Genomic DNA, 111,446 nt, shown 5'->3' with positions numbered 1-111,446 from the left:
CAGTATATCGCCGTGCGGGTGGAGGCGCCGATCAGCGTCGAGACCGCCAACAGCCTGGCCAAGAGAAGGCGCTGACATGACCGGCATGATCCTGGACGCCATCCTGATGCTGCTGCTGGTGGCCGCCCTCGGCTACGGCGTTCGCCTGGAGAAGAAGCTGGGCCAACTCCGCGCCGGCCAGATCGCCTTTGCCGGCGCTGTGACCGAACTGAACGCCGCCTGCGCCCGCGCCGAGAACGCCCTCGGATCGCTCCGCGCCTCGGGCGAGGAAGCCGACCTGCTGCACGACCGCATCATCAAGGCCCGCACGCTGAAGACTGAGCTGGAGCAACTGATCGCGCGCTGCGCACGCAATCCTCTCCCTCCCCCTGCGGGGGAGGGTGGTCGGAGCGAAGCGGAGACCGGGTGGGGGCGGCAAGGCGAACCAGACACCGATCGCACGCGCGTCGCTGAGTCGCCCCCACCCGGTCGCTCCGCGACCACCCTCCCCCGAGGGGGGAGGGAGAATGTCAGCGCCACTCCGCCCGCCGCCGACCCCGAAGACCGCGCCTTCCGCATGGCCGCCCTGGCCGAACGTATCCACGGCATGGCCGCGCCGGCCCCCGCCGCCACCGGCGCGGGCAACGTCCAGGCCATCCTGCACGCCCTGACCGCTAACCACGCCGCGAAGCAAACCCTCAACCGTGCGCGCGTAAACCTCGCCCCCGACGACGACATGTTCGCCGCCTAACGCTTTTTTGCGCCCCATGCCTCGCCCGCAGTGCTCGGCGACTTGAGGGCGAAACTGGACTGATGACGCAATGGCCAAGCTGCCCCGCCTCCTGCCCCTGATCGCCGTCGCCATCGGCGGGGTCGTGGCCGTGCGCGCCGTCGGCGCCGGGCCCGATCTGTTCCAGGGCGCCCGCGCCTGGGCCGAGGAAGCCACCGCTGCCGTCACTGAAACTGTCGCGACCCCGGCCGCCGCGCGTCCGGCCCCGGCCGTCTGCGCCCTGACGCCGGAGCAACTGGCCCAGCAGGCCGGCATCTCCCCGGCCGAACTGCGCATCATCCAGTCGCTCAGCGCCCGTCGCACCGAACTGGACGCCCGCGACGCCGACTTCGCCACCACCCTGCCGCTGATGGTCGCAGCCGAACAGAAGCTGGACGCCAAGATCACCGCCCTCAACGCCATCAAGGCCGAGGTCCAGGCCCTGCTGGGTCAGGTCGACGAGCGCGAGGCTGCCGAGACCGCCCGTCTGGTCGCTGTCTATTCCGCCATGCGCCCGCGCGAGGCCGCGCCCATTTTCACGGCCCTCGACGACAGCGTGCGCCTCCCGATCGCCGCCGCCATGCGGCCGCGCGGCCTCTCCGCCATCATGGCCCAGATGCCGGCCCCGGCCGCCCGCGAACTGACCGAGAAACTGGCGCGTCGCTTCCAGGCCCAGCAACTGGCCGCCCGGGCCGCCGCCGCCTCGGCCCCGGTCGCTCCGACCCAGACCGCTGCGACGCCCCCGGCGCCGACCGCTCCGGCCCCGACCCAGACCGCTGCGCCGGCCGCCACGACGCCTCCGGCCGCCCAGCCGGCCGTCAACCGCGCCCCGGCCCGCACGCCCCCGCGCACCCCGGCGCGTCAGACGCCGCGCGCGACGACCCCGGCCGCCACGCCTCCCGCGCCGGCCGGGCCCCAGCCCTACGCCCCGGCGCCGGCCGCATCGGGCGCCGCCAATCCGGCCGCGCCGCGCCAGTCGGTTCAGTGAGTCCCGGCTCCGTGCACCCCGGCGAAGGCCGGGGTCCAGATCACGGATGCTGACCTCCGGGATGTCGCACCGCGTCCCCTGACCTGCTGCCCGCGCTTTCCATCTGGACCCCGGCCTTTCCCGGGGTGCACGGTGCGGGAACAACAGGGGAGACATCCATGGCGTTCGATTTCACCGGCAAGACCGTGATGGTCTTCGGCGGCACGTCCGGCATCAATCTCGGCATCGCAAAGGCCTTCGCAAAGGCCGGCGCAAAACTCGGCGTCGCCAGCCGCAGCCAGGACAAGGTCGATGCGGCCGTCGAGAGCCTGTCCCGTGACACGCCGGCTCTGGGCTACAGCCTCGACGTCCGCGACTTCGACGCGGTGCAGGCCGCGATCGGCGACTTCCGCGACAAGCGCGGCACGATCGACGTGCTGGTCTCCGGCGCGGCGGGCAATTTCCCGGTCCCGGCCGCCGCCCTCAGCTCCAACGGCTTCCGGACGGTCACCGACATCGACACCCTGGGCACCTTCCATGTCATGCGCGCCGCCCACGAGCACCTGACCAAGCCGGGCGCCAGCATCATCAACATCACCGCGCCCCAGGCCTGGATACCCATGGCGCTCCAGGTTCACGTCTGCGCCGCCAAGGCCGGCGTCGACATGATCACCAGGACCCTCGCCATCGAATGGGGCGGGGAGGGGGTGCGGGTGAACTCCGTGTCTCCGGGGCCCATCGACGGCACCGAAGGCATGGACCGCCTGGCTCCCACGCCCGAGGCCAAGGCCGCCGCCGCCCGCGCCGTGCCGCTCAACCGGCTGGGCACGGTCGACGACGTCGCCGACGTCTGCCTGTTCCTCGCGTCGGACTATGCCCGCTATGTCTCGGGCGTTGTCCTGCCCGCCGACGGCGGCTGGAGCGTGGGGCGCGGGTTCAGCGGCCTGGGGTAGTCCAGCGTTGTCGGATCGGGCGCGGGCGGCTATGCACCGCGCCTGTCACTTCCGAAGGCCCCGCCATGTCCGACACGCCCCCCGACCGTCTCTCGGTCAACCCGAACAACAAATACTATGACGCCGACGTGCTTCAGCGCGGCGTGGGCATCAAGTTCAAGGGCGAGGAAAAGACCAACGTCGACGAATACTGCGTCTCCGAAGGCTGGGTCCGCCTCGCCGTCGGCAAGGCCGTCGACCGCAAGGGCAACGCCCTGACCGTCAAGCTGCAAGGCGTGGTCGAACCCTATTTCCAGAACAGCGTCGTCGAGGGCGAAGCCGAGGGCTGATGCCCTCTCCCCTGTCTTCCTTCCTTTCGTCATCCTCCGGTCTGCGCCGCGCTTCGCCCTGAAATGAGGGGATAGATCGTTACCGCCAAAGCGGGTCGCCGGCGCCGAAAGCGGACATGCCGAAGGTCTGGGCCGGGTGGAAAGCAGGCCTCAGGGTGGCTCTAATCGCCCTTCCGGTTAGGGAGCCGCGACCCGATCCGCTGATCTTGAGCATGGTGTCCCGGTTCTTGCGCGCGTGCTGTTGGCGGGAACCGCAACGGCGGCTAGGATTTCAGAGTTCGATAAGGTGACGCTTCGTCAGCGTGCTTTGAGGGGGGCGGGCCAAATGGGCGAGGGGATGGCGAGCCAGTCTCAAACCGCGCCAGCGCGCTCGCTCTCTTTTCTTGAAGGGGGTGGAGAGCTTGGTGCGCTTATGCGCGCTCACGATTGGTCGATCTCTCCCTTGGGGCCGCCGGAGGATTGGGCGCAATCGCTCAGGACTACAGTCAGCCTGATGCTCAACTCGCGCTATCCCATGTTCATTGCATGGGGGCCTGAACTCGCATTCCTCTACAACGACGGCTATCAGCCGATCTTCGGGGCCAAGCACCCCCATACGCTCGGCCTGCCTTTCAAACAGGTCTGGTCAGAAATCTGGGCGGACATCGAGCCTTTGGTGGACAGGGCGCTGGCGGGCGAGGCCACGTTCAATGAAAATCTTCATCTCGTGATGGCGCGGAACGGCTTTCCCGAGGACACCTGGTATACATTCTCCTACTCGCCCGTTCGGGACGAGTCCGGCGGCGTCGGCGGCATGTTCTGCGCTTGCCAGGAAACGACGGCTCAGGTGCTGCTCGAACGCAGGCTCGTCAGTGAGAAAGAGCGGCAGCGCGCGATGTTTGAGTGCGCGCCGGGGTTCATTGCCATCCTGGAAGGCCCTGAACACGTCTTCCAGTTCGCCAATGTTGCCTACGCGAACCTCGCGGGAAGAACCGACTTCGTTGGCAGGACCGCGCGGGAGGTGTTCGGCGACCTTGAGGACCAGGGCATCTTCGAACTGCTCGACCAGGTTTTCAGGACCGGGAGGAGGTTCATCGCTGAAAACATCGCTCTCCAACTGAAACCGCCGGGTGCCGAAGCGCGGCAACAAGTCTACCTTGATTTCGTCTACGAACCGATCCGCGACGACCACGGTGTCGTGACCGGAATATTCATCGAAGGCCACGATGTCACCGAGGCATACCATGCAAAAGAAGCATCTCGTCAGCATGCGCAGCACCTTGAGCTTCTGAACGACGAACTCAATCATCGGGTCAAGAACACGCTGGCGATCATTCAAGGCCTCGCACACCAGACGTTCAAGGGCGATGCGGCCACACCAGAGGCGCGGGCGTCGTTTGAAGGTCGCTTGCTCGCATTGGCTTCTGCTCACAACATCCTGGTCCGAGGGAACTGGGAAGAAGCAGAGCTGAAGGACGTCGTCGCCGATACGTTCCGGGGCCACACTGTATCTGGCCGTCGCTGGGCCGCTGAAGGGCCGCCTGTTCGACTGGAACCGAAAAGCGCGGTCACGCTCGCCATGACGCTTCACGAACTGGCGACAAATGCCAGGAAATATGGCTCGCTATCGGGCGATCAGGGCCGCGTGGGCGTGACTTGGCAGACCACCGGCGACGGACAACTCCGGTTGATCTGGCAAGAGCATGACGGGCCAACGGTCGCAGAACCTCGAAGGAAGGGCTTTGGCAGCCGCATGATAGAGCGAGCTCTGGGTGCCGAACTGCAGGGGACAGCGAACCTCTCGTTCGAACCCACGGGCGTCGTTTGCGAAATCCGGTTGCCGCTGCCGACATCGCACAGCGCGGAGATAAACTAGGATGAAGTTGGCAGGCAAACGTATCCTGGTGGTCGAAGACGAACCCATCGTCGCGATGTTGGTGGAGGACATCCTGCTCGATGAAGGCGCTGCCATTGTCGGTCCGGCAGCAAACGTGGCCCAGGCCATGCTTCTGGCTGCCACCGCTGAGATCGACGCGGGGTTTCTCGACGTCAATCTGAACGGCGAGGACAGCCACTGCATCGCGGCCAAGCTACGCGAACGGGGCATACCCTTCGTCTACGCGACCGGCTACGGGACCAGCGGGGAGATGAATACGGAGACCCCGGTGATCCAGAAACCCTACCTGCCAACTCAGGTCGCCGAAGTGCTCCAGCGTCTCATGTCCGGCCCCGAGGACCTGGCGGGCTAGGATCGAAGGTGGGCATCTGGACACGGCCAGCCGATGTGGCAAACAATCCAGGAGGCGGACACATTCAACGTCGCCTAAGGGTCGAGATCGGTCATCGGCCTCCCGCCCGACAGCGGGCCTCGCGTCATCCGCCCAGCCGCCGACGCCCTGAAGGTCACCTCGGGTTGGGAATTCGATCGTCCTCTGTTCAACCTTGACGATACAGCTCCTCTCACCATCTCAGCGTTTGCCAGAGGTCGGGAGACGGAAATGTTCGGGTTGTTCTTCCATCCCAGGCGCTCCGACGATGGCCGACCGGTGGCGATGCGTGTGGTGGCTAGACAGCAAAGCGCGGCAACGACCGACGCACCGTCGCCTGTCATCGTGGATCGTGTCTCCGCGCCAATCCCGGACGTCAAATCGCTACGACGCGCGACTGCCGCTCTCGATGAACACCTGTCCGGGGATGACGGAAGATGAGAGGAGGATTTATTCCTACCCTCCTCTTGCGCGACGGCCAGCCAGCCCCATGTCGTGGGCAGGCCCATCAACGCCTCGGGCCACGAATGCATAGTGTCACGCAGTGCAATGCGGAGTTGCCGATAAGTCCCTGATTTCCTGAGAATTGCACTATTGGACTCTGTTTTTTTTAGAGTCCAATCCGCCGGCCCGGCAGACCCTCAGACCAGTCGGATCGCCGACATCAGCCGCCCGAAGTCCGGCTCGCCCCGCTGGAACGCCCGCCGGTTCGAATAGAAGGCCGCTTCCTCGACGCAGGTGTCGTGCCCGGTCCACGCCGCCTCGCCGACCCCCGCCTGCTCCAGCCGCCACAGGACGAAGCCGGGCAGGTCGAACATCCGCTTGTCCGCCGTCGCGCCCTCGATGAAGAACCGCGCGGCGCCCGGGTCATGGTGATCGAACCGCGCCTGGAAGTCGGCCCCGACCTCATAGCTGGCCTGACCGATGCAGGGGCCGACCACGGCGACGATCCGGTCCGGTCGTGCGCCCAGCGCCTCCATCGCCGTCAGGGCGGAGTGCACGACCCCGCCCAGGGCCCCCTTCCAGCCCGCATGCACCGCGCCCACCACCCGCGCCTCGGCGTCGGCCAGCAGCACTGGCGCGCAGTCCGCCGTCAGCACCGCCGGGATCACCCCGACCGTCGCCGAGACCACCGCGTCGCCCTCCGGCCGCTCTCCGGCCCAGGGCCCGGTCGCGACCCGCGTCAGGCTGGAATGGATCTGGTAGCAGGCGGCCAGATCGTCGGGCTGGCCGCCCAGGGCCTCCGCCACCCGCCGCCGGTTCTCCTCGACCGCCGCCGGGTCGTCCGCCGACCCCAGGCCGGTGTTCAGCCCCTCGTAGAGCCCGGTCGAGACCCCGCCCCGCCGCGTGAAGAAGCCGTGGCGGATGCCCGCCTTCTCCAGCAGCGGATGGGTGATCGGCGTCAGGTCGGTCATGCCTCGAACCCCGGAACGGTCAGGCTGCGGGGCGAGAAGATCGCGGCCGCCTTGAACAGGTCGCCCATCTGGTCCGCCGCTGTCAGCCGCGCCAGCTGGCGGGCGATGACGGGCGCCGCCTCCGGCCTTCCCGAGGACAACCGCTCGGCCCGCGCTTCGATCCCCAGCCGCCTCAGGAACTCGCCCTGGCCGACGCAGCCCGTGACGTCGGCGCCGGTCCGGACCGCCGCCTCCTGCACCGCCGGGAAGTCCGCCCACTGGGTCAGGTCCGCCTCGCCCGGCGTGGCCAGCACATCGACCTTCGCATGCCGCTTCAGCCCCTGCAGCGTATCGCCCACGCCCGGCCGGTCCCGCCCATAGTCGATCAGCAGGGCCGCTCCCGACGTCTGGTGCAGCAGGGCGCCCAGATCCCGCCCGAACGCGGCCTGCTGGTCCGACACCTCGACCACCTGGCCCGGCTCGACCTCGAACGGCGGCCGTTCGAACCCGCCGGTGATGCCCACCAGTCCGAAGATCAGCCCACCGTCGTCCGTGGCCCCCACCCGTCGCTCGGCCCAGCCGCCGTCGGTCCGCACGAACTGACGCGCGGGCAGACAGTCCAGCACCTCGTTGGCGATCAGGATGACGGGCGCATCAGTGTCGATCTGGCCCAGAGACCGGACCCAGCGGGGCGAGACGTCGGCCTGGGCCAGCCTGCGCCCCTGCACTTCACGCAACGGCCCCGAGGGTTCGATCAGGATCAGGTCGCAGGCCTCCAGGAACCCCGGCGCGACCCGCGCGGCCCGCAGCGCATCGTCCATCAGGGTCCCGTCGCCGGGCCCGACCTCGACCAGCCGGAACCGCTCGGGCGCGCCCAGCCGCTGCCAGGTCTCGACCGCCCACAGGCCGATCAACTCGCCGAACATCTGGCTGACCAGGGGCGCGGTGACGAAGTCCCCGCCCTCGCCCAGCGCCGGCCGGGTCGCGTAGTAGCCGTCCCTGGGATCGTGCAGGCAGCGGGTGACATAGTCGGCCACCGTCATCGGCCCGGTCAGGGCGATCTCCCGCGCCAGTCGATCCTTCAGCGACATCTCAGGCTGCGGCGGCGACCGGCGGACGCTTCCAGGCGCGGTGGATCAACCACGCCCCGACCAGGATCATCGGGATCGACAGCATCATCCCCATGGTCAGGCCCAGCGGGAAGTTCTCCATCCCGGCGTCGGGCTGGCGCACGGTCTCCAGCAGGGCCCGCGACGCGCCGTAGCCGACCAGGAACAGGCCGGTGACATAGCCGGGCTTGGCCAGCAGCCTCCACTTCCAGACCGCCAGGCCGAGCACGATGAACAGCAGAACCCCCTCGAGGCCCGCCTCGTACAGCTGGCTCGGGTGACGCGGTTCGTTTCCGGCCGGGCAGAAGCCGTACATCTGTTCGATTCGGGCGTTGCAGAAGCGGATGGCCCAGGGCACGTCCGTCGTCCGCCCCCACAGCTCGCCGTTCACGAAGTTCGCCATCCGTCCGAAGAGCAGGCCGATCGGCGCGGCCGCCAGGGCCATGTCGCCGATGCTCAGCGCATTGGCCTTCGTCCTCCAGGCGTAGATCAGCACCGCAAGCGTGCAGCCCAGCATCCCGCCGTGGAACGACATCCCGCCGGTCCACAGCTGGAACAGCTCAAGCCGCTCGCCGAGGCTCGACCCCGTGAACAGCTGCAGGAACATGACCGGCTTGTAGAACAGGGCGTATCCGAACCGGCCGCCCAGGATGATGCCGAGGGTGATCCACAGGATCAGGTCGTCCAGCTGCGGGCCCGCCAGCGGCGGCTTGCCCGGCGCCCAGATTCGGTCGCTCTTGAGGATCCGCGCCGCATAGATCCAGCCCAGCACGATGCCGGCCACATAGGCCAGGGCGTACCAGCGGATCGGCAACGGCCCCAGATGGATCAGGACCGGATCGAACTCGGGAAAGGTCAAGCGAGGCTCCTGCGACGGTTCGCTCCGCCTTTAGCAAGCGTCGCTCGGTCGCGCGAGCGTGACACGTTTCGGCCCCGATTGCCGCCAATCAGGGGGTGTCTGGAAAGGTTTCGTTCACCATATCAGGCAACCTTCCCTTAACGACGCCCGCCGCTCGCGGGCCGGAGACGACCATGCAGACGCGTAACCCCATCCTCGACGAGTTCGCCAAGCTCTCCACCAGCGCCATGGGGCTGGCCCAGGCTGCCGGCGAAGAGGCCAAGGCGGCCTTCCGCGCCCAGTCCGACCGCGTCGTCGCCGAGATGGACCTGGTCCGGCGCGATGAGTTCGACGCCCTGAAGGCTGAAGTCGCAGCCCTGCGCGCCGAGCTGGCGACGCTGATAGCCGCCCCGACCAAGGCGAAGAAGCCTCAGACGGGAACCTCCACAGACGGAACTCGTCTCCCGGACGCAGCCGGTTGAGCCGAATCTCCGAACACGCCTACCGTCTTTTCGAAGGCGGCCCTGAGTCGCCCAGACCTTGTCGTCCCTGCCCTCCCGCGAGATCGAGTTAACCTGATGGATGCTGCCGGACCCCAAGAGGTCGACGTCCCCTACGATCCGCTGGACGTGGTCGAGCATGTGCTGAACGCCGAGAACCTTCCGTTCGACCGGACGGACGACGGCGACCTGGCCTTCGCTCTCGCCGGCGACTGGAAGGACTACGAACTCTGGTTCGCATGGCGCCCCGAGGGCGACTGCCTGCAGCTGTGCTGCGCCCTGGACCTGCGTGCGACCAAGTCCCGCCGCAACGCCGCCTACGAGCTCGTCTCCATGGTCAACCAGCGCACCTGGATGGGCCATTTCGAGGTCTGGTCCGAGGATGGCGAGATCGTCTTCCGTCACTCCCTGGCCCTGCCGCACGGCGAGCGGCCGACCCTGGCCCAGGCCGCGTCGATGATCGATGCCGCCGTCGAGGCCGCCGACCGCTACTACCCGGCCTTCGACTTCATGATCCGTGGCCACAAGAAGCCGCAGGATGCGATCGACAGCTGCCTGTTCGAGACCGTCGGCACGGCCTGATCCTCCGCGAGGGCTCTGATGCAGGTCACCCTCCTCGGCCATGGCCGCCTCGGCTCCGCGATCGCCGAGGGCTGGCGGCTGACCGGGACGGTTCCTTGCCCCACCGTCCTGACCCGCGCCGTCCCGCCGGTCTGCCCGCCTGACACCCAGGCCCTGGTGATCGCCGTCAAGCCCGCCGCCTGGCGCGAGGCCGTCGCCCCGATTCTGGCGACCCTGCCGGCCGACGCGACCGTGATCTCCGTCATGGCCGGCGTCCGAGCCGGCGACCTGTCCGCCGCCTTGCCGGACCGGGCCGTGGCCCGCGTCATGCCCACGACCGCCGTGGCCCAGGCTCAGGGCGTCGCCGCCATCTGGTCCGATGATGCGGCCGCGCGCGCCCTGGCCCACGCCCTGTTCGACCCTGTCGCCGACACGGTCGATCTCGACGAAGAGTCCTTGATCGACGTCGCGACTGCGGTGGCCGGATCCGCCCCCGCCTTCTTCTACGCCCTGGCCCAGGCGCTCGCGCAGGCCGGTGTCGAGGCGGGGCTGACGCTGGACGCGGCCGAGCGCCTCACGCGCGGGGCCTTGCGCTCGGCAGGATCGGGGTCGGGAACGCACGCATCGCTGGATGATCTGATCGCGCGCATCGCCTCGCCCGGCGGCACGACGCGCGCCGGGCTTGACGCGCTCAAGGACTTCGATCTGGACGCGGCGGGCCGGGCGGCGGTTCAGGCCGCCGTGGTTCGGGCGAACGCCCTAGCGGGCGACCAGCCGGCCTGAGGCGAGATTGTTCGCCAACCGGTTGTAAGTCTGCTCGGCGTCCTGCCAGGTATTGTAGCCCCGCACCTCGGCGATCGAACTCGAATAGTTCGAATAGCGCACCGGCAGTCGCTGGCCGTCGGCGGTGATGACCTCACCCTCCACCGTCGCGCCCCCGATGGAGAAGCTGTCCATGATCGACAGTCCGGGCCTGTCGGCGGCCTGCTGCCAGGTCGGACGGTTCGGCTGCAGATCGGTGATCACAAGGTTGATGGTCGCGCCTTCGAGCGCGCCGTCGCGGGCCAGACGACGTTCGACGACCGTCTGCAGCCGTTCAAGCTGGCGATCCACGTCGCGCTGACCGAGCGTCTCGACCTGTTCGGTCAGGTCGCCGCCGACGGTCACCGTAACCTGCGGCGTCTGGGCCAACGCGGGCGCCGCGAGGGCCGCGGCGAGAGCGAGGGGGGCGAGAAAGGCGAAGCTGCGCATGACGATCTCCGGGATGTCCCTGTCACAGGCAAGATGGGCTCGGCGGCCCGTCTCCGCAATCCTTGCGCAAGGGCCACGCCCGAGAGACGCCGCGGCGTCGCAGAAGCCTTCAGCCCGGGAGGCGGATCAGCGCCCGCAGGCCCCCCAGATCACTGCGCGCCAGGGTGATGTCGCCGCCGTGCCCCCGCGCCACGTCCCGCGCGATGGCCAGGCCAAGCCCGACGCCCTTGCGGTTTTGATTACGGCTCTCGTCCAGCCGGCTGAACGGGCGGAAGGCCTCCTCGTGCATGTCGTCGGGAATGCCAGGACCGTCGTCCTCGATCGCGATCTCCAGTCCGCCCGACGCCAGAGCCCGCGCCGACAGCCGTACATGCTCCCCATGCGCGGCCGCATTGCCCGCCAGATTGGCCAGGGCGCGCTTGAAGGCCAAGGGGCGCAATGAGGCGGTCAGGTCGTTCGGCGCGGCGATCTCGACCTCGGCCCCCGCCCGTTTCACGTCCTCGCCTGCCGCCTTCAGCAGGGCCGAGACATCGACGGGTTGCGTCGCCTCGCCAGCCTCGCCCTTCGCGAAGGCGAGGTATTCATCGATCATATGCTCCATCTCGTCGAGGTCGCCCTTCATGGCGGCCTGACGCTTGAACTGCGGGGCCAGCGCCAGCTCCAGCCGCAGCCGGGTCAGGGGCGTGCGCAGGTCGTGACTGACCGAGGCCAGCAGGGCCGTCCGCTGTTCGATATGCCGCTGGATCCGGTCGCGCATGGCCAGGAAGGCGACCGCCGCCTGACGGACCTCGCGCGCGCCGTGCGGCTTGAATTTCGGCGACATTTCGCCCCGGCCGAAGGCTTCCGCCGCCTCGGCCAGCCGCTCGATGGCGCGGACCTGATTGCGGATGAACAGGATGGCCACGCTCATCAGCAGCACCGTCGCCAGCATCAGCCACAGGACGAAGATATGCGCCTGGGTCGCCACGGCCCGCTCCCGCGGCGCGATAATGCGCAGCACTCCTGTCGGCTGCTGTACCTGGATGTCGACATAGGCGGGATAGCGGGTCGTATCGAACCAGAAGGGCTGGTCCAGACGCGACGCCAGCGCCGCCTCCAGTGTCCGGTCCACCACCCCGATCGCCCCGCGTCGCTGTTCCTCGGGCAGGGTGGCGCCGGGCCGCAGCGCGATCGACAACTGCATCGACCGCTCGCCCCGGTCGGCGATCACCGCCAGGTTCGCCTCGGTCGGTTCGTCGCGATAGCTCTCCGCCGCCCAGGCCACGTCGCCGGCCAGCCCCTCGGACAGGCGCGCCGTCACCGTCTGCCAGTGCATGTCGAAGAAGGCCCAGGTCACCGCCCCCTGCATGATCAGGATCGGCAGGACGATGATCAGCAGCGATCGCCCCCAGAGCGACGTCGGCAACTGCCGCTTCAGAAACCGCGCCAGGACGGGGAAGGGCAGCAGCCTCATATCAGTCCGGCGCCAGCATATAGCCCACGCCGCGCACCGTCTGGAGATAGCGCGGGTTCTTCGGATCGGCTTCCAGCTTCCTGCGCAGGCGGGTCACCTGAACGTCGACCGCGCGGCCGGTGATGTCGGCCGTGTCCGGCGACAGGTCCATCCGCTCGACCGGCGCGTGGGCGTGCAGGGCGAGCGTCTTCAGCAGCTGCCCCTCGGCCTCGGTCAGCCGCATCGGCGCGCCGTCCCGGGTCAACTCCAGGCGCTCCAGATCAAACGTGGCCGTGCCCAGCTTGATCTCGCGCGGCATGATCGGCTTCACGCCCGTCCGTCTCAGAATGGCGTCGATACGCAGGGCCAGCTCCTTCGGGTCGAAGGGCTTGGACATATAGTCGTCGGCGCCGCGCGAGAGGCCGTCGATACGGTCCGATGCCTCGCCGCGCGCGGTCAGCAGCAACACGGGCGTCCTGGACAACTGCGCCTTTGACCGTACCCAGGTGGTCAGCTCCAGCCCGCTCTCGCCCGGCATCATGACGTCCAGCACGACCAGGTCGAACTCGATCAACTCCATCAGGCGACGCGCCGCCGCGGCGTGCGCGGCCCCGGTCACGCGATAGCCCTCGCGCGCCAGATACTCCTTCAGCAGCTCGCGAATCCGGTCGTCGTCGTCGACGATCAGCAGGTGGCGACCGACGCCGGCGCCCGCCACAGGTCCTGAACGGCTGCTGCTCATGCGAACATTCCCGCGCGCGCGGCGTTGACCTTCGGCGCTTCGGGCGTTCTAACCGGCAAATCTGCGCAGGAGACGTTGTTCAATGGCCTTGGTTCCTTTCGACGATCGTGACGGCTGGATCTGGATGAATGGTGAATTCATTCCGTGGCGGGAAGCGAAAACGCACGTTTTGACCCACGCCCTTCACTACGGCTCGTCGGTGTTCGAGGGTGAGCGTATGTATGGCGGGGAAATCTTCAAGCTGACAGAGCATTCCGAGCGATTGGCCCGTTCGGCGGACCTGCTGGACTTCGAGCTGCCTTACAGCACCGCTGAAATCGATCAGGCCTGCAGGGAAACCTGCGCGAAGATGGGGATGGAGGACGCCTACGTCCGTCCCGTCGCCTACCTCGGCCCGGAACAGGTCAGTGTCTCGGCCCTGAACAACAAGGTCCACGTCGCCATCGCCGTTTGGGACTGGCCCAGCTATTTCGACCCCGAGGTCAAGAAGAAGGGCATCAAGCTGGAGTGGGCCAAATGGCGCCGCCCCGACCCGCTGACGGCCCCGACGACGGCCAAGGCCGCCGGCCTCTATATGATCTGCACCATGTCCAAGAATGCGGCCGAGAAGCGCGGCTTTGCCGACGCCATGATGCTGGACTGGCGCGGCTATGTCGCCGAGGCGACCGGCGCCAACGTCTTCTTCGTCCAGGACGGCGTGATCCACACGCCGGACGTGACCCACATTCTGAACGGCATCACGCGCCAGACGGTCATAGACATCGCCGAGGCCAAGGGCATCGAGGTCGTGGTGCGCCACATCCGGCCCGAAGAACTGTCGACCTTCAGCGAGTGTTTCCTGACCGGTTCGGCCGCCGAGGTGACGCCGGTCCAGTCGATCGGCGAGTACGCGTTCACGCCGGGGGACCTGTCGCTGACCCTGATGGACGACTACGGCAAGCTGGTTCGCCGCATCGCCTGACGCGGCTCACGCGGGCGGCGTCGCCTTCTTCGCCGCCCGCCGTCGCCTCAGGATGAACCAGACGATCGGTCCCGCAATCAGGCCGATCGGGACCAGCACGGCCAGGATGGTGATCAGCACGCCGACTGTCGCCATCATGGCGCTGAACGCGCCCTGGACAGCGTGGACGACAGGTCGGAAGGCGCTGTCCGGCGCCAACTGACCCGCCGACCGGTATTCGATCGACAGCCGGGAGGTCGCCACCCGCGTCCGCATCTCGGCCAGCATCGATTGCTGCGCGTCGATCTCGCCCTGAACCCGCGCCAGTTCGGTCTCGACCTTCAACAGGTCTTCCAGAGAGCCGCTGCGCGTCGCCAAAAGACCTTCAAGCCGATCGCGTAGTGTCGTCTGGGCCCGCAGCCGGGCCTCTGTGTCGATCAGGGACCGGGTCAGGTCCTCGCTCTCGGTGTTTGCCTCGGCGACACGTCCTCCCGCCTCGCGCGCATCGTTCGCCAGTCCGTCGCGGAGCCGTGTGATGAAGGTCGGAGTCGCCCGGATCTCGAGGCGTGCCGTGAGATCGTCCTTACCGATCCGCGTCGTGTCTGAACCGATAACCTGGCAGACCGCCGCTCCGGCTGAAGTGCAGGCCCGCTCGTGCTGCGCCATCAGCCCCGGCGCCCGGTCGACGGGAACCTCCAGACCATAATGATAGACATAGGCGATGCGCGGCGCGGTCGCTGCGGCAGGTGTAGGCGTCGGTGCGCCGGGTTCGGCCGGGGCCGGCACTTCCGCCATCCTCGCAGGCTCGATCAATTCGAGGTTCTCGGCCGCGTCAGCCGACGAAGCCGCGTTGTCCGGGGTGGCCTGCCCGCACCCGGCCACCGCCAAGCCTGCCGCTATCGCCGCCAGTCCGATCCTGCGCATCGTCGTCTCCCTCAAGGTCCCGATCACGGTTCCGTGATGACGCGCGCCCATCAAGGCGGAGTCAAGGCGAACGTCCTGACGCTTGCACAGGCCCTGACCCCCGTGCAGGAAAGGCGCTCGGGGAGATCGCACCACCATGTTCAGCCTGCTGAATCTTCAGAGCCTTCTGGGCCTGTTCGTCATTGTCGCCGCCTGTTGGGCGCTGTCGGAGAACAAGCGCGCCTTTCCCTGGCGGCTGACGCTGGGCGCCATTGGCGTGCAGGCCGTGCTGGTGCTGGCCCTGTTCGCCATCCCGGGCTCGCAGGTCGTGCTCGCCGCGATCACCGGCGGCGTCGACGGCCTGTCGCGGGCGACGTCCGAGGGGGCGAAGTTCGTGTTCGGCTATCTCGCCGGCGGAGACCAGCCCTATGCCGTGACCAACGCAGGCGGCCTGTTCACCTTCGCCTTCAACGTCCTGCCGATGATCCTCGTGATCTCGGCCCTGTCGGCGCTGCTGTGGCACTGGAAGATCCTGAAGTGGCTGACGCACGGCTTCGGCATCCTGTTCCAGAAGACCATGGGCCTGGGCGGCGCCTCGGCCCTGGCGGTCGCGGCCAATATCTTCCTCGGCATGATCGAGAGCCCGATCGTGATCCGGGCCTATCTCGACAAGCTGACCCGGTCCGAGATCTTCCTCATGATGGTCGTGGGCCTGGCGACGGTCGCCGGCTCGACCATGGTGGCCTATGCGACCATCCTGTCGGCGACCCTGCCGAACGCCGCCGGACATGTGCTGGTGGCCTCGATCGTTTCCGCGCCGGCGGGTGTTCTGCTGGCCCGCATCATCATCCCCGAGAAGCCGGGCGAGGGCGGCCAGGTCGCGGACTACGGCTCGGCCCTCAAATACGACTCGGCCATCGACGCCATCGTCAAGGGCACGGCCGACGGCCTGATGGTTGTCCTCAACATCTCCGCCGTCCTGATCGTCTTCGTGGCCCTGGTCGCCCTGGTGAACATCATGCTGGGCGGCTTCTGGCTGTTCGGCGACCACATCACGGTCGAGCGCCTGCTGGGCTGGATCTTCATGCCCCTGGCCTGGCTGATCGGCATCGACTGGTCCGAGGCGGGCAAGGCGGGCTGGCTGCTGGGCGTCAAACTCACCCTGACCGAGTTCGTGGCTTTCATCCGTCTGGGCGAGGTTCCGGCCGGCGAGATGAGCGAGCGCACCCGGATGCTGCTGACCTATGCCCTGTGCGGCTTCGCCAATATCGGCTCGGTCGGGATCACGGTCACGGGCCTGTCGGTCCTGATCCCTGAGCGCCGCGAAGAGGTGTTGGGCATGGTGTGGAAGGCGCTGTTCGCCGGATTCCTGGCGACCTTGATGACGGCAGCGGTTGTCGGCGCCATGCCAGCCTCCATATTTCGCTGAACCGGAGACCCGCTCGATGAAGCTCTACGACAGCCACCGCGCCCCCAATCCCAGGCGCGTCCGCTGGGTCATGGCCGAGAAGGGCATCGAGGACGTCGAGATCGTGCCGATCGACATCATGTCGGGCGAGCACAAGACGCCGGAATACCGAGCCCGCGTCGGCGTCCCTCACGTTCCGGCGCTGGAACTGGATGACGGCACGACCATCTCGGAGTCCGTCGCCATTGGCCGCTATCTGGAGTCGATGTATCCGGAGCCGAACCTGTTCGGGCTCGACGCCCGCGAACAGGCCATCGTCGAGATGTGGACCCGGCGCTGCGAGTTCTATCTGGCCAATCCGATCATGCTGAACGTGCGCCTGACCCATCCGGCGCTTGCGGCGCTGGAGTCGGCGCAGCAGCCCCAGGTCGCTGACTACAACCGCGTCGCCGCCGAACGCTTCATGCGCACCCTTGACCGGCGCCTGGCCGACCATGAGTTCATTGCGGTGAACCGGTTCACCATCGCCGACATCGTCGCCGCCGTCGGTCTCGATTTCGCGCGCCTAGTCAAATACCGCCCGCCCGAGGAGTTCACCCACCTGGCCCGCTGGCTCGAAGACTGCCGCGCCCGTCCGGCGGCGAAAGTCGGAGTGTGACCGGCGATGCCGATCCTCTGATCCTCAGCCTCGGCTTCGATCGCGCATCCTTCGAGTGTTTCGATGACCTGCGACGCGCCCATTTTCCGGCAGCCCTGAACCGCATCCCCGCGCATCTGACGCTGTTTCACCATCTCCCGGGCGATGGACTGGCTGAGGTGGCTGCAGCGGTGGCCGAGGCAGCCGACGCCGTTACGGCCTTCGATATGCGCGTCACCGGCTTGCGAAAGCTGGGGCGAGGCGTCGGCTTCTCGCTGGAAGGCCCCGCTCTTGCAGCTGTGCGCAGCAGGCTGGCCTCGCGCTTCGCCGATGTTCTCACGCCTCAGGACCGGCAGGGTTTTCGTCCCCACGTCACGATCCAGAACAAGGTGGATCCTGCCGAGGCCCTGGCGTTACACGACCGTCTGGCCGACGACTTCGCCCCGTGGACCGTCAGGGCAGAAGCCCTGCTACTCTGGCGTTATCGCGGCGGTCCATGGGAGGCGGCCGGGTGTTTCGAGTTCAAGTCCGCGGCGTGAATTTCCGGATGATCCCGCTGTAGGTCATCAACGTCCGCTCGCCCGTGCAGATCTGGCCACGCACGAAGATCAGCGATCCACCTGCGCGCACCACTTCGCCCGTCGCCTCGACCAGTTCGCCGACATAGGCCCCGTCGATCAGGGTGGAATCGAGCTGTACGGTCACGCCGTTCATCCCCTCCATTTGCTGATACGCCGTCTGGAACAGGGCGATATCGGCGAAGGTCATCAGGCAGCCACCGTGCATCCTGTGCCCGGCGTTCATGTGTTTGGGCTCGGCACGGAAGGCGCAGCGCATCCTCCCATCCGGATCCGGCTTGAAGTAGAAGGGACCCACGACCTGGTCGAAGGTGCCGTGCAGATCGTACGTCTGCCAACCAGTGAACTCGCCCTCCGTGACCGTGATCTTCTCGACCATTTCCGAACTCGCCTTCTTTTCAGTGCCGCAGTGCAGCATATAGGGCCCATGAGCGATCCAATCGAAGCAGCAATTTTCGAGACCCTGGCGAAAGCTGATCCCAAGGGCGTCGGCGGCAAGTCCGTGGAACCGGCGGACGTGGCCAAACATATCCAGACCGAACAGTGGCAGCGCGTCCTGCCCAAGGTCCGGGCGACGGCTCTTGGCCTGATGCGTCAGGGCAGGCTGACGATCACCAAGAAGGGCAAGGTCGTCGATCCGTCCAACTTCCGGGGCGTCACCCGTCTGCGCCTGCCGACCGACGCTGAAACTGCCGCGGCCCTGGCCGCCCTGCCGCCCAAGGCGGATGAAGACGCCGACGACTAGATCCGAGCATCCCTGCCTTCACGGGGATGAGCGGAAAGGGGAGTGCCTCGAACACGTCCTTTCGGACATTCGCGCCTGCCGGGCCTGTCTCGGCGAACTGCCGCACGAACCGCGCCCCGTGGTCCGGGTCTTTCCCGAGACCCGCCTGCTGATCTGCGGCCAGGCGCCGGGACGCCGGGTGCATGAGAGCGGGATGCCTTTCACCGATCCGTCCGGCGACAGGCTGCGCGACTGGATGGGCGTCGACTACGAGACCTTCTACGTCGATCGCCGCATCGGGGTGGCGCCCCAGGCCTTCTGCTATCCCGGCACGGCTCCGAAGGGCGGGGACTATCCGCCACCGAAGCGGTGCGCGGCCCTGTGGCGGCCCCGGTTGCTGGAGGCGCTCCCCCGGATGGAGCTGACCCTGCTGGTTGGCGGCCATGCCCAGGTCTGGGCGCTGGGCGAGCGGGCCAAAGCCAATATGACCGACACCGTCCGCGCCTGGCGGGAGTACGCCCCTGACATCCTGCCCATGCCCCATCCGTCGTGGCGGAACACCGCCTGGCTCAGGCGCAATCCGTGGTTCGAGGCCGAGGTCGTGCCGTATCTTCGCCAAAGGGTCCGGGGCATCCTGTCCGCATGATCCGCGCGCTGGCCCTGTCCATGATGCTGCTAGGCCTCGCCGCCTGCGCCATGCCCCATGTCCAGCCGCCGTTGACGCCGCCCGCGGGTTTCGCCGGTCCCCGCATCGAGCCGGGCGCCTTCGTTGTCGATGACGGGGCGAGGCTGCCCTACCTGCGCTGGGGACCTGAGGAGCCGGAGGCGATCATTATCGGCCTGCACGGCATGAACGACCATGCTGCCGCCTTCCGACTCGCGGGTCCGTGGTGGGCGGAGCGCGGCATCGCCACCTACGCCTATGACCAGCGGGGCTTCGGCGCGTCCCCCGGTCGGGGCGTCTGGGCGGGCGAGGCGCGGATGGCGGAGGATCTGCGTACGGTCGTCGCCCTGGTCCGCGCCCGCCATCCGAACGCCCGCATCGCCGTGGCGGGAGAGAGCATGGGCGGGGCTGTCGCCATCTCGGCCTTCGCTTCGGATCGGCCGCCTGTCGCCGACCAGTTGATCCTGCTGGCCCCCGCTGTCTGGGGCTGGTCGAGCCAGAGTCTGCCCAACCGCGCCAGCCTGTGGGCCGCCTCGCGGCTGATGGGGTCTCGCTCGATTACGCCGCCGGATTGGGCGGTCCGGCGCATCCGGGCCACCGACAACCTGATCGAACTCGTCGCCAACGGGAACGATCCGGGCTTCATCCGCTCGACGCGGTTCGACGCCCTGTCCGGCCTCGTTGATCTGATGGAGAGCGCGACCCTCAAGCTGGGGCAGGTGAGGGCGCCGACGCTGCTGCTGTACGGCGCCAGGGACCAGATTATCGAACAGGGCCCCATGCGCCGCGCCCTGATCCGAGCCGGCGAGCCGCCCAACCTGCGCACCGGCTGGTATCGGGACGGCTGGCACCTGCTGAACCGAGACTGGCAGGCCGAGGTCATGTTCCGCGATGTCGAGGCCCTGCTGCGCGATCCGGACGCGGCCTTGCCGTCCGGCGCCGGCCCGGTGCTGGACGAACTTCGACGTTAACCCCGAAAATCGGCGAGCTAACCCCGACACTTAAACCGCCGTTAACCACGCGGGCGGCAGTTTCTGCCTAGCGAGGGCAGTCGGCTCCCCCGTGACAGTATTTGGGCGGGGACGCGTGGGCGGCTTCACGGCGGCGTTGCAGAGATTTGGGATCGGGCGGCTCGCCATGGTCCTCGGCGTCGGGGCCGGCGTCGCCGCCGTCCTGGTGGCCTTGATGCTGCGCGTCGGCCAGGCGCCGGACGCCTTGCTGTATTCCAACCTCGACCTGCGCGAGGCCGGCGAGATCACGTCCTCGCTGGAGCAGGCGGGCATCAAATATTCCACCCGTGGCGACGGCTCGACCATCATGGTCAATCGCGACGACGTCGGCACGGCCCGTCTGATGCTGGCCGGCAAGGGGCTCGTGAGCTCAGGCTCGGTCGGCTACGAGCTGTTCGACAACCAGTCGGTGCTGGGCCAAACCGAGTTCCAGCAGCAGATTTCGGAACAGCGCGCCCTGCAGGGCGAACTGTCCCGCACCATCATGTCCATGCGCGGCATCTCTTCGGCCCGCGTGCAGATCGCCTTGCCGCGCCGCGAACTGTTCGCCCAGGACGCCGCCGAGCCCACCGCCGCCGTCGTCGTCGGCCTGGGCGGTCGCGCCCTGAGCGCCGACCAGGTCCGCGCCATCCGCAATGTCGTCGCCTCGTCCGTGCCGAACCTGAAGCCCGGCAAGGTCACCGTGGTCGATGAGACCAACCAGACCCTCGCTGCAGCCGACGACGAGGAGGGCTTCTCGTCCGCTACCGCCGAGGCCGCCAAGACCAACACCGAGGCCCAGCTTCAGGCCCGCATCAAGGATCTGGTCGAGGGCGTGGTCGGTCCGGGCGCCGCGCGCGTTCAGGTCACCGCCGACATCGACATGAGCCGCTCCACCACCCAGGAGCAGAAATACGATCCCGACGGCCAGGTCGTCCGCTCGACCTCGTCCAACGGCTCCCAGTCCCAGGACAGTGAGGGAACGGCTGATGGCGGGGCCACGGCGACGAACAACATCCCCGGCGGCGCGGCCCCGGCGGTCACCCCGGCGGGCTCGACCGAGAGCGTCACGGGCGAGACTACCAACTACGAAATCTCCAACACGACCACGACCACGACCAAGGAGCCGGGCGAGGTGCGCAAGCTGTCGGTGGCCGTGGCCGTGGACGGCAAGCTGACTCCGCCCGCCGAGGCCGGCGGCGAGCCGACCTACACCGCCCGCACGCCGGAAGAAATCACCCAGATCGAGGATCTGGTGAAGGCGGCCATGGGTTTCGACCAGACGCGCGGCGACCAGGTGCGTGTCACCAACGTGCGCTTCAACCGTGACGCCCTGGTGTCGGCCGGGGGCACCGATGGCGGCTCGCCGCTGTTCAACTTCACCAAGAACGACATCATGCGCGGCGTCGAGCTGCTCGTTCTGCTGATCACAGGCCTGCTGCTGATCTTCTTCGTCCTGCGACCGCTGCTGAAGTCGGCGACCGGGCCCGGCGGCATGCCCGCCCTGGCCGGCGCGGGCGGCGGCCAGATCGGCGTCACCTCTTTGCAAACCAGCGTCGTCGGCGGCGCGGGCCAGCTGACCGGTCCGTCCGAGATGGACCAGCGGCTCGACATCGCCCGTATCGAGGGTCAGGTGAAGGCGTCGTCCGTCAAGAAGGTCGCGGAGTTCGTCGAGAAGCATCCCGATGAATCGGCCACCATCCTGCGTGGCTGGGTTCACGAAGGCTGATGGCGGCGGGCATGGCGAGCAAAAAGGCCTCGGTCGACGATTCAAAGAAGCTCTCGGGGCCGGAAAAGGCCGCCGTGGTTCTGCTTGCACTCGGCGAGGACCACACCCGGCTGTGGCAGAGTCTGGACGACGAAGAGGTCAAGGAGATCTCCCAGGCCATGGCAGGCCTGGGCACAGTGGCGGCCCACGTCGTGGAGGAATTGCTGGTTGAGTTCGTGTCCGGCATGAGCGGCTCCGGCGCAGTCATGGGCAGTTTCGAACAGACCCAGAGGCTGCTGGCCTCCTTCATGCCCTCCGACCGGGTCGATGGCCTGATGGAGGAAATCCGCGGTCCCGCTGGCCGGACCATGTGGGACAAGCTCGGCAATGTGAATGAGGCTGTCCTCGCCAACTATCTGAAGAACGAATACCCCCAGACGGTCGCGGTCATCCTGTCCAAGGTAAAGCCCGATCACGCCGCCCGCGTGCTGACGTCCCTGCCCGAGGACTTCGCCCTCGAATGCGTTCAGCGGATGCTGCGCATGGAGCCGGTCCAGCGCGAGATCCTCGACAAGATCGAACAGACGCTGCGCATCGAGTTCATGTCGAACCTGGCCCGCACTTCCAAGCGCGACAGCCACGAGGCGATGGCCGACATCTTCAACTCGTTCGACCGCCAGACCGAGGCCCGGTTCATCGGCGCCCTGGAAGAGCGCAATCGCGAGTCCGCCGAACGCATCCGCGCCCTGATGTTCGTCTTCGAGGATCTGAGCAAGCTGGACCCCGGCGGCGTCCAGACCCTGCTGCGGTCGGTCGAGAAGGATTCCCTGGGCCTGGCCCTGAAGGGCGCCTCGGAAAGCCTGCGCGAGATGTTCTTCACCAACATGTCCGAGCGGGCGTCCAAGATCATGCGCGAGGACATGGAATCCATGGGGCCCGTCCGCCTGAAGGATGTCGACACCGCGCAGATGGCCATGGTCCAGGTCGCCAAGGATCTGGCGGCGCGCGGCGAGATCATGCTGGCCGGTGCGGCCGGCGACGACGAGTTGATCTACTGACATGACCGATCACGCTCCCATCACCAGCCGCCCCTTCGCCTTCGACACCGAGTTCGACGGCGCCGGCTCGGTCGTGCACGCCTCCGAGTTCCGTCCGACCAAACGCGCCTATATGCCGTCCGAGGTCGAGGCCCTGGTCGCCCAGGCCCGGTTCGAGGCCCGCGAGGCGGCCCTGGCCGAGGCCGCAAGCATCGAGGCCATGGGCGTCGCCGCCATCGGTCAGGCCATGGGCCAGGCCATTCCGGCCCTGACCCATGTCGCCCAGACCCATCGCGAGCAATCGGCCGGTCTCGCGCTCGCCGCCGCCCGCGTCATCGCCGCCGCCGCCCTGGAGCGGCTGCCGATCGGCCCGCTGCAATCGGCGCTGGAAAGCCTGGGCCAGGAGATCGACAGCTCGCCCCGTCTCGTGGTCCGCGCCTCAGGCCTGGAGCCCGGGGTCCAGGAGAAGATCCAGGCGATCTGTATCGATGCCGGCTTCACCGGCGTAGTCGCCTTCCGCGAAGACCTGTCCCTGCCGCTCGCGGCCTTCCAGCTGGAATGGGCCGACGGCCGGGCCGACTTCGATCCCGCCGCCGCCGCCGACCGGATCGCCGCCGCCCTGACCTCCGCCCTCGCCGCCGAGGCCGGGCATGCCGAACCCCTCATCAACGGAAGTGACCTCTGATGGCCGCCGACGATCTCGCCCTGGAAGAGTTTCCCGAGTCCACATCCCTCGCCATGATGGACGAGGCCGGGGACAAGTCCGCTGCCGACCTGTCGACCGTCTTCGACGTGCCGGTCAATATCTCCGCCGTCCTGGGCAAGGCCCACATGACGGTGGCCCAACTGCTGAAGCTCAATCGCGGGTCGGTGCTCGAGCTGGACCGCAAGGTCGGCGAGGCCATCGACATCTTCGTCAACAACCGCCTGGTCGCTCGCGGGGAGGTCGTCGTCGTCGAGGATCGCCTGGGCGTGACCATGACGGAAATCATCAAGACAGAGGATTCGGCCGCCTAGGCGCGCCGGTTCCAGTACGGATTAAGGGAGAAGACCCATGCGGCTTCTGGTGGTCGGTCGGCTTTCGGGCCAGCTCGCGGCGGCGGTGAAGATGGCCATGGCGCACGGCGCCAAGGTCAGCCACGTCGAACGCACGGATCAGGCGACGGAACAGCTCCGGCGCGGGCAGGGGGCCGACCTGCTGATGGTCGACTATAATCTCGACATCGGGGCCCTGATCGCCGCCAACGACGCTGAGCGGATCTTCGTGCCGGTCGTGGCCTGCGGCGTCGACAACGATGCCGAAAAAGCCGCCGCCGCCATTCGCGCCGGAGCCAAGGAGTTCATTCCGCTTCCGCCTGACGCCGACCTGATCGCCGCCGTCCTGGCCGCGGTCGCCGACGACGAGCGCCCGCTGATCTCGGCCGATCCGTCTATGCAGGCCGTGATCAAACTGGCCGACCAGGTCGCGCGCTCGGAAGCCTCTATCCTGATCACCGGCGAAAGCGGCGTCGGCAAGGAAGTGATGGCGCGCTATCTGCACCAGCAATCCAAGCGCGCCGAGCGGGCCTTCATCAGCGTCAACTGCGCCGCCATCCCCGACAACCTGCTGGAATCCGAACTGTTCGGGCACGAGAAGGGCGCCTTCACGGGCGCCGTCGCCCGCCGGATCGGCAAGTTCGAGGAGGCCGACGGCGGTACGCTGCTGCTGGACGAAATCTCGGAGATGGACGCCCGGCTTCAGGCCAAGCTGCTGCGCGCGATCCAGGAGCGAGTCATCGACCGCGTAGGCGGCACCAGGCCCGTGCCCGTCAACATTCGCATCATCGCCACCTCCAACCGCGACCTGGCCAAGGCCGTGGCGGAGGGCACGTTCCGCGAAGACCTGCTGTATCGCCTCAACGTCGTGAACCTGCGTCTTCCGTCTCTGCGCGAACGTCCCGGCGACGTGGCCGTGCTGGCCGATCACTTCGTCAAGAAATACGCTGCCGCCAACGGCGTGCCGGCCCGGCCGCTGTCGCAGGATGCTCGCCGGGCGCTCGCCGCCCACCGCTGGCCCGGCAACGTGCGGGAGCTTGAGAACGCCATGCACCGGGCGGTCCTGCTGGCCGTCGGCGCCGAGATCGACGCCGAGGCCATACGCCTGCCGGACGGTCAGCCGCTGACGGGCGCGATCGCCGGTTCCGACGCCGGTCCCGCCGCCCGCGCCGCCCAGACCGCCGACGCCGTTTCCCGCGCCTATGTCGGCCAGACGGTCGCCCAGATGGAAAAGACCCTGATCCTGGACACCCTGACCCACTGCCTGGGCAACCGGACGCACGCGGCCAATATCCTGGGCATCTCGATCCGCACCCTGCGCAACAAGCTGAATGAGTATTCGGACGAGGGGACGCAGATCATGGCGCCCCAGACGGGCATCGCCACGAGCGCCTACGGCGCGAACGCGGCGTGACTGATCGCGCTGACGAATCCTCCCACATCGGGGGAGGGGGACCGCGAAGCGGTGGAGGGGGCCAGCCTCAGACGCCGGCGTTCGCGTCGGACCCCCTCCGTCACGTCGCGCAGCCGCGCCGCGCCACCTCCCCCGACGGGGGAGGATTTGATCGTCGTGCTGTTCTCGTCGGAGCCGGTTCGCTCGCGATCGCTGCATGCTCACGCACGCCATCAGTGGCCGCTGTCCAGCCCGCGCCGGAAACGCTCGACCTGTCCGGTCTGGAACAGGCGCACGGTGGTCGCTTCGGTCTGTTCGCCCATGACCTCGGCACGGGCCGCCAGTTAACGGCGCGGGGCGACGAGCGGTTCGTCTATTGCTCGACCTTCAAGATGTACCTCGCCGCCGCGACCCTGCTGCGCGTCCAGGCCGGTGAGGAACAGCTCGACCGCCTCATGCCGATCACGCGCGCCGACATGATCAACCACGCCCCGGTGACCGAGCCCGCCGTTGGCTCGAGCCTGACCGTCGAACAGCTGATGAAGGGGACGGTCGAGGTCTCCGACAACCCCGCCGCCAACCTGCTGCTGAAGGCGCTGGGCGGCATCGCGCCCATGCAGGCCTTCTATCGCGGCATCGGCGACGCCTCGACGCGCGCGGACCGGTTCGAGCCCGAGATGAACCGCCTCGACGGCGACAAGGACACCATCACCCCGTTCCAGTCGGCCGCGAACATCCACCGCCTGTTCATCGACCCGGCCTCGCCCCTGTCGCAGGACTCGAAAGCGATGCTGCTGGGCTGGATGTTTTCGTCGCCGACGGGCGTCGACCGCATCAAGGCCGGCGTTCCGGTCGGCTGGCGTGTGGCCCACAAGACCGGCACCGGTGGTTACGGCCCGACCAACGACATCGGCATCCTGTATCCGCCCTCGGGCGCGCCGATCATCATCGCTGCCTACTACCACGCCGCCTCTGACGCGCCCGGGAACGAGGCCGTCATCGCCGAGGCGACCCGTCGGGCCCTGGCCACGCTCGGCCGCGCATGACCGACACACCCGTGATGATGAAGGACGGCATGGCCCGTCCGACCGGCAGCGACATCCGGGGCTGGCTGCTGCGCGGCGAGGTCGGCATGGCGGTCGGCGTGATCTGCGTCATCCTGCTGCTGATCCTGCCGGTCCCCAAATTCCTGCTGGACCTGCTGCTGGCCATCAGCCTGGTCTCGTCCGTGCTGATCCTGATGACGGCGCTGATGATGAAGCGCCCGCTGGACTTCGCCATCTTCCCCACGGTGCTGCTGATCTCGACCCTGTTCCGCCTCGGTCTCAACCTGGCGTCCACGCGTCTGGTCCTGACCCATGGCCATGAGGGTCATGACGCCGCCGGTCAGGTTATCGCCGCCTTCGGTGAGTTGATGATGGGCGGCAGTTTCATCATCGGCATCATCATCTTCGCCATCATCCTGGTGGTGAATTTCGTGGTCATCACCAAGGGTTCGACCCGGATCGCCGAGGTCAGCGCCCGCTTCACCCTGGACTCCATGCCGGGCAAGCAGATGGCCATCGACGCCGACCTGTCCTCGGGCCTGATCACCGAGGAACAGGCCAAGCTGCGGCGCAAGGAACTGGAGCAGGAATCGACCTTCTTCGGGGCCATGGACGGTGCGTCCAAATTCGTGCGTGGCGACGCGGTCGCAGGCCTGATCATCGTCTTCATCAATCTGATCGGTGGTATCCTGATCGGTGTGATCCAGCACGGTCTGCCCATCGGTGAGGCCGCCAACACCTATACCCAGCTGACCATCGGCGATGGACTGGTGACCCAGGTACCCGCCATCATCATCTCCATCGCGGCGGGCTTTCTGGTGTCCAAGGCGGGGGTTGAGGGCTCGGCCGACAAGGCTCTGGTGGCCCAGCTGGCCACCAACCCGGTCAGCCTCGGCATGGTCGCCGCGGCGTCTGCCCTGCTGGCCCTGATCCCCGGCATGCCGATCATACCCTTCGCCGCCCTGGCCGCCGGGGCCGGTTTCATGGCCTGGCATCACGGCCGGGCGAAACTGAAGCCCCAGCCCACCGAGGCCGAACTCGCGGCCGCCGCCAGCGCCGGCAAGCCCAGGGACGATGCGGAAGAGCCTATCGGCACGGCCCTGACCATCGACGAGGTCAAGATCGAGCTGGGCTATTCGCTGCTGACCCTGATCAACGACCTGGAGGGCCGCCGCCTGACCGACCAGGTCCGCGCCCTGCGTCGCGCCCTGGCCCAGGAGTATGGCTTCGTCATGCCGTCCGTGCGGATCCTCGACAATATGCGCCTGCCGACCCAGGGCTACGCCATCCGCATCAAGGAGATGGAGGCCGGCGCCGGCGAGGTCCGTCTGGGCTCGCTGATGGCGATGGACCCGGCCGGCCGCCAGGTCGAACTGCCGGGCGAGCACACCAAGGAACCCGCCTTCGGCCTGCCCGCCACCTGGATCGATGAGAGCCTGCGCGAGGAGGCCACCTTCCGCGGCTACACCATCGTCGATCCCTCGACGGTGCTGACGACCCATCTGACCGAGATCCTGAAGGAGAATATGGCGGACCTGCTGACCTATGCCGAGGTGCAGAAGCTGCTCAAGGAACTGGGGCCGGAGGAGAAGAAGCTGGTCGAAGAACTCGTGCCCTCCGTTGTCACCGTCACCACCCTGCAGCGCGTGCTCCAGACCCTGCTGCGCGAGAAGGTCTCGATCCGCGACCTCGGCGCCATCCTGGAAGGCCTGGCCGAGGCCGCGCCGCACTCGTCGTCGATCACCACCCTGGTTGAACACGTCCGCACCCGCCTGGCCCGTCAGCTGTGCTGGCAGAACAAGGGCGACGACGGCGCCCTGCCGATCATCACCCTGTCCCCTGATTGGGAGGCCGCCTTCGCCGAGGCCCTTGTCGGCCAGGGCGAGGACAAGCAGCTGGCCATGGCACCCTCGCGGCTCCAGGACTTTATCCGCGCTGTCCGTGACGTCTTCGAACGCGCCGCCATGTCGGGCGAGAGCGCGGTCCTGCTGACCGGCCCCCAGATCCGCCCCTACGTCCGCTCCATTATCGAACGCTTCCGCGGTCAGACCGTGGTGATGAGCCAGAACGAGGTGCACCCCAAGGCAAGGTTGAGGACGTTGGGAAGCGTGTGACAGCTTCTCCTCCCCGTCGCTACGCGACAGGGAGGAGAAGTCGGTCGGTCTAGTTCACCCGCACGAACCCGCCCGCCGACGCCTCGCGCGCCGCATCGTTGGTCGGCCGGGCGATCAGGCCGGACTGGGTGATCCAAACCTCATAGGTCGCCCCGTTCGCCATCGGCATGTAGGCTGCGGAACCATAGAGGGTGTCCACCGCGTCGACATAGCGACGGTATTTCCGCGCCACGTCCCAGACGCTGAGGGTCCACGGCACATAGGCCAGCGGCCCGGTCTTCACGTCGCCCCCCGACAGGGCGTGGACGCTGCGGGCGCCGGTGCGTTCCTGCTCGATGGTCTGATAGCGGCCCGAGAGACGGTCGAGCCGGTACTGGGAATCAAGACCGACCACATTGGCCCACGGCTTCCACTTCAGGACCTGGGCCTCCATCCGCCATTCGTCGCCGTTGACCGGATAGACGGCAGTGCGGGCGGGCGACTCGCCCTGGGCGGGCTGGGTCACGACGACCTCGAAATACTGTGACGCCAACTGCCGGATCGACAAACTCGCGACCGGCCGCTCATAGGTCAGGCGCGAATAGGTCTGGACGTTCTGGCCCAGCAGGCCGCCCGCCAGTGCCGCCGCCAGCAAAGCTGCGCCCCCGGCCGTACCGAACAACCCGCCGAAGAACTTGCCTTTGAACAGCGAGACCAGTCCGACGAACAGAATCAGGACGCCGATGATGGCCAGGGCCGTCGGTGCGATCCACCACCACCAGAACATTCAATCCACTCCCGAAACGGCAAAGCTTGTTAACGGAACACTTTGGCCCTGCACAGCTTGCGCCGCGAATGACTTCACTGGACACGCGAATGTGCGCCGCTAAAGCTTGCGCTGCATGTCGTCGATCTTTCCCAAAACACTCTCGCAGTTCGGCCGGTTCCTGCGCGAGGGAACGCTCGGCCGATCGATCTTTCTGCTGCTGGCGGCCGCGATCGCCCTGCTGCTGCTGGTCAATCTCTCGACCTTTGTCCTGATCCAGCGCACCGCGGCCTTCAACGAGCAGGTCGACGCGACGTGGCAGCTGCGTCGCGCGGCACGGACCGTCCTGCTGAACATCAAGGACGCCGAGACAGCCCAGCGCGGTTATCTGCTTACCGGCCAGACGAGCTTTCTGCTGACCTACGACCAGAGCGCCGAGGCCGCGCCGCGGCTGCTCGACCGGCTGACCGAGCTCGCCGGCGACGACGAGGTCGGTCAGGCTTCGGTGGAGTCCCTGACGCGGCTGTCGCGCGACAAATTCCTGGAGATGTCCGGCATCACCGACCTGTCGCGGCTCGGGCAGACCGCCCAGGCGCTGGATCGGGTCCGCTCCGGTCGAGGCAAGGCCTTGATGGAACAGATGGATGCCGAAATCTCCACCCTCGATTCTCAGCTCGGCGCCCGGCTGTCCGCCCAGCAGGCGAGGTCCGAGGGGTCTGCCGCCTTCACCATCATCGTCAATGCCCTTGCCGCCGTCCTGATCCTTGTCCTCGGCGGCATCGTCGCCATGCTGATTCGTCGATACCTGATGGACCTGACGAGCGCGCGAGCCGATCTCGATCGCGTCAACGCCGGACTGGAGGATACGATCAGGGCCCGAACCGCCGCCCTGACCCGCGCCAACGAAGAGGTGCAGCGCTTCGCCTATATTGTCAGCCATGATCTGCGTTCGCCGCTGGTCAACGTCATGGGCTACACCGCCGAGCTGGCGCAGGCGGGCCGGACCATCGATCTGCAGCTCACCAAGGTCGAGACCGTCGCGCCGGATCTGATCGAGAGGGACGCCATCATCGCCGCGCGGGAGGACATGCCTGAGGCGATCGGCTTCATCCGCGCTTCCACCGAGAAGATGGACCGGTTGATCAACGCCATCCTCAAGCTGTCACGCGAGGGCCGGCGCGGGCTCACCCCGGAAACGCTCGACGTCGGCGACATGGCCAGGGCCGCCGCCGACAGCATGCGCCATCAGTTGGAAGAGACCGGGACCGAGGTTGTGATCGGCGAAACGGTCACCTTCGAAAGCGACCGTCTGGCGATCGAGCAGATCGTCGGCAACCTGATCGAGAATGCCGTCAAATACTCGCACGCTTCCCGCTCCAACCGTATCGAGGTCAGCGGCCGCGACCTGGCTGGCGGGTGGGTCGAGATCGCAATCGCCGACCACGGTCGCGGCATTGCGCCCAAGGACCACGAACGCATCTTCGAACTGTTCCGCCGTTCCGGCCGCCAGGACCGTCCGGGCGAGGGGCTGGGGCTGGCCTTCGTGCGGAACAGCGTTCGCCGTCTGGGCGGCTCCATCGACGTCGAGTCCGCCCTCGGCGAAGGCTCGACATTCCGTCTGAAATTCCCCAAACGCCTGATCCTCGACGAGGCCGGAGACACCCAGTGAGCAACCCCGTAAAGATCGTCATGGTCGAGGACGACCATGGCCACGCCAAGCTGATCGAGAAGAATATTCGCCGGGCCAACATCTCCAACGAGATCGTTCATTTCGACCACGGCCAGCCGGCGCTGGACTATCTGTTCAGCGAGGACGTCCGCGCCAACGGCCCGATGTTGATCCTGCTGGACCTGAACCTGCCGGACATGCAGGGCACCGACATCCTGGCCGAGGTCAAAAAAGACGAGCGGCTGAAACGCGTCCCCGTTGTGGTGCTGACGACCACCGACGACAAGGTCGAGATCCAGCGCTGCTACGATCTGGGCTGCAACGTCTACATCACCAAGCCGGTGGACTATGAGAGCTTCGCCGGCGCCATCCGCCAACTGGGTCTGTTCCTGTCCGTCATGCAGGCGCCCGACATCGAATGACCTCCGAAAAGCCGCCCATCCGGCTCCTCTATATCGACGACGACCGCGGCCTGTCGCGGCTCGTTCAGAAGGAACTCGGCCGTCACGGCTATGAGGTCACCCTCGCCGCCGATGGAGACGCGGGCGTAGCGGCGCTGGACGCCGACGATTTCGATATCTGCGCGCTCGACCATTACATGCCCGGCCGCGACGGGCTCGACGTCCTGCCCGACATCCTGCATCGCCCCGCGCCGCCGCCCGTCGTCTATGTCACGGGGGCCCAGGAGGGCCGGATCGCCGTCGCCGCGCTGCGCGCCGGGGCTGCGGACTATGTGATCAAGGACGTGTCAGAGGACTTTACCGCCCTGCTGCGCTCGGCGCTCGAAGACGCCCTGCTGCGTCGCCGCCTCGAACGCGAGAACGAGGAGGCCCAGGAACAGGTCCGCATCGCCCGGGACCGCGCCGAGGCCATGCTGCGCGAGGTCAATCACCGCGTCGGCAATTCGCTCCAGCTCGTCTCGACCTTCATGTCGCTGCAACTGCGTCACATGGCCGACGAGGGCGCCCGCGATGCGCTCCGCGAAGCCCAGGCTCGCATCGAGGCCGTCGCCCATGTGCACCGCCGCCTTTACACCTCGGGCGACATGGAGACGGTGGACATGCAGGCCTATCTCGACGGTCTGGTCGGCGAGCTGACCAAGTCGCTGGGATCCGACGCCGCCTCGCCGAACATTACCCTTCAGGCGGAGCCCATGCGCGTCTCCACCGACCAGGCCGTGTCGCTGGGCGTCATCGTCACCGAACTGGTCACCAACGCAGTGAAATACGCCTATGCGGCCGGCGAGGCGGGCGAGATCCGTGTCCGCCTGGCGCCCGCCCCTTCGGGCCGCGCCATCCTGACGGTCGAGGACGACGGCCCGGGCCTGGGCGACGGCAAGCCCAAGGGCACTGGCCTCGGCGGCAAGATCATCACCGCCATGGCCTCGGGCCTGCGTTCCGCCGTGGAGTTCGACGGCGCCCACAATGGCGTCCGCGCCCGTCTGGCCTTCGACCTGTGAAGCCTTCCCTCCAGTTCGGCCGCGCCGATGACGGCGTCGACTATCTGTTCCGCCCCGCGACCTTCGGCCTGGTCTTTCATGACGAGAAGATCGCCTGCGTCCGGGTCACTCGCGACACCCCCTACTACGACCTGCCCGGCGGCGCGGTGGACGGCGACGAGACCGAGGAACAGGCCCTGGTCCGCGAATACATCGAAGAGACCGGCATGAGCGTCCGCCCGATCGAACGCATCGCCGAGGCGGGGCAGTTTTTCCGCAAGTCCGACGGCGAGGCGATCAACAACGTCGGCGGCTTCTGGGTCGCCGGGATGGTCGCACTCGATTCATCGAGGAAGGTCGAGGACGACCACGAACTGGTCTGGCTGCATCCGCGCACGGCGCTGGCCGAACTGCGGCACGACGCCCACGCCTGGGCCGTGGCCCGGTGGTTGAGGCGCAAGGCCTAAGCGTCGCCATACGGAACGGCGAGGGCCTTTGTCCGCTCCCCAAGGTGAAGCGCCGCCGCCGGGGCGACGCCAATACCAGGAGTCCCCCCATGGCCGATCACGATCGCATCGAAGGCGCCGCCAAGAACATCGGCGGCAATATCAAGGAAGGCGTCGGCAACGTGACCGGCGACGAGAAGCTGAAAGCCGAAGGCAAGGCCGAACAGGTCGAAGGCAAGATCCAGAACACCATCGGCGGCATCAAGGACGCCATCAACGAAAAGCACTGACCGCTGTCACGATCGAAGACATGAAAGGCCGTCCCTCGGGGCGGCCTTTTACTGTCCGGGCTCAGTCCTTGCCGAACAGCCGGAACGACAATCCACGGTCGCCCGCGTTCTCCGCCCGGCAATCGGTGATGAAGGCCACCGATCCGCCCTGACGCTGCGGACGGGGACGGCAGTCCGGCACGGGGGGCGTCGCGGTCGCCGCCGCCTGTCGCTCAGGCGTACCGCACTGGACCGGATAGGCGCCGTCGTCGCCCGGCGTGGCCAGGCATGGCACGGGTTCGCCCGCAGGCCTCAATCCCGCCGGCAACCGGTCGCCCAGCGCCGCTGACAGCTCGGTTCGGACCCGCGCCTGACAGATGTCCAGCGGTTCGCGGCTCACCAGCGGACTGCACTGCGACCGTTCCCAGGCGAACGGATCGGCCAGCGCCCAGGCGGGCACGCTTGTCGAGACGATGGCAGGTTCGGGTGCGGGATCGAGGGCCGGTGCGGGCGCCTGCCAGCCCAAGGCGCCTCCGGCCTGTTGCATGACCAGGGTCATGGCGAAAACGGTCAGCATCCTAGGCTCTCCTGAACAGCCGCCAGGTTCGCATGAAACGTGGGTTTGGACACCTCACGCCTGCGTGTCAGCGAACCCGTGCTAGCGGGTCAGCGCCCGCATGGCCCGGTCCAGACCGTCAAGCGTCAGCGGATACATCCGCTCGTCCATGACCTCGCTGAGCAGCTTCACCGACGCCGTATAGCTCCAGAACCGCTCGGCCACGGGGTTCAGCCACACCGACTTGTCCCATTGCAGCCGCGCGCGCCGCATCCAGACCGCTCCGGCCTCCTCGTTCCAGTGCTCGACCGAGCCGCCGGGCATGGTGACCTCATAGGGGCTCATGGTCGCGTCGCCGACGAAGATCGCCCGCCAGTCGCCGGGATATTTGTTCAGCAGGTCCCAGGTCGGGATTTTCTCGCCGTGGCGCCGCCGGTTGTCCTTCCACACACCCTCGTAGAGGCAGTTGTGGAAGTAGAAGAACTCCAGGTTCTTGAACTCGGTCTTGGCGGCGGAAAACAGCTCTTCGCACAGCTTGATATGCCCATCCATCGACCCGCCGACGTCGAGGAACAGCAGCACCTTGATGGTGTTCCGCCGCTCCGGCCGCATGCGGATGTCGAGCCAGCCCTGGCGCGCGGTGCCGTCGATGGTGCCGTCGATGTCCAGTTCCTCGGCCGCGCCTTCGCGTGCGAACCGGCGCAGGCGACGCAGGGCGACCTTGATGTTGCGCGTCCCCAGTTCGACCGTGTCGTCCAGGTTCCTGTATTCGCGCTTCTCCCAGACCTTGACCGCGCGACCCTGTTTGGCTGGACCGCCGATGCGCACGCCCTCGGGGTTGTAGCCGCCGTGGCCGAACGGGCTGGTCCCGCCGGTGCCGATCCACTTGTTCCCGCCTTCGTGGCGCTTCTCCTGCTCCTCCATCCGCTGTTTCAGCGTTTCCATCAGCTTCTCGAAGCCGCCCAGCGCCTCGATCTCGGCCTTCTCCTCGTCGGTCAGGAACTTCTCATTCAGCAGCTTCAGCCAGTCCTCGGGCACGTCCAGCGTGGGCTCGTCGCCCGCCCCGATCGTCTCGATGCCCTTGAACACCGTCCCGAACACCTGATCGAACCGGTCGTAGTGTTTCTCGTCCTTGACCAGGACGGCACGCGACAGGTGATAGAAGTCCTCGACCCGACCCCCGGCCACGTCCTTGTCCATGGCCTCCATCAGATGGAGCCATTCCTTGGTCGAGACGGGGACTTTCGCCTGACGCAGGGCGGTGAAGAAGGGGAGGAGCATGGCTGAAACCCTGGACCCAGGTCAGCCGCGCCGCAAGATGAACTCGTCGTCCCGCCAGGCGCCGACGGGGTACTGGTACTCGCCCGCCTTCGTGAATCCGTAGGCCGCGTAAAGCTTCTGGGCCTTCAGGTTCCCGTTCCAGACACCGATCCACAGAGGCCCGGTGGTGTTGGCCTCCATCCAGTCCAGCGACAGCTTGAGCAGTTGGGTCCCGAGACCCAGCCCCTGTGCCGGTTTGCCGACGTAGAGCCTTCTCAGCTCCATATGGCTGGGTCGCCCTTCCGGATGGGGCAGGGTGTTGGGACCGGTGTTGGCGAAGGCCAGCAGCTCGCCGTTCCGCTCCGCCACCCACCAGGCCGCGCCCGGTTCGGCCAGTTTCTTCGCGGTGGCCTCGGCGCTGAAGCTGGCGTCCAGGAAGGCCGCCAGGTCGTCGGCGGGGTAGGGGATGGCGAACCCGTCCTCGGCCACGAAGGTGTCGATGAAGGTCTGGCGGCCCAGCGCGCCGAGCGCTGCGGCGTCTTCGGGGCGCGGGGGGCGGATCAGCACGTCAGTCATGGGGAGGGTTTCGCCCAAGGTCCGTCATGCCTCAACTTCTTTTCCGTGCATCCCCGCGAAGGCGGGGACCCAGTGCTTTTGGGGGCGCCTGCAGCCGACCAGTTAGTGACCGGATCTCGCGCACCGCAGTGAGCCGGAAACCTGGGTCCCCGCCTTCGCGGGGATGCACGGATTGTTTTGCTTCAGGGGCCTTGTAGTCTCACCCCCATGTCCGTCGCCCTGTTCACCCACACCGACATGATCGCCCACGCCCCCGGCGCGGGTCACCCCGAACGGCCCGAGCGCCTGGCCGCCGTCCTCGCCGCCTTGGACGACGCCGACCTGAAGCTGGATCGCCGTGAAGCCACCGAGGCCGCCGTCGCTGATCTCGAGCGGATCCACCCCGCCGCCTACGTCGCCCGCATGATCGAGGCCTCGCCCGCGACCGGCCGCGCCCAGCTCGACGCCGACACCATCATGTCGCCGGGCAGCGTCCGTGCCGCCCGTCTCGCCGCCGGGGCCGCCATCGACGCAGTTCGGGCCATCGCCGCCGGCCAGACCCTGCGCGCGTTCGCCGCCGTTCGTCCGCCCGGCCACCATGCCGAACCGAACCAGGCCATGGGCTTCTGCCTCTTCTCCAACGTCGCCGTCGCCGCCCGTGTGGCTCAGTCTCTCGGCATGGCCCGGGTCGCGGTCGTCGATTTCGACGTCCACCACGGCAACGGCACCCAGGCGGCGTTCGAGGCCGACCCGACCCTGTTCCTGGCCTCCATCCACCAGATGCCCCTGTATCCAGGCACCGGCGCGCCATCGGAGACGGGTGTCGGCAATATCGTCAACGCGCCGGTCGAGCCGCACGCCGCCCGCGAATCATGGCGCGCTACATTCGCCGGGGGACTGATGTCGGCGCTCGACGCCTTCGCTCCAGATCTTGTGATCATCTCCGCCGGTTTCGACGCCCACCGGCGCGATCCCCTCGCCCACCAGAGCCTTGAGGCTGAAGATTTCGCCTGGGCGACCCGCGCGGTGCTGGAGGTCGCGCGGCGGCATTGCGGCGGCAAGGTTGTCTCTTCGCTGGAGGGCGGTTACGACCTCGAAGGACTGGGCCAATCGGCCCTCGCCCATGTGCGGGCCCTGGGGGAGGCGTAAGGAAGGTCCATGTCGGCACCCGGTTATCCTGGGCCGTCTTCCCTTTCATCCGCAGCATGACGTCAGACAGTGTCGAACAAGATGCCGGCCAGATGCTGAAGCCCTCGCGCCCCGGCTCGATCACCCTCGCCCGGCATGGCGAGCCGGCCCTGTCGCGAAAGTGCATGCTGACGTCCGACCAGTACCGCGACTGGTGGGCGAAGTATGAGCTCGGCGGCCTGCTGGCCGGCCAGACCCCCCCGCCAGAACTGCTGACCACAGCGGCCGGGGCAGGCGTTATCTTCGCCTCGACCCGCCAGCGCGCCCAGGAAACCGCGCTCGCGATCTCGGCGGGCCGCGAGATCACCTCGGACGTCATGTTCATCGAGGCGCCCCTGCCGCCACCGCGCTTCCCGTCGTGGTTCAAGCTGCCGCCGAAATACTGGGGCGCGGTGGCCCGCTTCTGGTGGCACGCCTTCAACCATCACGATGGACAGGAAACCCGTGTCCAGGCTGAGGCGCGCGCCGAACAAGCGGCGCAGCGGCTGATCGCCCGCTCCGAGGCCGGCGAGAACGTGCTGGTCCTCGCCCACGGCTATTTCAACCACATGGTCGGCGGACGACTGAAGGCTGACGGCTGGAAGCTGGTTCACAACCAGGGTTTCAAATATTGGTCGCAGCGTCGCTACGAGCGCACCGGGTGAAAATTCCGGATCTGTCCTTTACCGTGACGGACTGGGCGGAGGTGGAGCCGACCCGCCATCCGGGCGACACCGGCGAAGCGCTATGGCGTACCGTATCCGTCGGCGACCTTCGCGTGAGGATGGTCGAATACAGCGCCGACTACCTGGCCGACCACTGGTGCGACCGCGGTCATGTTCTCACTGTTCTGGAAGGGGAACTGGTCACCGAACTCCGGGACGGACGCCGCTTCACGCTGACCTCCGGCATGACCTATCGCGTCTCGGATTTCGGCGATGCGGCACACCGGTCATCGACATCGGCGGGCTGTCGCCTTCTCATCGTTGACTGACCCCAGCTTCCCCGTTGAAGCGAAAGCGGCTCGCCTCTAGGGTCGCTCCGATGTCAGACGCAGCGCCCTCCATTCCCGCCGATCTCAGCTTCGAAGACGCCCTGTCGCGTCTGGAGACCATCGTCTCGCGCCTGGAGTCCGGCCAGGCGCCGCTGGAGGAATCCATCACCCTCTACGAGCAGGGCGCGAAGCTGAAGCAGCATTGCGAGGCCCGTCTGAAGGCTGCCCAGCTGCGGGTCGACAAGATCGTCGTCGGCGCGGACGGCTCCGCCAAGGGCGTCGAACCGGCCGAGTTCAGCTGATGACCACAGCCGTCGCCGCCAGTCCTGTCGCCGACCGCATCGCCTTCGACGACTTCATGAAGGTCGATATCCGCATCGGCGAAGTCCTCCGCGCCGAGCCGTTCCCCGAGGCGAGGAAGCCCGCCTACCGGCTGACCATCGACTTCGGCCCCGACATCGGGGTGAAGCGCTCATCGGCCCAGATTACCCGCCACTACACCCTGGACCAGTTGACCGGCCGCAAGGTGGCGGCGGTGGTGAACTTCGTGCCGCGCCAGATCGGTCCCTTCATGTCCGAGGTCCTGACGCTCGGCTTCCCCGACGCGGACGGCGAGGTCGTGCTGGCCGGCGTCGATCGCGATGCGGTGATAGGCGGGAGGCTGTTTTGACCCAGCCGCCTCTCGCGAAACCCCACGCCGCCAACTCTCCGGAACAGTCGGTCATCGACCGTGTCGCCGAGGTCGCCGACCTTGTCACCGTGGCGCTGGACGAACTTCTGCCCCGGGCCGACGGGCCGGAGTCCCGCCTCACCGAGGCCATGCGCTATGCGGCGCTCGGGCCCGGCAAGCGGCTGCGTCCCTATTTCGCTATGGAAGCGGCCCGGCTGTTCGACATCGAGGAGCGTCCGGTGCTGCGCGCCGCCTGCGCCCTGGAATGCGTCCACGCCTATTCGCTGGTCCACGACGACCTGCCGGCGATGGACAACGACGACATGCGTCGCGGCCGGCCGACGCTGCACATCGCCTATGACGAGGCGACGGCCATTCTCGCTGGCGACGCGCTCCAGACCGCCGCCTTCGACATCATCCTGCACCCCGACACCCATGAGGACGCCGCCATCCGCTGCGCCCTCGCGGCCCGGCTGTCGCTGGCCTCCGGCGCGCGCGGCATGGCCGGCGGCCAGATGATCGACCTGCTCGGGGTCCGCGACGACCTGGGCGGCGTCGCCCGGATGCAGCGGCTGAAGACCGGCGCCCTGTTCACCTACGCCTTCGAGATCCCGCTGATCATCGCCGGCGCGCGGGACAACCAGTGCCAGGCCCTGACCAGCTTCGCCCACGACATCGGCCTGGCGTATCAGATCGTCGACGACCTGCTGGACGTGGACGGCGACGAGGACATCCTCGGCAAGGCCGCCAATGGCAAGGACGCCGCCCAGGGCAAGACCAATTTCGTCACCCTGCTGGGCGTCGATGCGGCGCGACATCGCGTCGCGCACCTCGCCGATCAGGCCCGCAGCCACCTCGACGTGTTCGGTTCCGACGCTGAAAATCTCAAGGCGAGCGTGGACTTCGTGCTAAACCGTCGGTCTTGACGCGCGTTAGAGTTATTGATGTCTGACACCCCCCTGCTCGACAAGGTCCACACCCCCGCCGACATGCGCGGCTTCGACGCTGCGCAGTTGCGTCAGCTGGCGGACGAGCTGCGGGCCGAGACGATCGACGCGGTCTCCACGACCGGCGGTCACCTCGGCGCCGGCCTCGGCGTGGTCGAGCTGACCGTCGCCCTGCACCATGTGTTCGAGACGCCGAAGGACATCCTCATCTGGGACGTCGGTCACCAGTGCTATCCGCACAAGATCCTGACCGGCCGCCGCGACCGTATCCGCACCCTGCGCCAGCCCGGCGGCCTCAGCGGCTTTACCAAGCGCAGCGAGAGCGAATACGACCCGTTCGGCGCCGCCCACGCCTCCACCTCGATCAGCGCCGCCCTCGGCTTCTGCGCCGCCCGCGACCAGAGGGGCGAGAAGAACAAGGTCATGGCCGTCATCGGCGACGGCTCCATGTCTGCAGGCATGGCCTACGAGGCGATGAACAACGCGGCCGAGACGACCGGCCAGTTGACCGTCATCCTCAACGACAACGACATGTCGATCGCCCCTCCGGTCGGCGGGATGAGCGCCTATCTCGCCAAACAGGTTTCTGGCGGTGCCTACAGGAACCTGCGCGAGTTCGGCAAGAAGGTCGCCGAACACATGCCACGCCCGTTCCGCAATGCGGCGCGCAAGGCCGAGGAATACGCGCGCGGCATGATCGTCGGCGGCACCTTCTTCGAGGAGCTCGGCTTCTACTACATCGGCCCGGTCGACGGGCACGACATGGACAACCTCGTTCCGATCCTGAAGAACGCCGCCGCCATCACCGACCGCCCGGTCCTGGTCCACGTCGTGACGCAGAAGGGCAAGGGCTACGCCCCGGCCGAAAGCAGCGCCGACAAGCTGCATGCGGTGGTCAAGTTCGACGTCGTCTCGGGCAAGCAGAACAAGTCCGTGTCCAACGCCCCCAGCTACACCAAGGTGTTCGGCGCCGAGCTGATCAAGCGGGCCACGATCGATCCCTCCATCGTCGCCATCACCGCCGCCATGCCTTCCGGCACCGGCCTCGACCTGTTCGGCCAGGCCTTCCCGGACCGGACCTATGACGTCGGCATCGCCGAACAGCACGCCGTCACCTTCGCCGCCGGTCTCGCCGCCGACGGGATGAAGCCGTTCTGCGCCATCTATTCGACCTTCCTTCAGCGCGGCTACGACCAGGTCGTCCACGACGTGGCGATCCAGAAGCTGCCCGTCCGCTTCGCCATGGACCGCGCCGGTCTGGTCGGCGCCGACGGCTGCACCCACGCGGGCAGTTTCGACATCGGCTATATGGGCGCGCTTCCGGGCATGGTGCTGATGGCCGCGGCGGACGAAGCCGACCTCGCCGCCATGATCGCGACAGCCTGCGAGATCGACGACCGCCCGTCCGCCTTCCGCTATCCGCGCGGCGACGGCGTCGGCGTGGAAATTCCCGAACTATCCGCCCCGCTGGAGATCGGGCGCGGCCGGATCGTCCGCGAGGGCACGGCCGTCGCCATCCTGTCCTTCGGCACACGCCTGCAGGAATCGCTCAAGGCCGCCGACCTGCTGGCCGCCCACGGAATTTCGGCCACCGTCGCCGACGCCCGCTTCGCCAAGCCCCTCGACCACGACCTGATCACCCGCCTGGCGCGTGAGCACGAGGCCCTGATCACGGTCGAGGAGGGCGCAATGGGCGGCTTCGGCGCCTTCGTGCTTCAGTATCTGGCCGGGGCGGGCGCCCTGGATGGGGGCCTCAAGATACGGACATTGCACCTGCCCGACGTCTTCCAGGACCAGGACAGTCCGGCGGCGCAGTACGCCGAGGCGGGGCTAGACGCCGAGCATATCGCGGCATCGGCGCTCAAGGCGCTGGGGGTGGCGTCGGCCAGAGGCGCGGTGCGCGCGTAAAGGCTTATCCCTCCCACCTGGGGGAGGGTGGTCGGAGCGCAGCGAAGACCGGGTGGGGGCGGCAAGGCCCCCCGATTTGTCTCTGGATCGCCGTCCGTTCCCACCCCGTCGCTTCGCGACGACCCTCCCCGGTCGGGGAGGGAAATTTCGGCGCTTTAAGCCGCCGCCTTCACCACATTGCCCTCGTCCAGCAGCACGACGGTCGGCGACCACTGGCGCGCTTCTTCGGCCGGCATCTGCCCGTAGGTCACCACGATGATCTTGTCGTTCTTCTGCACCAGGCGCGCGGCGGCGCCGTTGACGCCGATGACCCTGGACCCGCGCGGGGCCTCGATCGCATAGGTCGTGAAGCGGGCGCCGTTGGTGATGTTCAGCACGTCGACCTGCTCGTGCGGGAAGATGCCGGCGGCATCCAGCAGGTCGCCGTCAATGGCGATGGAGCCTTCGTAGTCGAGATCGGCCTGGGTCACCGTCGCGCGGTGCAGCTTGGCCTTCATCAGGGTGACCAGCATGGGAGGTGCGGTCCAGTCATGACGCGGGGCATAGGCCCCCGCTCGCAGGTCGCTGATATAGGGATTTCCCGGCCCGCCATCAATCGCAATGCTGCGATTGCGAAATGACCGGCTCTGACGGATTCCCCCGTTGCACCACGTTCATTTGACCGCAACGCCGCGGTCCCTATGTTCAGGCCCAGGCCGACCCTGGCCGCCGGACCGGACGCTCCCCCGCCCATGAAACAATTCTTCCTGACGGTGCTTGGTGTATTCACCGGCCTGATCCTGTTCGTCGTCGTTCTGCCGATCGTGCTGATCATCGCGGCTGCGGCCTCGTCGAGCGAGCCGGCCACGCCCGCCAACGCCGTCCTCGAGCTGGACCTGCGCGAAGGCCTCACCGACCAGGTCTCGACCAATCCCTTCGCCGCCTTCGGGGGCTCGGGCCTGTCCGTCGTCGGCATTGTCGACACCCTGGCCCAGGCGGAAAAGGACACCCACGTCAAAGTTCTGCTGATCCGCTTGCCGGAAGCGGGCCTCGCCCCGGCCGCCGCCGACGAGATCCGTCAGGCCGTCCGCCGCTTCCGCGCCTCGGGCAAGCCGGTCATCGCCCACTCCCAGGGCTTCATGCCCGTCGGCACGGTGATCTCCAGCTATATGGTCGGGGCCGCCGCCTCCGAGCTGTGGATGCAGAACACCGCCAACTTCCAGGCGACGGGCTTTTCGGCCGACAGCGTCTTCCTGGGGCGCGCCTTTGAACGCTACGGCGTCCGCGCCGAGTTCGAGCAGCGCTACGAGTACAAGAACGCCGTCAACGAGTTCACCCAGTCCGACTACACCGGCCCCCACCGCGAGGCGATGACGGCCTGGATGACGTCGATCTACGACTCCGCCCTGGCCAACGCCGCCGTCGACCGCAAGGTCGAGGCGCCGGCGCTGAAGACCACGATCGAAGCCGGCCCCTATTCCGCAACCCAGGCGCTGCAGCTGAAGCTGATCGACAAGATCGGTCAGGTCGAGGAGGCCGAGGCCGAGGCCAGGCGTCGCGCGGGCAAGGGCGCCGACATCATCGAATTCTCCGACTACGCTTCGTCCCAGGGCGAGCGCATGGGCTCCGGCCGCGACGCCATCGCCATCGTTGGCGGTGAGGGCGCGATCATGACCGGGACGGGCGGAAGCGGCGGCTTCGGCGGCGGATCCTCGATCCACTCCGACGCTACGGCCGAGGCTATCTACGACGCCATCGAGGACCGGTCGGTGAAGGCCATCGTATTCCGCGTCTCCTCGCCCGGCGGCTCGCCGGAAGCCTCCGAACAGATCCTGGCCGCCGTCCGCGCGGCCAAGGCGGCGGGCAAGCCGGTTGTGGTCTCAATGGGCGACTATGCGGCCTCGGGCGGCTACTGGATTTCGTCGGAAGCGAACTGGATCGTGGCGCAGCCCTCGACCCTGACCGGTTCGATCGGCGTGTATGGCGGCAAGTTCGTGGTGTCTGAGGCGCTCGGCCGCTTCGGCGTCGACCTGCGCGGCCTGTCGGTCGGCGGTGACTATTCCGAGGCCTTGAGCCCCTCGGCCGGTTTCTCCGAAGCGCAGCGCGCCGCCTTCTCCGCCTCGATGGACCGCACCTACGAGGAGTTCGTCCAGCGCGTTTCCACCGGCCGCCGCATCCCGATCGCCCGCGTGCGCGAAATCGCCCGCGGCCGCGTCTGGACGGGCGCCCAGGGCAAGACCCTGGGCCTCGTCGACCAACTGGGCGGTTTGACCGAGGCCATCGGCAAGGCGCGGGAATTGGCCGGGATTCCTGAGTCGCAGTCGGTCCGCTTCAAGCGCTTCCCCGCGCCCCAGTCGCCGTGGGAAGCGCTGTCGTCGGCCTTTGGCGTCCAGTCCGAGGCCGCCCGGACCCTCGTCGCCCTCGGGGGCGTCATGGCCGACCCGCGCGCCCAGGCCGTCCTGTCGCGCGTCGAGACCGAGCGGATGCGTGGGCAGGGGGCCTCGGTCCTCGCCGACCAGCCTCTGTAATCCTCCCCCGTCAGGGTGCGGCGATTAACACTCGCCTGTGAAGCGGCCGGTCATTGACGGTTCGCCTCTGTGGACCGACATTGGGTGTTCAGGCGTTCTGCGGGGCGCTCGACAAGGAATAGAGATGACGCAGGATCCGTTCGCCACCCTCGGTTTTCAGAATCGCCGTCGGCCCCAGGGTCTGCTCGCGCCGATCATGTGGCTGTGCGGCGTGATTGCGACCGTGGCGGCTCTGACCGTAGGGGCGCTTCTGGCGGTCTTCACGGCCGCCGCCGTCGCCGTGATTGCCCTCTGCGCCAGTATCCTGATCTTCTTCGCCGGACTCGCCATGCGCGCCCGTCGTCGCGTCACCGTCCGCGCCCGCCGCAATGACGATGTGATCGAGGCCGAGAAGGTCGGCGACACCTGGGTCGCCTACGGCTGGGAACGTCCCCATCGCTAAGCATCGGCGCTAAGCCTATGCCGACCATCGCCGAGGCGCCTTCGCCCAATTTCGACCAGCGTCGCGGTCCGCCCGACATGGTCCTGCTCCACTACACCGGCATGCAGACCGCCGAGGCCGCGGTCGCGCGCCTGCGCGATCCGGAGGCCAGGGTCTCGGCCCACTATGTCGTGGACGAGGATGGCCGCATCCTGCGTCTCGTGCCCGAGGAGCGCCGCGCCTGGCACGCCGGCAAGTCCTGGTGGAAGGGCGAGACCGACATCAACGCCGTCTCCATCGGCATCGAGATCGTCAATCCGGGCCATGAGTTTGGCTATCGCGATTTCCCCGACGCCCAGGTCGCCTCCGTCATCGAACTGATCGACGGGATCCGCGCTCGCTGGGCCATCGAGGACGCCCGCATCCTCGGCCACTCCGACGTGGCTCCTGCCCGGAAACGGGATCCCGGCGAACGCTTCCCGTGGAAGACCCTCGCCGCCCATCGCCAGGGCCTGTGGTTCGAACCCGCCCCCGAGCGCATCGCCGCCCTTGGCCCGCCCCTGACGATCGGCGACGAAGGCCTCGGCGTTCACGTGCTTCAGGCCGGTCTGCACCGCCTCGGTTACGAGCCGCTGCCGGACGGCAGATACACCGATGAGACCCGCGTCACTGTCGGGGCCTTCCAGCGCCACTGGCGCCCGTCGAAGGTCGACGGCATCGCCGACGGCGAGACCCGCGCGACGCTGATGGGCGTGCTGCAGCTGGCGACGGCCGAGAGTGTGACCGGCGTGCTGAACTAGAGGGTCGACTGATCCTGACCGGGCCCGAAGATGCGGATGATCAGGACGCGGCCAGCCTTCTCATCGATCCGATAGTAGGCTGTATAGCCTTCGACAAATCGGCGTCTGACATTCGGATAGGGACTGTGCGGCCAACGCTCTGGCGAGAAGCGCAGTTCGGCCAAGGCTCGGGTGATCTTCGCCATCTTCAGCCGCGCCTTTAAACCGCTGCCCGGTTGGTTCAGCCAACGGCGCGCTTCCAGCAGATCGCCCCGCGAGCGGGCCGTGAAGGAAACGATGTAGTCGGTCATTTAGCCCAGGTCGGGTTCTTCGAGTTCTTCTCCGGCCGCCCAGCGATCAAGCCAGTCAAGCGCGGCCTCGCCTTCCAGCACTCGCTCGGCAGCGATATCCGCTTCGCCCTCCGCGAGGCGCTCGCGTTCCCACGCCATCCTCGCTTCGAGGCTTTCGAACACCATCGGATATTGCTGTTCAGCGCGCTCGGCCACGGCCGATCTCTAGCACATTGATGGGCTCTGCGCATCTCACGGTTGACCGCACCGCCTCGCGGGCGCATCACGCCCCCCGCCAGACGGCCGGGCGGTCGCGGCGGGACTTGCTCCCGTCGAGGAAAGTCCGGGCTCCACGGTGAAAAGGCGGCGGGTAATGCCCGCCCGGGGCGACCCGAGGGACAGCGCCACAGAAAGCAAACCTCCTGCGTTTCGGCGCGGGTAAGGGTGAAAGGGTGGGGTAAGAGCCCACCGCGTTGCTGGTAACAGCGACGGCATGGCAAGCCCCGCCTGGAGCAAGACCGAATAGGGACGTCGCGCGGGTTCGCCCGCAGGGTTCACCGCCCGAGGCGTCCGGGTAGGTCGCGAGAACCGTCCAGCGATGGGCGGTCCAGAGGAATGATCGTCACCGCTTTCGGGCGGAACAGAACCCGGCTTACAGGCCGTCTGGCATTTTCTTCCTTGTTGGGGGCTACCGCCCGCGACGCGGTCGCTCGCTGCTTTAGCCCGGTTAGGGCCGTCTCCTCCCTGTCCGCCGCTTGGCGGATGGGGAGGTGGCGCGGCGCATCTTCGCGCCGTGACGGAGGGGTTCTGGCCACGCCCCATTAACCCCTTCGACCAAACCACGGCACACGATCCCCAGCCTGTTAATACTTGTCATGTTCTATGTATGTTCTAGTTTATGCTGTCGCGAACCTGCAACATCGGCAACTTGGTTAAATATCGTCAACCATTCCCATTGAGGCCCAGTCCATCCCATGCTATCCCATAGCGACTATGCGGGGATTGGCGGCGCCGGCGATTCAGGCGCGGGGATGAACTCAGGGGCGGGCCGACAGGCTCGATTGGGACGGGCGTGTTTCTCGGAACCAGTGAGAAGCAGCTGGACGGCAAGCGCCGTCTCCTGATCCCGCAGGAGTTCCGCACCTCCGAAAACGGCGCCGACCTGGGCGTCTTCTGCTTCTTCTCGGTCGAGTCCGACTGCCTCGAGGCCGGCGGCGACAAGCTGATGGCCGAGTACGTCGCCATGATCGAGGCGCTTCCCTTCGGCGACGACTGGCGCACAGCCCTGGAAGAGACCGTCTACGGCGGCCAGAAACAGCTCGCCTATGACGGCGGCGGCCGCATCACCCTGCCGGAAAGCCTGTGCCAGGAAGCCGGCCTCGGCGAGGACGTCGTCATCGTCGGCATGGGGCCGCGCTTCCAGATCTGGGATCGCGCCCGCTGGAACGCGCGCAAGGACGATCGCCGCATATTGGCGAGAAGGGCGATGCGCGAACGTGGCGACGTGGCTCGCCGCCGCATGCCGGGCAACGACACGTGACCGGCCCGCACGCCCCCGTCCTGCTGGATGAAGTCATCGAGGCCCTGGCCCCGAAGCCCGGCGACGTGATCATCGACGCCACCTTCGGCGCCGGCGGCTACACCCGCGCCATCCTCGCCACCGGCGCACAGGTCATCGCCCTCGACCGCGATCCGACAGTCCAGCGTCACGCCGACGCCGTGGCCAACGACTTCCCCGGCCAGTTCCAGCTGATCCGCACCGCCTTCTCGGGCCTCGCCGACGCCTTTGCTGAAACCGGTGAGGCGAAGCTCGATGGGGCCGTCTTCGACATCGGCGTCTCCTCCATGCAGCTGGACGAGGCCGAGCGCGGCTTCTCCTTCATGCGGGACGGCCCGCTGGACATGCGGATGTCGAGCGAGGGCGAGAGCGCCGCCGACATCGTCAACGGCTGGGACCACGGTCCCCTGGCCCACATCCTGAAGCAATACGGTGATGAGCGTCAGTCCGGCCGTATCGCCACCGCCATCCTGCGTCGTCGCACGACACAGCCCTTCGCCCGGACCCTCGACCTCGCCGACGTGGTCGAAAAGGCGCTCGGCGGCCGTCGCGGCGCCCCGACCCATCCGGCGACCCGCACCTTCCAGGCCCTGCGCATCGCCGTCAACGATGAGCTGGGCGAACTGACCGCGGGTCTCGAGGCCGCCGAACGCACCCTGTCGCCGGGCGGGCGTCTGGCCGTTGTCACCTTCCATTCGCTGGAAGACCGGATCGTGAAGGCCTTCCTGACCGAGCGCAGCGGCAATGCGCCCGGCGGTTCGCGTCACGCCCCGGTCGCCATCGAGACGCGCAAGCCCAGCTTCACGCTGCAGTTCAAGGGCGCGCGCGAGGCGGGCGAGGCCGAACTGGCCGCCAATCCGCGCTCGCGCTCGGCCAAGCTGCGCGCCGCCGTCCGCACCGAGGCTCCGGCCTGGAAGGCGGCCGCATGAACCGCAATCCAGTCCAGCGTCTGTTCGACTGGAAGATCCGCGGCATCCGCTGGATCGAGATCGTCGGCGTCATGTGCGTCGCCGCCATGGTCTTCTCGGTCTATGTCGCCAAGGCCGCCGCCGCCCGCGAAAGCGCCGCCATCGGCCAGTTGGAACGCCAGATCGCCGAGAACTCCCAGCGTGTCCGCCTCCTCCGCGCCGAGGCGGCCCGGCTGGAACAGCCCGGCCGCCTCGAGACCCTGTCGCGCGGCGCCGCCCTGGCTCCGGTCAAGGCCGAGCGGCAGGTCGACGAGAATGCCCTGCCAACCCTGAAACCGGTCCCAGTCCCGGTCGTCGCGCCCGTACCGGCCGCTCCCGCTCCGGCCGTCGCCGGACCCGCCGGGGACGCCCCCGCTCCCCCCGCTCCCCCCGCTGCCGCCGCCACCCTCGCCGAGGCTGGCCGATGACGGTTCAGGATCCCCGCGCCTACCGTCCGGCCCCCGGCGCCAACCGCCCTCTGACGTCGACCGTCTCGCCCTGGCTGCGCTGGATGGGAGAGGCGGTCTGGTTTGTCGAACACGCCTTCGAACGTGCTCGCGCCGACGCCCGGCCGGAGGAGGACACCCGCGTCCGCATCTTCCTGATCCGCATGATCTTCGTCGCTGTGTTCAGCCTGCTGGCCCTGGGCGCCGCCCGCGCGGCCCTGCTGGCGCCCAGGGGCGGGTCCGGCGCCGCCCACGTCGCGGGCGCCCTGCAGCGCGCGGACCTGACCGACCGCAACGGGGCCCTGCTGGCCACCAACATCACCCACTACGGCCTCTACATCGATCCGTCCGAGGTCTGGGACAAGGACGCCGCCTTCCGCCAGATCCGCCGCGCCCTGCCGGGGATCTCGGCGACCCGCCTGCGCCGCGTCCTGGCCGGCGACCGTCGCCTGATAGCCCAGCCCGGCCTGACCCCGGCCGAGCGCCAGGCGGTGCATGCCCTGGCCCTGGGAGGTCTCTCGTTCGAGCCCGAGGATCGCCGCGTCTATCCATTGAACAGCTCCGCCGCTCACCTGATCGGCGCCGCCGATACCGGCGGTCAGGGGGTCTCCGGCGCCGAACTGGCCTTCAACGACGCCATCCGCCAGGCGGGCGCGGCTGGCGCGGATTTCGCCCTCTCCATCGACCTTCGCGTTCAGGGCGTGCTCGAGAACGAACTGGCCGCCACGGCTGCGGAAGCCGGCGCCAAGGGCGCGGTCGGGGTCGTCGCCGACGCCCGGACCGGCGAGATCCTCGGCATGGCCAGCTGGCCGACCTACGACGCCAACCGCCGGGGCCAGGCCTCCGACGACGCCGCCCTGAACCGCGTCACCTCGGCCCACTACGAGATGGGATCGGTGTTCAAGACCTTCACCATCGCCACCGCCATCGACACAGGCCTGGCCGATCTCGACACCATGATCGACGCGTCCCAGGCCTATATGATCGGCAACCGCCGCATCTCGGACTTCCACGCGACCAACAAGATCCTGTCGCTGGAGGAGGTCTATCTGCACTCCTCCAACATCGGCACCTCGCGTCTGGCCGTCGAAATGGGCGCCGACACGATGCGCTCCTATTTCACCAAACTGGGCCTGCTCGACGCTGCCCCGATCGAGCTGCGCGAGAGCGCCCGTCCGCGCCGTCCGCAGGACTGGAGCGACACGACCCGCGCCTCCATGTCGTTCGGCTACGGCATCATGATCACCCCGCTGCAGATGACGGCGGCCACGGTCGCCCTGGTCAATGGCGGGATTTACCGCCCGCTATCGCTGCGCCGCGGCGGCGCGGGCTCGGAAGGCCATCGCGTGGTCAGCGTCGAGACCTCCGCCGCCGTCCGCCAGTTGATGCGCGCCAACGTCCTGCGCGGTTCGGGCGGTCAGGCCGACGCGACGGGGCTGCGCGTCGGCGGCAAGACCGGCTCGGCCAACAAGCTGGTCAACGGCCGCTATGACGCCAGCCACGGCGTCGGCTCCTTCGCCGCCGTCTTCCCGGCCGACGGCCCGGAGGATGCGCAGCGCTACGTCATCTTCGTCCTGATCGACGAGCCCAGCCAGGGGTCGCGCCTCGGCGGGGCTGTTGCCGCCCCCGTCGTCGGTCGGGTCGCAGACCGTATCGCCGGCTTCCTGGGCCTCCAGCGCCGCATCGATCCGCCCGTCGCGGCCGAGGTCGCTCGATGAGCGCCGTTCGCCTCTCCGACCTGTTGCGCCGCGACGTCGCGACCGACCCGATGATCACGGGTGTGACGGCCGATAGCCGCAAGGTGGCCCCCGGCTCCCTGTTCGTGGCCCTGCCGGGCAGCGCCGCCGACGGCCGCGCCTTTATTCCCCAGGCGCTGTCGCAGGGCGCAGCCGCCGTCCTCGCACCCCAGGACACGCCGGAGGGCCTGGCGCCCCTGCTGGTCCGTTCCGGTGATGTCCGCCGCGCCTATGCGCTCGCGGCGCGCGGCTTCTACGGCGCCCAACCCGCCACCTGCGTCGCCGTCACCGGCACCAACGGCAAGACCTCGGTCGCCGCCTTCTGCCGTCAGATCTGGGCCGCCCTGGGCATCAAGGCCGCCAGCATGGGCACGCTCGGCGTCGTCGCCCAATCCGGCGCGATCACAGAAGCCCTGACCCCGCCCGGCCTGACCAGCCCGGACGCCGGCGACGCCGCCCGTCTTCTGGCCACCCTGGCCGAGGGCGGCGTGACCCACCTGGCGCTCGAAGCCTCGTCCCACGGCATCGACCAGCGCCGCCTCGATGGCGTGACGCTGAAGGCCGCCGCCTTCACCAACCTGACCCAGGACCACCTCGACTATCACGGCGACATGCAGGCCTATCGAGCGGCCAAGATGCGTCTGTTCGAGACCCTGCTACCGCGCGGCCGCACTGCCGTCCTGAACGCCGATTCCGACGCCTACAACGCCTTTGCCGCCGCCTCGATCATGTCCGGCCTCGGCGTCATGGGCGTGGGCGAGCGGGGCAGGGACCTCAGCCTCATTGAACGTCGCGCCGTGCCGGAGGGCCAGCGCCTGATCCTCGACGTGCGCGGCGACCGCCACGACGTCCTGCTGCCGCTGGCGGGCGCCTTCCAGGCCTCCAACGCCCTGGTCGCGGCCGGCCTGTGCATCGCCGCCGGCGAGGACGCCGCCCGCGTGCTTCACGCCCTGGAAAAGATCACCGGCGCGGCCGGCCGCCTGCAACGCGTCTCGGGCGGTCGCGGTGAGGCCTATGTCGATTACGCCCACACGCCCGACGGGCTCGAAACCGTGCTCAAGGCCCTGCGCCCCCACGCCGCCGGCCGCCTGATCGTCGTCTTCGGCGCGGGCGGCGACCGCGACAAGGGCAAGCGGCCCCTGATGGGCGAGATCGCCGGTCGCCTGGCCGACATCGCCATCGTCACCGACGACAACCCGCGCTCCGAGAATCCCGCCGTCATCCGCGCCGAGGTCCGCGCCGGCTGCCCGGACGCCCTGGAGATCGGCGACCGCCGCGCCGCCATTCGCGAGGCCGCGGGCCTCATGCGCGACGGAGATGTGGTCGTCGTCGCCGGAAAAGGGCATGAACAGGGTCAGATCGTGGGCGGGACGATTCATCCCTTCGACGACGCCACCGAACTCGCCGAGGCCTTGCGCGTAAATGCCTGAACCGACACTGCCTCTCTGGACGGCGCAAGAAATAGCCGTTGCGACCGGAGGGGGGATCGAGGGCGGCGCCTTCACCGCTGACGGCCTGACCTACAACAGCCGTGAGATCGCGCCGGGCGAGCTGTTCCTGGCGCTGAAGGGCGCACGCGACGGCCACGACTTCGCCGCCTCCGCCTTCGCCGCCGGAGCGTCCGGCGCCCTCGTCGAGCATCCCGTAGACGGCGGTCCGTGCGTCATCGTCCCCGACACGCTTCACGCCCTTGAGGCCCTGGGCGCCGCCGCCCGCGACCGCGCCCCCCATGTCCGTCGCGGCGCCGTCACCGGCAGCGTCGGCAAGACCAGCGTGACCCAAGCGATCAAGGCCGGCCTCGATCTGGCTGGTCCGGCCCACGCCTCGATCAAGAGCTACAACAACCACATCGGCGTGCCCCTGACGCTGGCCCGCATGCACCCCTCGGTCGAGCGCGCCGTGTTCGAGATCGGCATGAATGCGCCCGGCGAGATCGCGCCCCTGGCCCGAATGGTCCAGCCGCATGCCGCCTGCGTCACCACCGTCGGCCCGGTCCATATCGACGCCTTCGCCGACGGCGAGGCCGGCGTCGCCCGCGAGAAGGCCGCCATCTTCCAGGGCCTGGGCCCGGGCGGTCTGGCGGTCATCAACGGTGACAACGTCTGGGAGCCGATGCTGCGTCAGGCGGCGCTGCATGTCGGCGCCCGGGTGGCCGCATTCGGTTCCGAGCCTGCCCACGACGCCCGCCTGATCGACTTCATCCCCAATCCTGACGGCGCCGTCGTCACCGCCGAGGTCTACGGTCACCGCCACGTCTTCCCGCTGAAACAGTCCGGCTTCCACTGGGGCCTCAACAGCCTGGCGGTCATCCTGATGCTCGACGCCCTTGATGTGCCGGTCGAGACGGCGCTCGCCGCCCTGGCTGATTTCGAACCACTGAAGGGCCGGGGCGAGACCCGCACAGTTCGCATCCCCGGCGGCGCCTTCACCCTGATCGACGAGAGCTACAACGCCAATCCGCTGTCCATGACGGCCGGCTTCCGCTCGCTGGGCGCCAGGCCTGTCGCCGAGGGCGGCCGTCGCATCGTGGTCCTGACCGACATGCTGGAACTCGGCGACCAGTCCGAAGCGCTTCACGCCGGCCTTGCCGCCCCGATCGACCAGGCGGGCCTCGATGTCGTCCACGCCGCAGGGTCGGAGATGCGCCACCTCTATGATGCCCTGCCGCCCGCCCGTCGCGGCGTGTGGGCCGAAAGCGCCGCCGATCTCGCGGCCCAGGCCGCCGATCTGGTCGGGCCGACGGACATCGTCATGGTCAAGGGCTCGAACGGGTCGAAAGCGTCGCTTGTGGCCGCCGCCCTTGCGGCGCTAGAGCGCTAGGGACACCCGGGGGCCGTCGATGTTCTATCTGCTGTATCTCTACTACGCCGACGTCGCGAACGAGTATCCGCTGCTGAACCTGGTTCAGTACCAGACGGTGCGCGTCGCCCTGGCCATGGCCACGGCCATGATCGTCGCGGTGGCGATGGGCAGCCGGTTCATCTCCTTCATGCGGGTCAAACAGGGCAAGGGTCAGCCGATCCGCGCCGATGGGCCGGTCTCGCACCTTTCCAAGGTCGGCACCCCCACGATGGGCGGACTGATGATCCTTGCGGGCATCGCCGTCGCCGTCTTCCTGTGGGGCGACCTGACCAACCCCTATATCTGGATCGTCTCCGGCGTAACGGCGGCCTTCGGCGTGCTGGGCTTCATCGACGACTACGCCAAGGTGACGAAACAGACCTCGGCCGGCCTGACCTCGAAACAGAAGCTGCTGGCCCAGGTCGTCGTCTCGGTGATCGCCGGGGTGCTGGTGGTGCTCTGGATGACCCAGTCTCCCACCTCGCCGGGTCTCGAGACCTCGATCGCCTTCCCGTTCTTCAAGGACGTGCTGCTCAACGTCGGCTGGTTCTACGTCGCCTTCGCCGCCTTCACGATGGTCGGCTTCTCCAATGCCGTGAACCTGACCGACGGCCTCGACGGACTCGCGATCGTGCCGGTTATGATGTCGGCGGCGGCCTTCGGCATCATCTCCTACCTCGTCGGCAACTTCATCTTCTCGGAGTATCTGGGCGTCCACCACGTGCCCGGCTCGGGCGAGCTGGCCATCTTCTGCGCCGCCATCATCGGCGGCGGCGTGGGCTTCCTCTGGTACAATGCCCCGCCGGCCAAGATCTTCATGGGCGACACCGGTTCGCTGGCTCTGGGCGGCGCGCTCGGCTCGATCGCCGTGGCCACCAAGCACGAGCTGGTCCTGGGCATCGTCGGCGGCCTGTTCGTCATCGAGGCGGCCTCGGTCATGATCCAGGTCGCCTATTTCAAGGCCACCAGGAAGCGCATCTTCCTGATGGCCCCGATCCACCACCATTTCGAGAAGATGGGCTGGCCGGAATCGACCGTCGTCATCCGCTTCTGGATCGTCGCCGCCATGCTGGCGCTGGTGGGGCTCAGCACGCTGAAGCTCCGGTGAGGGCGCGCATTGCTGCTCCCTCTCCCGTTGGGAGAGGGCTTGAGGCTCGGAGAGCGCAGCGATCCGCAAGCCGAAAGGGTGAGGGGCGGATGGTGCGAATCAGGCGAGGTCGAACCCTCACCCTTTCGCGCAAGTCCGATCGCCTGCGGCTCTCGGGCGCTCAAGCCCTCTCCCACCGGGAGAGGGAAGCATGACCCCGGTCCCCGGCTTCGAAGGCCGTCGCGTCGCGGTGTTCGGCCTCGGCCGCTCGGGCATCACCGCCGCCCGCGCCCTCAAGGCCGGCGGCGCAGAGCCCATCCTGTGGGACGACGGCGTCTCCGGCCGCATGCAGGCCGAGGCCGAAGGGTTCGAGGTCGAGGACCTGACCACGGCCGACTGGTCGGACTTCGCGGCCCTCGTCCTGTCGCCCGGCGCGCCACTGACCCACCCGAAGCCCCACTGGACCGTCGACAGGGCGAAGGCTGCCAATGTCCCGGTCATCGGCGACATCGAACTGTTCGCCCGGGCCATCGCCGCCACCCCGGCCTCCCTGCGGCCCAAGGTAATCGCCATCACCGGCACCAACGGCAAGTCGACGACCACGGCCCTGATCGGCTGGGTGCTGAAACAGGCAGGCATGAAGATCGCCGTCGGCGGCAACATCGGCATCGGCGTCCTCGCCCTGCCGCCCCCCGCAGAGGTCCAGGCCTATGTGATCGAGGTCTCCAGCTACCAGCTCGACCTGACCACCAGTTTTTCCCCCGACGTGGCCATCCTGACCAACATCAGCCCCGACCACCTCGACCGCCACGGCGGCATGGAGGGCTATGTCGCGGCCAAGACAAGGCTGTTCCAGGCGCTCGGTCCAAACGCCGTTTCCCTTGTCGGCGTCGATGAGCCGGCCGGAGCAAACCTCGCTTTCGTCCTTCCCAACCACGTCATCGCCATTTCCTCCTCCGTGCATCCCCGCGAAGGCGGGGACCCAGTGCTTTCGGGAGTCACCGGCGACGAGGATCAATCTTACACCCCCACCCAGCCGTCGGAGCGCCCACAGCACTGGGTCCCCGCCTTCGCGGGAATGCACGGAATGGAAGCGGAGCCCGGCTCCATCAGGACCGAAGGCCAACTGATCGCCGACCTCGCCCCCGCCCGTTCGCTCCCCGGCCGCCATAACGCCCAGAACGCCGCCTTCGCCTATGCCGCCGCCCGCGCCATCGGCGTGTCGCATGAGGCCGCCGTCGAAGGCCTGATGACCTTCCCCGGCCTCGCCCACCGCATGGAAACCGTCGGTCAGCTCGGCGCCGTCCGCTTCGTCAACGACTCCAAGGCCACCAACACCGACGCGGCGCGTCAGGCCCTGATGTCCTGGCCGACCAGTTTCTGGATCGCCGGCGGCCGCGCCAAGGATGGCGGCATCGAGGACCTCCGCGACCTCTTCCCCCGCGTCGCCCGCGCCTATCTGATCGGCGAGGCCGCCGACGACTTCGCCGCGACCCTAGGCGACACTCCCCACGTCATCGCCAGGGATATGGCCACGGCCGTCGCCCTCGCATCCGAAGACGCCGCGAAAGCCGGCGGCGACGCCGTCGTCCTGCTCAGCCCCGCCTGCGCCAGCTTCGACCAGTTTCCCGACTTCGAGGCGCGTGGAGAAGCCTTCCGCGCCGCCGTTCTTAACCTCGGGGCTACGCCTTTCGTTCAGGGTTGAGAAACCATGACCCAGGCCGTCTATTCCCATCCGTTCTCGCGCAACGACCAGAGCCCGATCGCCCAGTGGTTCTGGACGGTGGATCGCGGCCTGCTCGGCGCGGCGCTCGCCCTCATGGGCCTGGGCGTCATGCTGTCGTTCGCCTCGTCCCCGGCCGCCATCCTGGCCGATGAGTCGATCACCGACCCCTTCCACTATTCCTGGCGCATGATCGTCTGGGCCAGCGGCGGCATCGGCCTGATGCTGACCATGTCGCTGCTGTCGCCCCGAGGCGTGCGACGGATCGCGGTCCTGGGCCTGCTCGGCGCCATCGTGGTGATGGCGTTGCTTCCTTTCATCGGCGACACGGTGAAGGGCGCGGCCCGCTGGGTGAACCTCGGCCCGTTCAGCCTCCAGCCCTCCGAGTTCGCCAAGCCCAGCCTGATCGTCTTCGCGGCCTGGATGTTCGCCGAGGGCCAGAAGGGGCAGGGCGTTCCCGGCGTCTCCATCGCCTTCGGCTTCTACGCCGTCACCGTGGCCCTGCTGCTGATCCAGCCGGACATCGGCCAGACGCTTCTGATCACCACCACCTTCATGGCCGTCTTCTTCATGGCCGGGGTGCCGCTGCGCTGGGTCGCCGTGCTGATGGGCCTGTTCGCGGCAGGCATGACCGCCATCTATCTGCTCTTCCCCCACGTCCAGGCGCGCGTCGCCAAGTTCGTCTCGCCCGGCGTCGAGGACACCCACCAGATCGACCGCGCCTCCGAGGCCATCCGCGCCGGCGGCCTGGTTGGACGCGGGGTGGGCGAGGGGGTCATGAAACGCTCCGTCCCCGACCTGCACACCGACTTCATCTACTCGGTCGGCGCCGAGGAGTTCGGCCTGGTCCTCAGCCTTGTCATGATCGGCCTCTACGCCTTCATCGTCTTCCGCGGCATGGGCCGGGCGATGAAGCTGAACGATCCATTCGAACAGACGGCGGCGGCCGGCCTGTTCATGCTGATCGGCCTGCAGGCGTCCATCAATGTCGCGGTGAACCTGAACCTGATCCCGACCAAGGGGATGACCCTGCCCTTCATCAGCTACGGCGGCTCCTCGATGATGGCCATGGGCCTGACCATGGGCTTCGCCCTGGCATTGACGCGCCGTCGTCCCGGCGCCTACGAGCCCGGAGCCAGCCTCCAGCGGCCGCGTCGGTTGTTGATGCCGTAAACGCCTTTTCCCTCCCCCTCGGGGGAGGGCAGGTCGCGTAGCGACCGGGTGGGGGCGGCAAGGCAAGTTCCCGGAGGCGTGTCCGGATCGCGGGGTCGCCCCCACCCGGTCTCCGCTTCGCTCCGACCACCCTCCCCCGAGGGGGGGGAGAGGATGACGACTGGCGGCGCGTCGGTTAAGCCACCTCCATGACCAAACTCTGCGTCGTCGCCGCCGGCGGAACCGGCGGCCACATGTTCCCGGCCGAGGCCCTCGCCCGCGAGATGGCCTCGCGCGGCTGGCGCGTGGTCCTGGCCACTGACCATCGCGGCGAACAGTACGCCCAGGCCTTCCCGGCCGAGGAGCGTCTCGCCCTCGACGCCGCCACCGGCTCTGGTCCGATCGGCCTGATCAAGGCCGGCGTCGCCATCGTGCGCGGCATCGGTCAGGCCCAGACCGCCTTCAACCGCCTGGACGCCAGTGTCGTCGTCGGCTTCGGCGGCTATCCGTCCGCCCCCGCCCTGGTCGCCGCCATCCTGCAGAAGCGCCCGACCCTGATCCACGAACAGAACGCTGTCCTCGGCCGCACCAACCGCGCCCTGGCCCCCCACGTCCGCGCCGTGGCCTCGTCCTTCCCGACGCTGGAGCGCGCCTCGCCGGCCGTGAAGGCCCGCGCCCAGGTCGTCGGCGCCCCGGTCCGCGCCGACATCCGCGCCCTGTTCGACCGCGCCTGGGCGCCTCCGGGCGACGGTCCCATCCGCATCCTCGTCACCGGCGGCAGCCAGGGCGCCCGCCTCCTGTCCGAGACCACGCCCCGCGCCTTGGCCACCCTGCCGGACGCGATCCGTCGCCGCCTCAAGGTCCAGCAACAGTCCCGCCCCGAGACCCTGGAAACCTCGCGCCAGATCTACCTCGACGCCGGCATTGAGGCCGAGGTGGCGCCCTTCTTCCGCGACATGGCCTCCCGCCTGTCCGCCGCCCACCTGGTCATCGGCCGCGCCGGCGCCTCGACCTGCGCCGAGCTGGCCGTCGCGGCCATGCCGTCGATCCTGATCCCGCTGAAGATCGCCACCGACGACCACCAGCGCCTCAATGCGAAACTTCTGACCGACGTCGCCGCCGCCGAGGTCATCCTCGAGGATGACGTCACCGTCGCCGCCATGGCCGCCGCCGTCGCGGGCGTCCTAGCAGACCCCGCGCGCCTTGCCTCCATGAGCGCCGCGGCCCGCTCCGTGGCCATACCCGACGCGGCCCAACGCCTCGCGGACCTCGCCGAGGCTACGGCCGGATGACCGGCGCGGCCCTGCCGCCGGTGGGAACGGAAGACGCCGTTGACACGCTGTTTGCGTCTATGCCGCCCGAAATCACCAACCTGACCCGCCAGATCGTCACCCTGTGGCGCCAGTTCTACTGGCTGCCGGAGTGGCTCGTGGTCGCCATCGTGGTGACCGTCTTCGTCGGCGCCGGCTGGATCATCCACCGCATCGTCTTCTCCATTCTTCGCCGCGTCGTGAAGAACCGCGACCTGTACTGGCGCGGGGTGCTCGAACGGGTCCGCAAGAAACTGCGCATCCTGATTATCCTGATCGCCATCGGCTTCTCGATCACAGTCTCGCCGCTGGACCCGGAGCCGTCCCAGAGCGTCCGCGCCGTCATCCTGTTCCTGACCATCCTCGTCCTCGGCTGGATCGTCGCCGGCACCGTCGACATGTGGGCCGTCGTCCATCTCCGTAAGTTCAACATGCAGACCGAGGACAACCTGGTCGCACGCAAGCACGTCACCCAGACGCGCATCCTGCAACGCGCCGCCGTCATCCTCATCGGCCTGATCACCGTGGCCCTGGCCCTGATGACCATCGGGGCCGTGCGTCAGTGGGGCGTTTCGCTGCTGGCCTCGGCCGGCGTGGTCGGCATCATCGCCGGCCTCGCGCTCCAGCCCTATCTGACCAACCTGATCGCCGGCATCCAGATCGCCACCGCCCAGCCCATCCGCATCGACGACGCCGTCATCGTGGAAGGGGAGTGGGGCACGGTCGAGGAGATCACCTCCACCTATGTCGTGATCAAGCTGTGGGACTGGCGGCGGATGATCCTGCCGCTCAGCTATTTCATCGAGAAGCCGTTCCAGAACTGGACCCGCGAGACCTCCCGCCTGATCGGCACAGCCATGCTCTACGTCGATTACGAGGCCCCGATGGACCGCCTCCGGGCCGAGCTGGAACGCATCTGCCGCGCCTCCTCGTTGTGGGACGGCGACATCGTCAACCTCCAGGTCACCGACATCACCGACCGCGTCGCCCAGGTCCGCTGCCTCGCCAGCGCCCGCTCGGCCCCGGTGGCCTTCGACCTGCGCTGCGAGATCAGGGAGAAGATGCTGGCCTTCATGCGGGACCAGTGCCCGGAGGCCCTGCCGCAGGATCGCATCGCCATCGAGCGAAATTCAATTTCATCCGTGCATCCCCGCGAAGGCGGGGACCCAGTGCTTAAGTGAGGCACACTCTTTCATCCGTGCACCCCGGCGAAGGCCGGGGCCCAGATGGAGAAAGCGGAAGCGCGCGCATGAGACAGGCTCCAAATCCCGGCCGTCTGCATCTGTGATCTGGACCCCGGCCCTCGCCGGGGTGCACGGAGCAGGGAGCTAAAACCTGGGTCCCCGCCTTCGCGGGGATGCACGGATTCAATCTTCCGCCATCGCCGCCCGCCCGATCCTCACCGCAGCCTCCACCGTCGTCGCCACGACCTTCTGCTCCACCGTCCCGCACGCCACCGCCAGCAACTCCGCCGCATCCCCGCCGGGCGCCGCCGGATAGGCCGGCTGACCTTCCGGCGTGCTCGGTCCCTCGGCTCCGCCGACCGCCACCGAGGCGAAGTCCAGCCGGTCCGCCGTCCCGGCATCACAGCCGAACCGCCACCAGGACCAGCCACCCAGATACCGCGTCGTCCCGACCGTGAAGTCCGCCTCCACGACCTGCAGCGACCGCATCCGCACCCCGTCCGGCTCCCGCCGGATCGTGGCCGCATCCGCGAACACGACGAACCGCCCGACCCCGGTCAGGACCAGCGCATGCGCCTCGGGCGGGAGAGACGCAGCGTCCTGAATCACGCGACCAGCGTCTCGGCCTGGGTCAGGTCGACGCTGACCAGCTGCGACACGCCGCGCTCGGGCATGGTCACGCCGTACAGCCGATCCATCCGGCTCATGGTCACCGGGTTGTGGGTGATGACGATGAACCGCGTGTCCGTCCGGTTCCGGATCTCGTTCAGCATCCGGCAGAAGCGATCCACATTGGCGTCGTCCAGCGGCGCATCCACCTCGTCCAGCACGCAGACCGGCGCCGGATTGGCCAGGAAGACCGCAAAGATCAGCGCCGCCGCCGTCAGGGCCTGCTCGCCGCCGCTCATCAACGACATGACCGACAGTCGCTTGCCCGGCGGACAGGCAAAGATCTCCAGTCCGGCCTCCAGCGGATCGTCGGACTCGACCAGTTTCAGCTCCGCCTGGCCGCCGCCGAACAGGGCCCCGAACAGGCTCTTGAAGTTGTCGTTGATGACGTCGAACGCCGCCACCAGCCGCTCACGCCCCTCGGCGTTCAGCTCGTCAATGCCGTCGCGCAGCTTGGCAATGGCGCCGGTCAGGTCCGACCGCTCCAGCCGCATGGTCTGCAGCCGCTCGCCGTACTCGTCGGCCTCGTCCTCGGCCAGCAGATTGACCGCGCCCAGCATCTCCCGCTCGCGCTCGAGACCGAACAGCAGGCTCTCCGCCCCCGCCGCGTCCGGCGGCCGGGCGATGGCGTCGTCGGTCAATTTCTGTCCCAGCTCTTCCGGCGACATCTGCGCCGTCTCGCGGACGTTGTTCCCGGCGTCCAGCAGCCGTTCGGCCGCCGCCTCCGACCGTGCCGCCAGCCCGGCGCGGGCTTCGCGCGCGCTCGCCGCCGTCGCATCCGCCGCGCGGCTGGCGCGATCCGCATCGCCGGCCTCGCCCTCGGCGACCGCTAGCCTATCCGCCGCCGTCTTCCGCCGCGTCTCGGCTGAGGTCAGCATGTCCATCAGCTTCGATCGCTGTGCAGCCAACGCTTCCGGCGCCCGTTCGGCCTGCAACAGCAACGCGGCCGTCTTGCCCGTGTCGCCCTCGAGCACCGTGATCCGCGCCGTGGAATCCTTCGCCCGTCCCGCCCAGCTGTCGCGCTCGCGGCTGAGCCCGCCCAGCCGCTGCTCGCGCCCGGCCCGGTCCCGCGCCTCCGCATCCCTGTCCGCCCGCGCCCCGGCCGCCGCGCCACGCGCCGCATCCGCCGCCGCGCGTGCCGTCGCCAGCTCGGCCTTCAGTCCCTCCAGCGTCTCGGACGGCGCATCGGTCGCCAGCGCCTCGGCCAGGGCGGCCTCCGCCGCCTCATGCTCGACCGCCAGCCGCTCCAGCGTCTCGTCCAGCGCCGTCGCCCGCGCCTCGCGCCGCGCCTGTTCATTGGTCAGCCGCTGCACCGCGTCCCGCGCCGTGGTCACCGCCTTGTCGGCCGCGAAGGGCATCAGCCGCGCCGCCTTGACCGCCTCTTCCGAAGCCCGGAAGGCCTCGGTCGCCGCCTTCAAAGCCGCCTGCGCCGTCTCCAGCGCCGGCTTGCCCGCATCGATCTCCGCTTCCAGTTCGCCCAGCCGCGTGCGTTGGGCCAGCCTTACGGCCGCCGGCCGTGGCGCATCGGCCCGGCTGACGAAGCCGTCCCAGCGGTAGAGGTCGCCCTCGCGCGTCACCAGTCGCGCGCCTACCGGCAGCGATTTTGCCAGCCCTGCGGCCTCCGCCTTCGCCGCTACCCCGCACAGGGCCAGGCGCGCCGCCAGCGCCGCCGGCGCCGTCACATGATCGGCCAACGGCTCGATCCCGGCTGGCCAGACGGGCGCTGGCGCGTCCGCCCCGCCCCAATAGGCCGCCGCCTTCGTATCCAGCGCCGCGTCCAGGTCGTCGCCCAGCGCCGCCGCCAGAGCGGCCTCGTATCCCTTGTCCGCCCCGACCTGGTCCAGCGCCGGAGGATGGTCCCGCCGCCCCGAGACCAGCAGCGACGCCAGCCCCCGCGCCTCGGTCTGCAACCGCCCCAGCCGGTCCTCGGCCGCCCGCGCCGCCGTCCGCGCCTCCTGCTCGGCCCGCGCGCGTTCCGCCCGATCGGCCTCGGCGGCTTCCACACCCGCCCGCGCCTCGGTCAGGGCCGCCGTCGCAACGTCCAGCGCCTCACGCGCAGCGGCCAGTTCCGGCGTCTCCAGCGGGCCCAACGCCTCGCGCTCCCGCTTCGCCCCGTCCAGAGCGCTCACGGCCCGCGCCACCCGCGCCTCGGCGTCTCGTTTGCGCGCCGTCTCGGCATTGGCCCGCGCCTCGACCGCCGCCAGCGAGCCCGCCAGCCGTTCGACCTCGGCGTCCGACGCGCGACGGCCCTCTTCCGCCGCCTCCAGCGCCCGCTCCAGCTCCGGCCCTCGCCCGGGCGCCGCCGCGATCTCGGCCGTCAGCACCTCCAGCTCGGCGCCCAGCCGGGTCAATTCCGACTCGGCGTCGCCCGACATGGCGATCTCGCGTTCGGTGTCATTGGCGATCCGCTGGGCTTCGGCGGTCAGACGGTCGACCTCGGCCCGCGCCGACTGCTCGGCCATGTCCAGCCGGTCGCGTTCCAGCGAGGCCCGGTGAAGCAACGCCGCCGCCACCGCATCCTCTTCCCGCGCCGGCTTCAGACCCTCCTGCGCCGACAGGGCCGCCGTCTGGGCCCTGGCCGCCGCCGCCGTCGCCTCCGCCACCGCCCGGTCCGCCGCCGCCAGTTCCGCCGCCGCCGCCTCCGCCGCCAGCCGCGCGTCGTTCCAGCGCACGAACAGCAGGGCCGCCTGCAGGGCCCGGATCTCGGCCGAGATCTTCTTGTACTTCTCCGCCTGCCGCGCCTCGCGCTTCAGCCGCGTCAGGGCCGTCTCCAGCTCGCGCCCGATGTCGTCCAGCCGTTCCATATTGGCCTCGGCCGCCTTCAGCCTCAGCTCCGCCTCGTGCCGCCGCGTGTGCAGGCCCGCCACCCCGCCGGCCTCCTCGAGGATCCGCCGCCGGTTCTGCGGCTTGGCCGCGATCAGCTCGCTGATCTGCCCCTGACGCACCAGGGCCGGAGAGTTCGCCCCCGTCGAGGCATCGGCGAACAGCAGCTGGACGTCCCGCGCCCGCACCTCCTTGCCGTTGATGCGATAGGTCGAGCCCTGACCCCGGTCGATCCGGCGCGACACCTCGATGATGGCGCTGTCGGTGAAGGGCTGGGGCGCCTTCCGCTGGGCGTTGTCGATGGTCAGCTGGACTTCGGCATGGTTCCGGGGCGGGCGGTTCGAGGCCCCGGAGAAGATCACGTCGTCCATGCCCGTGCCGCGCATGGCCTTGGCCGAGTTCGCGCCCATGACCCAGCGCATGCTCTCCAGCACGTTCGACTTGCCGCAGCCGTTCGGTCCCACGATCCCCGTCAGGCCCGGCTCGATCCAGACCTCCGCCGGGTCGACGAACGACTTGAAGCCGACGAGCCGGAGGCGCTGGAACTGCATGCCTTCGTCAACTGCGGGGCAGCAGGGGCCGGATCGCAGCGGACAGACCGTCCAGCGAGGTGTCCGACACGGCGCGCCCGTTGACGAAGAAGCTCGGCGTGCCCTGGACTCCGGCGGCCGTGGCGCCCGCGATCTCGGCGCGGATGCCGTTCAGCGTCGCCGGATCGGCCAGACAGGCGTCGATCTCGGCCTGGGTCCGGCCGCTGGCGGCGACCCCTGCGGCATACCAATCGGCCAGCGGCGCGCCGTCGATGATCGCAGCCTGACCGGTCATGAAGGACGAGGCCACCTCGTAGAATCGGGCCGGCGCCGCGCAGCGGGCGATGCCGGCGGCGCGCGCCGCGACCTGGCCCGGCGCGGTCGGCAGGTTGCGGTAAACCAGCCGAACCTGGCCGGTGTCGATGAACCGCGCCTTGAAGGCCGGCAGGACGGTCGTGTGCCAGTGGGCGCAGTGCGAGCAGACGAACGAGGCGTATTCGATCACCGTCACCGGCGCGTCGGCGCGACCCAGCACCCGGTCGGCGCTCGTCACGGCGGGCGGGGGCGTCGTCTGGGCCGAGGCCGCCATCGGGGCCGCCAGAGGCGCGGCGACCAGCGCCAGCATCAGGAACAGGGACCGGATCATCGGGGCGCTCATTTTGCCAGTTCCGCTTCAATGGCCGGGGCCAGGTCGGCCATGACCGTGCCCTCGCCGCCAGGCGAAGAGACCTGTCTTCCATTCACGAAGAAGGTCGGGGTGTTAATCACGCCCGCGTCAGTCGCCGCCTTCACCCGGGTCTCGAGCGCGGCGATGGCTTCCGGGTTGGTGACGCAGGCGGTGAACTCGGTCTCGTCGATGCCCACGCCGCCGGCGATGCGGATCAGGCTGTCGCGGGGATTGCCGCCCGCCCGCCACTCCGTCTGGCTCTCCATGATGGCGTGGATGACGTCGAAATACTTGTCCGCCCCGGCGCAGCGGGCCAGCAGGAAGCCGGCTGCGGCGACCTCGGCCGGCGGCGTCGGCAGTTCGCGGAAGACGTAGCGGACCTTGTTGGTGTCGACATAGGCGGCCTTGAACGCCGGCCAGGTGTTCTGCTGCCACAGGGCGCAGTGGGGGCAGGTGGGCGAGGCGTATTCGACCACGGTGACCTTGGCGCCCTCGGGCGCGCCCAGGGCCATGTCGCCGTCGACGACGGCCTTCGAACCGCCGCCGCACGAGGCGAGGGCCAGGGCGGACAGGGCGAGGATCAGGGTGCGGAACAGGGTCATCGGCTCAGCTTTCGGCCAGGGCGGCGTCGATCGTTTCCGACAGCCCGACCAGGGAGCTGTCGGCGACATGTTCGCCATTGACCATGAAGTAGGGGGTGCCTGTCACGCCGGCGTCCAGGGCCGACTTGATGCGCGTGTCCATGGCCTTGATCGCATCGGCGTCGGTGACGCAGGCCTGGAACTGCTCTTCCGACAGGCCCGCGCCGTTGGCGATGCGCAGTAGGACGGAGCGGGGCGGCACGCCGCCGAAGATCTCGCTCTGGCTGGCCATGATCTCGTGGATCACCGGGAAATATTTGTCCGGCCCGGCGCAGCGCGCGATCAGGAAGCCGGCGACGGCCACGGATTCAGGCGCGGTCGGGAACTCGCGGAAGACATAGCGGACCTGGTTGGTGTCGACATATTTGGTCTTGAACTCCGGCCAGACCTGATCCTGCCAGGCGGCGCAGTGGCTGCAGGTGACCGAGGCGTATTCGACCACGGTGACCTTGGCGCCTTCCGGAGCCCCCAGCGCCATGTCGCCCTCGGCCGGGGCGCCGGTCTGGGCGCCGGAACAGGCCGCCAGCATCGTCATCGCCGCCAGGGCGGCTCCGGTCACGGCCGCGCGGCGGCTCATGGAGGCGTATTTGAACGGGCCGCTGGCGCGCATGGCGTCTTCCTTAAGAACTCAAGCTTTGGATGATCGCGCGATTCCCCGACGGCTGCGCGAATTCCATGGTTGTCGAGAACAGGTGCGGCGGAAAAAGGTCAAGAGCCAGCCGTCGGAATCTGATTGCGCGGCGACGGCGCAGCGGCTCCACGGCACACCGACCTGCCGATCAGTAGCGGACGGGTGCCCCGAGACGCGGCCGCAGCTTGACCCATCCTCGAATTCGTGGCGAAGCGGGGCTTCTGCACGGCGACATCGCGTGACCGATCACCGCTGAACGCGCCGTCCACAGGAGATTGCCCAGTGAAACGAGTTACGCTGATCGTCTCGGCGGCGTTGGCCGTGGCGGCTTGCGCGTCCGCGCCGGCGCCGGCGACTGCGCCCAAGCCAGAAGCCCGCTCCTACCACGTGAGCGAGAACGCGTCGGCCGACGTGGACGCTGCGTTGGCGCGGGCCAGGCAGTCGGGCAAACGGGTCCTGTTGGTGATGGGAGCCAACTGGTGCAGCGACAGCCGCGCCCTCGCGGGTTGGCTGGCGACCGATCGCTTCGCCGAACTGATCGAACGCAAGTACGAACTGGTCTTCGTGAACATCGGCATGCCAGGAAGCGGTGACGGACATAATCTGGGCATCGCCTCTCGGTTCGGCATTCAGGAGTTACCGGGTCTGCCGAATGTGCTGGTGCTTACAGGCGACGGAGTTCTGGTGAACCCAACGACGGCAACCAGTTGGCGGAACGCCCAGAGTCGTACGGGCGACGCAATCTACGATGAGTTGGCGGCCCTGGCCGATCTGCTGGTCTGAACCGGTAAGACCCGTCGACCAGGCGACAGCTGCTGACAGTGGCGAGTGAGCTGGCGCGGCAGCGAAAACTGGCCGGCACGCTTGATCCTGTCGGCTCCGCGCCAGAACCGGACATTCATGCACCGGTGGTGGGCTCACATTCGCTCCGCTGCCAGAAGCGGACGCCCACCGGCCTCAACAGGCTCACGCGCCCCCTACCGCCCGCGCCCCTTCGCCGCATCTGACAGCACGGCCCGCCCCAGGTTCGCCAGCGCCGCCTTCAGCCCATCCGGCGCGGCCTCGACCGACTTGGCCAGCTCCGCCTCCGCCGCCGCATCCAGCGGGTCGATCCGGCGCCGCGCCCCTCGGGTCGAGGCGGCGATCTGGGGCAGGGGTTTCACCGGCCCCTGGGCGATGCGCAGCTTGTCCACCTCGCCGGGGCCGAGAAACAGGTTCACCCGCGCCAGGATGTCGGCCGACTGGTGCTGGACCAGCAGGGCCGCCGGGCCCGCGACGCGCAGCTCCAGCGTCCCGCCGGTTCCGGCCCTGCCCTTGGTCAGCTTCTGCGGCCTGGTGACGCGGGCCAGCTGGTCGCCGACGATCTCGCGCCAGCGCGGCTCCAGCGCCCCGGCGCCGCGCCCGAACTTCTCGTCCAGTTCGCGGATCAGCGGCGCCAAGGCCCGACCGGCCGGAGGCGTCGGGCGCGGCATGGGCCGGGTCCGTCGCCGCGACAGGATCTCGCGGGTCTCAGCGTCTGTGGGCAGATCGCGCGCCATTCGGTGAGAGTAGCGCATTTGAGGGCCGCATTCACTGTCTTCTCCCTCCCCCTCGGGGGAGGGTGGTCGAAGCGAAGCGGAGACCGGGTGGGGGCGGCAAGGCAAGACCTCACAGACCTGAATCCGCGTCGCCGACCGTCCCCACCCCGTCGCTTTGCGACGACCCTCCCCCGAGGGGGAGGGAGAGGGTAAGAGATCTGATAATGCCTCCCGCCGACATCGCCACCCTCCGCGCCGCCCTCCTCGGCTGGTACGACGCCGATGCGCGCACCCTGCCGTGGCGCAGCCCCCCGGGCGCGGCCGAACGCACCGACCCTTATCGCGTCTGGCTGTCCGAGGTGATGCTGCAGCAGACCACCGTCCCCCACGCCACACCGTATTTCGAGCGGTTCACCGCGCGCTGGCCGACCGTCAACGATCTGGCGTCGGTGGAGGATTCAGACCTGATGGCCGCCTGGGCGGGGCTCGGCTACTACGCCCGCGCCCGCAACCTGCTGGCCTGCGCCCGCGCCGTGGCCAACGATCACGGCGGCGTCTTTCCCGACACCGAGGCGGCGCTGCTGGCCCTGCCGGGGGTGGGCGCCTATACCGCCGCCGCCGTCGCCGCGATCGCCTTCGACCGGCCCGCCAATGTCGTGGACGGCAATGTCGAGCGCGTCGTCGCCCGGTTGTTCGCGGTCGAGACGCCGGTCCCCGCCGCGCGGCCGGAGCTGAAACGCCTCGCCGCCACGTTGGTCGTCGATGACCGCCCCGGGGATTGGGCCCAGGCCCTGATGGACCTCGGCTCCGGCATCTGCCGCCCGAAGTCGCCGCTGTGCCTGATGTGCCCCATCGCCGCCTTCTGCGCCGGCCGCGTCACCGGCGAGCCCGAACACTATCCGGTCAAGACGAAGAAGGCCGCCCGACCGCATCGTCAGGGCGTCGCCTGGGTCCTCCGCGACGACGGGGGCCGCATCGCCCTCGTCCGCCGCCCGGACAAGGGTCTCCTCGGCGGCATGGTCGGCCTGCCGACCAGCGACTGGACCGACACGGCCCCCGACGCCACTGCACCCGTCGCCGCCGACTGGCCCGCTCTGATCTGGAAAGAGGCGGGCGCTGTCGAACACGTCTTCACCCACTTTTCCCTGACGCTGTCGGTGCGCGTGGCGCAGGGGCAGGGCGATTTCCTCTGGACGCCCGAAGCCGAGGCGCTGGCCGCCCTGCCGACGGTTTTCCGCAAGGCGCTCGAGCGAGGCCTGGCGATGACTGCACCCTAGATTCAATCGACTTCAGCTTTCCGGACGCTTGTCATCCCGGCCGCAGCGAAGCGGAGAGCCGGGGCGCTGGAGGCTGAGTGTCGGACTCCCGGAAATCGCCAGCGATTGTCCGGGAGAAAGCCCGACCGCTATTTGCCGTCTCCCGGACAGCCGCTTCGCGTCTTCCGGGAGGGTGGAGCAGACGTCTTTTCGTCCCGGTTAGTCGTCGGCGCGACTTCCGGGATGACAAGGATTGGTGTCAACTGAACCGAATAGAGGAATTTATTCACCCGTGCCTCTTGCGGTCGATGAGCTCGCTGCCCACGTCCTCAGTCTGGTCTTTGACAACCGATCGGGCGGGTCGCGCGGCGCGACTCTGTCGAGTCTGTCGAGTCTATTTTTTGGAGTCTCGCGACGATCTGGGCGGATTGGACTCTTTGGACTCTGTTTTTTGGAGTCCATTTTTCAACCGTGCACCCCGGCGAAGGCCGGGGTCCAGATGGAAGACTCGCTGGTAAGGTCAGCAAATGATTGCGTAATCCCCGCTTGCAGCTTCCGTGATTCGAACCCCGGCCTCGGTTTGTCCTCGGGCCGGCAACGCCAGACTCTCGGGTGCCGGAGGTGCATGAAGGGCGGCCCTCAGCGCGTCGTCACGATCCTGACCTCGCCGATCCGGTTCCTCGGCACGACCGCCACCTGGTCGCCCAGCCGCTCGAAGGCCAGGTCGACCGTGGCGTCGCCGACCTGGAGCCGGCTGACGGTCAGCCGCTCGATCCCGGCGGGCAGGGCCGGGGCATCGATGGTGACGGTCTTCGTCAGGGCGTCAATCGACACCCCCAGCGAGGCCTGCAGCATCAGGAACACCGACCCTGCCGCCCAGGCCTGGGGCAGACAGGCGACCGGATAGGCGATCGGTCCCTCGCCCGGCTCCCGCTCGAAGCCGCAGAACAGCTCCGGCAGGCGCATCTGGAAATGGCTGGCGGCGGCGTAGATCTCGCCCAGGATCATCCCGACCGCGTCCCTCTCGCCGTAGCGGGCCATGCCGGCGACCCCCAGCGAGGTGTCGTGCGGCCAGACCGAGCCGTTGTGATAGCTCATCGGATTGAATCGCGCCTGCCCCTTCGCCAGCGTCCGCAGGCCCCAGCCGGAGCGGAACTCCGCGCCCAGCAGCCGCTTCGTCACCGCCGCGGCCCGCGCCGGAGACGGCAGGCCGGTGAACATCAGATGGCCGGCGTTCGACCCGATGGCCTCGCAGGGGTTCCCCTCGCCATCGAGCGCGATGGCATAGAACTGCTGGTCCTCCATCCAGAACCGCTCCTCGACCAGCAGCCGGATCTCGTCGGCCCGGTTGTCCCAGACCATGGCGCGGCCGTCGCCGATCAGGACACCCAGATCGGCCATCGCCCGCCAGGCCGCGAAGGCGTAGCCCTGAACCTCCAGCAGGGCGATCGGCCCCTTCGGAAACCGCCCGTCGGCATGGAAGATGGAGTCCTCGGAGTCCTTCCAGCCCTGATTGGACAGCCCCGTCCCGGCCGCCCGGGCATAGTCGATCAGCCCGTCGCCATTGGAGTCGCCATAGTCCCGCATCCACTCGGTCGCGGCGATCAGATTGGGCCACAGGCTCTGGATCAGGTCGACGTCCCCGGTCCGCCGGAAGTACGCTCCGGCCAAGGCGACGAACAGACAGGTGGTGTCGACCCCGCCGTAATAGAGGCCGAAGGGCACCTCCCCGAGCGCGCTCATCTCACCGCCCCGGGTCTCGTGCATGATCTTGCCGGGCTGGCTGTCCTGGAAGGGCGAGACCTCGGTCGCCTGTCGCGCAGCCAGATAGGTCAGGACTCCCTTGGCCAGCGACGGATCGAGCCACAGCATCTGCCAGGCCGAGATGATCCCGTCCCGCCCGAACGGCGTCGAGAACCACGGCGTCCCGGCATAGGGGTAGGGGCCGGTCGGCAGGTCGGTGGTCAGCAGGGCGATATCGGCCCGCGACTGGTCCAGCCACTGGTTGAAGCGCGGACTGCGCGGCCCCCTCAGCGAGGCTCCCCGCCGCCGCCGGTGCCGCATCGCCAGCCGGGCCTGCACGGCGTTTTCCCGCCACCGCGGCGCGTCAGGCGTCAGGCACATCTCGGGCCCGCACTCGATGTAAAGGTCCAGCGCCTTGCCCATGGGCAGGCTGAACATGAACTCGGCCCGCGACCCGGTCAGCCGGGCGGGCGGTTCGGAGAAGGCGAGGCAACTGGTCCTCACCACCGCGTCCAGCCCGGTGTAGCGGAAGGTGACCCGTCGCCCGTCCGTCGTCGGCGCCTCGCCCGTCCCGCGCTTTTCCCGGAGCGTCCCGCGCACCTGGAAGATATCGGCGAAGTCCGCCCCGAACTCGAAGGCCAGGGGCAGCAGGACATCCTCCACGCCGTGGTTGACCATCCGGACCCGCTCGAACATCCGCCGATCCCAGACGAAGCGCCGCCGCTCGATATGCAGTACCCCCGCCGGCGCCGACCGCCCGCCCATCGGCGGCAGGGGCCGGTTGGTCGTGTGGGCGGTGAAAAAAACGTTGTCCCGGCTGACGCCTGAACTCAGCCGTGACGGCCTCGCCAGCCCGACCGTCATCACGAACCGGGACAGGATCCGCGTGTCATGATCGAACAGGCCGTCGGCCCCGCCTTTCAGGTCGCCCCAGTTGTCGGCCACCAGGAAGGTGTCGGCATCCTTCAGCGCCTGGAGCGTATCCAGCCCGCCTGTCTCCGCGCTTTCCGCGGCCGTCTGCTGAACCGAATAGCCGTCGTCCATGGAACCTCGCTCGCGCCGCCGCCCGTCACCAGACTGATGTGCGAATGCGAAGGGAAAATGGCCGGGGCGCGATTAGGTTCAGGCGGAAACGGCAAAGCTCCGGTCTTCGTGCAGCGGAACCACCACGTCATCGAGGATCGTCTCGGCATAGGGCTTCTTCGCAAGCAGGTCGCCATAGACGTCCAGATACCGCCGCGCCATCGCCGTGGCCGAGAACCGCAACTCGAACCGGGTCCTCACGGCTTCACGGTCCAGAAGCGAGGCCCTGTCCGCCGCCGCCACCGCCTGCTCCAGCGTATCGACCAGGAAACCGGTCGCCCCGTCCTCGATCACCTCGGTCGTCGAGCCGCAGCGGAAGGCGACGACGGGCGTACCGCAGGCCATGGCCTCGATCATTACCAGGCCGAAGGGCTCGGGCCAGTCGATCGGGAACAGCAGGGCCTCGGCGCCGCCCAGGAACTCCGACTTCTGGTGATCGCCGATCTCGCCGATGAACTCGATCAACGGGTTGCCGTCGATCATCGGTTTGATCTTCGTCTCGAAGTAGATCTTGTCCGCCGCATCGACCTTGGCCGCCATCTTCAGCCGCTTGCCCAGCTTCGTCGCGATCTCGATGGCCCGGTCGGGCCGCTTCTCGGGCGAGATACGGCCGAGGAAGGCGAGGTAGCCCTTCGACTTTGGCGAGAAGACATATTGCTCGGCCGGCATGCCATGGTGAACGGTCGCCTTCCAGTTGGCGAAGGCCAGGGGGCGACGCTGATCGTCCGAGATCGAGACCAGACCGAACTGCGGCCAGCGCTCATAGACCTCGGGCAGGTCCTTCATGTCGAGCCGCCCGTGAAGGGTGGTCAGGGTCTTGTTCGCGATCCGCTCGAAGAACGGAAAATGGATCATGTCGGTGTGGAAATGGATGACGTCGAAGTCGTCCGCGCGCCGCAGGACCTCCGACAGCATACTCATGTGCGAGGCCAGATCGGACTTGAGCGGCGCCGGATCCAGCCGGATCGCCTGGTCCCGGACAGGCACCAGCCTGGCCCTGGTCTGGGCCTCTGCCGATGCGAACAGGGTCACCTCATGGCCCAGATCGACCAGGGCGTCGGTCAGGTGGGCGACGACCCGTTCGGTGCCTCCGTACAGCTTGGGAGGGACGGCCTCGTAAAGCGGAGTGACCTGGGCGATCTTCATGATGGCTTACTCCGACCCGCTCAGCCGGGCCGTAGACATCAATGATATCGCAACGGCGCAGTTCCCTGAGGAACGAAGAATTTCAGCAAGGATTGCGGTGCGTTAGTGCGGACCCAAGGTGCGCTTTCCGACACTTCTGCGATCCGCCTCAAGCCGATGAAGGACCTGGTCGAGGCTTATTGCATCCCCGCCCGAACCTCGGCGCGCAGGGCGTCGATGGAGCGCAGGCCCGTGTCGGTGCGGAAGCGCCAATAGGTCCAGCCGTTGCAGGCCGGCGCGTTCTCGAACAGGGCCCCCAGCTTGTGGATCGACCCTGTCATCGCGCCCGACACCAGCGACCCGTCGGCGCGGACGCGAGCCTCGCGCTCGCCCTTGGGGCAATAGAGGACATCGCCCGGCGACAGCAGGCCGGCCTCGACCAGGGCGCCGAACGGAACCTTGACCTCGGCGCGTTTGGAGCCCGTGACCACGAGGTCCTCCGGCCGGGCCGGGATGACCGCCTTGATCCGCGTCTCGGCGACTTTGGCGTATTCGGGATCGCGTTCGATGCCGATGTAGTGACGGCCCAGCCGCTTGGCGGCCGCGCCGGTGGTTCCCGTGCCGAAGAAGGGGTCCAGGATCACGTCGCCGGGCCGGGTCGCGGCCAGGATCACCCGGTGCAACAGGGCCTCGGGCTTCTGGGTCGGATGCGCCTTCTTGCCGTCCTCGCCCTTGATCCGCTCCTCGCCGGTGCACAGGGCGAAGGTCCAGTCGGACCGCATCTGGGTGTCTTCGTTGAAGGCCTTCAGCGCGTCGTAGTTGAAGGTATAGCGCTTCTGCTCGCGGCTCTTGGCGGCCCAGATCAGGGTTTCGTGGGCGTTGGTGAAACGCGTGCCCTTGAAGTTCGGCATCGGGTTGGTCTTGCGCCAGATGATGTCGTTCAGCACCCAGAACCCGAGGTCCTGGATCGCCGAGCCCAGGCGGAAGACATTGTGATAGCTGCCGATCACCCAGATCGAGCCCTCGTCCTTCAGGACGCGGCGGCATTCCTTCAGCCAGTCACGGCAGAAGGAGTCGTAGGCGGCGAAGCTGTCGAACTTGTCCCAGTCGTCATCGACCGCATCGACCTTGGAGTTGTCGGGTCGCAGCAGGTCGCCGCCCAACTGAAGATTGTAGGGCGGGTCGGCGAAGACCATGTCGACGGACTTGTCGGGCAGGGACCGCAGGATCTCGATACAGTCGCCCCGGTGGATAATGTCGGTCTTCAGGTCAGTCACGGATACGCTCCCGGGGAGTGGAGCCTGAACTAGTGAATCCTTACGGTTAAGGCGGAGTTGATTCCGTCACACTCGTGCATTCCCGAAAAGCCGTCGCTATGACGCAGGGATGATCGCTCGCCTTCGCCCCATACCCTTCGACCTCGGCCCCGTGCATTTCGTGGGCATAGGCGGGATCGGCATGAGCGGGATCGCCGAGATCATGCTCAAGATCGGCTATTCGGTGCAGGGCTCGGACGCCAGGTCGTCGGCCAACACGGAGCGGCTGGCGGCCCTGGGCGCGAAGATTTTCATCGGCCATGACGCCGCTCATGTCGGCGAGGGCGTCTCCGCGGTCGTCTATTCGACGGCGGTCAAGGCGACCAACCCGGAGATGATGATCGCGCGCGAGCGTCGCATCCCCCTGGTCCGCCGGGCCGAGATGCTGGCCGAGCTGATGCGGCTGCAGTTCTCGATCGCGGTGGGCGGCACCCACGGCAAGACGACGACGACCTCCATGGTCGCGGCCCTGCTGGACGCGGCCGGGCTGGACCCGACGGTGGTCAATGGCGGCATCATCAACGCCTATGGCACCAACGCCAAGGTCGGCGACGGCGACTGGATCGTGGTCGAGGCGGACGAGTCGGACGGCAGCTTCCTCCGCCTGAAATCCACGGTGGCCATCGTCACCAACATCGATCCGGAGCACCTGGACCATTACGGCGACTTCGACGCGGTGCGGAAGGCGTTCTGCGACTTCGTCGAGAACATCCCCTTCTACGGCTTCGCCGCCGTCTGTCTCGACCACCCCGAGGTCCAGCGGCTGGTCGCCCAGATCGATAACCGCCGGATCGTGACCTACGGCATGAACCCCCAGGCCATGGTCCGCGCCGACAACTGCCAGATGAGCCCGGACGGCTGCCGCTTCGACGTCCTGATCCAGGGGCGTGGCCAGGCCGCGCTGGAGGAGCCGGTGCGGATCACCGGCCTGCACCTGCCAATGGCCGGCTGGCACAATGTCGCCAATGCCCTGGCTGCCATCGCCGTGGCGCGGGAGCTGGACGTCTCGGATGACGCGATCCGGTCAGGTCTCGCGGCGTTCGCGGGCGTGAAGCGACGCTTCACCACCACCGGCGTGGTGGGCGGCGTCCGCATCGTTGATGACTACGGGCATCACCCTGTCGAGATCGCCGCGGTCCTGAAAGCCGCCCGCCAGGTCGCCGAGGGACGCGTCATCGCCGTGGTCCAGCCGCACCGCTTCACCCGGCTGCGCGACCTGATGGACGAGTTCTCGACCAGCTTCTCGGATGCCGACAGCGTCATCGTCGCCGACGTCTATGCTGCGGGCGAGGCGCCGATCGAGGGCGTGGACAAACAGGCGCTGGTGGACGGCATCCGTCGCTACGGCCACCTGCGGGTCTCGGCGCTGGAGAACGCCGCCGTCTTGCCACGCGTGATCGCCGAGGAGGCAAAGGCGGGCGATGTCGTCGTGCTGCTGGGGGCCGGCGACATCACGGCCTGGGCCTACGCGTTGCCGGCGCAGCTGGAAGCGCTGGCCACGTAACCCCCGCTCATCCCCGCGGAAGCGGGGACCCAGTCCTTTCGCACGGCATGGCGTTGGACAAGCGCCGCGGGACAATCATAAAGCCGTCTTCCAAAGCACTGGGTCCCCGCTTCCGCGGGGATGAGCGGAATAGAAGATGACCTGGCGTGACACCCTTCCTCCCGTTCGTGGCAAGCTGCTGCGCGACGAACCGCTCGGGCCGTTCACCTGGTTCCGGGTCGGCGGGGCGGCGGATGTGCTGTTCATCCCGGCCGATGCCGATGACCTGAGTGATTTCCTGAAGGCGATAGATCCGGCGGTGCCCGTGACCGTCCTCGGCGTGGGTTCGAACGTCATCGTGCGCGACGGCGGGGTCGAGGGCGTGGTCATCCGTCTCGCGGGGCGTCCGTTCGCCGGGATCACGACCGAGGGCGAGACAATCACGGCCGGCGCCGGCGCCCTGGACGCGATGGTCGCCAAGGCCTCGGCCAGGGCCGGGCTCGCCGGTCTGGAGTTCTATGCCGGCATCCCCGGTACGATCGGCGGGGCCCTGACCATGAACGCCGGCTGCTACGGGTCGGAAACAAAGGACATCCTCGTCTCCGCCTGGGGTCTGACGCGGTCGGGGCGGCGGGTCGACTACGCCCTGGCCGATTTTGGCTACACCTACCGCCACTCCGAGGCGCCCGCCGACATCATCTGGATCGAGGCGGTCTATCGCGGCACGCCTGGCGCGCCGGAGGCGGTCGCCGCGCGGATCGCGGAGATCACCTCTCGCCGCGAACAGACCCAGCCGATCCGGGAAAAGACCGGCGGCTCCACCTTCAAGAACCCGCTCGGCCATTCCTCGTGGAAACTGGTCGACGAGGCCGGCTGGCGCGGAAAGCTCCATGCCGTCACGGGCGGCGGCGCCATGTTCAGCGAGCTCCACTCCAATTTCATGATCAATCCGGGCGAGGCCACGGCAGCCGATATCGAGGGACTGGGCGAAATCGTCCGCGCCGAGGTTCAAAGTAAACTCGGCGTAAACCTTGAATGGGAGATCAAGAGGATCGGCCGCCCGTCATAACCCCGCGCTAGAAAAGCACGTATGTCCCAAGCCCTGTCAGAACTGCACGTCGCCGTCCTGATGGGCGGACTGTCCTCGGAACGGGACGTATCACTGTCCTCGGGCGAGCAGTGCGCCAAGGCCCTGGAAGGGCAGGCGGCCCGCGTCACCCGCATCGACGCCGGCCGCGATCTGGCCCAGGTGCTGGCCGATCTGAAGCCCGACGTCGTCCTGAATGCGCTGCATGGCGAATGGGGCGAGGACGGCTGCGTCCAGGGCATCCTCGAGACGCTGCAGATTCCTTACAGCCACTCCGGCGTCCTGGCCTCGGCCCTGACGATGGACAAGGACAAGACCAAGGCCGTGCTGGGCGCGGCAGGGGTCAAGGTGCCGGGCGGCGGGCTGTTCGACCGGCGCGAGGTTGCGCGTCGCCACGTGATCGAGCCCCCTTACATCATCAAGCCCAATGCCGAGGGGTCTTCGGTCGGCGTCTATCTGGTGCTCGCCGGGGCGAACGGCCCGCAGACCGAGGTCGGGGCCGACGACTGGACCTATGGCGAGATGGTGATGGTCGAGCCCTACATTCCGGGCAAGGAACTGGCCGTCGCCGTGATCGGCGAGGCGACCGGCCCGCGTGCGCTGACCGTCACCGACATCACCCCGGTGAAAGGCTTCTACGACTACGAGGCCAAATACGCGCCGGGCGGATCCATCCACAAGCTTCCAGCCGATCTCCCTGCTCATGTTTTCGAGGCGGCTCTTCGGGAATCCGAGCAGGCGCATGCCGCACTGGGGTGTCGGGGCGTGTCGCGGACCGACTTCCGTTATGACGATGTTAAGGACGAACTGGTCCTTCTGGAGGTCAATACCCAGCCCGGCATGACGCCGACCTCTCTGGTTCCGGAGCAGGCCGCCTACGTCGGGATGAGTTATCAAGATCTGGTCCGGTGGATGGTGGAGGACGCCTCATGCCCGCGGTAGTTCGCGGCGGTCGGCGCGCGAATGTCGCGCCTGCGCCCAAGCGAAGCGGGGGTCCGAAAGGGCAGGGCGGGCGCTCGCGCGGGGGCGCGCCTCGCAACGCCGGCGGCGTTCCCGGCAAGATGGCCGCGCTGGGCAAGCTGGATCTGACCCCGCGCGCCGTCGTTCTCTCGATCTGTGCGGGATTCGGCGTTCTGGCCCTGGTGCTGGCCACCGGCGCCCGGGCCGAGCGCATCGGCCAGTCGGTCACCCACGGCATGGACCAGATCACCACCGGCATGGGGTTGAAGCTCCGCCGGGTGCACATCACCGGCGCCTCGGCCGAGGCGACCCCCGCGATCCAACGCGCGCTGAACGTCGAGGCAGGCCAGCCGATCACCAGCCTGGATCTCGATGCGCTGCAGGCCAGCATCGAGGCCGTCGGCTGGGTCAAGGAGGCGCGCGTGGTGCGGCTGTTGCCCGACACCTTGATCGTCGAGGTCAAGGAACATGACCGCCTGGCCGTGTGGCAGACCGGCGGGCGCGTCTTCGTCATTGACGGCGAGGGCCGCGCCATTCCGGGCGCCGACGCCGGACGCTATCCGGGCTTGCCGCTGGTCGTCGGCGTCGGAGCGGACAAGGCGGCGGGCGACATCCTGCCTCTGCTGACGCAACGTCCACGGCTGATGAGCCGGATCGACGCCCTGGTGCGTGTCGACGAGCGCCGCTGGGACCTGCGACTGAAGGACGGCGGCATCATCCAGTTGCCGGCCGTCAAACAGGAGGCGGCCCTGATCCAGCTCGACGCCCTGGACCAGCGCGAGCGGCTGCTGGAGCTGGGCTTTTCCCGCATCGACCTCCGAACCGAGGGCCAGGTCGCGGTCCGGCCGGGCGCCGGCGTCTAACAACACACAGTTTCGAGTAGGGCGGCAGGCATTATGGCGGGCAAGAAGGCGGATCCGACGACGGAGGCGGCCAGAAACGACGGCCGTGCGGCGGCGCGCGCGCCCGTGGTCGCTGCGCTTGATCTGGGCCAGTCCAAGGTCGCCTGCTTCATCATGAAGCCGGACGGCGTGCGTCACGCCGACCGGACCATCCGCGTCGCCGGGGCCAGCCACGTCCAGTCCAAGGGTGTGCGCGGCGGGGCCATCGTCAACATGGACGAAGCCGCACAGGCCATCGGCCACGCAGTCGAACGCGCCGAGCGCACGGCCGGCGCGCCCGTCTCGGGCGTCATCGTCACCACGGCCATCGGCCAGATGGCCAGTCATCGGGTGCAGGCCCGTGTCTCTCTCGGCGCCAATCCGGTCGGAGACGCCGACCTGGCCAGGGCCATCGGCATGGCCCTGGCCCAGATACGCCTGCCTAACCGGAGGCCGATCCACGTCCTGCCCATCGCCTGGTCGGTGGACGGCGCACGCGGAGTCCACGACCCGCGCGCCATGCGCGGGCATTCGCTGGGCCTTGACCTGCTGGTCGTGTCGATGGCGGAGGGGGCCTTCGCGTCCTTGAGCCACTGTCTGGAACTGGCGCACCTCGACCTGCAGGGCGTCGCCGCCGCGCCGGTGGTCTCCTCGCTCGCCTCGCTGGAAGAGGACGAGATGGATCTCGGCTGCGTCTGCATCGACATGGGCGGCGGTTCGACCTCCGCTGCCGTGTGGGGCGGCAGGTCCTTGCTGCACATCGAATCACTGAATGTCGGCGGCGATCATGTCACGGCCGACATTGCGCGCGGCCTGTCGACGTCCAGGGCGGGCGCCGAGCGACTGAAGACCCTGCACGGCTCGGCCATGGCCAGCGCCAACGAGGACCGCGAGATGCTCGAAGCCCCGCCGCGCGGCGAGGACGCCGGGTCTGGCCCGGTCATCGTGCCACGGGCCATGCTGAAGACGGTGATCGCGCCGCGTGTTGAAGAGACCCTCGAACTGCTGCGCGACCGGCTGAGGAACGCCGGCGTCGGCCTTGAACCGGGCGCGGGTCTCGTGCTTGCGGGCGGAGGCAGTCAGCTGAACGGCGTGCGGGAGCTCGCTATTCGCGTTTTCGACCGTCCTGTCAGGCTCGGCCGTCCCCAGCGAGCGCCTCACCTGGCCGACTCGGCGGCGGGCCCGGCCTTCTGCTCGGCGGCCGGCGTCCTGTTGCGCGCCGCCTATGGTCCTCGCGAGGCTGTTTCCGCCAGAAAGCTGATGTCGCGCCAGATTACCGCTGCCGACGCCCCGCGCGTTCAGGGCGGAAATCTCGTGGCCCGGGCGGCCGGCTGGTTGCGCGACAACCTGTAGGGGATTCAGGCTTCAAACCCTCTGTGTCCTTGGTGTGTCTGAAGTGTAACAAATCCGAGTTCCGTTTGCCGCAGTCGAGCCCCAATGGTTGCCGCAGCGCCATTCTCTGACTAGCAACACCCCTGAACGGTCAGACTCGCAGAGGTCTGCCGCGCGTCATTCAGTCATCGGGGCCAAGCACCATGCTATCCACACGCAAGTATCTCTTCGGAACCACCATCCTCGCTGGCGTCCTGACGCTGTCCGCGCCGGCGTTCGCTCAGTCGACCCAGTCGGCCCAGGACGAAGAGTCCGTCCAGGTCGAAGAAGTCATCGTCACGGGTTCGCGTATCCGTCGCGATCCGACCACCGCCCCGACCCCGCTGATCCAGGTGACCCGCGAGACCCTGCTGACCACCGGTCAGAACACGGTCATCGACTACCTCGCCACCATCCCGGCGCTGTCCAACTCGCAGGTTCCGTCCGATACCGTCGGATCGCTGAACGCGGGTGGCCTGTCGCTGCCGAACCTGCGCTCGCTCGGCTCCGGCCGGACCCTGACCCTGGTTGACGGTCGTCGCCACGTCGGTTCGCCGCAGGGCTCGCTGGCTGTCGACGTCGACACCATTCCCCGCCTGCTAATCGAGTCGGTCGAGATCGTCACGGGCGGCGCCTCGTCGGTCTACGGCGCCGACGCCGTCTCCGGCGTGCTGAACTTCGTCCTGCGCAAGGACTTCGAAGGCCTGGAAATCGACGGCCGCTGGGCCCAGATCAACGACGGCGGCCAGGATGCGCAGCGCATCTCGGTGCTGGCCGGGAAAAACCTCTTCGACGACCGTCTGAACGTCTACGCCTACGGCGAGTACGAGAAGCTGGACGAAGTTCTGTCCGGGGACATTGACTGGCTGGCTGAAGGCTGGGGCCTGGTCGGTCGCGACGCCGATCCGGCCGCCACGCCGTATGACGGCGTCCGCGATGCCGAGCTGTACCGCGATCGTCGCGGCCTGCAGCTGCTGCGCTGGGGTCAGGTCACCCTGGCCAACAACTACCAGCCGAGCGCTCTGAACAACCCGAACAACGTTCCGATCGCGAGCTGCACCGGCGCGTCGACTACGACCGGCTCCTGCTTCAGCGTGGCTCCTGGCCAGACCTACGTCTTCAACGGCACGACCGCCCGCACCGCCAACTTCGGCGACTGGGTCGCCCTGACCGGCACCAACCGCACCGTCAACGTCGGCGGCGACGGCGAAAACCCGAACACCATCTTCAACGTTGACTCCACCCTGCCGCAGTCGGAAAGCGCCCGCTTCCAGGCCGGGGCCAACTTCGCCATCACGCCCGACATCAACCTGTACGCTGAAGCCAAGTACGTCGATGAGACGACCGACCTGGCGACCGGCTATTCGTTCGGCGACATCTTCATCAACGACCAGGCCTCGCGACTGAACTCCCAGCAGATCCTGAGCACCTCGGCCTATACCACCCAGACCGACAACGCCTTCCTGCCGACCAATCTGCGCGATGCGATCCTGGCCAACCGGGTCACCATCTATGGTCCCGCGACCGCGACCGCTCCCGGAGCCGTCATCGGCACCGCCGCTGCTCCGTTCGCTCGCTACAGCGCCTGGCTGGTGGATCGCCCGCAGCACAACGAACGTCAGCTGCAGCGCTACGTCCTGGGTCTGAACGGCAATGCCGGTGACATCTCGATCTTCAAGAACGTCGACTGGGATATCGGCTATACCTACGGCCGTGCCGACAACCACAACGAAGAGAACGGCCTCAACATCGCCCGCTTCTCCTACGCCATGGATGCGGTGCGTAACTCGGCCGGGCAGATCGTCTGCCGCGTGCAGGCCCTGACCGCAGGCGGCGGCACAGTGACGAACCGCAACCCGAACGTCGGTGGAACGCTGACCTCGGCCTCGCCGGACGTCGCCCAGTGCGTGCCGATCAACGTGTTCGGCCTGGGCAACCAGTCGGAAGCCGCCCTCAACTACGTCCGCGCCGGCCTGCAGTTCGACCAGAAGAACGAGCAGCATGACGCCCTGGCGTCGGTCGCCGCCCAGCTGTGGGACTTCTGGGGCGCTGGCCCGATCGGCATCGCCCTCGGCGCCGAATATCGTAAGGAATCGACGGAAGGCGGCGGTCGTTCGGCCTCGCTGGGCACGACCTACGCCCAACTGAACGGTGGTGCTGACTTCCTGGCCGCCGAGTACGACGTCAACGAGTTCTTCGGCGAACTTTCGATCCCGCTGTTCCGCGACACCTGGCTGGGCGACTATGCCGAGCTGTCGGGTTCGTACCGCACGTCGGACTTCTCGAACTTCGGCAAGAGCGACGTCTATGGCGTCAACCTGGTCTATCGTCCGACGGAAGAACTGGCCTTCAAGACCAGCCTGAACACCTCGGTTCGCGCTCCGAGCCTGGGCGAAGCCTACGCACCGTTCACCCAGACCTTCCTGCTGTTCACTGACCCCTGCGCCACGGCGAACATCCAGGCGGTTACGGACACCGCAATCCGCAACAACCGCGTCGCCAACTGCGCCACCTTGGCGGCGCAGTTCGGCCTCACGTTCAACTTCGTGGATCCGACGGCCCCGAACGCCTACCGTCCTGACTACGGTTCGAGCGTCGCCGGCCGCAACGGCGGCAACCCGCTGCTGAAGCCGGAAGAGTCGGAATCCTTCACCTTCTCGACCGTTCTGACGCCCAACTTCGCGCCGAACCTGTCGATCGTCCTCGACTACTACGAGATCCAGATCGACAACGTCATCGCCGCCGTTTCGGCAGGCACGGCCGCCAACAACTGCGTCAGCGGCCCGACCCTGAACAACAACGCCTGCGCCACCCTGACCCGTACGGGCGTGAACGATCCGGTCACGCCGCGCGACGATCGCTTCCTGCTGGTCGACTTCATCCAGAGCTCGATCAACTACGCCAAGCGCACCGTCCGCGGTCTGGACTTCACGGCCAACTACCGCTTCGACACCGACGAAATGCTCGGCCACAACTGGGGTGTGTTCAACTACGCCCTGAACGGTTCCTGGCTGATCGAACAGAAGAACTTCAACAACATCGACAACCCGGCCGACTTCACGGCTCTGGAAAGCACGCTGTTCTATCCGAAGGTTCGTCTGACCTCGCAGCTGAACTATCGTCCGATCGAGTCCCTGACGCTCGGCTGGACCATGGACTGGCAGACCGCTCAGGACATCGTCCTGCCGCGCAACTTCATCGCCAACGCCGACTCGCGGGATCCCGCCTACCTGAACTCGGGCAACTTCACCCGCCACGACTTCTCGGCCAGCTACAAGGTCCGTGACGATCTGACGGTCCGCGCCGCTGTGACCAACGCCTTCGACGCCGAACAGGCCCGCTGGCTGGGCGCGACGCTGTACTCGAACTTCGACCCCTACGGCCGTCGCTTCTCGGTCAGCCTGAACTACCGCCCCTGGTAAGGGGTTCGGTCAGAACCAAAACGGAAAGGGCGGCCCTCGGGTCGCCCTTTCTTTTGGCCAAAAGCTGGATTTTTGCCGTCACGCTTGGGGACAGGGCTGGCCGGTCGTCCGACTCACGCTATCCGGTAACCTTCTCTTAACGACGGTGAGCGATCCTTAAAGCGCTCATAACCAATGCGAACCGGCGGGGACTTCGCATTGGACGTTCAAGGGGCAGGGTCGGAAAAAAGGTCGGTTTGGATATGTCTCTCTCGCTGGTGCGGCCCTCGGCCACGGAACTGAAGCCCCGGATCGTCGTCTTCGGCGTCGGCGGCGCAGGCGGCAACGCGGTCAACAACATGATCGACGCCGGCCTCGAAGGGGTCGAGTTCGTCGTGGCCAACACCGATGCCCAGCATCTGTCATTCGCCAAGACCGACCGCCGCATCCAGTTGGGTGAGACCATCACGCAAGGCCTGGGCGCCGGCGCCCATCCCGAAGTCGGTATGAACGCCGCCGAGGAGTCCGCCGACGAGATCCATGCGCACCTCGAGGGCGCGCACATGATCTTCATCACCGCGGGCATGGGTGGCGGCACCGGAACCGGTGCGGCGCCGATCATCGCCAAATGCGCCCGCGATCGCGGCATCCTGACCGTCGGCGTCGTGACCAAGCCCTTCACCTTCGAAGGCCGTCACCGCATGCGTCTGGCCGAGGCGGGAATCGCGGAGCTGCAGCGCTATGTCGACACCCTGATCGTCATTCCGAACCAGAACCTGTTCCGCGTCGCCAATGAGCGGACGACCTTCGCCGACGCCTTCGCCATGGCCGACCAGGTGCTGCACTCGGGCGTCCGTTCGATCACCGACCTGATGATCCTGCCGGGCCTGATCAATCTCGACTTCGCCGATGTGCGCGCCGTCATGTCCGAGATGGGCAAGGCGATGATGGGCACCGGAGAGGCCTCCGGCGACGACCGCGCCCTGCTGGCCGCCCAGAACGCCATCGCCAACCCGCTGCTGGACGAGACGTCGCTGAAGGGCGCCAAGGCCGTGCTGGTGAACATCACCGGCGGTCTCGACATGACCCTGCTGGAAGTCGACGAGGCCGCCAACGCCATCTCGGCTGAGGTGGACGGTGACGCCAACATCATCTTCGGCGCGGCCTTCGATCCGGCCCTGGACGGCAAGATCCGCGTCTCGGTCGTGGCCACCGGCATGGACGAGGTCGCCACCGCCAAGATCGAGCCGGCCACAACGCGCCAGACCGTTTTCCATGATCCGCGTCATGCGGCTCCGGTCGCCGAGGCGCCCCGTGCGCGTGAGCCCGTCCGTCGCGAGCCGGTCCGCGCCGAAACCTATCGTGCGCCTGAGCCCGAGCCCGTCGTCCCGACCTTCCAGATGCCCGAGCCCGTCGCGCGTGCGCCTGAGCCCGTCATTCACGTCGCTGAAGAGCGCACCCTGACGCCGATCGTCGATCCGTGGGTCGAGGCCTTCGAATCCGACCATGGCCGTCAGCCCGCCGCCACCGCCCAGGCTGACCAGGGCGACCTGTACATGGACCGCGCGCCTGCTGCCCCGCAGCCCGCCGACTACAACGAGCCGGTCTACGACGACCGCGATCATCGCAAGTCCGGCTGGAGCCTGTTCGGCAAGAAGCCTCGCGCCCAGACCGCCTACGCCCCGGCGGCCAGCGCATCGCGCGCCCAGCCCCAGATGCGTCAGACCGCCCAGCCTCTGCCGGAAGCCGAAATCGCGGCCGCCGAGGATGATCTTGAAATCCCGTCGTTCCTGCGTCGTCTGGCCAACTGATCCGGCGCACGACCCCTTTGAACGCCCCGGGGAAACCCGGGGCGTTCTGCGTTCCGGTCAAGGTTAAGGCGGCGGAAACAATTCGAAACCCGACTTTGGTTTTCGCCTTGCTGCGCTGCGGTTAGGGATCGATCTTCCGCTCATGCGTGCTTCCGCGCGCCGGGCGTCCAGTGGATTAAACCTTGCCGCCACGCCCCGATCATCGCGAACGGACGCTGATCGCCCCCGCCATCTGTGCGGGCGTGGGTGTTCACACCGGGCAGCGGGTTCGCCTGGCCATTCGTCCGGCGCCCACCGGAACGGGCATTGTCTTCGTCCGCATGGATGTCACGGATCGTGACAATCGTATCGTCGTGTCCGGCGACGCCGTGGTCGATGCGCGGCTGAACACCATGATCGAGAACGCGGCCGGGGTTCAGCTGTCGACCATCGAACACCTGATGGCCGCCTTCTGCGCCCTGGGCGTCTCCAACGTGATCGTCGAGGTCGACGGGCCCGAACTGCCGATCCTGGACGGTTCGGCCCTGCCGTTCGTCCAGTTGCTGGACCGCGCGGGCTTCCGTCGCCAGGAGGCCCCGGTCCGCTACATCGAGATCCTGGAGCCGATCCACGTCACGGACGGCGACAAACATGCGGCCCTCTATCCCTGCGACCGCTACGAGATGCGGTTCGAGATCGATTTCGACAACCTCCTGATCGGCAACCAGGTTGTCGATTTCGTCGTCGACGAACAGACCTTCCGCAATGAGATCATGGCCGCACGCACCTTCGGCTTCGCCCATGAGGTCGAGGCCCTGCGTCAGGCCGGTCTGGCGCGCGGCGGTTCGCTGGAGAACGCGGTCGTCATCGACGGCGACGACATACTGAACCCCGGCGGCCTGCGCATGGAGCGCGAGTTCGTGCGTCACAAGGCGCTGGACGCGATCGGCGACCTCTATGTCATGGGAGCGCCCTTGCTGGGCCGCTACGAAGGCTACAAGGCCGGTCATGCGGTCAACAACCTGCTGGTCCGCGCCCTGCTGGCCGCCCCCCACGCCTGGCGCGAGGTGGTTCTGGAGCCACAACTGGCCCAGGTCGGCTAGGACGCTCCAGCTTAAGAATTTATTCTCTGTAGCGTCTTGCGCGGGACGCCGTCCAGGCCCATCTGCATGGGCGTTCCTTGACGGGACTGATCCGCTCCCGGCCAGGGAGGGCGCGACTCTGTAGACTCTGTCGAGTCTCTTTTTCGGAGTCGCATAGGGGATTTCGTCGGGGCCGAATCCGATCGTAAAACCACTCACACTTTCCGGGATCAGGCCCTAGTGTCCCGGCCAACCGTGATCTGGAGTTTCGGCATGTTCGTTTCCGTTCGTCGTTCGGCGCTCGCCGCCGTGTCGGTTCTCAGCCTCGGGGCCGCGATCGCGGGCCCGGCCATGGCGCAGGACGCAGCCACGATCCGCGCCGCGATCAGCGTCCGCGACGCCGCCCTGACCGACACCGTCGCCATGGATTACGTCACCCAGCTGACGACCCGGTTCGGACCGCGTCCGGCGGGTTCGGCCTCCGAAACCGCTGCGGCCGAATGGGCCGCCGGCTATATGCGCGAACAGGGCTTCAAGAACGTCCATATCCAGGCCTTCCCCTTGGTTGGCTGGGAGCGGGGACAGGAGAGCGCTTCGATCGTCGGCGCCAACCCGCAGCGACTGGTCGTCGCCGCCCTGGGCCATTCGCCCGGCACCCCGGTCGGCGGCATCGAGGCCGAAGTCGTGCGCTTCGCCTCGCTGGAAGACCTGCAGTCCGTCCCGGACGGCTCGCTCGCCGGCAAGATCGCCTATGTCGACGCTGGCCAGATGGTCGCCATGCAGTCGGGCGCCGGCTACGGCCCCCTGACCCGGATCCGCGGTGCAGGCCCGAGCGTGGCCGCACAGAAGGGCGCCCTGGCCTTCATCATGCGGTCCGCCGGGTCGGACGAGCACCGCATGCCGCACACGGGCACCACCCGCTATGTCAACGGCGTCGTTCCCTTGCCGGGCTTCGCGCTCAGCGCACCTGACGCGGATCAGTTGAGCCGGCTGGTGTCCTACGGCGATCCTGTGCGGATCCATCTGTCGTCGACCGCCCATACCTATGAGACCACATCGCACAACGTGATCGGCGACATGCCGGGTCGGTCGCGCCCCGAGGAAATCATCGTCCTGGGCTCTCACATGGACAGCTGGGATCTGGGCACCGGCGCCATCGACGACGGGGCGGGCGGGGCCATCACCATCGCCGCGGCCAAGGCCATCGCCGAGCAGGGCCGCACCGCGCGTACCGTGCGCGTGATCCTGTACGGCTCGGAAGAGGTGGCTCAGCCGACCGACACCGGCAATGGCGGCGGCGCCTATCTGCGCAGCCTGTCGGCGCAAGACATCGCCAACCACGTCTTCACCGGCGAGAGCGACTTCGGCGCGGACCGCGTCTATGCGCTGCAACTGCCCGTCGGGGCCCAGACCGGCGCCTTCGCCGACGCCGCCAACCGGGTGCTCTATCCGATCGGCGTGCTGCGCTCGAACGTGCCCGAGACCGAGGGTGGCGCCGACATCGGCCCGATCGTCGAGGCGGGCGTGCCGGTGTTCGGGCTGAAGCAGGACGGCCTGCGCTATTTCGACCTGCACCACACGGCTGACGACACCCTGGACAAGATCGATCCCGAGCAACTGCGCCAGAACGTGGCCGCCTGGGCCGCCCTGGTCTGGCTGGTCGCGGATTCCGACGTTGACTTCCGGGCTCTGCGCCCGGCGGAGTGACCGGATTGCGGGCGTGGCGAAACTGGTAGACGCAACGGACTTAAAATCCGTCGACCTAGGTCATGCCGGTTCGACCCCGGCCGCCCGCACCAGCCTCAAACTGTCAGAGCTCTGGGCAGTTTGAAGGTCACGGTTTCCTGCTCGCCCGGATCGTCGGCGAGGGTGACATCAAACCGGGCCTGCAGCGCCTGGACCACGGCCTGGACCAGCGGTTCGGGAGCAGAGGCGCCGGCCGTCACGCCGACGGTCGAGACGCCGTCGAGCCAGCTCCAGTCGATCTGCGAGGCGTCGTCGATCAACTGAGCGTTGCCGGCTCCAGCGCGCAGGGCGACCTCAACCAGCCGCACTGAGTTGGAAGAGTTCTTCGATCCGACGACGAGCACGAGCTCCGAGCCATTGGCCAGTTGCTTGACGGCCTCCTGGCGGTTGGTGGTGGCGTAGCAGATGTCTTCCTTGTGCGGATCGGGCAGTTCCGGGAACCGACGCTTGAGCACCCGCAGGATTTCCGAGGTGTCGTCCAGCGAGAGCGTCGTCTGGGTGGCGTAGGCCAGGGGCCGGTCGCCCGGACGCTGGAAGGCCTCGGCGTCCTCCACCGTCTCGACAAGGCTTATGGCGCCCTGCGGCAGTTGGCCCAGCGTGCCGACGACTTCCGGATGGCCGGCGTGACCGATCAGGATGATGTGGCGCCCGTTGGCGTGGTGGCGTTCCGCCTCGACGTGGACTTTCGAGACCAGCGGGCAGGTGGCGTCCAGGAACATCAGTTCGCGCGCCCGGGCCGTGGCCGGCACCGATTTCGGCACGCCATGGGCTGAGAAGACGACCGGTCGATCGTCGGGGCATTCGTCCAGGTCCTTGACGAAGACGGCGCCCAGGCTCTTCAGCCGGTCGACCACATGCTTGTTGTGGACGATCTCGTGGCGGACGTAGACGGGCGCGCCGAACTTCTCGATGGCGCGCTCGACGATCTGGATGGCCCGGTCGACGCCGGCGCAGAAGCCGCGCGGCGTGGCCATACGCACCGTCAGGGGCCGAAGAGCGGCGGCGGGAGAGGGGGAGAAGGCGTCCATGGGCGAAACCTAGTCGTTCCGTCGGCGCCTCGCCACCGTGACGGGCTTCATTGGTTTGCGACGCCTCGCTTTAGCCGCTATCAGGCGGGAAGCCTGACCGCGTTCCGTCAGCGCCAGATTTCCGGATTTCCTAATGCGTCTTGCGACCGTCGCCCTCGCCGCCCTGTCGGTCATCGCCTCAGCCGGAGCAGCCTCCGCCCAGTCGCGCGATCCCGACCAGCGCCCGGAACGCGGCCGCAGCACCCAGGAGCAGCAGGAAGAGAACGGCGGACGCACCCGTGCGCCGCGCATCGCCCCCCTGCGGTCGGTGCCCAACGCCGGGCCGTGTCCGTTCGTGAAGATCCTCTATGACGCCGCCCGGTTCGTGGAGCTGGAGGGTGGCCGCGCGGCCGCGGCCAACGTCGGCTACACCGGCGAGATCGAAGGCGTCAGCGCCGGCTGCGCCTATCAGTCGGACGAGCCGATTTCCGTTCAGATGGACATCCTGTTCAACCTCGGCCGGGGCCCGCAGGCCGACGGCGACCAGCGCACCTATCGCTACTGGATCGCGGTCACGGAACGGAATGAGGCCGTGCTGGCCAAGGAATACTTCGACCTTCCCGTGAACTTCGAAGGCGCCGCGACGGCTTCGGTGACCGAAGAGCAGTCGATCATCATCCCGCGCGCCACGGCCGAGACCAGCGGCGGCAATTTCGAGGTCCTGATCGGCTTCGACGTCACGCCCGAAATGGCCGAGTTCAACCGCACCGGCAGCCGTTTCCGCATGACGGCCGGCCAGGCCGCGGCGACCCCTCCCGCACAATGACCGATCTCAGAACCGACCTCGGCGAAGCGGTTGCGGCCGCCTTCGCCGCCGAAGGCGTGGAAGCGTCCGTTGCGCGCGTCACCGCTTCCGACCGGCCCGACCTGGCCGATTTCCAGTCCAACGGGGCTCTGGCGGCCGCCAAGGCGTTGAAGGCCAACCCGCGCGAGCTGGCCGGCCGTGTCGCTGAACGCCTGGCCGCTGATCCACGCCTGTCGGGCGTCGAGGTGGCGGGACCGGGTTTCATCAATCTGAAGCTCTCCGACGAGGCGCTGGCGCATCGAGCGCAGGGCGTGGCTGATGACGCGGCGCTGGCCGGCGCGTCGAAGGTCGCCGAACCGCGCAAGGTCGTCATCGACTACGCCGGGCCGAACGTGGCAAAGCCGATGCACGTCGGGCACCTGCGCTCCTCAATCATCGGCGAGAGCCTGAAGCGGCTGTTCCGGTTCCGGGGTGACACGGTCTGGGGCGACGCCCACTTCGGCGATTGGGGCTTCCAGATGGGGCTGCTGATCGTGGCCGTCGGTGACGAGGGCAAGGCCGATGCCTTCCTGGCGGAGGGCGAGGGCCCGTTCCCGGATCACAGCCCGGTGACGCTGGACGACCTGGAGCGGCTCTATCCGATGGCCGCCGCCAAGGCCAAGGAAGACATCGATTATCGCGACCGCGCCCGCAAGGCGACGGCCGAACTGCAGGGCGGCCGCCTGGGCTATCGCGCCCTGTGGCGGCATTTCGTGGCGGTGTCGAAGACGGCGCTGGAACGCGAGTTCGGAGCCTTGGGCGTCACCTTCGACCTGTGGAACGGGGAGTCGGACGCCGATCCCCTGATCCCGGCCATGGTCGACGACATCAAGGCGCGCGGTTTGGCCGAGTTCGATCAGGGCGCCTGGATCATCCGGGTGGCCGAGGAGGGCGAGAAGCGCGAGTTGCCGCCGCTGTTGCTGGTCTCGTCGGAAGGCTCGGCCATGTATGGCACGACCGATCTGGCCACGATCCTGGACCGGCGACAACAGTTCGACTTCGACCTGGTCCTGTACTGCGTGGACCAGCGGCAGGGCGACCACTTCGAGCAGGTATTCCGGGCCGCCTACAAGGTCGGCTACGCCACGCCGGGTCAGCTGGAGCACGCCGCCAACGGCACGATGAACGGGTCGGACGGCAAGCCCTTCAAGACCCGGGCGGGCGGCGTGCTGAAGCTGCACGACCTGATCACCCAGGCCCGGGACAAGGCGCGCGAACGGCTGAAGGAGGCCGATCTGGGCGCCGACCTGTCTGAAGCGGAGTTCGAGGAGACCGCGTCCAAGGTCGCCGTGGCGGCTCTCAAATTCGCCGACCTGTCGAACAGCCGAACGACCAGCTACGTCTTTGACCTCGATCGTTTCATGAGCTTCGAGGGCAAGACCGGCCCCTACCTGCTGTACCAGTCGGTGCGGATCAAATCCCTGCTCCGCAAGGCCGAGGCGCAAGGCGTCCTGGCCGGACCGATCTTCGTCCGTGAGCCGGCGGAGCGGGATCTGGTGCTGACGCTGGACGCCTTCGATCAGGCCGTCTCGGACGCCTATGACAAGCGGGCTCCGCATCTGATCGCCGAGCACACCTATCGTCTGGCCCAGTCCTTCTCCAAATTCTATGCCGCCTGCCCGGTGCTGGCGGCGTCGGAGCCGGAGACGGTCGCGTCGCGACTGGCCCTGGCCGGGGCGGCGCTGAGTCAGCTGGAGACCGCGCTGCGGCTGCTGGGAATCGACACCCCCGACCGGATGTAGGTTAGACTGCCGCACCCAGAACGGATGCGACCCATGTCCCTCGACGCCTATATCGCCGGCCTGCCCAAGGCTGAACTTCACCTGCACATCGAAGGCTCGCTCGAGCCCGAACTGATGTTCGAACTGGCCCAGCGGAACGGGGTCCAGATCCCGTTCGACAGCGTCGAGGCGGTACGGGCGGCCTATGACTTCTCCAACCTGCAGGACTTCCTCGACATTTATTACGCCGGGGCGAACGTCCTGCTGACGCGCAAGGATTTCGAGGATCTGGCCTTCGCCTATTTCCGGCGGGCGGCGGCGGATAACGTGCGGCACGCGGAAATCTTCTTCGATCCCCAGACCCATACCGACCGGGGAGTGCCCTTCGGCGTGGTGGTCGAGGGACTGATCGCGGGGATGGACCGGGCGAAGGCGGAACTGGGCGTCACCTCGGGTCTGATCCTGAGCTTCCTGCGGCATCTGTCGGAGGAGGAGGCCTTCGCGACGCTGGAGATGGCGAAGCCGTATCTGCATCACTTCATCGGGGTCGGGCTGGATTCGTCGGAGGTCGGGCATCCGCCGTCGAAATTCGTCCGGGTCTTCGCTGCCGCGCGCGAGCTGGGGCTTAAGCTGTGCGCCCATGCCGGGGAGGAGGGGCCGCCCGCCTATGTGCACGAGGCGCTGGACCTGCTGCACATCGACCGGATGGACCACGGCAACCGCTCGATGGAGGACGAGGGTCTGATCCAGCGGCTGGCCGCCGAACAGATGACGCTGACGGTCTGTCCCCTGTCGAACCTCAAGCTCTGCGTCGTGAAGGACCTGAAGGATCACCCTGTGCCGGAGATGCTGCGCCGGGGCCTGCATGTGACGCTGAACTCGGACGATCCGGCCTATTTCGGCGGTTACGTGAACGCCAACTATTCGAGGCTGGCGGAGGCCGTGGGGCTAAGCCGCGAGCATGTGACGCAGCTGGCGCGGAACAGTTTCGAGGGGTCGTTCCTGTCGGAGGCCGACAAGGCGAAGCTTCTGGCCGAGATCGACGCCTACGCGGGCTGACGTTGCGTCCGGCTGTCCGGACGAAAAACACCCTGACGAAACGGACGAAACGGACGAAAAATCCGTTTGCTCGCTCTCTCCGCGAACCTGGCGTGCAGTGTACGTCAGCGGGATACCAAGGCTAGCAAACAGGGCCGGACCGGGCTCTGGGTCAGGCGTGGTGGTGTTTTGGGGATGCGCGTAAGATTTTATGCTCGACATCGAAGTCCCCGTTCCAAGGTGCGCATCTTGTCATCCCGGACAGCGAGGAGCGCTGATCCGGGACGGGTTCGTATAGTAATTTTCGGCCCGGTCAGCCGCTCGGCTGAACCGGGCCGAGGGATAGTGGATGGGCCTTGCCCCGGATGAGCTGCGCTCTCCGGGGCAAGATTAATGGGAGCCTCCCGTCCCGGCTCTTCGCTTCGCTACGGCCGGGATGACAACAGCCGGTTCACAAGCCCACGCTTGACTTCGCGCCGGAGTCGGGGCCTTGGTCACCTCGCTCTCGCGGGAGAGATCGGGCGGCGTGAAAACCGACCCGGAGCCGAAGGCGCAACCGCCCCGGAAACGCTCAGGCAAACGGACCGCGAGGACATTCGGACGCTGGAAAGTCACCCAGGGACTTCGGTTCTGGGGGTGCGCCGACGGAGCAAGACGCCTCGCATTCCAGCAGGGATGGGCGGCGCCGGAATCTCTCAGGCTTCACAGACAGCGGGGGCGCGAGGACGGCGGAGCTTTCCGCCTCGAGACGCGACCCTGAAAGTCTGGACCCCCATGACCGACCATACGCTGAAGACCACCGTTCTGAACGCCGCGCACCGTGCCGCCGGCGCCCGCATGGTCGGGTTCGGCGGCTACGACATGCCGGTGCAGTACGAGGGCGTCCTGGCCGAGCATCGCTGGACGCGCGAGCACGCCGGCCTGTTCGACGTGTCGCACATGGGCCAGTGCAAGATCACCGGCGCCGATGCGATCGACCAGTTCCAGCGCTTCGTGCCCGGCGACTATCAGGTGCTGAAGTCCGGCCGCCAGAAATACAGCCTGCTGCTGAACGACGACGGCGGGATCATCGACGACCTGATGGCGGGCAAGCCCGATCACGACGGCCTGTTCGTCGTCGTCAACGCCGGCAACAAGGACGAGGACTTCGCCTTCTGGGCCGAGCATCTGTCGGGCGACGCGACGCTGACCGTGCTGGACGACCGCGCCCTGATCGCCATCCAGGGGCCCGAAGCGGCCGAGGTCATGGTGAAGCATGAGCCGGTGCTGGCCGAGTTCGGCTTCATGGATTGCGCCCGCCTGATGCTGTTCGGGGTCGACTGCTACGTCTCGCGCTCGGGCTATACCGGCGAGGACGGCTACGAGATCTCGGTCCCGGCCGCCGACGCCGAGCGGGTGTGGAACACGATCCTGGAGGACACCCGGGTCAAGCCGATCGGCCTGGGCGCGCGCGACAGCCTGCGCCTCGAAGCCGGGCTGCCGCTGCATGGGCATGACATCGATCCGACAACCTCGCCGGTCGAGGGGGCGCTGACCTTCGCCCTGTCGAAGTCCCGCAAGGAGGCCGCCGATTTCAACGGCGCCGAACGCATCCTGAAGGAGCTGGCCGAGGGTCCGTCGCGGGTGCGCGTGGGCCTGAGCGTCAAGGAAGGCGCCCCGGCGCGCGAGGGCGCGGAGATCGCCGATCTGGACGGCAAGGTCATTGGAACGGTGACCTCGGGTGGGCCGTCGCCGACCCTGGGTCGCAACATCGCCATGGGCTATGTGCCGCCGTCGCACGCCGCCCTCGGCACCGAGCTGAAGGTCATTGTGCGCGGCAAGGCCGCCGCCGCCGAGGTCATCGACATGCCGTTCGTCGCCCAACGCTATTACCGCAAACCCAAGGCCTGATCCCCCGGTCAAGCCGGAGGATGACGAGAAAAAGGAACACACCATGCACTTCACCAAGGATCACGAGTGGGTTCGCCTCGACGGCGATGTCGCCACCGTCGGCATCTCGAAACACGCTGCCGACCAGCTTGGCGACGTGGTGTTCGTCGAGACGCCGGAAGCCGGCAAGACTGTCGGCAAGGGCGACAGCTTCGCCGTCGTCGAGAGCGTCAAGGCGGCCTCGGACGTCTATGCGCCGGTGTCGGGTGAGGTGATCGAGGGCAATGTCGTGCTGGCCACCGCCCCCGAGACCGTCAATGCCGACCCCGAAGGCGAGGGCTGGTTCGCGAAGATCAAGGTGTCGGACGCCTCGCAGCTGGACGCGCTGATGGACCGCGCCGCTTACGACGCGTTTCTGGCCTCGCTTTAGTTTGTCATCCCGGCCGAAGCGAAGCGGAGAGCCGGGACCTGCCTGCCTGAACTTCCCGTCCCGGAGAGCGCAGCTCATCCGGGGCACTGACGACAAACTCCGCCCGTGTCCCGGTTCAGCCCTTTGGGCCGACCGGGACTGACAAGATAACCCCGCCCCGTCCCGGCTCTTCGCTTCGCTTCGGCCGGGATGACAAACGCCCGCTCCCCCGGGATGACAAGGTGAACACACGATGCGCTACCTGCCCCTGACTCCCGACGACCGCACGGCGATGCTCGCCGCCATCGGCGTGAAATCGATCGACGACCTGTTCGTGGACGTGCCCGAGGCGGCGCAGCGGGACGGGTTCGTCGACCTGCCGCGCGTCATGGGCGAGCTTGAGGTCGAGCGGGCGTTGAAGACGCTGGCGGGCAAGAACACGGCGGCGGGCGACGTGCCCTTCTTCTGTGGCGCCGGGGCCTATCGTCACCACGTGCCGGCGACGGTGGATCACGTGATCCAGCGCTCGGAGTTCCTGACCAGCTACACGCCGTACCAGCCGGAGATCGCCCAGGGGACGCTGCAGTATCTCTATGAGTTCCAGACCCAGGTCGCGAACCTGACGGGCATGGATGTGGCCAACGCCTCGCTCTACGACGGCTCGACCGCCATGGCCGAGGGCGTGCTGATGGCCACGCGGGTGACGCGCCGGAACAAGGCGGTCATCTCGGGCGGGGTGCATCCGCACTATGTGCGGGCGACCGAGACGGTCGTTCACGCTGTCGGCGTGGAGACCGAGGTGCTGGCCGCCGCCGTGGACGCGGAAGCCGACGTCATCGCCCGGATCGGTCCGGACACGGCCTGTGTCGTGGTCCAGACGCCGAACGTGTTCGGCACGGCGACCGATGTGACGAAGATCGCCGAGGCGGCCCACGCCGCCGGCGCCCTGCTGATCGTCGTGGTCACCGAGGCCGTGTCGATGGGCCTGCTGAAGTCGCCGGGCGAGATGGGGGCCGATATCGTGGCCGCCGAGGGCCAGTCGATCGGTAACGCGCTGAACTACGGCGGACCCTATGTCGGCCTGTTCGCGACGCGCGAGAAGCTGATCCGCCAGATGCCGGGCCGCCTGTGCGGCGAGACGGTGGACGCGGACGGCGAGCGGGGCTTCGTCCTGACCCTGTCGACGCGCGAGCAGCACATCCGCCGCGACAAGGCGACGTCGAACATCTGCACCAACTCGGGCCTGTGCAGCCTGGCCTTCACCATCCACATGAGCCTGCTGGGCGAGACGGGGCTGCGCAAGCTGGCGCTGCTGAACCACGAGAAGGCGCTGGCGACGCGCGATGCCCTGGCGGCTATTCCGGGGGTCGAGATCCTGACCGGCCGGTTCTTCAACGAGTTCGCCGTGAAGCTGCCGAAGAATGCCGCCGAGGTGGTGGATCAGCTGGCGGCGCATCATGTGCTGGCCGGCGTGCCCTACAGCCGACTGGCGCCCGACGCCGGCATGGACGACGTCCTGCTGGTCGCTGCGACCGAGACGACTCTGGATGCCGACATCCAGATCCTCGCCAAGTCCCTGACCAAGATCCTGGGAGCCTGATCATGAGCACGATGAACACCGTCGGCCGTCCGACCGCCCTGACCGCGAACGATCACGGCTACAAATACCCGACCCTGACCGGCGCGCGCGGCCTGTTGCAGGCCGAGCACCTGATTTTCGAGAGCGACGGCTGGGGCAAGACCGGCGTCGACCTGCCGGAACCGAAGACGGACGGGTCTGACCTCGGCGATCTGGTCCGCCGCGATCCGATCGGCCTGCCGGGTCTGAGCGAGCCCGAGACCATGCGCCACTATGTGCGCCTGTCGCAGAAGAACCACGCCATCGACCTGGCCATCTATCCGCTGGGCTCGTGCACGATGAAGCACAATCCGCGCTTCAACGAGAAGATGGCGCGGCTGCCGGGGTTCTCCGACATCCACCCGCTGCAGCCGACCTCGACAGTGCAGGGTGCGCTGGCGTTGATGGACACCCTGGCGCACTGGCTCAAGACCCTGACGGGCATGCCCGCGGTGGCCCTGTCGCCCAAGGCCGGCGCCCACGGCGAACTGTGCGGCCTGATGGCCATCCGCGCCGCGCATGAGGCCTCGGGCCAGCATGAGCAGCGCCGCAAGGTGCTGGTGCCGACCTCGGCCCACGGCACCAATCCGGCGACTGCGGCCTTCGTCGGCTACACGGTCGTCGAAGTGTCCCAGACCGAAGACGGCCGCGTCGACGTGGCCGATCTGGCGTCCAAGCTGGGCGACGACGTCGCCGCCATCATGGTGACCAATCCGAACACCTGCGGCCTGTTCGAGCGCGACATCCTCGAGATCAGCCGGCTGACCCACGAAGCGGGCGCCTATTTCTACTGCGACGGGGCCAATTTCAACGCCATCGTCGGCCGGGTCCGCCCGGGCGATCTGGGCGTCGACGCCATGCACATCAACCTGCACAAGACCTTCTCGACGCCCCACGGCGGCGGCGGTCCCGGCTCGGGTCCGGTCGTGCTGTCAGCCGCCCTGGCCCCGTTCGCCCCGGCCCCCTGGGTCGTGCACGACGCGGACGGCTATCGCCTGATCGAGCGCGAGGAAGACGAGGCGGCCCAGGCCTTTGGCCGTATGTGCGCCTTCCAGGGCCAGATGGGCATGTACACCCGCGCCCTCAGCTACATGATGAGCCACGGCTCGGACGGCCTGCGCCAGGTCGCCGAGGACGCGGTGCTGAACGCCAACTACATCAAGGCCCGGCTGTCGGACGTGATGAGCGCCGCCTTCCCGGACGGCCCCTGCATGCACGAGGCCCTGTTCGACGACGAATGGCTGAAGGGCACGGACATCACCACGCTCGACTTCGCCAAGGCGATGATCGACGAGGGCTTCCACCCGATGACCATGTATTTCCCCCTGGTCGTCCACGGCGCCATGCTGATCGAGCCGACCGAGACGGAATCCAAGGCCGAGCTGGACCGGTTCATCAAGGCCCTGCGTCTGCTGGCCCAGGCGGCAAAGGCCGGCGAGGTGGACCGCTTCAAGGGCGCGCCCTTCCATGCGCCCCTGCGTCGCCTCGACGAGACCCGCGCGGCGCGTTCGCCCAAGCTTCGCTGGACCGCCCCGGAAGGGACGAACATCGCAGCGGAGTAGGCTCTGGCCTTTCCGGGCGCGTCGGGCCTAGGCTTGACCGTTCGGGCTGACTGGTCCGCTTTCGGATCGAAGCCGAGGAGGCTTTGGCATGACGCCGAGACAGGCCATCACCTGGGCCGAGCTGATCATGACGCTGGGCCTCTGGGGCTTCTACATCTCGGGCGTGTTGGAACTTGCAGACCTGCAGGCTCCGACGCCCGCAGATGTCCTGTGGCCCTCCTGGCCCTATCTGATCATGCTGGTGGGAGCCCTGGCCCTCACCCGGGGCTGCGTCTTCGTCATCGCGCGGTCGCCGCGACTGTCGCAGCGGGGCTACCGAGACTATCCGAACAGTCCGCTCCTGTGGGACACCTATATCTTCGGCATCACATTGCGCGAGGCGATTGCCGTCATGACGGGGCGCAGGAAGGACGCCAAACCCTATGCCACCGATACCGAGGCCGGGCTGTGGCGAGCGGCACGGTTGCCCTGGCTAAAGGCGCTGCTGGCGTCAATGGCCCTGGTCGCCCTGGCGGCGGGGGTCTGGACCATCGCTCTGGGGCGTCCGCTGTGGAGCGACCGGGCCGGGCAGGTCGTCCTGATCGTCACTGCGGTCAGTGTCTGCGGGCTGGTGAGTTTCCTGGTGCACCGCACGCTGTTTCTCTGGCGTTCACGCATCGCCGATTGAGCGCCTGAGCGCCGCGAAGGCGGCCTTGCCGTGGACCTCGGGGCCTTGGCCATCGTCCGAGGTCAACCAGGTCCCGGTCGCCATGCGCAGGACGCCGATCGCCGTGACGGCGGTGACGCGGGCCTGCAGGTCGTCGGGGGCCAGTCCCTTGCGGCACGCCATCGCCTCGGCCAGTCGCCGCTCCAGCGCCTCATACCTGGCCTGATCGCCTGAGCGCAGCGCCGGGGTGTCATGGATCAGGCGGGCCAGCGCCTTGGGGCCGGGACCCTGGAAGTCCGCAGCCATGTCCGTCAGGGCGTTCTCGGCCATGGCCAGCAGGGGCTCGTCGGCCGGGCGGCGGGCGACGGCGGCCTCGATCAGGTCGCCCAGACCCGCCTTGGTCGACAGGACGATGTCTTCCTTGGACGCGAAATAGTGGAACAGGCTGCGACGGGACACACCGGCTGCAATGGCTATGTCATCGAGGGTCGTGGCCTCGAAACCCCTGCGGCTGAAGAGCGCCATCGCGGCGCTGTGGACCCGCGCATGGGTGTCGGCGCGTTTGCGTTCACGCAGGCCTGAAATCTTGTCTTGCACGGCTTGCATATTTGCATCGAGTGCAGATATTGCAACCCGATGTTCCTCCCTCACGTCAGACCCGCAGGATAGACCCGATGTCGAACTGGACCACTGCAAACATTCCCGACCAGACGGGAAAACTGGCGATCGTCACCGGCTCGACCGGAGGGACGGGATTCGAGACCGCTCTCGAACTGGCCCGGAAGGGGGCCGAGGTCGTCATCGCGGCGCGCAATCCAAAGAAGGGTGACGACGCGATGAGGCGCATCCGTCGTGCGGTCCCGGCTGCCAATGTCCGGTTCGAGGCCCTGGATCTGGCCAGCCAGGCGTCGGTCGCTGCCTTTGCCGATCGCCTGCTGGGGCAGGGACGGCCGATCGACATTCTGGTCAACAACGCCGGGGTCATGGCGCTGCCGAAGCGGGAGGTGACGGTCGACGCGTTCGAGATGCAGTTCGCGACCAACTATCTCGGCCATTTCGCCCTGACGGCGCGGTTGCTGCCGTTGCTGAAGGCGGGACAGGCGCGGGTGGTCCAGCTGTCCAGCATTGCCCACCGGCGGGGCCAGATCACTTTCGACGATCTGAACCATGCGCGCCTGTACAGGGACTGGCCGGTCTATACGCAGTCGAAACTGGCGATGCTGATGTTCGGGCTGGAGCTGGACCGCCGCAGCGCCGCCCATGGGTGGGGATTGACCAGTGTGGTGGCCCATCCCGGCTATGCCCGGACCGGACTGATCGGCAACGGGCCGCTGACCGGGCGGCCGGTGTCGCGAGCCGTGATGGGCCTGCTGTATCGGCCGCTGATCGAGCCCCTGATCAGTCATTCGGCCGCTGCCGGCGCCCTGCCGATCCTGATGGCGGCGACGGAGCCGACCGTGAAGGGCGGGGCCTATCTGGGTGCGACGCGGATGAACGAGCTGAAGGGTCCGCCCGGGCCGGCGAAGGCCGAACCCCAGGCGCTGGATACCGCCGCAGCGGCGCGGTTGTGGGAGGCGACCGAATCCATGCTTGACGTCCGCTTCGCGTAAAACCTTTTCGCAACTGCGAAGCACGCGGTTGTGACTGTGGCGGAATAGCGTCCCTGCGCCACAGGCGTAGAGTCCTCCCCGCGTTATCGGAACAGACAATAAGCGTTGGGAGGCGCTGTCGTTATGATGTCACGCGTACAAAAGGGAATGATCGCCGGTCTGTTCGCTACGGTGGCCGTCTCAATACTCGAAGCCGTGAATGTCTTTGCTGGTCCGTGGGTGGAGCCGTTTCCACTCTTTGTGTCCAGTCTGATTGGGATGCCCGGAAACCTGGTCGTGGGGTGGATCGCCCACTTTATCGCGGGGACGGTGATCCTGGGGGCCCTGTTCGGGATCCTGTGTCCGCGGATGCCGGGTCAGACGCCGGAGACCAAGGGGATCATCTTCGCGGTCGGCGCCTGGGCGGTGCTGATGGTGATGGTGTTCCTGTTCGGAGATTCGGGGATCTTCCGCGGCTCGGGCGGGTTCGGCATGGTCGCCTGGATGCTGGTCAGCCATGCGGTGTTCGGCATCGTGCTGGGCAATGTCTACGCCCGGCTGGTGGCGCGCGAGAAGCGGGCCGCAAAGCTGATGGACGGGGTCGCGCCGGCCCACTGATCGGTCTGGAAAAGAGAAGGGCGGCGCACCGGTCCGGTGCGCCGCCCATTCGCATGACTTGAGCCGATAGCCGCTAGAGCGTTCCGCGCTCCAAGAGCGCCGCAACTCACCCGTCGAAAGCCCTAGTTCAGGCGGGTGCCGATCTGGGCGATGGCGGCGTCGAGCAGGGGGTCGGTCTTCGCCCCGGCGATACGGGCGGTGAGGATGGTCTCGGCGGCCTGGGCGGCGACCTCGGCGGCGGCGGCCTTGACCTCGGCCGTAGCCTGGACCTCGGCGGAGGCGATCCGGCGCTCGGCCAGGGCCTGGCGACGAGCCAGGGTCTCTTCGAGGCGGACCTTGGCCTCGGCCTCCATGATGCGGGCGTCGGCCTCGGCGGCGGCCAGCATGTCGCGAGCCTGGGCCTCGGCGGCGGTCTTCTCGGCGCGGATGGTGGCGAGAAGAGCCTCGGCCTCGGCGCGCAGGCGTTGGGCCTCATCCAGTTCGGACTGGATCTTGGCGCCCTTGGCGTCCAGCTGGCCGGCGATCAGTTTCGGCACGCCGACGTAGATGCAGATGCCGATGAAGATCAGCAGGCCGACAAGGACCCACATCTCGGCGCTCTGGAGACCCCAGAAGCCCTCTTCCATGAACATGTTCATCAGACGGCTCCCTTGACGGCGGCGGTGGCCTCGGCGGCCGAGGGGGCCTTGCCGGTCAGACGCTCGACGATGGCCGAGGCTGTGTCGGCGGCGATGGTGGCGACATTGGCCATGGCGGCGTCGCGGGTCTTGCCGATAGCGATCTCCGCCTCGGCGATGCGGGCGTTGACGACGGCTTCTTCCTCGGCGGCGCGACGGTTGGCCTCGTCGGTGACGCGGGCCTTGGCGGCGACGGAGGCGGCGCGCGAGTCAGCGCGGGCCTTCTCGACCTCGGCCTTGGCGGCCTCGGCCTGGCCGGCGGCCTCGGCCTGGACCTGGCGGGCCGTGGCGACGGCGGTGGAGATGGTGGTCTCACGCTCGTCGAACACGCGGCGCATGCGCGGGGTGAAGACCTTGGCGATCAGCCAGTAGAGGATGGCGAACAGGAAGATCAGATAGACGATCTGTCCGAACCAGTGCTGGAACTCGAACTGGGGCAAGCCGCCACCTTCGCCGTGTGCGGCTTCGGTCGAGGCATGCGTGGTCGCGACATCGACGGGAGCCGTGTCGGACGCGGGAAGTACGAGTTCGGGAGTTTGTGCAGCCATGGTCCGTCTGTTCTGAAATCAGGCGAAAAGGCGCGGCGGCCGGATCACCGGCGCCGCGCCTGATCGGGTTCGGCGATCAGGCCGAGTAGAGCAGGATGCCCAGAACGAAGGACAGGATGCCCAGGGCTTCGGCCAGGGCGGCGCCCACGAACAGGTTGCCGATTTGCGAGCCTGCGGCCGACGGGTTGCGCAGGGCGCCCGTCAGGAACGAGCCGAAGATGTTGCCGACGCCGATGCCGGCGCCGATCATGCCGGTCATTGCGAGGCCGGCGCCGATGAGCTTGGCGGCTTCTGCTTCCATAATCTTTAGTCCTAGTCTGAGGTTGGTTGGTTAGGGACGAAAACTGGGTGGAGGCTTTAGTGCCCGTGGCCCAGGTTGACCACATCGTTGAGGTAGATGCAGGTCAGAACGGCGAAGACGAAGGCCTGGAGGAAGGCCACCAGGAACTCCAGCGCGGTCAGGCCGACGGTCATCCCCATCGACAGCAGGGCGATCGGGATGCCGAGGCCGAGGCCGACGGACCCGCCGACGCCCACGACCACGAAGCCGGCGAAGACTTTCAGGGCGACGTGGCCGCCCATCATGTTGCCGAACAGACGAAGGGTCAGGGTGACCGGGCGCAGCAGGAAGGAGACGAACTCGATGACGATCACGAAGGGCAGGACCGGCCACGGCACGCCCGACGGGACGAACAGCTTGAAGAAGCCGAGGCCGTGCTTGGCGAACCCGATGGCCAGCACGAGCAGGATGGTCAGCACGCCGAAGGTGGCGGTGACGGCGATCTGCGAGGTGGCCGTGAAGGTCAGGAACAGGCCGATGAAGTTCATGGCCAGGATGAAGGTGAAGACCGTGAAGACGAACGGGAACAGCTTGCGCCCGTCATGGCCGATGATGGAATCGACGATGCCGTCGATCATGCCGAACATGGTCTCGCCGGCGGACTGCCAGCGACCCGGGACGACCTTGGCGCCGGCGGTCACCACCTGAAGGAACAGGACGACCACGCCGAAGGCGACGGTCATGGCCAGGTGCGAGTTGGTGAAGGCGAGCTGCTGCTCGCCGATGACAGGCAGGGTCACCGTGCCGAAGTCGACAAGCGGAACGATCTGGAACTGGTGAAGCGGATCAGCCATGGGCGCCTTTAGTCTTCTTCGTCATCGTCGAAGGGAACCGACTTCGGCTCCACTCCACTTGCTTTCGCCTGGGCCATCAGGCGTTGCGCCGTCGACCAGGCCATCCAAACCGAAACGGCGAAGCCCAGAAGGACGCCGCCGATCAAACCCCAGGGATTGGTATGGAAATACCAGTCCACGATGGCGCCGAGCGCCAGACCCACGAACACGCCGCCGAACAGGTCGGCGATGATCCGCCACGCCTGACCGGCCGCCGCCTGACCCGCCGCCTCGTGAGAAACCTCGCGGGCGGTGCGCGCCTCCAGAGACGAAGCGCTGTCGGTGAGGCGTTTGATCGCCTCTTCGCGCGATTCCGGGGGCAGGGACATGGGCTTTGTTTGTTTCGAACCCCGCCCGGCCACGCATGGATTTGCGGGCCCCGACAGGGGTCTGAATTCGGCGCGGAACCTATAGCCGAGGGGCCGGAAGGTCAAGGCGCGGGATGGTCGCGCTAAGGTGTTGAATTGTCGCGGGTCTGGCTGGTCGGTGCGACGAGCTTCTCCCTCCCCCTCGGGGGAGGGTGGTCGCGGAGCGACCGGGTGGGAACGGCCGGTGATCCAGAGGCAGGCCTGCGAGGTTTCGCCTTGCCGCCCCCACCCGGTCTCCGCTTCGCTCCGACCACCCTCCCCCCTCGGGGGAGGGAGAAGGTTCAGGCCGCCATCTTTTGCCACGCCTCGCCCACCGGCATGATCTCCAGCCCCGCCGCTTTCGCCAGCCGGATCACGCGATCGAGGTCGTCGGGGGTGCAGCCGTAGGGGGTGGGGCCGTCCATGACGTCATGGCCGTAGGCGATGAGCCAGCCCTTGCGGGCGGCGGTTTCGGTCATCAGCGCCTCGAGGTCGTAGCCGGGCAGGCGGCGGCTTTCGAGGCCGATGGCCTGGAGGTTGGCGCGGTCGGCGCTGCCGGCGTTGACGCCGTCGCGGACGCCGCGGGCGAGGGCGAAGCGGTCCGCGACGACGGCCTTGGCGCCGACGCAGACGTCTCCATAGGGCCAGGCGAAGGTTGTCATGACATGGCCCGCCAGCCGCTCGGCGACCCAGGCGGCGTTTCTGTCCAGATCGGCGGCGTAGGCCTCGGGCGAGACGGCGAGGGCCGAAGTGTGGCCGAAGGAGTGGCAGCCGACCTCGTGGCCGGCGCCGAACAGGGCCTGGAGGTGGTCGGTGGTGAACTGGGGCAGGCCCAGGTTCTGTCCGCCCGACAGGCTGCCGGCGACATAGTAGGTGGCGGTGACGCCATGCTCTTCGAGGATCGGGCCGGCCTCGGTCCAGGCGGTCACCGGGATGTCGTCGAACGACAGGCTGAAGACGCCGCGCTGCGGGCGGACCGGTGCGGGGCGGACGCCGAGGTAGCGGCCGCCCCGGCGGCGCATCTTGTCGAGGAATGCGGACATGGGGGGATGATGCACGGGGGGACTTAAGGGCGGTTGAACGGCTGACCTCCACCCGTGCACCGCAGCGAAGGCTGGGGTCCAGATGGCAAGACAGATGGCCGGGATGTCGCACCGGGTCATTTGATCAGACTGCCGGGTCCTCCATCTGGACCCCGGCCTTCGCCGGGGTGCACGGAGGGGGGGGCTAACGCGGCTTCGGCTTCAATGCCCGCCCTGCCACCACGGCGGAGGCGCCGAATTTCTGGCGCAGGGCGTCGATGGTGGTCTCGGTCCTGAGGGTGCGGCGCTCGGATGAGGCGAACAGGCCTTCGGGCCTGTCCTCGGCGTCCTGGATGTCGGCCAGGCCGATGCCGATCAGGCGGTAGGGGCGGCCGAGCTCGGGGGCGAGCAGCTCGCGGCCGATGGCGAACAGGGCGCGGGCGGTCTGGACCGGGTCGGGCAGGGTCTTGCGCCGGGTGACGATCCTGAAGTCGCTGCGGCGCAGTTTAAGGACGACGACGCGGCTGGAGACGCCGTCGCGGCGGGCCTTGGAGGCGACCTTCTCGCACAGGGGCCAGAGTTCGGCTTCGAGCTCTTCGAGCGCTGTCAGGTCGGTGTTGAAGGTGGTCTCCGCGCTCATGCCGCGCCGGTCGTGCTCGGGGTTCACCGAGCGGGCGTCGCGGGCGTGGGCGAGGTCGTGGAGGCGAAGGCCCGTTTCGCCGTAGCGTTTGACCAGATCGCGGACGTCGGCGGCGGCGAGGTCGCCGACGGTGGCGAAACCGTCCGAGACCAGGGTCTTGCCGAAGACGGGACCGACGCCGGGCAGGATGCGGACGGATTTCGGGGCCAGGAGCGCCTGGGCATTGGCCGTGCCGATGACGGAGAAACCGCGCGGCTTGTCCAGTTCGGAGGCGATCTTGGCGAGGAAGCGGTTGGGGGCCAGGCCGATGGAGACGCCGAGGCCGGTCTCGTCCTCGATCAGTTTCTGGAGGCGGATCAGCTGGAGCGCGGGCGGGCCGCCGTTGAGGCGTTCGGTGCCGGACAGGTCGATCCAGGCCTCGTCGAGGGACAGGGTCTGGACCAGGGGCGTCAGCTCGCCGACGAAGCGGAAGATGCGCTCCGATTCGGGGACGTATTTCGAGAAATCCGGCTTGAGGACCACGGCGTCGGGACAGGCCTTGAGCGCCTTGAACATCGGCATGGCCGAATGGACGCCGGACTGGCGGGCGATGTAGCAGCAGGTCGAAACCACGCCGCGCACCCCGCCGCCGACGATGACGGGCCTGTCGCGCAGTTCCGGGCGGTCGCGCTTCTCCACCGAGGCGTAGAAGGCGTCGCAGTCGAGATGGGCGATCGAAAGCTGGTCGAGCTCGGGGTCGCAGACCACGCGCGGCGAGCCGCAGGACGGGCAGCGGACGACCGTATCCTCCCCGGCCCACAGGCAGTCGCGACAGATGGCTTTCATGGTGAAGCTTGAATTCCCGACTTCACCCCAACTTAAGACTGGGCAGCCACAATCCCAATCGAAGAAGCGGCATGCCTGTCAGCGCGACGTCCGCGCCAGTCGAGGCGGCCAGACCGGGTGAAGATGTCCAAGAAAGTCCTCATCGTCGAGGATAACGAGCTGAACATGAAGCTGTTTCATGATCTGCTCGACTCGCAGGGCTATGAGATCCTGCAGACCCGCGAGGGGATGCAGGCGATGGCCATGGCACGCCAGCACATGCCCGACCTGATCCTGATGGACATCCAGTTGCCCGAGATCTCGGGGCTGGAAGTGACCAAATGGCTCAAGGATGACGAGGAACTGGCCCACATCCCGATCATCGCCGTGACAGCCTTCGCGATGAAGGGCGACGAGGAACGGATCCGGCAGGGCGGCTGCGAGGCCTATATCTCCAAGCCGATCTCGGTGATGCATTTCCTGGAAACGGTGAAGAAGCACCTCAGCCAGCCGGTAGCAGTAGGATAGCCGTTCAATGACCGCGCGTATTCTTGTGGTCGACGATGTCGAGGCCAACGTCCGCCTGCTCGAGGCCAAGCTGACGCTGGAATACTATGACGTCCTGACGTGTCATGACGGGGCGAAGGCGCTGACCCTGGCGGCGGCGGAACAGCCGGACATCATCCTGCTGGACGTCATGATGCCGGGCATGGACGGGTTCGAGACCTGCCGGCGTCTCAAGGCCGATCCGCTCACCAACCATATCCCCGTCGTGCTGGTGACAGCGCTGGACGGACGCGAGGACCGGATCAAGGGGCTGGAGGCGGGGGCCGACGACTTCGTGACCAAGCCGCTGGACGACGTGGTCCTGTTCGCCCGCGTGCGGTCGCTGACCCGGCTGAAACTGGTCATGGATGAGCTGCGCGAGCGCGAGGAGAGCGGACGGCGGCTGGGAGTCACGACGGACGGAGCCGGGCGACTGCGCGGCTCGGGCGGCCGGGTCCTGATTGTCGACGACAATGCGCGCCAGGCGCAGCGGATCGCCGAGGAACTGACGCGCGAGCACCGGCCGACGGTCGAGAGCGATGCGGCCGGGGGCCTGCTGGCGTCCAGGGGCGCGATCGACCTGATGATCATCAATGTGGCGGCAGCCGAGTTCGACGGCCTGCGCCTGATCGCCCAGGTGCGGTCGGCCGAGCCGACGCGGCACCTGCCGATCCTGGCCGTGGTCGATCCGTCGGACCGGCCACGACTGGTCAAGGCGCTGGAGCTGGGCGTCAACGACATCCTGATGAAGCCCGTGGACCCCGAGGAACTGGCAGCGCGGGCGCGGACGCAGATCCGCAGGAAGCGCTACACCGACTTCCTCAAGGAGAAGCTGGATTACAGCCTGGAGATGGCCGTCACCGACGCCCTGACGGGGCTGCACAACCGCCGCTATATGGCGGGCCAACTTCAAGCCTTTGTCACTCGGGCGGCCCAGGGCGGCGAGCCGGTCTCGGTGCTGGTGCTGGACATCGATCACTTCAAGAAGGTCAACGACGGCTTCGGCCACGACGCGGGCGACGAGGTGCTGCGCGAGTTCGCCGTGCGGCTGGCCACCAACGTTCGCGCCGTTGACCTGCCCTGCCGACAGGGGGGGGAGGAGTTCGTCGTCATCATGCCGGGCACCAGGCTCGAGGACGCCCAGCGCATTGCCGAACGCATCCGCCGCGACGTCGGCTCGACCCCGTTCCGGGTCATGGGCGGTCAGGAGCACCTGACGGTGACGATCTCGATCGGGGTGGCGGCGACTTCGGGGGCGGGCGATACGCCTGAGGCCCTGCTGAAACGCGCCGACGAAGGCGTCTACGAGGCCAAGGCCACGGGACGCGACCGGGTCATCGCGCGGGCGGCCTAGAGCACACGTCTTGTCCCTGTCGCGCAGCGATGGGGAGGTGGATCCGTAGCGAAGCGGAGGAGACGGAGGGGTTTTTCACGCCCACAGACGTCGCCCGCTTCAAGAACCCCTCCGTCACGGCGCTGAAGAAGCGCCGCGCCACCTCCCCGTTCGCCAGGCGGCGCACGGGGAGGAGACAAAGAAAACGCCCGGCCATTGCTGACCGGGCGTTCAGATCGTCAGCGGTGTGAACCGCCTACTTGATCTTGCCTTCCTTGAACTCGACGTGCTTGCGCACGACCGGGTCATATTTCTTGACGACCATCTTCTCGGTCATCGTGCGGGCATTCTTCTTGGTCACATAGAAGAAGCCGGTGTCGGCGGTGGAGTTCAGCCGGATCTTGATTGAGGCGGGCTTTGCCATCGGAAATTACCTTTGCGACGGCGGTGAGAGCCGTGAAAATAAGAGGCGCGGAACATACTCAGGGACGCCACGAAGTCAACGGGCGTCTTGGCGCCTTGAGCACGATGTCAAAGCGCGCGACCCTCGCTGCATGAAAACCGCCCTGATCGCTGTCGTCGCAGTCCTCCTGTCGGCCTGCGCCACCACGTCCGCGCCGTCCGGGCCGCAGGACGTCTTCATGAGCCGACTGAACGCCCTGTGCGGCCAGCGCTTCGAGGGGCGGGTGGTCACGACCGACGCCGCCGACGCCCGTTTCGCCAGCCAGCGCCTGTTGATGCATGTCCGCGACTGTTCGCCGGAAGAGGTGCGAATCCCGTTCAGCGTCGGCGAGGACCGGTCGCGGGTGTGGATTGTCACGCGGACGGCCGGGGGCGTCCGCCTGAAGCATGATCACCGCCACGAGGACGGCACGGTGGACGTGCTGCACATGTACGGCGGCGACACGGCGAGCCTCGGGACGGCCGAGCGCCAGGAGTTCCCCGTCGACGCCTTCTCCATCGCCCTGTTCAACGCCAATGCCGCCGCCGTCTCCACGACCAATGTCTGGGCGATGAAGGTCCACCCGGACCGGATGTTCGCCTATGAGCTGCGTCGGGCCAACCGGCACTTTCGGGTGGAGTTCGATCTGACCAGGCCGGTGGCGGAGTAGGGCGGACCATCGGTCTTGACCTGAAGGCCCCTCACGCGTAAACGCGCCGGACTTTCGAGGCGGGCCATTTCGGTGTCCCATCCTGATCGTCACAATTGAACGGACGGGCTGTGCCCGCCGGAACGCCCGAAGCGCGCGTTCCGGCCCTTTGTGTTTTCCGGCTTACCGGAGGCGCGCCTGGGCTGTTTGGTCGTGCCGCATCCGGTCTCGAACGACCCCGGGCGGCCCTGAAGGGCCGTTCAAAAGAAGGAAACCGAGGCGCCCCGGCCGACAGGCACACGCCTCCATCAGAAGTCGAGACTGTTCTACCGATGCCTACGATCAACCAGCTGATCCGCAAGCCCCGCAAGCCCAAGCCCGTGCGCAACAAGGTGCCGGCCCTCGAGGGTTCGCCCCAGCGTCGCGGCGTTTGCACCCGCGTCTATACGACGACCCCGAAGAAGCCGAACTCGGCTCTGCGTAAGGTCGCCAAGGTCCGTCTGGCCAAGTCCGGCTATGAAGCCGTGTGCTACATCCCCGGCGAGGGTCACAATCTTCAGGAGCACTCGGTGGTCCTGATCCGCGGCGGCCGCGTGAAAGACCTTCCCGGCGTGCGCTACCACATCCTGCGCGGCGTGCTCGACACGCAAGGCGTCAAGGACCGCAAGCAGCGCCGTTCGCACTACGGCACCAAGCGTCCGAAGTAAGCGACCCGCACTTTCCAGATTCAGCCGGTCCCATCCGGCTTCTTCCAGACACCGATTTAGAAGGCCCAGCCCATGTCACGTCGTCACCGCGCCCAGAAACGCGAAGTCCTGCCGGATCCCAAATACAAGGATCTGACCGTCACCAAGTTCATGAACTACGTCATGTACGAGGGCAAAAAGGCCGTCGCCGAGAACATCGTCTACGGTGCGTTCGAGATCCTGGCCGACAAGAAGAAGGACTTCGAGCCGGTCCAGACCTTCCACACCGCCCTGGAAAACGTCCAGCCGTCGGTCGAGGTCCGCTCGCGTCGCGTCGGCGGCGCCACCTATCAGGTGCCGGTCGAGGTTCGCCCCGATCGCCGCCGCGCCCTGGCCATCCGCTGGCTGGTCAACGCCGCGCGCAAGCGTGGCGAGAACACCATGACCGAAAAACTGGCCGCCGAGCTGCTGGACGCCTCGAACAACCGCGGCACCGCGGTCAAGAAGCGTGAAGACACCCACAAGATGGCTGAAGCCAACCGCGCCTTCAGCCACTACCGCTGGTAGGCGCCTTCAAAGCGTCAAACAGCGACACTATCTAGGCCTATCCGGCGCGGGCGGTTTGAGCTAAATCGCCCGCGCTCGCTTATCCGCCACATCGACGATCTCCCGAGGACGCGGACCGCGTCCTGAACATACTTTCAAGGCACGCTTTCATGGCCCGCACACACGCGCTCGAGGACTACCGCAACTTCGGAATCATGGCCCACATCGATGCGGGCAAGACGACGACGACCGAGCGGATCCTGTATTACACCGGCAAGAACCATAAGATCGGCGAAGTCCACGACGGCGCCGCGACCATGGACTGGATGGACCAGGAGCAGGAGCGGGGGATCACGATCACCTCGGCTGCGACCACGGCCTTCTGGCAGGGCAAGCGCCTGAACATCATCGACACCCCCGGCCACGTGGACTTCACCATTGAAGTGGAGCGTTCGCTGCGCGTGCTCGACGGCGCCGTGGCGGTGCTGGACGGCAACGCCGGCGTCGAGCCGCAGACCGAAACCGTCTGGCGCCAGGCCGACAAGTACAAGGTTCCGCGGATCGTCTTCGTCAACAAGATGGACAAGATCGGCGCCGACTTCGACGCCTCGGTCCAGTCGATCCGCGACCGCCTGGGCGCCAAGGCCGTGCCGATCCAGTTCCCGATCGGCTCGGAGAACACCCTGACCGGCCTGGTCGACATCGTGTCGATGAACTCGGTGATCTGGGACAACGACGCCCTGGGCGCCAACTTCACCGTCGGCCCGATCCCGGACGACCTGATGGCCAAGGCCGTCGAGGCGCGCCAGTACCTGATCGACAACGCCGTCGAACTCGACGACGACGCCATGCAGGCCTACCTCGATGGCAACGAGCCCTCGCTGGAAGTGCTGAAGAAGTGCATCCGCAAGGCCGTGCTGACCGGCGCCTTCTATCCGATCCTGTGCGGCTCGGCGTTCAAGAACAAGGGCGTGCAAACGCTGCTCGACGCCGTCGTCGACTACCTGCCCTCGCCTACGGACATCCCGCCGACCCCGGGCATCGACTTCAAGACCGAAGAGCCCGTCGTGCGTCGCGCCTCGGACGACGAGCCCCTGTCGATCCTCGCCTTCAAGATCATGGACGATCCGTTCGTCGGCTCGCTGACCTTCTGCCGCCTGTATTCGGGCAAGATGGAAACCGGCCAGAACCTGCTGAACTCCAGCCGCGACAAGAAAGAGCGCGTCGGTCGGATGCTGCAGATGCACTCGAACAACCGGGAAGACGTCAAGGAAGCCTTCGCCGGCGACATCGTCGCCCTCGCCGGCCTCAAGGACACCCGCACCGGCGACACCCTGTGCGATCCGCTGAAGTCGCCCGTCATCCTCGAGAAGATGGAATTCCCGGCGCCGGTCATCGAGATCTCGGTGGAGCCCAAGACCAAGGCCGACCAGGAGAAGCTGGGCGTCGCCCTGGCCAAGCTGGCTTCGGAAGACCCGTCCTTCACCGTCTCGACCGACCATGAGTCGGGCCAGACCATCCTGAAGGGCATGGGCGAGCTTCACCTGGACATCAAGATCGACATCCTGAAGCGCACCTACAAGGTCGAGGCCACCATCGGCGCGCCGCAGGTCGCCTATCGTGAATCGCTCGGCCGCAAGGTCGACATCGACTACACCCACAAGAAGCAGACCGGCGGTACGGGCCAGTTCGCCCGCGTCATGATCACGTTCGAACCCGGCGAGCCCGGCTCGGGCTTCGTGTTCGAGAACACGATCGTCGGCGGCGCCATTCCCAAGGAATTCATCCCGGGCGTCGAAAAGGGTCTGAACTCCATCAAGGACTCGGGTCTTCTGGCCGGCTTCCCGCTGATCGACTTCAAGGCGAGCCTGACGGACGGCAAATACCACGACGTCGACTCCAGCGTGCTGGCGTTCGAAATCGCAGCCCGCGCCGCCTTCCGCGAACTGAAGGAAAAGGGTGCTCCGAAGCTGCTCGAGCCGATCATGGCGGTCGAGGTCGTGACCCCCGAGGACTACCTCGGTTCGGTCATCGGCGACCTCAACGCCCGTCGCGGCATGATCCAGGGTCAGGACATGCGCGGCAACGCCACTGTCGTGAACGCCTTCGTGCCCCTGGCCAACATGTTCGGCTATGTGAACACGCTGCGCGGCATGTCTCAGGGCCGCGCCCAGTTCACCATGCAGTACGACCACTATGAGCCGGTGCCGCAACACGTCGCCGACGAAGTGATCAAGAAGTACAGCGCCTAAACCCAACAATCCCGACGGGCTTCGGTCCGTCGGATACCCCCTGAAAACCTAGGAATAAGCCCCCTGTTCAGGGGACGGAGAGAAGAGAATGGCCAAGGAAAAGTTCGAACGTAACAAGCCGCATTGCAACATCGGCACGATCGGTCACGTGGACCACGGCAAGACGACGCTGACGGCTGCGATCACGATGGTTCTGGCCAAGGCCAG

The 111,446-nt window shown here is 67.7% G+C and carries 112 protein-coding genes, 1 tRNA gene, 1 other RNA gene and 2 riboswitches (1 of these 116 running past the window's edge); of the genes, 80 read left to right on the top strand and 34 right to left on the bottom strand.

The features are described 5' to 3' along the window. From fliM to ACP7AB_RS12050, 7 genes are all read left to right on the top strand, one after another. Window positions 1-75, top strand: partial view of a flagellar motor switch protein FliM gene (fliM, locus tag ACP7AB_RS12080; RefSeq protein ID WP_425991424.1) — the final stretch only. 999 nt of this gene lie to the left of the window's left edge; the window shows 75 of its 1,074 coding nt (coding positions 1,000-1,074); its start codon lies off the left edge, out of view; the stop codon is at window positions 73-75. 1 nt (window position 76) lies between these two features. Beyond that, the gene (locus ACP7AB_RS12075; RefSeq protein WP_425991422.1) at window positions 77-730 is read left to right on the top strand and encodes a DUF6468 domain-containing protein; all 654 of its coding nucleotides are present in this window, start codon (window positions 77-79) and stop codon (window positions 728-730) included. Between the two features lie 70 nt (window positions 731-800). Then, complete coding sequence (locus tag ACP7AB_RS12070) at window positions 801-1,736, top strand: MotE family protein (protein WP_425991420.1); 936 nt, start codon at window positions 801-803, stop codon at window positions 1,734-1,736. A 158-nt stretch (window positions 1,737-1,894) separates the two neighbouring features. Continuing rightward, window positions 1,895-2,668, top strand: coding sequence for an SDR family oxidoreductase (locus ACP7AB_RS12065; protein WP_425991419.1), 774 nt, complete (start codon window positions 1,895-1,897; stop codon window positions 2,666-2,668). A 65-nt stretch (window positions 2,669-2,733) separates the two neighbouring features. Beyond that, complete coding sequence (locus tag ACP7AB_RS12060) at window positions 2,734-2,997, top strand: DUF3297 family protein (protein ID WP_303696363.1); 264 nt, start codon at window positions 2,734-2,736, stop codon at window positions 2,995-2,997. Between the two features lie 412 nt (window positions 2,998-3,409). Further along, complete coding sequence (locus ACP7AB_RS12055) at window positions 3,410-4,852, top strand: sensor histidine kinase (RefSeq protein ID WP_426046147.1); 1,443 nt, start codon at window positions 3,410-3,412, stop codon at window positions 4,850-4,852. A 1-nt stretch (window position 4,853) separates the two neighbouring features. Then, window positions 4,854-5,225 carry a response regulator gene (locus ACP7AB_RS12050; protein ID WP_425991414.1) on the top strand — a complete coding sequence of 124 codons (372 nt, stop codon included), beginning with the start codon at window positions 4,854-4,856 and terminating at the stop codon, window positions 5,223-5,225. A gap of 659 nt (window positions 5,226-5,884) precedes the next feature. Here ACP7AB_RS12050 and pgeF read toward each other — a convergent pair. From pgeF to lgt, 3 genes are read right to left on the bottom strand one after another with little or no spacing between them, the layout of a single operon-like run. Next, window positions 5,885-6,658: a peptidoglycan editing factor PgeF gene (gene pgeF / locus ACP7AB_RS12045; RefSeq protein WP_425991412.1), complete on the bottom strand. Its 774-nt coding sequence runs from the start codon at window positions 6,656-6,658 to the stop codon at window positions 5,885-5,887. Further along, window positions 6,655-7,728, bottom strand: a complete 1,074-nt coding sequence (locus ACP7AB_RS12040) for a class I SAM-dependent methyltransferase (protein ID WP_425991410.1) — start codon at window positions 7,726-7,728, stop codon at window positions 6,655-6,657. Before ACP7AB_RS12040 ends, pgeF begins: the two co-directional genes overlap by 4 nt. Window position 7,729: 1 nt before the next feature. Next, window positions 7,730-8,605 (bottom strand): prolipoprotein diacylglyceryl transferase, encoded by an 876-nt coding sequence (lgt, locus tag ACP7AB_RS12035; RefSeq protein WP_425991408.1) that lies wholly within the window; start codon window positions 8,603-8,605, stop codon window positions 7,730-7,732. Between the two features lie 173 nt (window positions 8,606-8,778). Here lgt and ACP7AB_RS12030 point away from each other — a divergent pair, with 173 nt between their 5' ends. The 3 genes from ACP7AB_RS12030 to ACP7AB_RS12020 all read left to right on the top strand — a co-directional run bounded on the left by ACP7AB_RS12030 (window position 8,779) and on the right by ACP7AB_RS12020 (window position 10,428). Next, window positions 8,779-9,066: an accessory factor UbiK family protein gene (locus tag ACP7AB_RS12030; protein ID WP_425991406.1), complete on the top strand. Its 288-nt coding sequence runs from the start codon at window positions 8,779-8,781 to the stop codon at window positions 9,064-9,066. Between the two features lie 96 nt (window positions 9,067-9,162). Further along, the gene (locus ACP7AB_RS12025) at window positions 9,163-9,666 is read left to right on the top strand and encodes a YbjN domain-containing protein (protein WP_425991404.1); all 504 of its coding nucleotides are present in this window, start codon (window positions 9,163-9,165) and stop codon (window positions 9,664-9,666) included. An 18-nt stretch (window positions 9,667-9,684) separates the two neighbouring features. Further along, on the top strand, window positions 9,685-10,428 hold the full coding sequence (locus tag ACP7AB_RS12020; RefSeq protein ID WP_425991402.1) for a pyrroline-5-carboxylate reductase family protein: 744 nt from the start codon (window positions 9,685-9,687) through the stop codon (window positions 10,426-10,428). Here the strand turns inward: ACP7AB_RS12020 and ACP7AB_RS12015 are convergent. The 3 genes from ACP7AB_RS12015 to ACP7AB_RS12005 form a co-directional block, all read right to left on the bottom strand. Further along, window positions 10,405-10,896, bottom strand: coding sequence for a hypothetical protein (locus tag ACP7AB_RS12015; protein WP_425991400.1), 492 nt, complete (start codon window positions 10,894-10,896; stop codon window positions 10,405-10,407). The genes ACP7AB_RS12020 and ACP7AB_RS12015 overlap by 24 nt on opposite strands. A gap of 109 nt (window positions 10,897-11,005) precedes the next feature. Then, window positions 11,006-12,349: an ATP-binding protein gene (locus ACP7AB_RS12010; protein ID WP_425991398.1), complete on the bottom strand. Its 1,344-nt coding sequence runs from the start codon at window positions 12,347-12,349 to the stop codon at window positions 11,006-11,008. Between the two features lies 1 nt (window position 12,350). Then, window positions 12,351-13,070 (bottom strand): response regulator, encoded by a 720-nt coding sequence (locus ACP7AB_RS12005; protein ID WP_303696354.1) that lies wholly within the window; start codon window positions 13,068-13,070, stop codon window positions 12,351-12,353. Between the two features lie 82 nt (window positions 13,071-13,152). Between ACP7AB_RS12005 and ACP7AB_RS12000 the strand changes: the two genes are divergently transcribed. After that, entirely contained in the window at window positions 13,153-14,031 is an 879-nt protein-coding gene (locus ACP7AB_RS12000; protein ID WP_425991396.1) for a branched-chain amino acid aminotransferase, read from the top strand. 6 nt (window positions 14,032-14,037) lie between these two features. Here ACP7AB_RS12000 and ACP7AB_RS11995 read toward each other — a convergent pair whose 3' ends face one another. Further along, a complete protein-coding gene (locus tag ACP7AB_RS11995; RefSeq protein WP_425991394.1) occupies window positions 14,038-14,934 on the bottom strand; it encodes a DUF4349 domain-containing protein in 897 nt (298 codons plus the stop codon). Between the two features lie 136 nt (window positions 14,935-15,070). On the opposite strand from ACP7AB_RS11995, the gene ACP7AB_RS11990 reads away from it, so the two are divergent. Genes ACP7AB_RS11990 through ACP7AB_RS11980 form a run of 3 tightly spaced genes read left to right on the top strand, consistent with a single transcriptional unit; the run spans window position 15,071 to window position 17,497 of the window. Further along, window positions 15,071-16,342: a NupC/NupG family nucleoside CNT transporter gene (locus ACP7AB_RS11990; protein WP_425991392.1), complete on the top strand. Its 1,272-nt coding sequence runs from the start codon at window positions 15,071-15,073 to the stop codon at window positions 16,340-16,342. 16 nt (window positions 16,343-16,358) lie between these two features. Beyond that, window positions 16,359-16,979, top strand: a complete 621-nt coding sequence (locus ACP7AB_RS11985) for a glutathione S-transferase family protein (protein WP_425991390.1) — start codon at window positions 16,359-16,361, stop codon at window positions 16,977-16,979. After that, window positions 16,976-17,497, top strand: a complete 522-nt coding sequence (locus ACP7AB_RS11980; protein WP_425991388.1) for a 2'-5' RNA ligase family protein — start codon at window positions 16,976-16,978, stop codon at window positions 17,495-17,497. Before ACP7AB_RS11985 ends, ACP7AB_RS11980 begins: the two co-directional genes overlap by 4 nt. Here the strand turns inward: ACP7AB_RS11980 and ACP7AB_RS11975 are convergent. Beyond that, window positions 17,481-17,915 (bottom strand): PaaI family thioesterase, encoded by a 435-nt coding sequence (locus tag ACP7AB_RS11975; protein ID WP_425991386.1) that lies wholly within the window; start codon window positions 17,913-17,915, stop codon window positions 17,481-17,483. The genes ACP7AB_RS11980 and ACP7AB_RS11975 overlap by 17 nt on opposite strands. A 48-nt stretch (window positions 17,916-17,963) precedes the next feature. Here ACP7AB_RS11975 and ACP7AB_RS11970 point away from each other — a divergent pair, with 48 nt between their 5' ends. The 10 genes from ACP7AB_RS11970 (at window position 17,964) to flhA (ending at window position 28,246) form a co-directional block, all read left to right on the top strand. Then, window positions 17,964-18,281 carry a DUF3253 domain-containing protein gene (locus tag ACP7AB_RS11970; RefSeq protein WP_425991384.1) on the top strand — a complete coding sequence of 106 codons (318 nt, stop codon included), beginning with the start codon at window positions 17,964-17,966 and terminating at the stop codon, window positions 18,279-18,281. Between the two features lie 67 nt (window positions 18,282-18,348). Further along, window positions 18,349-18,906 (top strand): uracil-DNA glycosylase family protein, encoded by a 558-nt coding sequence (locus ACP7AB_RS11965; protein ID WP_425991458.1) that lies wholly within the window; start codon window positions 18,349-18,351, stop codon window positions 18,904-18,906. Then, window positions 18,903-19,895 (top strand): alpha/beta fold hydrolase, encoded by a 993-nt coding sequence (locus tag ACP7AB_RS11960; RefSeq protein WP_425991382.1) that lies wholly within the window; start codon window positions 18,903-18,905, stop codon window positions 19,893-19,895. Before ACP7AB_RS11965 ends, ACP7AB_RS11960 begins: the two co-directional genes overlap by 4 nt. Window positions 19,896-20,010: 115 nt before the next feature. Beyond that, on the top strand, window positions 20,011-21,642 hold the full coding sequence (gene fliF, locus ACP7AB_RS11955) for a flagellar basal-body MS-ring/collar protein FliF (protein ID WP_425991380.1): 1,632 nt from the start codon (window positions 20,011-20,013) through the stop codon (window positions 21,640-21,642). Further along, entirely contained in the window at window positions 21,642-22,679 is a 1,038-nt protein-coding gene (gene fliG / locus ACP7AB_RS11950) for a flagellar motor switch protein FliG (RefSeq protein WP_425991378.1), read from the top strand. The genes fliF and fliG overlap by 1 nt, the downstream gene beginning before the upstream one ends. A gap of 1 nt (window position 22,680) precedes the next feature. Further along, window positions 22,681-23,343 (top strand): flagellar assembly protein FlbE, encoded by a 663-nt coding sequence (locus ACP7AB_RS11945; RefSeq protein WP_425991376.1) that lies wholly within the window; start codon window positions 22,681-22,683, stop codon window positions 23,341-23,343. After that, window positions 23,343-23,675: a flagellar motor switch protein FliN gene (gene fliN, locus ACP7AB_RS11940; RefSeq protein ID WP_425991374.1), complete on the top strand. Its 333-nt coding sequence runs from the start codon at window positions 23,343-23,345 to the stop codon at window positions 23,673-23,675. The genes ACP7AB_RS11945 and fliN overlap by 1 nt, the downstream gene beginning before the upstream one ends. A 37-nt stretch (window positions 23,676-23,712) precedes the next feature. After that, window positions 23,713-25,107 (top strand): sigma-54 interaction domain-containing protein, encoded by a 1,395-nt coding sequence (locus ACP7AB_RS11935; protein ID WP_425991372.1) that lies wholly within the window; start codon window positions 23,713-23,715, stop codon window positions 25,105-25,107. Window positions 25,108-25,322: 215 nt separating this feature from the next. Then, entirely contained in the window at window positions 25,323-26,132 is an 810-nt protein-coding gene (bla, locus tag ACP7AB_RS11930) for a class A beta-lactamase (RefSeq protein ID WP_425991370.1), read from the top strand. Window positions 26,133-26,146: 14 nt separating this feature from the next. Beyond that, window positions 26,147-28,246 carry a flagellar biosynthesis protein FlhA gene (flhA, locus tag ACP7AB_RS11925; protein ID WP_425991456.1) on the top strand — a complete coding sequence of 700 codons (2,100 nt, stop codon included), beginning with the start codon at window positions 26,147-26,149 and terminating at the stop codon, window positions 28,244-28,246. A gap of 49 nt (window positions 28,247-28,295) precedes the next feature. On the opposite strand, the gene ACP7AB_RS11920 is transcribed toward flhA, so the two are convergent. Further along, window positions 28,296-29,012: a hypothetical protein gene (locus ACP7AB_RS11920; protein ID WP_425991368.1), complete on the bottom strand. Its 717-nt coding sequence runs from the start codon at window positions 29,010-29,012 to the stop codon at window positions 28,296-28,298. A gap of 115 nt (window positions 29,013-29,127) precedes the next feature. Here ACP7AB_RS11920 and ACP7AB_RS11915 point away from each other — a divergent pair, with 115 nt between their 5' ends. From ACP7AB_RS11915 to ACP7AB_RS11895, 5 genes are all read left to right on the top strand, one after another. Then, window positions 29,128-30,660: a sensor histidine kinase gene (locus ACP7AB_RS11915; RefSeq protein WP_425991366.1), complete on the top strand. Its 1,533-nt coding sequence runs from the start codon at window positions 29,128-29,130 to the stop codon at window positions 30,658-30,660. Window positions 30,661-30,680: 20 nt separating this feature from the next. Then, the gene (locus ACP7AB_RS11910) at window positions 30,681-31,082 is read left to right on the top strand and encodes a response regulator (RefSeq protein WP_425991454.1); all 402 of its coding nucleotides are present in this window, start codon (window positions 30,681-30,683) and stop codon (window positions 31,080-31,082) included. After that, entirely contained in the window at window positions 31,079-32,119 is a 1,041-nt protein-coding gene (locus ACP7AB_RS11905) for a sensor histidine kinase (RefSeq protein ID WP_425991364.1), read from the top strand. The genes ACP7AB_RS11910 and ACP7AB_RS11905 overlap by 4 nt, the downstream gene beginning before the upstream one ends. Beyond that, on the top strand, window positions 32,116-32,565 hold the full coding sequence (locus ACP7AB_RS11900) for an NUDIX domain-containing protein (protein WP_425991362.1): 450 nt from the start codon (window positions 32,116-32,118) through the stop codon (window positions 32,563-32,565). Before ACP7AB_RS11905 ends, ACP7AB_RS11900 begins: the two co-directional genes overlap by 4 nt. 89 nt (window positions 32,566-32,654) lie before the next feature. Next, window positions 32,655-32,834, top strand: coding sequence for a CsbD family protein (locus ACP7AB_RS11895; RefSeq protein ID WP_425991360.1), 180 nt, complete (start codon window positions 32,655-32,657; stop codon window positions 32,832-32,834). 61 nt (window positions 32,835-32,895) lie between these two features. Here ACP7AB_RS11895 and ACP7AB_RS11890 read toward each other — a convergent pair whose 3' ends face one another. The 3 genes from ACP7AB_RS11890 to ACP7AB_RS11880 all read right to left on the bottom strand — a co-directional run bounded on the left by ACP7AB_RS11890 (window position 32,896) and on the right by ACP7AB_RS11880 (window position 35,205). Then, the gene (locus tag ACP7AB_RS11890; RefSeq protein WP_425991358.1) at window positions 32,896-33,390 is read right to left on the bottom strand and encodes a hypothetical protein; all 495 of its coding nucleotides are present in this window, start codon (window positions 33,388-33,390) and stop codon (window positions 32,896-32,898) included. Window positions 33,391-33,471: 81 nt separating this feature from the next. Beyond that, window positions 33,472-34,650: a vWA domain-containing protein gene (locus ACP7AB_RS11885; RefSeq protein ID WP_425991356.1), complete on the bottom strand. Its 1,179-nt coding sequence runs from the start codon at window positions 34,648-34,650 to the stop codon at window positions 33,472-33,474. A gap of 21 nt (window positions 34,651-34,671) precedes the next feature. Then, entirely contained in the window at window positions 34,672-35,205 is a 534-nt protein-coding gene (locus tag ACP7AB_RS11880) for a GNAT family N-acetyltransferase (protein ID WP_425991354.1), read from the bottom strand. 207 nt (window positions 35,206-35,412) lie between these two features. Between ACP7AB_RS11880 and ACP7AB_RS11875 the strand changes: the two genes are divergently transcribed. The 7 genes from ACP7AB_RS11875 (at window position 35,413) to dxs (ending at window position 40,870) form a co-directional block, all read left to right on the top strand. Then, on the top strand, window positions 35,413-36,333 hold the full coding sequence (locus ACP7AB_RS11875; RefSeq protein ID WP_425991352.1) for a histone deacetylase family protein: 921 nt from the start codon (window positions 35,413-35,415) through the stop codon (window positions 36,331-36,333). A gap of 92 nt (window positions 36,334-36,425) precedes the next feature. Further along, window positions 36,426-37,016, top strand: a complete 591-nt coding sequence (locus tag ACP7AB_RS11870) for a histidine phosphatase family protein (RefSeq protein ID WP_425991350.1) — start codon at window positions 36,426-36,428, stop codon at window positions 37,014-37,016. Next, window positions 37,013-37,345 (top strand): DHCW motif cupin fold protein, encoded by a 333-nt coding sequence (locus ACP7AB_RS11865; RefSeq protein ID WP_425991348.1) that lies wholly within the window; start codon window positions 37,013-37,015, stop codon window positions 37,343-37,345. Before ACP7AB_RS11870 ends, ACP7AB_RS11865 begins: the two co-directional genes overlap by 4 nt. A gap of 50 nt (window positions 37,346-37,395) precedes the next feature. Next, on the top strand, window positions 37,396-37,647 hold the full coding sequence (locus tag ACP7AB_RS11860) for an exodeoxyribonuclease VII small subunit (RefSeq protein WP_425991346.1): 252 nt from the start codon (window positions 37,396-37,398) through the stop codon (window positions 37,645-37,647). After that, a complete protein-coding gene (locus tag ACP7AB_RS11855) occupies window positions 37,647-38,015 on the top strand; it encodes a tRNA-binding protein (protein ID WP_425991344.1) in 369 nt (122 codons plus the stop codon). Before ACP7AB_RS11860 ends, ACP7AB_RS11855 begins: the two co-directional genes overlap by 1 nt. Window positions 38,016-38,068: 53 nt before the next feature. Beyond that, window positions 38,069-38,941, top strand: a complete 873-nt coding sequence (locus ACP7AB_RS11850) for a polyprenyl synthetase family protein (protein ID WP_303696368.1) — start codon at window positions 38,069-38,071, stop codon at window positions 38,939-38,941. Between the two features lie 15 nt (window positions 38,942-38,956). After that, a complete protein-coding gene (dxs, locus tag ACP7AB_RS11845; protein WP_425991342.1) occupies window positions 38,957-40,870 on the top strand; it encodes a 1-deoxy-D-xylulose-5-phosphate synthase in 1,914 nt (637 codons plus the stop codon). 155 nt (window positions 40,871-41,025) lie between these two features. On the opposite strand, the gene panD is transcribed toward dxs, so the two are convergent. Next, on the bottom strand, window positions 41,026-41,382 hold the full coding sequence (gene panD / locus ACP7AB_RS11840) for an aspartate 1-decarboxylase (RefSeq protein WP_425991340.1): 357 nt from the start codon (window positions 41,380-41,382) through the stop codon (window positions 41,026-41,028). A 219-nt stretch (window positions 41,383-41,601) separates the two neighbouring features. Between panD and sppA the strand changes: the two genes are divergently transcribed. From sppA to ACP7AB_RS11825, 3 genes are all read left to right on the top strand, one after another. Then, window positions 41,602-43,377, top strand: a complete 1,776-nt coding sequence (gene sppA / locus ACP7AB_RS11835) for a signal peptide peptidase SppA (RefSeq protein ID WP_425991338.1) — start codon at window positions 41,602-41,604, stop codon at window positions 43,375-43,377. 124 nt (window positions 43,378-43,501) lie between these two features. Then, window positions 43,502-43,819, top strand: coding sequence for a hypothetical protein (locus tag ACP7AB_RS11830; RefSeq protein ID WP_425991336.1), 318 nt, complete (start codon window positions 43,502-43,504; stop codon window positions 43,817-43,819). A gap of 17 nt (window positions 43,820-43,836) precedes the next feature. Next, window positions 43,837-44,598, top strand: a complete 762-nt coding sequence (locus ACP7AB_RS11825) for a peptidoglycan recognition protein family protein (RefSeq protein ID WP_425991334.1) — start codon at window positions 43,837-43,839, stop codon at window positions 44,596-44,598. Here the strand turns inward: ACP7AB_RS11825 and ACP7AB_RS11820 are convergent. After that, entirely contained in the window at window positions 44,595-44,888 is a 294-nt protein-coding gene (locus ACP7AB_RS11820) for a type II toxin-antitoxin system RelE/ParE family toxin (RefSeq protein WP_425991332.1), read from the bottom strand. The two genes, ACP7AB_RS11825 and ACP7AB_RS11820, sit on opposite strands and share 4 nt — an antisense overlap. After that, the gene (locus tag ACP7AB_RS11815) at window positions 44,889-45,083 is read right to left on the bottom strand and encodes an antitoxin (RefSeq protein ID WP_426046146.1); all 195 of its coding nucleotides are present in this window, start codon (window positions 45,081-45,083) and stop codon (window positions 44,889-44,891) included. It abuts the gene before it with no gap. A 79-nt stretch (window positions 45,084-45,162) separates the two neighbouring features. Here ACP7AB_RS11815 and rnpB point away from each other — a divergent pair. From rnpB to ACP7AB_RS11755, 12 genes are all read left to right on the top strand, one after another. Beyond that, window positions 45,163-45,538, top strand: an RNA gene (rnpB, locus tag ACP7AB_RS11810) — RNase P RNA component class A. Between the two features lie 401 nt (window positions 45,539-45,939). After that, window positions 45,940-46,407 carry a division/cell wall cluster transcriptional repressor MraZ gene (locus ACP7AB_RS11805; RefSeq protein WP_425991329.1) on the top strand — a complete coding sequence of 156 codons (468 nt, stop codon included), beginning with the start codon at window positions 45,940-45,942 and terminating at the stop codon, window positions 46,405-46,407. Beyond that, window positions 46,404-47,354: a 16S rRNA (cytosine(1402)-N(4))-methyltransferase RsmH gene (gene rsmH / locus ACP7AB_RS11800; RefSeq protein WP_425991327.1), complete on the top strand. Its 951-nt coding sequence runs from the start codon at window positions 46,404-46,406 to the stop codon at window positions 47,352-47,354. Before ACP7AB_RS11805 ends, rsmH begins: the two co-directional genes overlap by 4 nt. Continuing rightward, entirely contained in the window at window positions 47,351-47,800 is a 450-nt protein-coding gene (gene ftsL / locus ACP7AB_RS11795; protein ID WP_425991325.1) for a cell division protein FtsL, read from the top strand. Before rsmH ends, ftsL begins: the two co-directional genes overlap by 4 nt. A gap of 83 nt (window positions 47,801-47,883) precedes the next feature. After that, the gene (locus ACP7AB_RS11790; protein WP_425991452.1) at window positions 47,884-49,536 is read left to right on the top strand and encodes a peptidoglycan D,D-transpeptidase FtsI family protein; all 1,653 of its coding nucleotides are present in this window, start codon (window positions 47,884-47,886) and stop codon (window positions 49,534-49,536) included. Further along, window positions 49,533-50,984, top strand: a complete 1,452-nt coding sequence (locus tag ACP7AB_RS11785; RefSeq protein ID WP_425991323.1) for a UDP-N-acetylmuramoyl-L-alanyl-D-glutamate--2,6-diaminopimelate ligase — start codon at window positions 49,533-49,535, stop codon at window positions 50,982-50,984. Before ACP7AB_RS11790 ends, ACP7AB_RS11785 begins: the two co-directional genes overlap by 4 nt. Then, entirely contained in the window at window positions 50,977-52,374 is a 1,398-nt protein-coding gene (locus ACP7AB_RS11780; RefSeq protein WP_425991321.1) for a UDP-N-acetylmuramoyl-tripeptide--D-alanyl-D-alanine ligase, read from the top strand. Before ACP7AB_RS11785 ends, ACP7AB_RS11780 begins: the two co-directional genes overlap by 8 nt. A gap of 19 nt (window positions 52,375-52,393) precedes the next feature. Beyond that, entirely contained in the window at window positions 52,394-53,503 is a 1,110-nt protein-coding gene (gene mraY / locus ACP7AB_RS11775; protein WP_425991319.1) for a phospho-N-acetylmuramoyl-pentapeptide-transferase, read from the top strand. A 190-nt stretch (window positions 53,504-53,693) separates the two neighbouring features. Beyond that, entirely contained in the window at window positions 53,694-55,187 is a 1,494-nt protein-coding gene (gene murD, locus ACP7AB_RS11770; RefSeq protein WP_425991317.1) for a UDP-N-acetylmuramoyl-L-alanine--D-glutamate ligase, read from the top strand. A gap of 6 nt (window positions 55,188-55,193) precedes the next feature. Beyond that, entirely contained in the window at window positions 55,194-56,378 is a 1,185-nt protein-coding gene (locus ACP7AB_RS11765; protein ID WP_425991315.1) for a peptidoglycan glycosyltransferase FtsW, read from the top strand. Between the two features lie 188 nt (window positions 56,379-56,566). Then, entirely contained in the window at window positions 56,567-57,649 is a 1,083-nt protein-coding gene (murG, locus tag ACP7AB_RS11760) for an undecaprenyldiphospho-muramoylpentapeptide beta-N-acetylglucosaminyltransferase (RefSeq protein WP_425991313.1), read from the top strand. Then, entirely contained in the window at window positions 57,646-58,848 is a 1,203-nt protein-coding gene (locus tag ACP7AB_RS11755) for a mechanosensitive ion channel family protein (RefSeq protein WP_425991311.1), read from the top strand. Before murG ends, ACP7AB_RS11755 begins: the two co-directional genes overlap by 4 nt. Before the next feature lie 186 nt (window positions 58,849-59,034). Here ACP7AB_RS11755 and ACP7AB_RS11750 read toward each other — a convergent pair whose 3' ends face one another. Genes ACP7AB_RS11750 through ACP7AB_RS11730 form a run of 5 tightly spaced genes read right to left on the bottom strand, consistent with a single transcriptional unit; the run spans window position 59,035 to window position 64,791 of the window. Continuing rightward, complete coding sequence (locus tag ACP7AB_RS11750; RefSeq protein ID WP_425991309.1) at window positions 59,035-59,460, bottom strand: hypothetical protein; 426 nt, start codon at window positions 59,458-59,460, stop codon at window positions 59,035-59,037. Then, the gene (gene smc / locus ACP7AB_RS11745) at window positions 59,457-62,894 is read right to left on the bottom strand and encodes a chromosome segregation protein SMC (RefSeq protein WP_425991307.1); all 3,438 of its coding nucleotides are present in this window, start codon (window positions 62,892-62,894) and stop codon (window positions 59,457-59,459) included. The genes ACP7AB_RS11750 and smc overlap by 4 nt, the downstream gene beginning before the upstream one ends. Window positions 62,895-62,901: 7 nt before the next feature. Beyond that, window positions 62,902-63,531: a thioredoxin domain-containing protein gene (locus ACP7AB_RS11740; protein WP_426046145.1), complete on the bottom strand. Its 630-nt coding sequence runs from the start codon at window positions 63,529-63,531 to the stop codon at window positions 62,902-62,904. Further along, entirely contained in the window at window positions 63,528-64,142 is a 615-nt protein-coding gene (locus ACP7AB_RS11735) for a DsbA family protein (protein WP_425991303.1), read from the bottom strand. Before ACP7AB_RS11735 ends, ACP7AB_RS11740 begins: the two co-directional genes overlap by 4 nt. Window positions 64,143-64,146: 4 nt before the next feature. After that, window positions 64,147-64,791: a thioredoxin domain-containing protein gene (locus ACP7AB_RS11730; RefSeq protein WP_425991301.1), complete on the bottom strand. Its 645-nt coding sequence runs from the start codon at window positions 64,789-64,791 to the stop codon at window positions 64,147-64,149. 303 nt (window positions 64,792-65,094) lie between these two features. On the opposite strand from ACP7AB_RS11730, the gene ACP7AB_RS11725 reads away from it, so the two are divergent. Beyond that, the gene (locus ACP7AB_RS11725; protein ID WP_425991299.1) at window positions 65,095-65,595 is read left to right on the top strand and encodes a thioredoxin family protein; all 501 of its coding nucleotides are present in this window, start codon (window positions 65,095-65,097) and stop codon (window positions 65,593-65,595) included. Between the two features lie 194 nt (window positions 65,596-65,789). Here the strand turns inward: ACP7AB_RS11725 and ACP7AB_RS11720 are convergent, their stop codons facing one another. Continuing rightward, window positions 65,790-66,350, bottom strand: a complete 561-nt coding sequence (locus tag ACP7AB_RS11720) for a DUF721 domain-containing protein (RefSeq protein ID WP_425991450.1) — start codon at window positions 66,348-66,350, stop codon at window positions 65,790-65,792. 203 nt (window positions 66,351-66,553) lie between these two features. Between ACP7AB_RS11720 and mutY the strand changes: the two genes are divergently transcribed. Next, on the top strand, window positions 66,554-67,606 hold the full coding sequence (gene mutY, locus ACP7AB_RS11715) for an A/G-specific adenine glycosylase (protein WP_425991297.1): 1,053 nt from the start codon (window positions 66,554-66,556) through the stop codon (window positions 67,604-67,606). A gap of 618 nt (window positions 67,607-68,224) precedes the next feature. On the opposite strand, the gene ACP7AB_RS11710 is transcribed toward mutY, so the two are convergent. The 3 genes from ACP7AB_RS11710 to ACP7AB_RS11700 form a co-directional block, all read right to left on the bottom strand. After that, window positions 68,225-70,372, bottom strand: a complete 2,148-nt coding sequence (locus tag ACP7AB_RS11710) for a glycogen debranching N-terminal domain-containing protein (protein WP_425991295.1) — start codon at window positions 70,370-70,372, stop codon at window positions 68,225-68,227. A gap of 78 nt (window positions 70,373-70,450) precedes the next feature. Further along, entirely contained in the window at window positions 70,451-71,557 is a 1,107-nt protein-coding gene (locus tag ACP7AB_RS11705; protein WP_425991293.1) for a glycosyltransferase family 4 protein, read from the bottom strand. 176 nt (window positions 71,558-71,733) lie between these two features. Continuing rightward, the gene (locus tag ACP7AB_RS11700; RefSeq protein ID WP_425991291.1) at window positions 71,734-72,813 is read right to left on the bottom strand and encodes a site-specific DNA-methyltransferase; all 1,080 of its coding nucleotides are present in this window, start codon (window positions 72,811-72,813) and stop codon (window positions 71,734-71,736) included. A gap of 109 nt (window positions 72,814-72,922) precedes the next feature. Here ACP7AB_RS11700 and murC point away from each other — a divergent pair, with 109 nt between their 5' ends. The 10 genes from murC (at window position 72,923) to ACP7AB_RS11650 (ending at window position 86,706) form a co-directional block, all read left to right on the top strand. Continuing rightward, window positions 72,923-74,356 carry a UDP-N-acetylmuramate--L-alanine ligase gene (gene murC / locus ACP7AB_RS11695; RefSeq protein WP_425991289.1) on the top strand — a complete coding sequence of 478 codons (1,434 nt, stop codon included), beginning with the start codon at window positions 72,923-72,925 and terminating at the stop codon, window positions 74,354-74,356. A 136-nt stretch (window positions 74,357-74,492) separates the two neighbouring features. Next, window positions 74,493-75,404 carry a UDP-N-acetylmuramate dehydrogenase gene (murB, locus tag ACP7AB_RS11690; RefSeq protein WP_425991287.1) on the top strand — a complete coding sequence of 304 codons (912 nt, stop codon included), beginning with the start codon at window positions 74,493-74,495 and terminating at the stop codon, window positions 75,402-75,404. A gap of 21 nt (window positions 75,405-75,425) precedes the next feature. Beyond that, window positions 75,426-76,364: a D-alanine--D-alanine ligase gene (locus ACP7AB_RS11685; protein WP_425991285.1), complete on the top strand. Its 939-nt coding sequence runs from the start codon at window positions 75,426-75,428 to the stop codon at window positions 76,362-76,364. After that, complete coding sequence (locus ACP7AB_RS11680) at window positions 76,352-77,245, top strand: cell division protein FtsQ/DivIB (RefSeq protein ID WP_425991283.1); 894 nt, start codon at window positions 76,352-76,354, stop codon at window positions 77,243-77,245. Before ACP7AB_RS11685 ends, ACP7AB_RS11680 begins: the two co-directional genes overlap by 13 nt. A 33-nt stretch (window positions 77,246-77,278) precedes the next feature. Next, window positions 77,279-78,616 carry a cell division protein FtsA gene (gene ftsA / locus ACP7AB_RS11675; RefSeq protein ID WP_425991282.1) on the top strand — a complete coding sequence of 446 codons (1,338 nt, stop codon included), beginning with the start codon at window positions 77,279-77,281 and terminating at the stop codon, window positions 78,614-78,616. Window positions 78,617-78,798: 182 nt separating this feature from the next. Next, complete coding sequence (locus tag ACP7AB_RS11670) at window positions 78,799-82,056, top strand: TonB-dependent receptor domain-containing protein (protein ID WP_425991280.1); 3,258 nt, start codon at window positions 78,799-78,801, stop codon at window positions 82,054-82,056. A 242-nt stretch (window positions 82,057-82,298) separates the two neighbouring features. Continuing rightward, window positions 82,299-83,846, top strand: coding sequence for a cell division protein FtsZ (ftsZ, locus tag ACP7AB_RS11665; protein WP_425991278.1), 1,548 nt, complete (start codon window positions 82,299-82,301; stop codon window positions 83,844-83,846). Between the two features lie 182 nt (window positions 83,847-84,028). Beyond that, a complete protein-coding gene (lpxC, locus tag ACP7AB_RS11660; RefSeq protein WP_425991276.1) occupies window positions 84,029-84,928 on the top strand; it encodes a UDP-3-O-acyl-N-acetylglucosamine deacetylase in 900 nt (299 codons plus the stop codon). A 252-nt stretch (window positions 84,929-85,180) separates the two neighbouring features. Further along, window positions 85,181-86,614 carry a M20/M25/M40 family metallo-hydrolase gene (locus tag ACP7AB_RS11655; RefSeq protein WP_425991274.1) on the top strand — a complete coding sequence of 478 codons (1,434 nt, stop codon included), beginning with the start codon at window positions 85,181-85,183 and terminating at the stop codon, window positions 86,612-86,614. 7 nt (window positions 86,615-86,621) lie between these two features. Continuing rightward, window positions 86,622-86,706, top strand: a tRNA-Leu gene (locus ACP7AB_RS11650). 3 nt (window positions 86,707-86,709) lie between these two features. Here ACP7AB_RS11650 and ispH read toward each other — a convergent pair. Continuing rightward, window positions 86,710-87,681 carry a 4-hydroxy-3-methylbut-2-enyl diphosphate reductase gene (gene ispH, locus ACP7AB_RS11645; protein WP_425991272.1) on the bottom strand — a complete coding sequence of 324 codons (972 nt, stop codon included), beginning with the start codon at window positions 87,679-87,681 and terminating at the stop codon, window positions 86,710-86,712. Window positions 87,682-87,814: 133 nt separating this feature from the next. On the opposite strand from ispH, the gene ACP7AB_RS11640 reads away from it, so the two are divergent. From ACP7AB_RS11640 to ACP7AB_RS11605, 8 genes are all read left to right on the top strand, one after another. Further along, a complete protein-coding gene (locus tag ACP7AB_RS11640) occupies window positions 87,815-88,486 on the top strand; it encodes a Tat pathway signal sequence domain protein (RefSeq protein ID WP_426046144.1) in 672 nt (223 codons plus the stop codon). Continuing rightward, window positions 88,483-90,246, top strand: coding sequence for an arginine--tRNA ligase (argS, locus tag ACP7AB_RS11635; RefSeq protein ID WP_425991269.1), 1,764 nt, complete (start codon window positions 88,483-88,485; stop codon window positions 90,244-90,246). The genes ACP7AB_RS11640 and argS overlap by 4 nt, the downstream gene beginning before the upstream one ends. A gap of 24 nt (window positions 90,247-90,270) precedes the next feature. Continuing rightward, window positions 90,271-91,284 carry an adenosine deaminase gene (locus ACP7AB_RS11630; protein ID WP_425991267.1) on the top strand — a complete coding sequence of 338 codons (1,014 nt, stop codon included), beginning with the start codon at window positions 90,271-90,273 and terminating at the stop codon, window positions 91,282-91,284. 477 nt (window positions 91,285-91,761) lie between these two features. After that, window positions 91,762-91,860: riboswitch (glycine riboswitch) on the top strand. A 4-nt stretch (window positions 91,861-91,864) separates the two neighbouring features. Continuing rightward, window positions 91,865-91,977, top strand: a riboswitch (glycine riboswitch). 60 nt (window positions 91,978-92,037) lie between these two features. Next, complete coding sequence (gene gcvT, locus ACP7AB_RS11625) at window positions 92,038-93,153, top strand: glycine cleavage system aminomethyltransferase GcvT (RefSeq protein WP_425991265.1); 1,116 nt, start codon at window positions 92,038-92,040, stop codon at window positions 93,151-93,153. A gap of 43 nt (window positions 93,154-93,196) precedes the next feature. Beyond that, window positions 93,197-93,562 (top strand): glycine cleavage system protein GcvH, encoded by a 366-nt coding sequence (gene gcvH / locus ACP7AB_RS11620; protein ID WP_425991263.1) that lies wholly within the window; start codon window positions 93,197-93,199, stop codon window positions 93,560-93,562. A 232-nt stretch (window positions 93,563-93,794) separates the two neighbouring features. Further along, window positions 93,795-95,141 carry an aminomethyl-transferring glycine dehydrogenase subunit GcvPA gene (gene gcvPA, locus ACP7AB_RS11615; RefSeq protein ID WP_425991261.1) on the top strand — a complete coding sequence of 449 codons (1,347 nt, stop codon included), beginning with the start codon at window positions 93,795-93,797 and terminating at the stop codon, window positions 95,139-95,141. A 2-nt stretch (window positions 95,142-95,143) separates the two neighbouring features. Further along, entirely contained in the window at window positions 95,144-96,721 is a 1,578-nt protein-coding gene (gene gcvPB, locus ACP7AB_RS11610) for an aminomethyl-transferring glycine dehydrogenase subunit GcvPB (RefSeq protein WP_425991259.1), read from the top strand. A gap of 88 nt (window positions 96,722-96,809) precedes the next feature. Continuing rightward, entirely contained in the window at window positions 96,810-97,388 is a 579-nt protein-coding gene (locus ACP7AB_RS11605) for a hypothetical protein (protein ID WP_425991258.1), read from the top strand. Here ACP7AB_RS11605 and ACP7AB_RS11600 read toward each other — a convergent pair. Then, a complete protein-coding gene (locus tag ACP7AB_RS11600; RefSeq protein ID WP_425991256.1) occupies window positions 97,371-97,973 on the bottom strand; it encodes a TetR/AcrR family transcriptional regulator in 603 nt (200 codons plus the stop codon). The genes ACP7AB_RS11605 and ACP7AB_RS11600 overlap by 18 nt on opposite strands. A 68-nt stretch (window positions 97,974-98,041) precedes the next feature. On the opposite strand from ACP7AB_RS11600, the gene ACP7AB_RS11595 reads away from it, so the two are divergent. Beyond that, window positions 98,042-98,977, top strand: a complete 936-nt coding sequence (locus ACP7AB_RS11595; RefSeq protein ID WP_425991254.1) for an SDR family oxidoreductase — start codon at window positions 98,042-98,044, stop codon at window positions 98,975-98,977. A 123-nt stretch (window positions 98,978-99,100) separates the two neighbouring features. Continuing rightward, window positions 99,101-99,574, top strand: a complete 474-nt coding sequence (locus ACP7AB_RS11590; protein WP_425991252.1) for a DUF6789 family protein — start codon at window positions 99,101-99,103, stop codon at window positions 99,572-99,574. A gap of 122 nt (window positions 99,575-99,696) precedes the next feature. Here the strand turns inward: ACP7AB_RS11590 and ACP7AB_RS11585 are convergent, their stop codons facing one another. The 7 genes from ACP7AB_RS11585 to ACP7AB_RS11555 all read right to left on the bottom strand — a co-directional run bounded on the left by ACP7AB_RS11585 (window position 99,697) and on the right by ACP7AB_RS11555 (window position 104,806). Then, window positions 99,697-100,212 carry a F0F1 ATP synthase subunit B gene (locus ACP7AB_RS11585; RefSeq protein WP_425991250.1) on the bottom strand — a complete coding sequence of 172 codons (516 nt, stop codon included), beginning with the start codon at window positions 100,210-100,212 and terminating at the stop codon, window positions 99,697-99,699. Beyond that, on the bottom strand, window positions 100,212-100,799 hold the full coding sequence (locus tag ACP7AB_RS11580) for a hypothetical protein (protein ID WP_425991248.1): 588 nt from the start codon (window positions 100,797-100,799) through the stop codon (window positions 100,212-100,214). Before ACP7AB_RS11580 ends, ACP7AB_RS11585 begins: the two co-directional genes overlap by 1 nt. Window positions 100,800-100,875: 76 nt before the next feature. Continuing rightward, window positions 100,876-101,100: a F0F1 ATP synthase subunit C gene (locus ACP7AB_RS11575; protein ID WP_168045007.1), complete on the bottom strand. Its 225-nt coding sequence runs from the start codon at window positions 101,098-101,100 to the stop codon at window positions 100,876-100,878. A gap of 56 nt (window positions 101,101-101,156) precedes the next feature. Further along, window positions 101,157-101,933, bottom strand: coding sequence for a F0F1 ATP synthase subunit A (locus ACP7AB_RS11570; protein ID WP_303696277.1), 777 nt, complete (start codon window positions 101,931-101,933; stop codon window positions 101,157-101,159). A gap of 8 nt (window positions 101,934-101,941) precedes the next feature. Next, on the bottom strand, window positions 101,942-102,301 hold the full coding sequence (locus tag ACP7AB_RS11565) for an AtpZ/AtpI family protein (RefSeq protein WP_303696276.1): 360 nt from the start codon (window positions 102,299-102,301) through the stop codon (window positions 101,942-101,944). Window positions 102,302-102,621: 320 nt separating this feature from the next. Further along, window positions 102,622-103,362 carry a polysaccharide deacetylase family protein gene (locus ACP7AB_RS11560; RefSeq protein ID WP_425991245.1) on the bottom strand — a complete coding sequence of 247 codons (741 nt, stop codon included), beginning with the start codon at window positions 103,360-103,362 and terminating at the stop codon, window positions 102,622-102,624. A 184-nt stretch (window positions 103,363-103,546) separates the two neighbouring features. After that, complete coding sequence (locus ACP7AB_RS11555) at window positions 103,547-104,806, bottom strand: DNA polymerase IV (protein ID WP_425991243.1); 1,260 nt, start codon at window positions 104,804-104,806, stop codon at window positions 103,547-103,549. Window positions 104,807-104,929: 123 nt separating this feature from the next. Here ACP7AB_RS11555 and ACP7AB_RS11550 point away from each other — a divergent pair, with 123 nt between their 5' ends. Both ACP7AB_RS11550 and ACP7AB_RS11545 read left to right on the top strand, forming a co-directional pair. Next, window positions 104,930-105,313, top strand: coding sequence for a response regulator (locus ACP7AB_RS11550; protein ID WP_303696273.1), 384 nt, complete (start codon window positions 104,930-104,932; stop codon window positions 105,311-105,313). 7 nt (window positions 105,314-105,320) lie between these two features. Further along, window positions 105,321-106,685, top strand: a complete 1,365-nt coding sequence (locus ACP7AB_RS11545) for a PleD family two-component system response regulator (protein WP_425991241.1) — start codon at window positions 105,321-105,323, stop codon at window positions 106,683-106,685. Between the two features lie 235 nt (window positions 106,686-106,920). On the opposite strand, the gene rpmG is transcribed toward ACP7AB_RS11545, so the two are convergent. Beyond that, on the bottom strand, window positions 106,921-107,088 hold the full coding sequence (rpmG, locus tag ACP7AB_RS11540) for a 50S ribosomal protein L33 (RefSeq protein ID WP_003164451.1): 168 nt from the start codon (window positions 107,086-107,088) through the stop codon (window positions 106,921-106,923). 130 nt (window positions 107,089-107,218) lie between these two features. On the opposite strand from rpmG, the gene ACP7AB_RS11535 reads away from it, so the two are divergent. The 5 genes from ACP7AB_RS11535 to ACP7AB_RS11515 all read left to right on the top strand — a co-directional run. Beyond that, entirely contained in the window at window positions 107,219-107,776 is a 558-nt protein-coding gene (locus ACP7AB_RS11535; protein ID WP_425991239.1) for a hypothetical protein, read from the top strand. Between the two features lie 311 nt (window positions 107,777-108,087). Continuing rightward, entirely contained in the window at window positions 108,088-108,462 is a 375-nt protein-coding gene (gene rpsL, locus ACP7AB_RS11530; protein ID WP_013269204.1) for a 30S ribosomal protein S12, read from the top strand. 72 nt (window positions 108,463-108,534) lie between these two features. Beyond that, entirely contained in the window at window positions 108,535-109,008 is a 474-nt protein-coding gene (rpsG, locus tag ACP7AB_RS11525) for a 30S ribosomal protein S7 (RefSeq protein WP_056615544.1), read from the top strand. A 149-nt stretch (window positions 109,009-109,157) separates the two neighbouring features. Next, window positions 109,158-111,239, top strand: a complete 2,082-nt coding sequence (gene fusA / locus ACP7AB_RS11520) for an elongation factor G (protein ID WP_425991236.1) — start codon at window positions 109,158-109,160, stop codon at window positions 111,237-111,239. An 88-nt stretch (window positions 111,240-111,327) separates the two neighbouring features. Then, window positions 111,328-111,446: GTP-binding protein (locus ACP7AB_RS11515; protein WP_426038994.1), on the top strand; the 119-nt coding region annotated here is incomplete at its 3' end.

It is taken from the genome of Brevundimonas sp. TWP3-1-2b1, assembly GCF_049896165.1.
In the GTDB taxonomy this organism is placed as follows: domain Bacteria; phylum Pseudomonadota; class Alphaproteobacteria; order Caulobacterales; family Caulobacteraceae; genus Brevundimonas; species Brevundimonas subvibrioides_B.
The sequence above is the reverse complement of the archived record's forward strand: the minus strand, read 5'-3'. Positions and strand labels throughout refer to the sequence as shown.

Coding starts and splice junctions, on each gene's coding strand:
- gcvT (WP_425991265.1), top strand. CDS start 92,038: ATGACCGACCATACGCTGAAGACCACCGTTCTGAACGCCGCGCACCGT.
- ispH (WP_425991272.1), bottom strand. CDS start 87,681: ATGGACGCCTTCTCCCCCTCTCCCGCCGCCGCTCTTCGGCCCCTGACG.
- gcvH (WP_425991263.1), top strand. CDS start 93,197: ATGCACTTCACCAAGGATCACGAGTGGGTTCGCCTCGACGGCGATGTC.
- ACP7AB_RS12070 (WP_425991420.1), top strand. CDS start 801: ATGGCCAAGCTGCCCCGCCTCCTGCCCCTGATCGCCGTCGCCATCGGC.
- ACP7AB_RS11560 (WP_425991245.1), bottom strand. CDS start 103,362: ATGTCCGCATTCCTCGACAAGATGCGCCGCCGGGGCGGCCGCTACCTC.
- smc (WP_425991307.1), bottom strand. CDS start 62,894: ATGCAGTTCCAGCGCCTCCGGCTCGTCGGCTTCAAGTCGTTCGTCGAC.
- ACP7AB_RS12025 (WP_425991404.1), top strand. CDS start 9,163: ATGGATGCTGCCGGACCCCAAGAGGTCGACGTCCCCTACGATCCGCTG.
- ACP7AB_RS11855 (WP_425991344.1), top strand. CDS start 37,647: ATGACCACAGCCGTCGCCGCCAGTCCTGTCGCCGACCGCATCGCCTTC.
- ACP7AB_RS11570 (WP_303696277.1), bottom strand. CDS start 101,933: ATGGCTGATCCGCTTCACCAGTTCCAGATCGTTCCGCTTGTCGACTTC.
- ACP7AB_RS11975 (WP_425991386.1), bottom strand. CDS start 17,915: ATGGTCGAGAAGATCACGGTCACGGAGGGCGAGTTCACTGGTTGGCAG.
- ACP7AB_RS11670 (WP_425991280.1), top strand. CDS start 78,799: ATGCTATCCACACGCAAGTATCTCTTCGGAACCACCATCCTCGCTGGC.
- ACP7AB_RS11860 (WP_425991346.1), top strand. CDS start 37,396: ATGTCAGACGCAGCGCCCTCCATTCCCGCCGATCTCAGCTTCGAAGAC.
- murD (WP_425991317.1), top strand. CDS start 53,694: ATGACCCCGGTCCCCGGCTTCGAAGGCCGTCGCGTCGCGGTGTTCGGC.
- ACP7AB_RS11685 (WP_425991285.1), top strand. CDS start 75,426: ATGTCCCAAGCCCTGTCAGAACTGCACGTCGCCGTCCTGATGGGCGGA.
- ACP7AB_RS11575 (WP_168045007.1), bottom strand. CDS start 101,100: ATGGAAGCAGAAGCCGCCAAGCTCATCGGCGCCGGCCTCGCAATGACC.
- ACP7AB_RS11870 (WP_425991350.1), top strand. CDS start 36,426: ATGCTGAAGCCCTCGCGCCCCGGCTCGATCACCCTCGCCCGGCATGGC.
- ACP7AB_RS11595 (WP_425991254.1), top strand. CDS start 98,042: ATGTCGAACTGGACCACTGCAAACATTCCCGACCAGACGGGAAAACTG.
- ftsZ (WP_425991278.1), top strand. CDS start 82,299: ATGTCTCTCTCGCTGGTGCGGCCCTCGGCCACGGAACTGAAGCCCCGG.
- ACP7AB_RS12000 (WP_425991396.1), top strand. CDS start 13,153: ATGGCCTTGGTTCCTTTCGACGATCGTGACGGCTGGATCTGGATGAAT.
- ACP7AB_RS11915 (WP_425991366.1), top strand. CDS start 29,128: ATGTCGTCGATCTTTCCCAAAACACTCTCGCAGTTCGGCCGGTTCCTG.
- ACP7AB_RS12005 (WP_303696354.1), bottom strand. CDS start 13,070: ATGAGCAGCAGCCGTTCAGGACCTGTGGCGGGCGCCGGCGTCGGTCGC.
- ACP7AB_RS12065 (WP_425991419.1), top strand. CDS start 1,895: ATGGCGTTCGATTTCACCGGCAAGACCGTGATGGTCTTCGGCGGCACG.
- ACP7AB_RS11680 (WP_425991283.1), top strand. CDS start 76,352: ATGCCCGCGGTAGTTCGCGGCGGTCGGCGCGCGAATGTCGCGCCTGCG.
- ACP7AB_RS12075 (WP_425991422.1), top strand. CDS start 77: ATGACCGGCATGATCCTGGACGCCATCCTGATGCTGCTGCTGGTGGCC.
- ACP7AB_RS11720 (WP_425991450.1), bottom strand. CDS start 66,350: ATGGCGCGCGATCTGCCCACAGACGCTGAGACCCGCGAGATCCTGTCG.
- ACP7AB_RS11600 (WP_425991256.1), bottom strand. CDS start 97,973: ATGCAAGCCGTGCAAGACAAGATTTCAGGCCTGCGTGAACGCAAACGC.
- ACP7AB_RS11545 (WP_425991241.1), top strand. CDS start 105,321: ATGACCGCGCGTATTCTTGTGGTCGACGATGTCGAGGCCAACGTCCGC.
- ACP7AB_RS11790 (WP_425991452.1), top strand. CDS start 47,884: ATGGGAGAGGCGGTCTGGTTTGTCGAACACGCCTTCGAACGTGCTCGC.
- ftsA (WP_425991282.1), top strand. CDS start 77,279: ATGGCGGGCAAGAAGGCGGATCCGACGACGGAGGCGGCCAGAAACGAC.
- sppA (WP_425991338.1), top strand. CDS start 41,602: ATGAAACAATTCTTCCTGACGGTGCTTGGTGTATTCACCGGCCTGATC.
- ftsL (WP_425991325.1), top strand. CDS start 47,351: ATGAACCGCAATCCAGTCCAGCGTCTGTTCGACTGGAAGATCCGCGGC.
- ACP7AB_RS12030 (WP_425991406.1), top strand. CDS start 8,779: ATGCAGACGCGTAACCCCATCCTCGACGAGTTCGCCAAGCTCTCCACC.
- ACP7AB_RS11655 (WP_425991274.1), top strand. CDS start 85,181: ATGTTCGTTTCCGTTCGTCGTTCGGCGCTCGCCGCCGTGTCGGTTCTC.
- ACP7AB_RS11565 (WP_303696276.1), bottom strand. CDS start 102,301: ATGTCCCTGCCCCCGGAATCGCGCGAAGAGGCGATCAAACGCCTCACC.
- ACP7AB_RS11735 (WP_425991303.1), bottom strand. CDS start 64,142: ATGACCCTGTTCCGCACCCTGATCCTCGCCCTGTCCGCCCTGGCCCTC.
- ACP7AB_RS11605 (WP_425991258.1), top strand. CDS start 96,810: ATGACGCCGAGACAGGCCATCACCTGGGCCGAGCTGATCATGACGCTG.
- murC (WP_425991289.1), top strand. CDS start 72,923: ATGATCGCTCGCCTTCGCCCCATACCCTTCGACCTCGGCCCCGTGCAT.
- ACP7AB_RS11970 (WP_425991384.1), top strand. CDS start 17,964: ATGAGCGATCCAATCGAAGCAGCAATTTTCGAGACCCTGGCGAAAGCT.
- mraY (WP_425991319.1), top strand. CDS start 52,394: ATGTTCTATCTGCTGTATCTCTACTACGCCGACGTCGCGAACGAGTAT.
- ACP7AB_RS11730 (WP_425991301.1), bottom strand. CDS start 64,791: ATGCGCGCCAGCGGCCCGTTCAAATACGCCTCCATGAGCCGCCGCGCG.
- fusA (WP_425991236.1), top strand. CDS start 109,158: ATGGCCCGCACACACGCGCTCGAGGACTACCGCAACTTCGGAATCATG.
- ACP7AB_RS11960 (WP_425991382.1), top strand. CDS start 18,903: ATGATCCGCGCGCTGGCCCTGTCCATGATGCTGCTAGGCCTCGCCGCC.
- pgeF (WP_425991412.1), bottom strand. CDS start 6,658: ATGACCGACCTGACGCCGATCACCCATCCGCTGCTGGAGAAGGCGGGC.
- murB (WP_425991287.1), top strand. CDS start 74,493: ATGACCTGGCGTGACACCCTTCCTCCCGTTCGTGGCAAGCTGCTGCGC.
- ACP7AB_RS11890 (WP_425991358.1), bottom strand. CDS start 33,390: ATGCTGACCGTTTTCGCCATGACCCTGGTCATGCAACAGGCCGGAGGC.
- ACP7AB_RS11880 (WP_425991354.1), bottom strand. CDS start 35,205: ATGACTGACGTGCTGATCCGCCCCCCGCGCCCCGAAGACGCCGCAGCG.
- flhA (WP_425991456.1), top strand. CDS start 26,147: ATGATGAAGGACGGCATGGCCCGTCCGACCGGCAGCGACATCCGGGGC.
- ACP7AB_RS11830 (WP_425991336.1), top strand. CDS start 43,502: ATGACGCAGGATCCGTTCGCCACCCTCGGTTTTCAGAATCGCCGTCGG.
- ACP7AB_RS11550 (WP_303696273.1), top strand. CDS start 104,930: ATGTCCAAGAAAGTCCTCATCGTCGAGGATAACGAGCTGAACATGAAG.
- ACP7AB_RS12010 (WP_425991398.1), bottom strand. CDS start 12,349: ATGAGGCTGCTGCCCTTCCCCGTCCTGGCGCGGTTTCTGAAGCGGCAG.
- fliN (WP_425991374.1), top strand. CDS start 23,343: ATGGCCGCCGACGATCTCGCCCTGGAAGAGTTTCCCGAGTCCACATCC.
- murG (WP_425991313.1), top strand. CDS start 56,567: ATGACCAAACTCTGCGTCGTCGCCGCCGGCGGAACCGGCGGCCACATG.
- ACP7AB_RS11825 (WP_425991334.1), top strand. CDS start 43,837: ATGCCGACCATCGCCGAGGCGCCTTCGCCCAATTTCGACCAGCGTCGC.
- ACP7AB_RS11875 (WP_425991352.1), top strand. CDS start 35,413: ATGTCCGTCGCCCTGTTCACCCACACCGACATGATCGCCCACGCCCCC.
- ACP7AB_RS11995 (WP_425991394.1), bottom strand. CDS start 14,934: ATGCGCAGGATCGGACTGGCGGCGATAGCGGCAGGCTTGGCGGTGGCC.
- ACP7AB_RS12020 (WP_425991402.1), top strand. CDS start 9,685: ATGCAGGTCACCCTCCTCGGCCATGGCCGCCTCGGCTCCGCGATCGCC.
- ACP7AB_RS11705 (WP_425991293.1), bottom strand. CDS start 71,557: ATGAAGATCGCCCAGGTCACTCCGCTTTACGAGGCCGTCCCTCCCAAG.
- mutY (WP_425991297.1), top strand. CDS start 66,554: ATGCCTCCCGCCGACATCGCCACCCTCCGCGCCGCCCTCCTCGGCTGG.
- ACP7AB_RS11535 (WP_425991239.1), top strand. CDS start 107,219: ATGAAAACCGCCCTGATCGCTGTCGTCGCAGTCCTCCTGTCGGCCTGC.
- gcvPB (WP_425991259.1), top strand. CDS start 95,144: ATGAGCACGATGAACACCGTCGGCCGTCCGACCGCCCTGACCGCGAAC.
- ACP7AB_RS11755 (WP_425991311.1), top strand. CDS start 57,646: ATGACCGGCGCGGCCCTGCCGCCGGTGGGAACGGAAGACGCCGTTGAC.
- ACP7AB_RS11780 (WP_425991321.1), top strand. CDS start 50,977: ATGCCTGAACCGACACTGCCTCTCTGGACGGCGCAAGAAATAGCCGTT.
- ACP7AB_RS11590 (WP_425991252.1), top strand. CDS start 99,101: ATGATGTCACGCGTACAAAAGGGAATGATCGCCGGTCTGTTCGCTACG.
- panD (WP_425991340.1), bottom strand. CDS start 41,382: ATGCTGGTCACCCTGATGAAGGCCAAGCTGCACCGCGCGACGGTGACC.
- ACP7AB_RS11905 (WP_425991364.1), top strand. CDS start 31,079: ATGACCTCCGAAAAGCCGCCCATCCGGCTCCTCTATATCGACGACGAC.
- argS (WP_425991269.1), top strand. CDS start 88,483: ATGACCGATCTCAGAACCGACCTCGGCGAAGCGGTTGCGGCCGCCTTC.
- ACP7AB_RS11630 (WP_425991267.1), top strand. CDS start 90,271: ATGCGACCCATGTCCCTCGACGCCTATATCGCCGGCCTGCCCAAGGCT.
- ACP7AB_RS11920 (WP_425991368.1), bottom strand. CDS start 29,012: ATGTTCTGGTGGTGGTGGATCGCACCGACGGCCCTGGCCATCATCGGC.
- fliG (WP_425991378.1), top strand. CDS start 21,642: ATGGCGGCGGGCATGGCGAGCAAAAAGGCCTCGGTCGACGATTCAAAG.
- ACP7AB_RS11990 (WP_425991392.1), top strand. CDS start 15,071: ATGTTCAGCCTGCTGAATCTTCAGAGCCTTCTGGGCCTGTTCGTCATT.
- ACP7AB_RS11885 (WP_425991356.1), bottom strand. CDS start 34,650: ATGCTCCTCCCCTTCTTCACCGCCCTGCGTCAGGCGAAAGTCCCCGTC.
- ACP7AB_RS11820 (WP_425991332.1), bottom strand. CDS start 44,888: ATGACCGACTACATCGTTTCCTTCACGGCCCGCTCGCGGGGCGATCTG.
- ACP7AB_RS11910 (WP_425991454.1), top strand. CDS start 30,681: ATGGTCGAGGACGACCATGGCCACGCCAAGCTGATCGAGAAGAATATT.
- ACP7AB_RS12050 (WP_425991414.1), top strand. CDS start 4,854: ATGAAGTTGGCAGGCAAACGTATCCTGGTGGTCGAAGACGAACCCATC.
- ACP7AB_RS11585 (WP_425991250.1), bottom strand. CDS start 100,212: ATGAACATGTTCATGGAAGAGGGCTTCTGGGGTCTCCAGAGCGCCGAG.
- rpsG (WP_056615544.1), top strand. CDS start 108,535: ATGTCACGTCGTCACCGCGCCCAGAAACGCGAAGTCCTGCCGGATCCC.
- ACP7AB_RS11765 (WP_425991315.1), top strand. CDS start 55,194: ATGACCCAGGCCGTCTATTCCCATCCGTTCTCGCGCAACGACCAGAGC.
- ACP7AB_RS12055 (WP_426046147.1), top strand. CDS start 3,410: ATGCGCGCTCACGATTGGTCGATCTCTCCCTTGGGGCCGCCGGAGGAT.
- ACP7AB_RS11785 (WP_425991323.1), top strand. CDS start 49,533: ATGAGCGCCGTTCGCCTCTCCGACCTGTTGCGCCGCGACGTCGCGACC.
- rpmG (WP_003164451.1), bottom strand. CDS start 107,088: ATGGCAAAGCCCGCCTCAATCAAGATCCGGCTGAACTCCACCGCCGAC.
- ACP7AB_RS11945 (WP_425991376.1), top strand. CDS start 22,681: ATGACCGATCACGCTCCCATCACCAGCCGCCCCTTCGCCTTCGACACC.
- ACP7AB_RS11740 (WP_426046145.1), bottom strand. CDS start 63,531: ATGAGCGCCCCGATGATCCGGTCCCTGTTCCTGATGCTGGCGCTGGTC.
- ACP7AB_RS12015 (WP_425991400.1), bottom strand. CDS start 10,896: ATGCGCAGCTTCGCCTTTCTCGCCCCCCTCGCTCTCGCCGCGGCCCTC.
- ACP7AB_RS11710 (WP_425991295.1), bottom strand. CDS start 70,372: ATGGACGACGGCTATTCGGTTCAGCAGACGGCCGCGGAAAGCGCGGAG.
- ACP7AB_RS11935 (WP_425991372.1), top strand. CDS start 23,713: ATGCGGCTTCTGGTGGTCGGTCGGCTTTCGGGCCAGCTCGCGGCGGCG.
- rpsL (WP_013269204.1), top strand. CDS start 108,088: ATGCCTACGATCAACCAGCTGATCCGCAAGCCCCGCAAGCCCAAGCCC.
- gcvPA (WP_425991261.1), top strand. CDS start 93,795: ATGCGCTACCTGCCCCTGACTCCCGACGACCGCACGGCGATGCTCGCC.
- ACP7AB_RS11555 (WP_425991243.1), bottom strand. CDS start 104,806: ATGAAAGCCATCTGTCGCGACTGCCTGTGGGCCGGGGAGGATACGGTC.
- ACP7AB_RS11580 (WP_425991248.1), bottom strand. CDS start 100,799: ATGGCTGCACAAACTCCCGAACTCGTACTTCCCGCGTCCGACACGGCT.
- ACP7AB_RS11640 (WP_426046144.1), top strand. CDS start 87,815: ATGCGTCTTGCGACCGTCGCCCTCGCCGCCCTGTCGGTCATCGCCTCA.
- ACP7AB_RS11895 (WP_425991360.1), top strand. CDS start 32,655: ATGGCCGATCACGATCGCATCGAAGGCGCCGCCAAGAACATCGGCGGC.
- ACP7AB_RS12040 (WP_425991410.1), bottom strand. CDS start 7,728: ATGTCGCTGAAGGATCGACTGGCGCGGGAGATCGCCCTGACCGGGCCG.
- ACP7AB_RS12060 (WP_303696363.1), top strand. CDS start 2,734: ATGTCCGACACGCCCCCCGACCGTCTCTCGGTCAACCCGAACAACAAA.
- ACP7AB_RS11985 (WP_425991390.1), top strand. CDS start 16,359: ATGAAGCTCTACGACAGCCACCGCGCCCCCAATCCCAGGCGCGTCCGC.